The organism is Streptomyces sp. NPDC085524, from assembly GCF_044541755.1.
Lineage (GTDB): Bacteria > Actinomycetota > Actinomycetes > Streptomycetales > Streptomycetaceae > Streptomyces.
Map to the genome: position 1 here is coordinate 83,798 of NZ_JBITTH010000004.1, position 110,348 is coordinate 194,145.

124 protein-coding genes, 4 tRNA genes and 1 pseudogene (2 of these 129 running past the window's edge) are annotated in these 110,348 nt (G+C 72.1%); 82 read left to right on the plus strand and 47 right to left on the minus strand.

Going from position 1 to position 110,348, the window contains the following annotated elements:
* The 10 genes from ACIGFK_RS07190 to ACIGFK_RS07235 form a co-directional block, all read left to right on the plus strand.
* A protein-coding gene (locus ACIGFK_RS07190) for a universal stress protein (RefSeq protein ID WP_400050878.1) crosses the window boundary here: on the plus strand, positions 1-868 show its 3' portion. Its footprint begins 74 nt before the window's first position; the window shows 868 of its 942 coding nt (coding positions 75-942); the start codon falls outside the window, past its left edge; the stop codon is at positions 866-868.
* Between the two features lie 168 nt (positions 869-1,036).
* Positions 1,037-1,225 (plus strand): hypothetical protein, encoded by a 189-nt coding sequence (locus ACIGFK_RS07195; RefSeq protein ID WP_376659271.1) that lies wholly within the window; start codon positions 1,037-1,039, stop codon positions 1,223-1,225.
* Between the two features lie 319 nt (positions 1,226-1,544).
* Entirely contained in the window at positions 1,545-2,093 is a 549-nt protein-coding gene (locus ACIGFK_RS07200) for a hypothetical protein (RefSeq protein WP_400051033.1), read from the plus strand.
* 8 nt (positions 2,094-2,101) lie between these two features.
* On the plus strand, positions 2,102-2,581 hold the full coding sequence (tadA, locus tag ACIGFK_RS07205; protein WP_376659272.1) for a tRNA adenosine(34) deaminase TadA: 480 nt from the start codon (positions 2,102-2,104) through the stop codon (positions 2,579-2,581).
* 135 nt (positions 2,582-2,716) lie between these two features.
* Positions 2,717-2,801, plus strand: a tRNA-Ser gene (locus tag ACIGFK_RS07210).
* A gap of 208 nt (positions 2,802-3,009) precedes the next feature.
* Positions 3,010-3,339, plus strand: a complete 330-nt coding sequence (locus ACIGFK_RS07215) for a hypothetical protein (RefSeq protein WP_376659273.1) — start codon at positions 3,010-3,012, stop codon at positions 3,337-3,339.
* Between the two features lie 380 nt (positions 3,340-3,719).
* The gene (locus ACIGFK_RS07220) at positions 3,720-3,881 is read left to right on the plus strand and encodes a hypothetical protein (RefSeq protein WP_365172386.1); all 162 of its coding nucleotides are present in this window, start codon (positions 3,720-3,722) and stop codon (positions 3,879-3,881) included.
* 390 nt (positions 3,882-4,271) lie between these two features.
* Positions 4,272-5,120, plus strand: coding sequence for an RNA polymerase sigma factor SigF (locus ACIGFK_RS07225; RefSeq protein WP_400051035.1), 849 nt, complete (start codon positions 4,272-4,274; stop codon positions 5,118-5,120).
* A gap of 231 nt (positions 5,121-5,351) precedes the next feature.
* Entirely contained in the window at positions 5,352-6,194 is an 843-nt protein-coding gene (locus ACIGFK_RS07230; RefSeq protein ID WP_376659274.1) for an RNA polymerase sigma factor SigF, read from the plus strand.
* A 72-nt stretch (positions 6,195-6,266) separates the two neighbouring features.
* On the plus strand, positions 6,267-7,049 hold the full coding sequence (locus ACIGFK_RS07235; protein ID WP_400050880.1) for a hypothetical protein: 783 nt from the start codon (positions 6,267-6,269) through the stop codon (positions 7,047-7,049).
* A 166-nt stretch (positions 7,050-7,215) separates the two neighbouring features.
* Here the strand turns inward: ACIGFK_RS07235 and ACIGFK_RS07240 are convergent, their stop codons facing one another.
* Positions 7,216-7,455: a hypothetical protein gene (locus ACIGFK_RS07240; RefSeq protein WP_386469708.1), complete on the minus strand. Its 240-nt coding sequence runs from the start codon at positions 7,453-7,455 to the stop codon at positions 7,216-7,218.
* A gap of 118 nt (positions 7,456-7,573) precedes the next feature.
* On the opposite strand from ACIGFK_RS07240, the gene ACIGFK_RS07245 reads away from it, so the two are divergent.
* Together ACIGFK_RS07245 and ACIGFK_RS07250 are read left to right on the plus strand one after the other, a co-directional pair.
* Entirely contained in the window at positions 7,574-7,993 is a 420-nt protein-coding gene (locus ACIGFK_RS07245; protein WP_376659277.1) for a MarR family winged helix-turn-helix transcriptional regulator, read from the plus strand.
* Between the two features lie 14 nt (positions 7,994-8,007).
* On the plus strand, positions 8,008-9,678 hold the full coding sequence (locus ACIGFK_RS07250) for an MDR family MFS transporter (protein ID WP_376659278.1): 1,671 nt from the start codon (positions 8,008-8,010) through the stop codon (positions 9,676-9,678).
* A gap of 101 nt (positions 9,679-9,779) precedes the next feature.
* On the opposite strand, the gene ACIGFK_RS07255 is transcribed toward ACIGFK_RS07250, so the two are convergent.
* The 9 genes from ACIGFK_RS07255 to ACIGFK_RS07295 form a co-directional block, all read right to left on the minus strand.
* The gene (locus ACIGFK_RS07255; RefSeq protein WP_386469706.1) at positions 9,780-10,397 is read right to left on the minus strand and encodes a TetR/AcrR family transcriptional regulator; all 618 of its coding nucleotides are present in this window, start codon (positions 10,395-10,397) and stop codon (positions 9,780-9,782) included.
* Positions 10,398-10,486: 89 nt separating this feature from the next.
* Positions 10,487-12,721 (minus strand): ArnT family glycosyltransferase, encoded by a 2,235-nt coding sequence (locus ACIGFK_RS07260; RefSeq protein WP_400050883.1) that lies wholly within the window; start codon positions 12,719-12,721, stop codon positions 10,487-10,489.
* Entirely contained in the window at positions 12,718-13,986 is a 1,269-nt protein-coding gene (locus ACIGFK_RS07265; protein ID WP_376659281.1) for a glycosyltransferase, read from the minus strand. The genes ACIGFK_RS07260 and ACIGFK_RS07265 overlap by 4 nt, the downstream gene beginning before the upstream one ends.
* A gap of 25 nt (positions 13,987-14,011) precedes the next feature.
* Complete coding sequence (locus ACIGFK_RS07270) at positions 14,012-15,529, minus strand: sensor histidine kinase (protein ID WP_376659282.1); 1,518 nt, start codon at positions 15,527-15,529, stop codon at positions 14,012-14,014.
* On the minus strand, positions 15,529-16,296 hold the full coding sequence (locus tag ACIGFK_RS07275) for a response regulator transcription factor (RefSeq protein WP_376659283.1): 768 nt from the start codon (positions 16,294-16,296) through the stop codon (positions 15,529-15,531). The genes ACIGFK_RS07270 and ACIGFK_RS07275 overlap by 1 nt, the downstream gene beginning before the upstream one ends.
* 67 nt (positions 16,297-16,363) lie before the next feature.
* Positions 16,364-17,245 (minus strand): amidohydrolase family protein, encoded by an 882-nt coding sequence (locus tag ACIGFK_RS07280; protein ID WP_386469695.1) that lies wholly within the window; start codon positions 17,243-17,245, stop codon positions 16,364-16,366.
* Entirely contained in the window at positions 17,229-17,567 is a 339-nt protein-coding gene (locus ACIGFK_RS07285; protein ID WP_376659285.1) for an antibiotic biosynthesis monooxygenase family protein, read from the minus strand. The genes ACIGFK_RS07280 and ACIGFK_RS07285 overlap by 17 nt, the downstream gene beginning before the upstream one ends.
* 117 nt (positions 17,568-17,684) lie before the next feature.
* Positions 17,685-18,584 carry a DUF2797 domain-containing protein gene (locus ACIGFK_RS07290; protein ID WP_400050886.1) on the minus strand — a complete coding sequence of 300 codons (900 nt, stop codon included), beginning with the start codon at positions 18,582-18,584 and terminating at the stop codon, positions 17,685-17,687.
* The gene (locus ACIGFK_RS07295) at positions 18,581-19,015 is read right to left on the minus strand and encodes an Lrp/AsnC family transcriptional regulator (RefSeq protein WP_376659287.1); all 435 of its coding nucleotides are present in this window, start codon (positions 19,013-19,015) and stop codon (positions 18,581-18,583) included. The genes ACIGFK_RS07290 and ACIGFK_RS07295 overlap by 4 nt, the downstream gene beginning before the upstream one ends.
* A 107-nt stretch (positions 19,016-19,122) precedes the next feature.
* On the opposite strand from ACIGFK_RS07295, the gene ACIGFK_RS07300 reads away from it, so the two are divergent.
* Complete coding sequence (locus ACIGFK_RS07300) at positions 19,123-20,034, plus strand: SMP-30/gluconolactonase/LRE family protein (protein WP_400050888.1); 912 nt, start codon at positions 19,123-19,125, stop codon at positions 20,032-20,034.
* A 30-nt stretch (positions 20,035-20,064) separates the two neighbouring features.
* Here ACIGFK_RS07300 and ACIGFK_RS07305 read toward each other — a convergent pair whose 3' ends face one another.
* From ACIGFK_RS07305 to ACIGFK_RS07320, 4 genes are all read right to left on the minus strand, one after another.
* Positions 20,065-20,430, minus strand: a complete 366-nt coding sequence (locus ACIGFK_RS07305) for a PH domain-containing protein (protein ID WP_376659289.1) — start codon at positions 20,428-20,430, stop codon at positions 20,065-20,067.
* A gap of 153 nt (positions 20,431-20,583) precedes the next feature.
* Positions 20,584-21,078 (minus strand): hypothetical protein, encoded by a 495-nt coding sequence (locus ACIGFK_RS07310; protein WP_400050890.1) that lies wholly within the window; start codon positions 21,076-21,078, stop codon positions 20,584-20,586.
* A 163-nt stretch (positions 21,079-21,241) separates the two neighbouring features.
* Positions 21,242-21,314, minus strand: a tRNA-Arg gene (locus ACIGFK_RS07315).
* A 280-nt stretch (positions 21,315-21,594) separates the two neighbouring features.
* Positions 21,595-21,685 (minus strand) — tRNA-Ser (locus ACIGFK_RS07320).
* Between the two features lie 258 nt (positions 21,686-21,943).
* Between ACIGFK_RS07320 and ACIGFK_RS07325 the strand changes: the two genes are divergently transcribed.
* The 3 genes from ACIGFK_RS07325 to ACIGFK_RS07335 all read left to right on the plus strand — a co-directional run bounded on the left by ACIGFK_RS07325 (position 21,944) and on the right by ACIGFK_RS07335 (position 26,650).
* Complete coding sequence (locus ACIGFK_RS07325) at positions 21,944-22,369, plus strand: SSI family serine proteinase inhibitor (protein WP_376659291.1); 426 nt, start codon at positions 21,944-21,946, stop codon at positions 22,367-22,369.
* Between the two features lie 119 nt (positions 22,370-22,488).
* A complete protein-coding gene (locus ACIGFK_RS07330) occupies positions 22,489-26,061 on the plus strand; it encodes a PAS domain-containing protein (RefSeq protein ID WP_400050892.1) in 3,573 nt (1,190 codons plus the stop codon).
* 13 nt (positions 26,062-26,074) lie between these two features.
* Complete coding sequence (locus ACIGFK_RS07335; protein WP_376660899.1) at positions 26,075-26,650, plus strand: antibiotic biosynthesis monooxygenase; 576 nt, start codon at positions 26,075-26,077, stop codon at positions 26,648-26,650.
* A 27-nt stretch (positions 26,651-26,677) separates the two neighbouring features.
* Here the strand turns inward: ACIGFK_RS07335 and ACIGFK_RS07340 are convergent, their stop codons facing one another.
* The 3 genes from ACIGFK_RS07340 to ACIGFK_RS07350 form a co-directional block, all read right to left on the minus strand.
* Positions 26,678-28,327 carry a long-chain fatty acid--CoA ligase gene (locus tag ACIGFK_RS07340; protein ID WP_376660898.1) on the minus strand — a complete coding sequence of 550 codons (1,650 nt, stop codon included), beginning with the start codon at positions 28,325-28,327 and terminating at the stop codon, positions 26,678-26,680.
* A 75-nt stretch (positions 28,328-28,402) separates the two neighbouring features.
* Positions 28,403-30,040, minus strand: coding sequence for a recombinase family protein (locus ACIGFK_RS07345; protein WP_400050895.1), 1,638 nt, complete (start codon positions 30,038-30,040; stop codon positions 28,403-28,405).
* Entirely contained in the window at positions 30,037-30,456 is a 420-nt protein-coding gene (locus ACIGFK_RS07350) for a helix-turn-helix domain-containing protein (RefSeq protein WP_376660896.1), read from the minus strand. Before ACIGFK_RS07350 ends, ACIGFK_RS07345 begins: the two co-directional genes overlap by 4 nt.
* A 138-nt stretch (positions 30,457-30,594) precedes the next feature.
* Here ACIGFK_RS07350 and ACIGFK_RS07355 point away from each other — a divergent pair, with 138 nt between their 5' ends.
* The 19 genes from ACIGFK_RS07355 (at position 30,595) to ACIGFK_RS07445 (ending at position 43,224) form a co-directional block, all read left to right on the plus strand.
* Positions 30,595-30,801: an XRE family transcriptional regulator gene (locus ACIGFK_RS07355; RefSeq protein WP_376660895.1), complete on the plus strand. Its 207-nt coding sequence runs from the start codon at positions 30,595-30,597 to the stop codon at positions 30,799-30,801.
* The gene (locus ACIGFK_RS07360) at positions 30,798-31,001 is read left to right on the plus strand and encodes a hypothetical protein (protein ID WP_376660894.1); all 204 of its coding nucleotides are present in this window, start codon (positions 30,798-30,800) and stop codon (positions 30,999-31,001) included. The genes ACIGFK_RS07355 and ACIGFK_RS07360 overlap by 4 nt, the downstream gene beginning before the upstream one ends.
* Before the next feature lie 109 nt (positions 31,002-31,110).
* Positions 31,111-31,512, plus strand: a complete 402-nt coding sequence (locus tag ACIGFK_RS07365) for a hypothetical protein (protein ID WP_376660893.1) — start codon at positions 31,111-31,113, stop codon at positions 31,510-31,512.
* Entirely contained in the window at positions 31,509-32,438 is a 930-nt protein-coding gene (locus ACIGFK_RS07370; protein WP_376660892.1) for an ERF family protein, read from the plus strand. The genes ACIGFK_RS07365 and ACIGFK_RS07370 overlap by 4 nt, the downstream gene beginning before the upstream one ends.
* Positions 32,438-33,019, plus strand: coding sequence for a hypothetical protein (locus tag ACIGFK_RS07375; RefSeq protein ID WP_400050897.1), 582 nt, complete (start codon positions 32,438-32,440; stop codon positions 33,017-33,019). The genes ACIGFK_RS07370 and ACIGFK_RS07375 overlap by 1 nt, the downstream gene beginning before the upstream one ends.
* 143 nt (positions 33,020-33,162) lie before the next feature.
* The gene (locus ACIGFK_RS07380; RefSeq protein WP_376660890.1) at positions 33,163-33,780 is read left to right on the plus strand and encodes a hypothetical protein; all 618 of its coding nucleotides are present in this window, start codon (positions 33,163-33,165) and stop codon (positions 33,778-33,780) included.
* A gap of 15 nt (positions 33,781-33,795) precedes the next feature.
* Positions 33,796-34,743 (plus strand): mucin-2, encoded by a 948-nt coding sequence (locus ACIGFK_RS07385; protein ID WP_376660889.1) that lies wholly within the window; start codon positions 33,796-33,798, stop codon positions 34,741-34,743.
* The gene (locus tag ACIGFK_RS07390) at positions 34,740-35,417 is read left to right on the plus strand and encodes a hypothetical protein (RefSeq protein ID WP_386467371.1); all 678 of its coding nucleotides are present in this window, start codon (positions 34,740-34,742) and stop codon (positions 35,415-35,417) included. The genes ACIGFK_RS07385 and ACIGFK_RS07390 overlap by 4 nt, the downstream gene beginning before the upstream one ends.
* Positions 35,418-35,554: 137 nt before the next feature.
* Positions 35,555-36,064: an HNH endonuclease signature motif containing protein gene (locus ACIGFK_RS07395; protein WP_386467369.1), complete on the plus strand. Its 510-nt coding sequence runs from the start codon at positions 35,555-35,557 to the stop codon at positions 36,062-36,064.
* 2 nt (positions 36,065-36,066) lie between these two features.
* Positions 36,067-36,549, plus strand: a complete 483-nt coding sequence (locus ACIGFK_RS07400) for a single-stranded DNA-binding protein (protein WP_376660886.1) — start codon at positions 36,067-36,069, stop codon at positions 36,547-36,549.
* A gap of 63 nt (positions 36,550-36,612) precedes the next feature.
* Entirely contained in the window at positions 36,613-37,431 is an 819-nt protein-coding gene (locus tag ACIGFK_RS07405; RefSeq protein ID WP_400050899.1) for a hypothetical protein, read from the plus strand.
* A 62-nt stretch (positions 37,432-37,493) separates the two neighbouring features.
* On the plus strand, positions 37,494-37,676 hold the full coding sequence (locus ACIGFK_RS07410) for a hypothetical protein (protein WP_376660884.1): 183 nt from the start codon (positions 37,494-37,496) through the stop codon (positions 37,674-37,676).
* 147 nt (positions 37,677-37,823) lie between these two features.
* The gene (locus ACIGFK_RS07415; protein WP_386467365.1) at positions 37,824-38,390 is read left to right on the plus strand and encodes a terminase large subunit domain-containing protein; all 567 of its coding nucleotides are present in this window, start codon (positions 37,824-37,826) and stop codon (positions 38,388-38,390) included.
* Positions 38,387-40,105 (plus strand): recombinase family protein, encoded by a 1,719-nt coding sequence (locus ACIGFK_RS07420; protein ID WP_386467362.1) that lies wholly within the window; start codon positions 38,387-38,389, stop codon positions 40,103-40,105. The genes ACIGFK_RS07415 and ACIGFK_RS07420 overlap by 4 nt, the downstream gene beginning before the upstream one ends.
* An 86-nt stretch (positions 40,106-40,191) precedes the next feature.
* Positions 40,192-40,380: a hypothetical protein gene (locus ACIGFK_RS07425; RefSeq protein ID WP_376662241.1), complete on the plus strand. Its 189-nt coding sequence runs from the start codon at positions 40,192-40,194 to the stop codon at positions 40,378-40,380.
* Entirely contained in the window at positions 40,377-40,928 is a 552-nt protein-coding gene (locus tag ACIGFK_RS07430) for a hypothetical protein (protein ID WP_376662240.1), read from the plus strand. The genes ACIGFK_RS07425 and ACIGFK_RS07430 overlap by 4 nt, the downstream gene beginning before the upstream one ends.
* Positions 40,873-42,324 (plus strand): phage/plasmid primase, P4 family, encoded by a 1,452-nt coding sequence (locus tag ACIGFK_RS07435; RefSeq protein ID WP_386467360.1) that lies wholly within the window; start codon positions 40,873-40,875, stop codon positions 42,322-42,324. The genes ACIGFK_RS07430 and ACIGFK_RS07435 overlap by 56 nt, the downstream gene beginning before the upstream one ends.
* Positions 42,325-42,532: 208 nt before the next feature.
* Positions 42,533-42,895 (plus strand): hypothetical protein, encoded by a 363-nt coding sequence (locus ACIGFK_RS07440; protein WP_376662238.1) that lies wholly within the window; start codon positions 42,533-42,535, stop codon positions 42,893-42,895.
* Entirely contained in the window at positions 42,892-43,224 is a 333-nt protein-coding gene (locus tag ACIGFK_RS07445; protein WP_376662237.1) for a hypothetical protein, read from the plus strand. Before ACIGFK_RS07440 ends, ACIGFK_RS07445 begins: the two co-directional genes overlap by 4 nt.
* 99 nt (positions 43,225-43,323) lie before the next feature.
* Here the strand turns inward: ACIGFK_RS07445 and ACIGFK_RS07450 are convergent, their stop codons facing one another.
* On the minus strand, positions 43,324-43,458 hold the full coding sequence (locus ACIGFK_RS07450) for a hypothetical protein (protein ID WP_376662236.1): 135 nt from the start codon (positions 43,456-43,458) through the stop codon (positions 43,324-43,326).
* 393 nt (positions 43,459-43,851) lie between these two features.
* Between ACIGFK_RS07450 and ACIGFK_RS07455 the strand changes: the two genes are divergently transcribed.
* Positions 43,852-44,274, plus strand: coding sequence for a hypothetical protein (locus tag ACIGFK_RS07455; protein ID WP_376662235.1), 423 nt, complete (start codon positions 43,852-43,854; stop codon positions 44,272-44,274).
* 85 nt (positions 44,275-44,359) lie between these two features.
* On the opposite strand, the gene ACIGFK_RS07460 is transcribed toward ACIGFK_RS07455, so the two are convergent.
* Positions 44,360-44,494: a hypothetical protein gene (locus ACIGFK_RS07460; protein WP_376662234.1), complete on the minus strand. Its 135-nt coding sequence runs from the start codon at positions 44,492-44,494 to the stop codon at positions 44,360-44,362.
* Between the two features lie 79 nt (positions 44,495-44,573).
* Between ACIGFK_RS07460 and ACIGFK_RS07465 the strand changes: the two genes are divergently transcribed.
* From ACIGFK_RS07465 to ACIGFK_RS07590, 26 genes are all read left to right on the plus strand, one after another.
* Positions 44,574-44,843 (plus strand): RNA polymerase subunit sigma-70, encoded by a 270-nt coding sequence (locus ACIGFK_RS07465; protein ID WP_400050902.1) that lies wholly within the window; start codon positions 44,574-44,576, stop codon positions 44,841-44,843.
* Between the two features lie 164 nt (positions 44,844-45,007).
* On the plus strand, positions 45,008-45,181 hold the full coding sequence (locus tag ACIGFK_RS07470) for a hypothetical protein (RefSeq protein ID WP_376662232.1): 174 nt from the start codon (positions 45,008-45,010) through the stop codon (positions 45,179-45,181).
* Between the two features lie 283 nt (positions 45,182-45,464).
* Complete coding sequence (locus ACIGFK_RS07475; protein WP_376660267.1) at positions 45,465-46,061, plus strand: terminase; 597 nt, start codon at positions 45,465-45,467, stop codon at positions 46,059-46,061.
* 12 nt (positions 46,062-46,073) lie between these two features.
* Positions 46,074-46,262 (plus strand): hypothetical protein, encoded by a 189-nt coding sequence (locus ACIGFK_RS07480; protein ID WP_376660244.1) that lies wholly within the window; start codon positions 46,074-46,076, stop codon positions 46,260-46,262.
* The gene (locus ACIGFK_RS07485) at positions 46,249-47,730 is read left to right on the plus strand and encodes a phage portal protein (protein ID WP_376660245.1); all 1,482 of its coding nucleotides are present in this window, start codon (positions 46,249-46,251) and stop codon (positions 47,728-47,730) included. Before ACIGFK_RS07480 ends, ACIGFK_RS07485 begins: the two co-directional genes overlap by 14 nt.
* Before the next feature lie 18 nt (positions 47,731-47,748).
* Positions 47,749-49,443 carry a phage minor capsid protein gene (locus tag ACIGFK_RS07490; protein WP_400050905.1) on the plus strand — a complete coding sequence of 565 codons (1,695 nt, stop codon included), beginning with the start codon at positions 47,749-47,751 and terminating at the stop codon, positions 49,441-49,443.
* 23 nt (positions 49,444-49,466) lie between these two features.
* On the plus strand, positions 49,467-49,922 hold the full coding sequence (locus ACIGFK_RS07495; RefSeq protein WP_376660247.1) for a hypothetical protein: 456 nt from the start codon (positions 49,467-49,469) through the stop codon (positions 49,920-49,922).
* A 194-nt stretch (positions 49,923-50,116) separates the two neighbouring features.
* Complete coding sequence (locus ACIGFK_RS07500; protein ID WP_376660248.1) at positions 50,117-50,842, plus strand: hypothetical protein; 726 nt, start codon at positions 50,117-50,119, stop codon at positions 50,840-50,842.
* 12 nt (positions 50,843-50,854) lie between these two features.
* Positions 50,855-51,709, plus strand: coding sequence for a phage head protein (locus ACIGFK_RS07505; protein WP_400050906.1), 855 nt, complete (start codon positions 50,855-50,857; stop codon positions 51,707-51,709).
* Between the two features lie 17 nt (positions 51,710-51,726).
* A complete protein-coding gene (locus ACIGFK_RS07510; RefSeq protein WP_376660250.1) occupies positions 51,727-51,858 on the plus strand; it encodes a hypothetical protein in 132 nt (43 codons plus the stop codon).
* A gap of 3 nt (positions 51,859-51,861) precedes the next feature.
* Entirely contained in the window at positions 51,862-52,251 is a 390-nt protein-coding gene (locus ACIGFK_RS07515; RefSeq protein WP_376660251.1) for a hypothetical protein, read from the plus strand.
* Positions 52,248-52,565, plus strand: a complete 318-nt coding sequence (locus ACIGFK_RS07520; RefSeq protein WP_376660252.1) for a hypothetical protein — start codon at positions 52,248-52,250, stop codon at positions 52,563-52,565. Before ACIGFK_RS07515 ends, ACIGFK_RS07520 begins: the two co-directional genes overlap by 4 nt.
* On the plus strand, positions 52,562-52,915 hold the full coding sequence (locus ACIGFK_RS07525; protein WP_376660253.1) for a hypothetical protein: 354 nt from the start codon (positions 52,562-52,564) through the stop codon (positions 52,913-52,915). The genes ACIGFK_RS07520 and ACIGFK_RS07525 overlap by 4 nt, the downstream gene beginning before the upstream one ends.
* A complete protein-coding gene (locus tag ACIGFK_RS07530) occupies positions 52,908-53,330 on the plus strand; it encodes a minor capsid protein (protein WP_376660254.1) in 423 nt (140 codons plus the stop codon). The genes ACIGFK_RS07525 and ACIGFK_RS07530 overlap by 8 nt, the downstream gene beginning before the upstream one ends.
* Positions 53,331-53,339: 9 nt before the next feature.
* Entirely contained in the window at positions 53,340-53,789 is a 450-nt protein-coding gene (locus ACIGFK_RS07535; protein WP_376660255.1) for a phage tail tube protein, read from the plus strand.
* Positions 53,786-54,310, plus strand: a complete 525-nt coding sequence (locus ACIGFK_RS07540) for a hypothetical protein (protein ID WP_376660256.1) — start codon at positions 53,786-53,788, stop codon at positions 54,308-54,310. Before ACIGFK_RS07535 ends, ACIGFK_RS07540 begins: the two co-directional genes overlap by 4 nt.
* Before the next feature lie 68 nt (positions 54,311-54,378).
* Positions 54,379-54,537, plus strand: a complete 159-nt coding sequence (locus ACIGFK_RS07545) for a hypothetical protein (protein ID WP_376660257.1) — start codon at positions 54,379-54,381, stop codon at positions 54,535-54,537.
* 21 nt (positions 54,538-54,558) lie between these two features.
* Positions 54,559-56,793, plus strand: coding sequence for a hypothetical protein (locus ACIGFK_RS07550; protein WP_400050910.1), 2,235 nt, complete (start codon positions 54,559-54,561; stop codon positions 56,791-56,793).
* The gene (locus ACIGFK_RS07555) at positions 56,790-57,674 is read left to right on the plus strand and encodes a phage distal tail protein (RefSeq protein ID WP_376660259.1); all 885 of its coding nucleotides are present in this window, start codon (positions 56,790-56,792) and stop codon (positions 57,672-57,674) included. The genes ACIGFK_RS07550 and ACIGFK_RS07555 overlap by 4 nt, the downstream gene beginning before the upstream one ends.
* A gap of 12 nt (positions 57,675-57,686) precedes the next feature.
* Complete coding sequence (locus tag ACIGFK_RS07560) at positions 57,687-58,676, plus strand: hypothetical protein (RefSeq protein ID WP_376660260.1); 990 nt, start codon at positions 57,687-57,689, stop codon at positions 58,674-58,676.
* A gap of 11 nt (positions 58,677-58,687) precedes the next feature.
* Entirely contained in the window at positions 58,688-59,782 is a 1,095-nt protein-coding gene (locus ACIGFK_RS07565; protein ID WP_400050913.1) for a hypothetical protein, read from the plus strand.
* Positions 59,782-60,477 carry a hypothetical protein gene (locus ACIGFK_RS07570; protein ID WP_376660262.1) on the plus strand — a complete coding sequence of 232 codons (696 nt, stop codon included), beginning with the start codon at positions 59,782-59,784 and terminating at the stop codon, positions 60,475-60,477. The genes ACIGFK_RS07565 and ACIGFK_RS07570 overlap by 1 nt, the downstream gene beginning before the upstream one ends.
* A 25-nt stretch (positions 60,478-60,502) precedes the next feature.
* Positions 60,503-62,815, plus strand: a complete 2,313-nt coding sequence (locus ACIGFK_RS07575) for a hypothetical protein (protein WP_400050915.1) — start codon at positions 60,503-60,505, stop codon at positions 62,813-62,815.
* Between the two features lie 109 nt (positions 62,816-62,924).
* Complete coding sequence (locus ACIGFK_RS07580; RefSeq protein ID WP_376660264.1) at positions 62,925-63,890, plus strand: N-acetylmuramoyl-L-alanine amidase; 966 nt, start codon at positions 62,925-62,927, stop codon at positions 63,888-63,890.
* A 34-nt stretch (positions 63,891-63,924) separates the two neighbouring features.
* Complete coding sequence (locus tag ACIGFK_RS07585; protein WP_376660265.1) at positions 63,925-64,158, plus strand: hypothetical protein; 234 nt, start codon at positions 63,925-63,927, stop codon at positions 64,156-64,158.
* Complete coding sequence (locus ACIGFK_RS07590) at positions 64,155-64,421, plus strand: hypothetical protein (RefSeq protein ID WP_386467340.1); 267 nt, start codon at positions 64,155-64,157, stop codon at positions 64,419-64,421. The genes ACIGFK_RS07585 and ACIGFK_RS07590 overlap by 4 nt, the downstream gene beginning before the upstream one ends.
* A gap of 167 nt (positions 64,422-64,588) precedes the next feature.
* On the opposite strand, the gene ACIGFK_RS07595 is transcribed toward ACIGFK_RS07590, so the two are convergent.
* The 8 genes from ACIGFK_RS07595 to ACIGFK_RS07630 all read right to left on the minus strand — a co-directional run bounded on the left by ACIGFK_RS07595 (position 64,589) and on the right by ACIGFK_RS07630 (position 71,310).
* Entirely contained in the window at positions 64,589-65,122 is a 534-nt protein-coding gene (locus tag ACIGFK_RS07595) for a SigE family RNA polymerase sigma factor (RefSeq protein ID WP_376658449.1), read from the minus strand.
* A gap of 157 nt (positions 65,123-65,279) precedes the next feature.
* Positions 65,280-66,446, minus strand: coding sequence for a lipid-transfer protein (locus ACIGFK_RS07600; RefSeq protein ID WP_400050917.1), 1,167 nt, complete (start codon positions 66,444-66,446; stop codon positions 65,280-65,282).
* Positions 66,443-66,826, minus strand: a complete 384-nt coding sequence (locus ACIGFK_RS07605; protein ID WP_376658450.1) for a MaoC family dehydratase — start codon at positions 66,824-66,826, stop codon at positions 66,443-66,445. Before ACIGFK_RS07605 ends, ACIGFK_RS07600 begins: the two co-directional genes overlap by 4 nt.
* Positions 66,827-66,844: 18 nt before the next feature.
* On the minus strand, positions 66,845-67,870 hold the full coding sequence (locus ACIGFK_RS07610) for an acyl-CoA dehydrogenase family protein (protein ID WP_386467337.1): 1,026 nt from the start codon (positions 67,868-67,870) through the stop codon (positions 66,845-66,847).
* The gene (locus tag ACIGFK_RS07615; protein WP_400050918.1) at positions 67,870-68,802 is read right to left on the minus strand and encodes a bifunctional MaoC family dehydratase N-terminal/OB-fold nucleic acid binding domain-containing protein; all 933 of its coding nucleotides are present in this window, start codon (positions 68,800-68,802) and stop codon (positions 67,870-67,872) included. Before ACIGFK_RS07615 ends, ACIGFK_RS07610 begins: the two co-directional genes overlap by 1 nt.
* A complete protein-coding gene (locus ACIGFK_RS07620) occupies positions 68,799-69,950 on the minus strand; it encodes an acyl-CoA dehydrogenase family protein (protein WP_400050919.1) in 1,152 nt (383 codons plus the stop codon). The genes ACIGFK_RS07615 and ACIGFK_RS07620 overlap by 4 nt, the downstream gene beginning before the upstream one ends.
* A gap of 240 nt (positions 69,951-70,190) precedes the next feature.
* On the minus strand, positions 70,191-70,502 hold the full coding sequence (locus tag ACIGFK_RS07625; protein WP_376658444.1) for a hypothetical protein: 312 nt from the start codon (positions 70,500-70,502) through the stop codon (positions 70,191-70,193).
* Positions 70,503-70,896: 394 nt separating this feature from the next.
* Complete coding sequence (locus tag ACIGFK_RS07630) at positions 70,897-71,310, minus strand: DUF6344 domain-containing protein (protein ID WP_376658443.1); 414 nt, start codon at positions 71,308-71,310, stop codon at positions 70,897-70,899.
* A gap of 201 nt (positions 71,311-71,511) precedes the next feature.
* Between ACIGFK_RS07630 and ACIGFK_RS07635 the strand changes: the two genes are divergently transcribed.
* Positions 71,512-72,120, plus strand: a complete 609-nt coding sequence (locus ACIGFK_RS07635) for a hypothetical protein (protein WP_376658442.1) — start codon at positions 71,512-71,514, stop codon at positions 72,118-72,120.
* Positions 72,121-72,293: 173 nt separating this feature from the next.
* Here ACIGFK_RS07635 and ACIGFK_RS07640 read toward each other — a convergent pair whose 3' ends face one another.
* From ACIGFK_RS07640 to ACIGFK_RS07655, 4 genes are all read right to left on the minus strand, one after another.
* On the minus strand, positions 72,294-73,463 hold the full coding sequence (locus tag ACIGFK_RS07640) for a tyrosine-type recombinase/integrase (protein ID WP_400050921.1): 1,170 nt from the start codon (positions 73,461-73,463) through the stop codon (positions 72,294-72,296).
* On the minus strand, positions 73,463-73,678 hold the full coding sequence (locus ACIGFK_RS07645) for an excisionase family DNA-binding protein (protein ID WP_400050923.1): 216 nt from the start codon (positions 73,676-73,678) through the stop codon (positions 73,463-73,465). The genes ACIGFK_RS07640 and ACIGFK_RS07645 overlap by 1 nt, the downstream gene beginning before the upstream one ends.
* On the minus strand, positions 73,678-75,150 hold the full coding sequence (locus ACIGFK_RS07650) for a replication initiator (RefSeq protein ID WP_400051038.1): 1,473 nt from the start codon (positions 75,148-75,150) through the stop codon (positions 73,678-73,680). Before ACIGFK_RS07650 ends, ACIGFK_RS07645 begins: the two co-directional genes overlap by 1 nt.
* Before the next feature lie 253 nt (positions 75,151-75,403).
* Positions 75,404-75,814: a hypothetical protein gene (locus tag ACIGFK_RS07655; protein WP_400050925.1), complete on the minus strand. Its 411-nt coding sequence runs from the start codon at positions 75,812-75,814 to the stop codon at positions 75,404-75,406.
* A gap of 166 nt (positions 75,815-75,980) precedes the next feature.
* Here ACIGFK_RS07655 and ACIGFK_RS07660 point away from each other — a divergent pair, with 166 nt between their 5' ends.
* Positions 75,981-76,337, plus strand: coding sequence for a GntR family transcriptional regulator (locus ACIGFK_RS07660; RefSeq protein WP_400050927.1), 357 nt, complete (start codon positions 75,981-75,983; stop codon positions 76,335-76,337).
* 129 nt (positions 76,338-76,466) lie between these two features.
* Here ACIGFK_RS07660 and ACIGFK_RS07665 read toward each other — a convergent pair whose 3' ends face one another.
* Positions 76,467-77,684: a multiprotein-bridging factor 1 family protein gene (locus tag ACIGFK_RS07665; protein ID WP_400050929.1), complete on the minus strand. Its 1,218-nt coding sequence runs from the start codon at positions 77,682-77,684 to the stop codon at positions 76,467-76,469.
* A 587-nt stretch (positions 77,685-78,271) separates the two neighbouring features.
* On the opposite strand from ACIGFK_RS07665, the gene ACIGFK_RS07670 reads away from it, so the two are divergent.
* On the plus strand, positions 78,272-78,742 hold the full coding sequence (locus tag ACIGFK_RS07670; RefSeq protein WP_400050931.1) for a hypothetical protein: 471 nt from the start codon (positions 78,272-78,274) through the stop codon (positions 78,740-78,742).
* A gap of 120 nt (positions 78,743-78,862) precedes the next feature.
* Here the strand turns inward: ACIGFK_RS07670 and ACIGFK_RS07675 are convergent.
* From ACIGFK_RS07675 to ACIGFK_RS07700, 6 genes are all read right to left on the minus strand, one after another.
* Positions 78,863-78,947: transfer RNA gene (locus tag ACIGFK_RS07675), tRNA-Ser, on the minus strand.
* Between the two features lie 99 nt (positions 78,948-79,046).
* Complete coding sequence (locus ACIGFK_RS07680; protein ID WP_400050932.1) at positions 79,047-80,033, minus strand: peptidase; 987 nt, start codon at positions 80,031-80,033, stop codon at positions 79,047-79,049.
* A 183-nt stretch (positions 80,034-80,216) separates the two neighbouring features.
* The gene (locus tag ACIGFK_RS07685) at positions 80,217-81,263 is read right to left on the minus strand and encodes a YeiH family protein (RefSeq protein ID WP_400050934.1); all 1,047 of its coding nucleotides are present in this window, start codon (positions 81,261-81,263) and stop codon (positions 80,217-80,219) included.
* Entirely contained in the window at positions 81,263-81,811 is a 549-nt protein-coding gene (locus ACIGFK_RS07690; RefSeq protein WP_376658439.1) for a cysteine dioxygenase, read from the minus strand. Before ACIGFK_RS07690 ends, ACIGFK_RS07685 begins: the two co-directional genes overlap by 1 nt.
* Positions 81,812-81,901: 90 nt before the next feature.
* Complete coding sequence (locus ACIGFK_RS07695; RefSeq protein ID WP_376658438.1) at positions 81,902-82,807, minus strand: LysR family transcriptional regulator; 906 nt, start codon at positions 82,805-82,807, stop codon at positions 81,902-81,904.
* 91 nt (positions 82,808-82,898) lie between these two features.
* Positions 82,899-84,476, minus strand: a complete 1,578-nt coding sequence (locus ACIGFK_RS07700; RefSeq protein ID WP_386467330.1) for a S1C family serine protease — start codon at positions 84,474-84,476, stop codon at positions 82,899-82,901.
* Positions 84,477-84,712: 236 nt separating this feature from the next.
* Between ACIGFK_RS07700 and ACIGFK_RS07705 the strand changes: the two genes are divergently transcribed.
* From ACIGFK_RS07705 to ACIGFK_RS07715, 3 genes and pseudogenes are all read left to right on the plus strand, one after another.
* Positions 84,713-85,510: a glycerophosphodiester phosphodiesterase gene (locus ACIGFK_RS07705; RefSeq protein WP_376658436.1), complete on the plus strand. Its 798-nt coding sequence runs from the start codon at positions 84,713-84,715 to the stop codon at positions 85,508-85,510.
* A gap of 85 nt (positions 85,511-85,595) precedes the next feature.
* Positions 85,596-86,197 (plus strand): annotated as a pseudogene (locus ACIGFK_RS07710) (ATP-binding protein).
* A 249-nt stretch (positions 86,198-86,446) separates the two neighbouring features.
* A complete protein-coding gene (locus ACIGFK_RS07715; RefSeq protein WP_376658435.1) occupies positions 86,447-87,421 on the plus strand; it encodes a DUF5926 family protein in 975 nt (324 codons plus the stop codon).
* A 192-nt stretch (positions 87,422-87,613) separates the two neighbouring features.
* On the opposite strand, the gene ACIGFK_RS07720 is transcribed toward ACIGFK_RS07715, so the two are convergent.
* Both ACIGFK_RS07720 and ACIGFK_RS07725 read right to left on the minus strand, forming a co-directional pair.
* On the minus strand, positions 87,614-88,207 hold the full coding sequence (locus ACIGFK_RS07720) for a hypothetical protein (protein ID WP_376658434.1): 594 nt from the start codon (positions 88,205-88,207) through the stop codon (positions 87,614-87,616).
* 90 nt (positions 88,208-88,297) lie between these two features.
* Complete coding sequence (locus ACIGFK_RS07725) at positions 88,298-89,002, minus strand: bifunctional DNA primase/polymerase (protein WP_386467326.1); 705 nt, start codon at positions 89,000-89,002, stop codon at positions 88,298-88,300.
* Between the two features lie 386 nt (positions 89,003-89,388).
* On the opposite strand from ACIGFK_RS07725, the gene ACIGFK_RS07730 reads away from it, so the two are divergent.
* Entirely contained in the window at positions 89,389-90,945 is a 1,557-nt protein-coding gene (locus tag ACIGFK_RS07730; protein WP_400050937.1) for a PP2C family protein-serine/threonine phosphatase, read from the plus strand.
* Positions 90,946-91,119: 174 nt separating this feature from the next.
* A complete protein-coding gene (locus ACIGFK_RS07735) occupies positions 91,120-92,586 on the plus strand; it encodes an aminopeptidase P family protein (protein WP_376658431.1) in 1,467 nt (488 codons plus the stop codon).
* A gap of 61 nt (positions 92,587-92,647) precedes the next feature.
* Here the strand turns inward: ACIGFK_RS07735 and ACIGFK_RS07740 are convergent, their stop codons facing one another.
* Positions 92,648-93,091 carry an ATP-binding protein gene (locus ACIGFK_RS07740; RefSeq protein ID WP_386467322.1) on the minus strand — a complete coding sequence of 148 codons (444 nt, stop codon included), beginning with the start codon at positions 93,089-93,091 and terminating at the stop codon, positions 92,648-92,650.
* Between the two features lie 223 nt (positions 93,092-93,314).
* Between ACIGFK_RS07740 and ACIGFK_RS07745 the strand changes: the two genes are divergently transcribed.
* From ACIGFK_RS07745 to ACIGFK_RS07785, 9 genes are all read left to right on the plus strand, one after another.
* Complete coding sequence (locus tag ACIGFK_RS07745; protein WP_400050939.1) at positions 93,315-94,145, plus strand: hypothetical protein; 831 nt, start codon at positions 93,315-93,317, stop codon at positions 94,143-94,145.
* A gap of 109 nt (positions 94,146-94,254) precedes the next feature.
* On the plus strand, positions 94,255-94,971 hold the full coding sequence (locus ACIGFK_RS07750; RefSeq protein WP_386467318.1) for a YcnI family protein: 717 nt from the start codon (positions 94,255-94,257) through the stop codon (positions 94,969-94,971).
* 47 nt (positions 94,972-95,018) lie between these two features.
* Positions 95,019-95,672, plus strand: coding sequence for an SCO family protein (locus ACIGFK_RS07755; protein WP_376658427.1), 654 nt, complete (start codon positions 95,019-95,021; stop codon positions 95,670-95,672).
* Positions 95,669-96,151, plus strand: a complete 483-nt coding sequence (locus ACIGFK_RS07760; RefSeq protein ID WP_376658426.1) for a copper chaperone PCu(A)C — start codon at positions 95,669-95,671, stop codon at positions 96,149-96,151. Before ACIGFK_RS07755 ends, ACIGFK_RS07760 begins: the two co-directional genes overlap by 4 nt.
* A gap of 28 nt (positions 96,152-96,179) precedes the next feature.
* Positions 96,180-98,177 carry a copper resistance CopC/CopD family protein gene (locus ACIGFK_RS07765; protein WP_376658425.1) on the plus strand — a complete coding sequence of 666 codons (1,998 nt, stop codon included), beginning with the start codon at positions 96,180-96,182 and terminating at the stop codon, positions 98,175-98,177.
* Complete coding sequence (gene efeB / locus ACIGFK_RS07770; RefSeq protein WP_376658424.1) at positions 98,102-99,466, plus strand: iron uptake transporter deferrochelatase/peroxidase subunit; 1,365 nt, start codon at positions 98,102-98,104, stop codon at positions 99,464-99,466. Before ACIGFK_RS07765 ends, efeB begins: the two co-directional genes overlap by 76 nt.
* Before the next feature lie 42 nt (positions 99,467-99,508).
* The gene (gene pheA, locus ACIGFK_RS07775; protein ID WP_376658423.1) at positions 99,509-100,444 is read left to right on the plus strand and encodes a prephenate dehydratase; all 936 of its coding nucleotides are present in this window, start codon (positions 99,509-99,511) and stop codon (positions 100,442-100,444) included.
* Positions 100,445-100,970: 526 nt separating this feature from the next.
* Positions 100,971-102,248: a serine--tRNA ligase gene (serS, locus tag ACIGFK_RS07780; RefSeq protein WP_376658422.1), complete on the plus strand. Its 1,278-nt coding sequence runs from the start codon at positions 100,971-100,973 to the stop codon at positions 102,246-102,248.
* Positions 102,245-103,057: an HAD family hydrolase gene (locus ACIGFK_RS07785; protein ID WP_376658421.1), complete on the plus strand. Its 813-nt coding sequence runs from the start codon at positions 102,245-102,247 to the stop codon at positions 103,055-103,057. Before serS ends, ACIGFK_RS07785 begins: the two co-directional genes overlap by 4 nt.
* Before the next feature lie 137 nt (positions 103,058-103,194).
* On the opposite strand, the gene ACIGFK_RS07790 is transcribed toward ACIGFK_RS07785, so the two are convergent.
* Positions 103,195-103,776: a hypothetical protein gene (locus ACIGFK_RS07790; protein WP_386467313.1), complete on the minus strand. Its 582-nt coding sequence runs from the start codon at positions 103,774-103,776 to the stop codon at positions 103,195-103,197.
* Positions 103,777-103,938: 162 nt separating this feature from the next.
* Between ACIGFK_RS07790 and ACIGFK_RS07795 the strand changes: the two genes are divergently transcribed.
* Complete coding sequence (locus ACIGFK_RS07795) at positions 103,939-104,928, plus strand: sensor histidine kinase (RefSeq protein WP_400050943.1); 990 nt, start codon at positions 103,939-103,941, stop codon at positions 104,926-104,928.
* 10 nt (positions 104,929-104,938) lie between these two features.
* Entirely contained in the window at positions 104,939-105,589 is a 651-nt protein-coding gene (locus ACIGFK_RS07800; RefSeq protein ID WP_376658418.1) for a response regulator, read from the plus strand.
* Positions 105,590-105,645: 56 nt separating this feature from the next.
* On the opposite strand, the gene ACIGFK_RS07805 is transcribed toward ACIGFK_RS07800, so the two are convergent.
* The 5 genes from ACIGFK_RS07805 to ACIGFK_RS07825 all read right to left on the minus strand — a co-directional run bounded on the left by ACIGFK_RS07805 (position 105,646) and on the right by ACIGFK_RS07825 (position 109,914).
* On the minus strand, positions 105,646-106,302 hold the full coding sequence (locus ACIGFK_RS07805) for a rhomboid-like protein (RefSeq protein ID WP_400050945.1): 657 nt from the start codon (positions 106,300-106,302) through the stop codon (positions 105,646-105,648).
* A 102-nt stretch (positions 106,303-106,404) separates the two neighbouring features.
* Positions 106,405-107,124: an ABC transporter permease gene (locus ACIGFK_RS07810; protein ID WP_376656192.1), complete on the minus strand. Its 720-nt coding sequence runs from the start codon at positions 107,122-107,124 to the stop codon at positions 106,405-106,407.
* 15 nt (positions 107,125-107,139) lie between these two features.
* Positions 107,140-108,051 carry an ABC transporter ATP-binding protein gene (locus ACIGFK_RS07815; protein WP_376656191.1) on the minus strand — a complete coding sequence of 304 codons (912 nt, stop codon included), beginning with the start codon at positions 108,049-108,051 and terminating at the stop codon, positions 107,140-107,142.
* Positions 108,048-108,935: an ABC transporter permease gene (locus ACIGFK_RS07820; protein WP_376656190.1), complete on the minus strand. Its 888-nt coding sequence runs from the start codon at positions 108,933-108,935 to the stop codon at positions 108,048-108,050. The genes ACIGFK_RS07815 and ACIGFK_RS07820 overlap by 4 nt, the downstream gene beginning before the upstream one ends.
* Entirely contained in the window at positions 108,925-109,914 is a 990-nt protein-coding gene (locus ACIGFK_RS07825; RefSeq protein WP_376656189.1) for an ABC transporter ATP-binding protein, read from the minus strand. Before ACIGFK_RS07825 ends, ACIGFK_RS07820 begins: the two co-directional genes overlap by 11 nt.
* Before the next feature lie 217 nt (positions 109,915-110,131).
* Here ACIGFK_RS07825 and ACIGFK_RS07830 point away from each other — a divergent pair, with 217 nt between their 5' ends.
* Positions 110,132-110,348: the 5' portion of a M24 family metallopeptidase gene (locus tag ACIGFK_RS07830; RefSeq protein ID WP_376656188.1), read on the plus strand. 641 nt of this gene lie beyond the right edge of the window; 217 of the gene's 858 nt are visible here — the first part of the coding sequence; it begins with the start codon at positions 110,132-110,134; its stop codon lies off the right edge, out of view.

A 110,348-nucleotide genomic window follows, 5' to 3' on the forward strand; every position in this document is an offset into this window, starting at 1 on the left:
TGCGGCCGTCCGGCACGGGACGGAGCTGCTGATCGCCCATGTCCTGCCCGACGAGGCACAGTTGTATGCGGGCCGCCGTTCCTCACTTCACGACACCTCGGAGCCGGAGGAGTACGCGGACCCGGTGCACGACCGGATAGTGGCCCTGCTGGGCAGCGGCGGCAAGCTCCCCGAGGGGATCCGGTACGAGCCGCTGGAGGGCTCCGTGCCCGAGGCGCTGCGCGTGATCGGCGCGGAGGCCAGGATGCTGGTCATGGGCTCCCGGGGGCGCGGGGGCTTCGCCAGCCTGCTGCTGGGCTCGAACAGCCGCGCCGTGGCGTCCACGGCGCCCTGCCCGGTCGTGGTGGTCCCGCACGCGGAACGTGCGGCGGGGGCCGACGAGGAGGAGTCCGCGGGGCGGGTGGTGCTCGGCCTGCACGCCGCCGAGACCCCCGACGACGTCCTCGCCTTCGCCTTCACGGAGGCCGCCGCGCGGGGGACCGCCGTCCAGGTGGTCTCCGCGTACCTCATCCCGCCCGTCCCGACCATGGTGGTGGACGCCCCCTTCGTGGTCGTCCCGCCCGAAGGACTGCCGGCTCCGGAGGACGACGCCGTCCCCGCGGAGCTGGAGATGCTGCGCTCCCAGACGGAACGCCTCGCCCCCTTCCGGGCCCGGTACCCGGACGTGCCGGTGGAGCAGACCGCCGTCCCCGGCGACCCGGCGGGCCGCCTCGTCACCGCCTCCCGGTCGGCGGCCCTGATCGTGGTCGGCCGCCACCACCCGAGGCGCACCGCCATGTCCCTGCAGATCGGCTCGGTGGCGCAGGCGGTGCTCCACCACGCCCACGGCCCGGTGGCGGTCGTCCCTGCCCTCACGGACGATTCCTGACCTTTCCGGCCACCCGTGCGGCCCCTCGCGGCCCCCCGTCGCCGCCCCGTCGCGGGCCGCCCCCCGACCCCCCTGACCTGCTTGACCTGCACTTGGGTGGCATCAAACGGACTGTTCGGGGGAAGGTGGGTGCGAGGGGGACGACCGACCAGCACGGGGTGGTGGCCGATGCCCGACACGCAGCCGAGCGACAACACGGCGGAGGAGCCGGAGACCGCCGCACAGCGCCGAGCGCGCCGCGCGCAGTTCCTGCGCGACCTGATGGAGGCCCGCGCGCTCCGCGACCGGGTCCAGCCCCGCCGCGCCCGCGCGGCCCGTATGCGCCAGCAGATGCGCATGCGCACGTTCCGCTGGTAGGCCCGGTCTCCCGCCCCGCCGCCCCGGCCGGCCCCTCCGGCGTTTGAGGAGCGGGGTCCGGGGCACAGCTCCGGCGCGGGCGCCTCGACCGGGTCCGACACGCCCTGCCGCGGAACCCCGTACGCCCCCCGCCGGGAGGCGCCACGGCACGACGCAAGCGCGGAAGACCTCTCGCAAAGCCGCCGTTTCTGCCACGATGCCGATTGGGCGGGGCACGGACGGCAACGCAGCACCGCACGACGCACCACCGCCGTTCCGCCCCAACCTCCGGCCGGGGGGACCTCCAACCGGCACGCCTATGACCAGTGGGAGAGTCACGGTGTACTTCGCCGCACTGCTCGCGCGCACCGAAGACGGGTGGGAAGCGAGCGACATGGAACTCGACGACGTCGAGTCCCTCAGTGATCTGATCGATCTCGCCCGTTCCGCCGCTGTCGACGACGACACGGTGGTCGCCCTCATCGAGCAGGAGGACGCCTGGTTCGGCGTCGTCCGCGTGGACGGCGAGGAGGACCCGCGGTACTTCGTGTCGAACGCCGCCGCGGCCGCCCGCAGCTCCTACGGCTCGATGCTGACCAAAGAGCTGCTGGGCAACGACGAGGAGGACGACGAACTCGACGAGCTCGACCTGGACGGCACCGAGGACGGTGAGGAGGATTCCGGCTCCGCCTATGCGGACGAGGACGCCGACGAGGACGAGGCGGGCGGGAGCGGCGCGGAGCCGGTACCGGCCGGTCCGCTCGGTGATCCCCGGTTGCTGGACGACCTCGGGGTGACCCACAAGCAGCTGATGACCCTCGACGGGGACGCCCTCTCGGAGATCGCCGATTCACTCGGCGCCACCGAGGTCCTGGAGGCCGTCCGCTAGTGATCCACATGCAGGACACGCACACTCCGGATCCCGTACGGGATCCCTGGCGGGACTCCATGCGCCTCGCGCTCCAGGAGGCCGCCCTGGCGGTGCCGGCCGGCGACGTGCCGGTCGGCGCCGTCGTGCTCGGCCCGGCGGGGGAGCTCCTCGCCACCGGCCACAACGAGCGCGAGGCCACCGGCGACCCGACCGCGCACGCCGAGGTGCTGGCACTGCGGCGGGCCGCCGCCGCGCTCGGGGAATGGCGCCTTCCGGGATGCACCCTCGTGGTGACCCTGGAGCCGTGCGTGATGTGCGCGGGCGCGCTCGTGCAGTCACGCGTCGCCCGGGTCGTCTACGGCGCGGACGACGACAAGGCGGGCGCCGCGGGCTCGCTCTGGGACCTCGTACGGGACCGCAGGCTCAACCACCGGCCGGAGGTGGTCCGTGGCGTCCTCGCCGAGGAGTGCGCCCGGCAGCTGACGGACTTCTTCCGCGACCTGTGACACGGCGCCGAAACGGCTCCGTCGCTGCTCCGGCACGGCTCCGGCGCTGCTCTGACACGGCCTCCGAGGCGGGTTTCGCGCACGCGGCGGACGCCGATTTCAGAGGATGCCGCTCCGTAGGCTAGGATCCATCTCGGTAGTGTGTCCGAGTGGCCGAAGGAGCTCGCCTCGAAAGCGAGTATGGGGCAACCCATCGGGGGTTCAAATCCCTCCACTACCGCTCCGATCGAGAGCCCCGCCCCGCAAGGGTCGGGGCTCTCGGCGTATCGGGGACCCGGCCCGGCCCGCGATCCCGGCCCCGCCGGTCCAGCCCAGCCCCGTCGGCGTTCGGGGCGCGGGGTCCGGGACAGAGCGCCGGCAGCGGCGCCGCACCCGCCCACCGGCGGGCACCCACACAGGAACCGGCGACCTGTCCGGAGGACACCGGCGTGACCGCCCGCCCCCTCGGCCGTTGTCACGGCATGACCAAGACCCAGCGCATGCTCGCCGCCATCGCCCTCGCGGGGGCCGCCGCGGGCCTCGCCGCTCCGGCCGCCTCCGCCGCGGACGCCCCGATCTCGCCCCTCACGCTCCCCGATCTGCCGACGGCGGCGCCCGGCATGCCGTCCGGCGCGCAGCCCGCCTCGGTCCAGGAGATCGGCGCGAAGCTCAGCGAGGGCGCGAACCAGCTCAACCAGCTGATGACGCTGCCGGACCAGCTGGCGCCCGTCATCGCCCCCGTACAGCCCCTCACTGACCTGGCCGGCGGCATCGAGTAGGAACCGCCGGCGGCGGGCCGCCGCGCGCACGCGAAGAAGGCCCCGACCGCGGGGGTCGGAGCCTTCGACGCATGGGACGGGGGAAGTGGCATCGGGGGGACAAGCCACTTCCCCCGTTGAGGACGGAACCTGCCAGTCCGGGCCGCAGTCAGGGGGAAGCTTGCGGCTCGGACCCCGCAGTGAGGCCCTGTCCCTCACCCACCGGTTTCCTGCCAGAACCGGTGGGCTCACAACAAGCATGCGCCCCGTGCGCAGGCCGCCCCAGCGGCAAAGGGCCCGTCCCACCGGGTCATTGGTCCTTAAAGGACAGGTGAGTGCCCAATCCTGACCGGTTAGACTCACCCGACTCACAATGGACCGGTTGGGGAGGCCGCGCGCCCGTGGACACCAAGAAGCTCATCACGAGCGCCCTGACCGTGTTCGTCCTCTTCGTCATCATCACCCAGCCGAAGAGGGCCGCCGAGATCGTGGAAATAGGCTTCCAGGGGATATCGGACGCCGCTTCGGGCATCGGCGAGTTCATGACCGAACTGGTGCGCTGACCCGTACGCTGAAGCGGCTCCCGGTCTTCCGGCCCCCACTCCGACGGGTGGGGGTTTTTTGCGTACCCGCAGCCCGATGGAATGCCACGATATGCCCAACTTGCCCTCAACACGGCGATATACGGTGCTTGCACACAGTGCACATCTCTTGTGATGCTATGACCGCTTTTGACGGATGCGTTGACTGAAGTTGACTGAAGGGGTGGCGTGACCGTGCCGGCCAGTACAGCGCCTCAGGTGCCACCCCAGCAGGACCCGCAGCAGGAAGCCCACCAGGACCCCCAGGTCCCGCCGCAGCACGACGAGCCCCCGGCCACCGGCCCGGCGACCACCCCGGCGGCCCGGGCGACGGTGTCACCCCCACCCCTTCCCGCGGCCGCTTCCGCGGTCATTCCCCCGGCCGCCCCCTCGGCCGTCCCCCCGGCCGTCCCCCCGGCGCCGTCCGCGCCCGCTCCCGGCGCCCAGCGGACGCAGAGCCGGGGCGCGGACACCCGGGCCCTCACCCAGGTCCTCTTCGGGCAGCTGAAGGGCCTGGAGCCGGGCACCAGCGAGCACAACCGGGTCCGCGGGGCCCTGATCGAGGCCAACCTCCCCCTCGTCCGCTACGCGGCCGCCCGCTTCCGCAGCCGCAACGAGCCGATGGAGGACGTGGTCCAGGTCGGCACCATCGGCCTGATCAACGCCATCGACCGCTTCGACCCCGACCGCGGCGTGCAGTTCCCGACCTTCGCGATGCCGACCGTCGTGGGCGAGATCAAGCGGTACTTCCGCGACAACGTCCGGACCGTGCACGTCCCGCGCCGCCTCCACGAGCTGTGGGTGCAGGTCAACGCCGCCACCGAGGACCTCACCACCCTCCACGGCCGCACCCCGACCACCCCCGAGATCGCCGAGCGGCTGCGCATCACCGAGGACGAGGTGCTGTCCTGCATCGAGGCCGGGCGGAGCTACCACGCGACCTCGCTCGAGGCCGCCCAGGAGGGCGACGGGATGCCCGGGCTGCTCGACCGCCTCGGGTACGAGGACCCCGAGCTGGCCGGGGTCGAACACCGGGACCTCGTACGTCATCTCCTCGTACAACTGCCCGAGCGCGAACAGCGGATCCTGCTCCTGCGGTACTACAACAATCTGACGCAGTCCCAGATCAGCGCCGAACTGGGCGTTTCCCAGATGCACGTCTCCCGGCTGCTCGCCCGCAGCTTCGCCCGACTGAGATCCGCAAACAGGATCGAGGCGTAACCGGAACGGGTGGAGATCATCCGCCCGTTTTCCCGACAGAACGGGCTGATCCCCTTCTGACCTGTTCTGTCGCTGGAGACATATGTCGACATGACGCTACAGCGCGTTGCCGACATGTGACATTCTGCTGGAACCGCGTTTGCCGCAGCCCCGCCTCCGGTATTCAGGTGGAGGCTGCGTTCCTCCGACGGGCGCGCAGTACGCGTCCGTCCGCGACCTCAAGGGGGTGGCATGTCCGTAGACCAGGGCAGCTCCAAGGTGCTCACGCTCGTCAAGAGCTCGGCGCCGCCGGCAGTGTCCAACCGCTCGGAAGCCATCGACACCCGCACTCTCTCCCGCTCCCTCTTCCAGCGACTTGCCACCCTGGACCTGGACAGCCCCGAACGGGCGTACGTACGCGACACCCTGATCGAGCTGAACCTGCCGCTCGTGCGGTACGCGGCGGCCCGCTTCCGCAGCCGCAACGAGCCGATGGAGGACATCGTCCAGGTCGGCACCATCGGCCTGATCAAGGCGATCGACCGCTTCGACTGCGAACGCGGCGTGGAGTTCCCGACGTTCGCGATGCCGACCGTCGTGGGCGAGATCAAACGATTCTTTCGGGACACCTCCTGGTCCGTCCGCGTCCCGCGGCGGCTCCAGGAGCTGCGCCTCGCGCTGACCAAGGCCAGCGACGAGCTCGCGCAGAAGCTGGACCGGTCGCCGACCGTGCCGGAGCTCGCCGCCGTGCTCGGGGTCTCGGAGGAGGACGTCGTCGACGGCCTCGCCGTCGGCAACGCGTACACCGCCTCCTCGCTCGACTCCCCGTCCCCGGAGGACGAGGGCGGCGAGGGCTCGCTCGCGGACCGCCTCGGCTACGAGGACACCGCGCTCGAGGGCGTCGAGTACCGCGAGTCCCTCAAGCCGCTGCTCGCCAAACTCCCGCCCCGGGAACGGCAGATCATCATGCTGAGGTTCTTCGCGAACATGACGCAGTCCCAGATCGGCGAGGAGGTCGGCATCTCCCAGATGCACGTCTCCCGGCTGCTGACGCGCACCCTGGCACAGCTGCGGGCGGGCCTCATCGGGGAGTGACGCGGGGTCGGCCCGGGGCCGATCGGGCCGCACGGGGTTCCCAATTGACGGAGCGTCAGGAAAACTGGCGCGATGCGAACGGGATCCCGTACGGCCGCCCCGGCCGCCCTCCTCGCCCTGTGCTGCACGGCCGCCGCCGCCCTCACCGGTTGCGGGGGCCCGGCACGGGACGGCTACGTCGCCGTGGGCGCCGCCGCCCCGGGACCCGAGCGCGGGGCCGGCGAGAACGTGGCGCCGCAGGGCGGTGTGGAGTTCCAGCAGCTCGGTGGCCCGTCGGCGGCGGGCGGCTCCTCCGTATCGGCCAGTACGTCGGCCGGCCCGGCGGGGTCCCAGCCCCCCGGCGGCTCCGCCGCAGGCGGAGCGACACCGCCCGCCCCCGGAGGCTCCGCGAACGCCCCCGGCGCCACCACCGGCCCGGGTTCCGCCACCCCCGCCCCCGGCACCCCGCCCGGGCCGGGCGGCAGCGCGGGCGGGGGCAGCACCCCGGGCCCCGGCAGCGGCAGCACGCCGACGAAGCCCGGCACCACGCCTCCGGCGCCGCCCACGACCCCCGCGAAGCTGACGCTCTCCACGCCGACCCGGTCGGCCGCGGGCGACCGCTGGTGCGAGCGGGTCACCGTCACCTTCACCAACACCGGTACGACGGCCGCCCGTTCGGGCACGGTGAGCTTCGCGACGCACATCATCGGCGCGCTCGGCGGCGACTGGGCCACGATCACCACGGCCCAGGCCCTGCCCGCGCCCATCGCGGGCGGCACCTCGAAGACGCAGGCCTACACGGTGTGCGTGGAGTCCTGGCGGGTGCCGCTGGGCATGCACGTGGAAACCCAGAAGGTCACGGCCACCTGGAACTGAGGCCGGCCGACGGAAAGCCGGCCCGGGCAGCGGAACGACCGGCGCCGCGCCTCAGGAAGCCGGGGCCGGGCGGCGGGAAGCCGGGGCCGGACCCCGCGAAGCCGGGGCCGCGCCCCGCGAAGCCGGGGCCGCGCCCCCGCGAGGCCCCGCCAGTGCCGCGCGGTCGTCAGTGCAGGACGACCCAGGCCGCCGCGCCGATCATGACGACGAGCGCGATCACCAGCGCGATCTTCGCGGCCGGGGAGCCCGCCTGCCCCTGCGCCTGCTCCTCGCGGCGCTGCCGACGGGAGCCCGCCCCCGTCTGCGAGACCGGCGCGGCCTCCTCCACGAACGCCCGGAACATCTGAGTGCTGCCCGCGGGGTCGTAGTCGCCCTCGGGGCCCTGTGAGTTGTGGTTCGCAGCCATGGGTCAGGACCCTAGCGGGTTTTCCGATTCCTTTACCGCCCCACCCCCCGATTCATTTGCCTGTAGCAACCATCCGCTTCTATGGTTGCTTGAAGCAACAAGATGGGGAGGGCGTGCGATGACCACCACCACTCGGTACGAGGAGCTGGCCAACCGGCTCGCCGGGATCGGCGCGGTCAAGCGCGACCTCGCCCGCGTCCTGCCCCCCGACTGCCCTCCGGGCGCGGCCGCCGTCCTCACCGTCCTCGACCGGCACGGCGAGATGCGGCTGAGCCGGCTGACCGAGCTCATGGGCGTCGACATCTCCGTGACCAGCCGGCACGTCACGCACGTGGCCGAGCGCGGCTGGATCGAGCGGGAGACCGACCCGGGGGACGGGCGCTGCCGGATCCTGCGGCTCACCCCGTCCGGGCGCGCGCTCCTCGCCGAGCTCGGAGCCCGGTACACGGCGGCGCTGGAAAGAGCGCTGGCCGACTGGTCCGCCGAGGACATCGACGTACTCAACACCCTGCTGGCCCGACTCCGATCGAGCTTCTAGACCAAAGGAAACACATGGCCACGACGGAGAAGCCGACAGGCGGCACGTCCACCGCCGCCTCCGGCACCGCCCACGACACCGCCCACGACACCCCGTCCATGACCCACCCGCAGATCATGAAGGCGCTGTCCGGGCTGATGCTCGGCATGTTCGTGGCGATCCTGTCCTCGACGATCGTCTCCAACGCCCTGCCCCAGATCATCAGCGACCTCGGCGGTACGCAGTCCTCCTACACCTGGGTGGTCACCGCGGCCCTGCTGTCGATGACCGCGGCCACCCCGCTGTGGGGCAAGCTGTCCGACCTCTTCAGCAAGAAGCTGCTGGTCCAGATATCCCTGGTGATCTACGTGCTCGGCTCCGTGGTCGCCGGCCTGTCCCAGAACACCGGCACGCTCATCGCCTGCCGCGTGGTCCAGGGCATCGGTGTCGGCGGCCTGTCCGCGCTCGCCCAGATCGTCATGGCGGCGATGATCTCCCCGCGCGAGCGCGGCCGGTACAGCGGCTACCTCGGCGCGGTCTTCGCCGTCGCCACCGTCGGCGGCCCGCTCCTCGGCGGCGTCATCACCGACACCGACTGGCTGGGCTGGCGCTGGTGCTTCTACGTCGGCGTGCCCTTCGCGGTGATCGCGCTGATCGTGCTCCAGCGGACGCTGCACCTGCCGGTCGTCCGGCGTGACGTCAAGGTCGACTGGCTGGGCGCATTCCTGATCAGCGGCGCCGTCTCGCTGCTGCTGATCTGGGTCACGCAGGCCGGCAGCTCCTACGAGTGGATCTCCTGGCAGACCTGGACGATGACCGGCGGCGCCGTGCTGCTCGGCCTGCTCTTCGTCCTCGTCGAGTCCCGCGCGAGCGACCCGATCATCCCCCTGCGGCTGTTCCGCAACAAGACCATCAGCCTCGCCTCGGCGGCCTCCCTCTTCGTGGGCATCGCGATGTTCTCGGGGACCGTGTTTTTCAGCCAGTTCTTCCAGTTGGCCCGTGGCGAGTCCCCCACGATGTCCGGAATCCTCACCATTCCGATGATCGGCGGGCTCTTCGTCTCCTCCACCCTTTCCGGTCAGGTGATCACCAAGACCGGTAAGTGGAAGGCCTGGCTGGTCTCCGGCGGTGTGCTGCTGACGGCCGGACTGGGGCTGCTCGGCACGCTGCGGTACGACACCCCGTACTGGCACATCGCGGTCTACATGGCGCTGACCGGCCTCGGCCTCGGCATGATGATGCAGAACCTGGTCCTCGCCACCCAGAACCAGGTGGCCCCCGAGGACCTGGGAGCGGCCAGCTCGGTCGTCACGTTCTTCCGCTCGCTCGGCGGTGCGATGGGCGTCTCGGCGCTGGGTGCCGTGATGGCCAACCGGGTCACGCACTACGTCCAGGACGGGATCGCCGCGCTCGGCCCGAAGGCCGCGGCGGCCATGGGACACGGCGGCACCGCCGGTGGCGGGATCCCCGACCTCGACAAGCTGCCCGCGCCGATCCGCACGGTCGTCGAGTCCTCGTACGGGCACGGCGTCGGCGACGTCTTCCTCTACGCCGCCCCGTTCGCGCTGCTCTCGCTGGTGCTGGTGCTGTTCATCAAGGAGGTCGCGCTGAAGTCGAAGCCGGCCGCCCACGCCCCGTCGGCAGCCTCCGGGGAGAACGCCGGCCAGGACGCCTCCCCCGCGGAGGCGGCCTCGCTGCGGGCCTGAGCGACGGCGCGAGCCGTGGCCCGATCGGCAGCCCGAGCAGGACGGGCGGGTGCCTGATCAGCGGCACGGGCGGGTGCCTAAGCGGCGGCACGGGCAGGTGCCTAAGCGGCGGCCTTCGCCTCGATGCCCGCGATCAGGACGTCGAGCGCGAGGCAGAAGTCGCCCTCGGGCGCCCGCCGGGCCGTGCCCCCGCAGCCGTGCAGGAACTGCAGGACGGCCAGGTGGGCGCCGGTCCGGGCGGCGTCCGCCAGGCCGGTCGCGTCCAGCAGCCGCTGCAGGTCGGCGTCGAAGGCCCGGGCGTGCGGGCCGATGTTCGGGTAGGCGGCGGTGAGCGGAGCCACCCAGGGGTGGTCCCCCAGGACCCGCCGGTAGCCGCGGGCCAGCACCCGCAGCCGCCCCGGCCAGCCGTCGCATCCGGCCGGGGCGGCTGCCGGGGGCGCGAGTTCGCCCAGGGCGCTGTCCAGGGCGAGTTCGAGCAGGTCGTGCTTGGTGTCCACGTACCAGTACAGGGACATCGCGGTGACCCCGAGCCCGGCGGCCAGCCGCCGCATCGAGAACCGGGCCAGCCCCTCGGCGTCGAGCAGCCGCACGGTGGCGGCGGTGATCCGGTCCCGGTCCAGCCCGGAGGGTGCCTCGCTGCGGCGTCTTGCGGGTGCGGCGGGCCTGTCGGCCAGCCACACACTGGCCCGGATCTCACCGGAATCGGCCGCGGTCATCATGGAGGCACCCTCCTCATGACAGGTGGATCAGCCCGGAATGCCCGGTCCGCCCTCTCGATGCTAGGGGGTCTTCCTCGGGCGGGGCCGGATCAGGAGGCTGCCGACACCGGGGCCGTCAGGTCGTAGAAGGTGGCACCGCCGACCGTGGAGGCCTTGAAGGTGGCCTTGACCCAGCTCTCGATCCCGCTGCTGGTACCGCCGCCCGGACCACCGCCGCCGGCACGGCCGCCGCCGGCCCCGCCCGCCGCGGTCTCGGCTCCGTTCCCGCCGGTCCCGCCGCCGAGTCCGCCCTGCGCGATGAAGTAGTGGATCTTCCCGTCCTGCACGTACTTCTTGAACTGCTCCAGGGTCGGCGAGGGGTCGCTGCCGTTGAAGCCGCCGAGCGCCATCACGGGCCGGCCCGAGGCCAGCTGGTAGCTCGCCGCGTTCTGCGAACCGACCGCGGCCGCCGCCCAGGTGTACCTGTCCGCGTCGGCCTGCAGGGCCGCCTTGGCCTCGGCGCCGACCTTGGCACCGTTCAGCAGGCCTCCTGCACCGCCCTGACCACCTCCGAAGCGCTCGGAGCCCCGGCCGTCCGTACCGCCCCGGCCCTGGCCCGCCTGGCCCTGGCCCTGCGGCATGCCGCCCTGACCGCCGGGAGCACCCTGCGGCATTCCGCCCGGCGGCATTCCGCCCGGCAGACCGCCCTGCCCGCCGCCGGGGCCTCCCGCGGCCGCTCCACCGGCCGGGCCGAACCTCATCCCGCCCGGCCCGCCCCGGCCGCCCGCCACCGCCGGACCGGCGGTCACGATCGATCCGGTGTGCCCGGTGCTCACGGTCGTCAGGCAGTACGCCAGCGGCCCCGCGAGCGCCACGCCCAGGCCCACCGCCGCCAGCGCCTGCACACCCCTGCGCCCCAGCCGCCCGGCGAACGGCAGTGCCGCCGCGACGAGCAGACCCGCCACCAGCACCGTCCACCTCAGCCACGGCAGGTATCCGGTGGCCCGGCCCAGCAGCACCCACGACCAGACCGCCGTCAGCGCCAGCACCCCGGACAGCGTGAACACGGCGGCCCTGCTGCCCCGTTCCTCCCACAGCACGGCCACGCCCATACCGACCAGCGCGGCCACGAACGGCGCCAGCGCCACGGTGTAGTACTCGTGGAAGATGCCCTGCATGAAGCTGAACACCACCGCAGTGATCAGCAGCGCACCACCCCAGACCAGGAACGCCGCACGGGCCATGCCCTCCAGCGAATCGGTGGCCCGGCGGGCCCGCCAGGTGACCACGAGTCCGACGACCAGCAGCACCAGGGCCGCCGGCAGCAGCCAGGAGATCTGACCGCCGATGTTGCCGGCGAAGAGCCGGTCGACGCCCGTCTCTCCCCAGCCGCCCCCGCCCCGCATGCCCGGTCCGCCCCCGGGCAGCCCGTACGCCCCGGCGGCACCTGCACCGGCACCGCCCGTCCGCATACCGCCGCCGACGCTCCCGGTCTCGTTGCCGTTGATCCGGCCCAGGCCGTTGTAGCCGAGGGTCAGTTCCAGGAAGGAGTTGTTCTGCGAACCGCCGATGTACGGGCGGGAGGACGCGGGCCACAGCTCCACGATGGCCACCCACCAGCCGCCGGCCGCCACCATCGCGAGCCCGGAGAGCAGCAGCTGGCCCAGCCGCCTGCGCAGCCGGGTCGGCGCGCAGACCGCGTACACGACGGCGAGCGGCGGCAGGATGACGAAGGCCTGCAGGGTCTTGGTGAGGAAGGCGAAACCGACGGCGACGCCCGCCCAGACCAGCCACGTGGTGCGGGCCCCGTCGAGGGCGCGCAGTACGCAGTACACGGTGACGGTCAGCAGCAGCGTCAGCAGCGCGTCGGGGTTGTTGAAGCGGAACATCAGCGCGGCGACGGGCGTGAGTGCGAAGGCCGCACCGCTGAGCAGCGCCGCCCCGGGACCGAACTGGCGGCGCACCGCGGCGTACAGCACGGCCGTCGTACCGACGCCCATCAGGGCCTGCGGGACGAGGATCTGCCAGGAGCCGAGCCCGAACAGCCGGACGGACAGCATCATCGGCCACAGCGCGGCCGGGGGCTTGTCGACGGTGATCGAGTTGCCGGCGTCCGAGGACCCGAAGAAGAAGGCCTTCCAGCTCTCGCTGCCCGCCTGCACGGCCGCGGAGTAGAAGGAGTTGGCGTAACCGGAGGAGCCCAGGTCCCACAGCAGCAGGACGGCGGTGGCGATCAGCAGGCCGGCGAAGGCGGGACGCTCCCAGCGGGGCCGGTGGGCGGCGTGCCGGCCGGCGTGCGGGCGGGCCTCGGGGACGGGGTGGAGCGGAGGTGCGGCCGTGGTCATCGGATGTCGTCCTTCACGAAGGTGTCGCGGCGCTCGGGGAAGACCCAGGCGCGGAAGAGCAGGAACCGCAGCACGGTGGCGGCGAGGTTCGCGGTGATCAGCACGGCCAGCTCGGTGCTGTGCGCGGGATCGGCCGTGGCCGCTCCGAGGGCGGCGAGGGAACCGCTGGTCAGCGCGAGACCGATGGCGAACACCACCAGGCCCTGGGCCTGGTGGCGCACGGCCCGGTCCCGGCCGCGCACCCCGAAGGTGAGCCGCCGGTTGGCGGCGGTGTTCGCGACGGCGGAGAGCAGCAGGGCAGCGCCGTTGGCGAGCTGCGGGCCGGTCCCGGCGCGGAACGCGGAGTACAGGGCCAGGTAGAGCAGGGTGGACAGGAGTCCGACGGCGCAGAAGCCGAGGAGCTGGCGGGCCAGCCCGCCGTCCACCCCCGGCAGGGCGGCACGGTCGCGCGGGTCGTCACCGAAGGGGCGGGCGAGCCGGTCCAGCGGGAGCGCGCCGACGGCCAGTGCCCTGCCGACGCGCCAGACGCCCTTGAGGTCCTCGGTGGCGGTCCTGACGATGTGGACGGTGGAGTCGGGGTCGTCGACCCAGTCCACCGGGACCTCGTGGATCCGCAGTCCGGCCCGCTCGGCGAGCACGAGCATCTCGGTGTCGAAGAACCAGCCCGAGTCCTCCACCAGCGGCAGCAGCCGCTCCGCGACCTCCCGCCGGATGGCCTTGAACCCGCACTGGGCATCGCTGAAGCGCGCGGCGAGGGAGGACCGCAGGAGCAGGTTGTAGGCGCGGGAGACGAACTCCCTCTTCGCGCCCCGCACCACCCGCGAGGAGCGGGCGAGGCGGGTGCCGATGGCGAGGTCGGAGTGGCCGGAGATCAGCGGGGCGACCAGAGGCAGCAGCGCGTTGAGGTCGGTGGAGAGGTCCACGTCCATGTAGGCGAGAACGGGGGCGTCGGAGGCTGACCAGACGGTGCGCAGGGCCCTGCCCCGGCCCTTCTCCTCCAGCCGGGCGCTCCGTACGCCGTCCAGGCTTCCCGCCAGCGCGGCCGCGACCTCGGGGGTGCGGTCGGTGCTGGCGTTGTCGGCGACCGTGATCCGGAAGGGGTAGGGGAACGTGCGGGTGAGGTGCTCGTGCAGCCTGCGCACGCAGGGGCCGAGGTCCTTCTCCTCGTTGAACACCGGGATCACCACGTCGAGGACGGGCCGGCCGGGCACGGGCGCGAGGGGCGCCCGTGCCGGCAAGGCCCCGGGAGAGGTGTCGGTTCGCATGGTCCGAGACTCGACGGGCGCCCTGTCACCGATGTGTGCTGAGCCTGTGCCCCGACTGTGAGTCCGTGACCGTCTCTTGGGAGCCGTGCGGCAGCCGGATTTCGAAGCAGGTCCGCCCGGGCTCGCTCGCCACGTCGACCGTCCCGCCGTGGGCGGTGACGACGGCCTGGACGATGGCGAGGCCGAGTCCGGTGGAGCCGGCCGAGCGGGAGCGCGAGGCGTCGCCGCGGGCGAAGCGTTCGAAGACGTGGGGGAGCAGGGCGGGCGGGATGCCTGGCCCGTCGTCCTCGATCCGGAGCCGGACGGCGGATGTTTCACGTGAAACATCCGCGGTGACGGTGGTGCCGGGCGGGGTGTGCGTACGGGCATTGGCGAGCAGATTGACCAGGACCTGCTGGATCCGTGCCGGATCGCCGCGGACGGCCGCGGGCTCCTCCGGCAGGCGCAGCCGCCAGTGGTGTCCGGGGCCGGCCGCGCGGGCGTCGCTGACGGCGTCGACCACCAGCGGCGCCAGGTCGGTGGCGGTGTCCTCGATGTCCAGTGGGCGGCCCGCATCGAGCCGGGCCAGCAGCAGCAGGTCCTCGACCAGGCCGGTCATCCGGGTGGCCTCGGACTCGATCCGGCCCAGGGCGTGCCGGGTGTCGGGGCCCGGCTCCTCCCTGCCGCGGCGGGTCAGTTCGGCATAGCCGCGGATGGAGGCGAGGGGGGTGCGCAGCTCGTGGCTGGCGTCGGCGACGAACTGCCGTACCCGCATCTCGCTCTGCTGGCGGGCCGTGAGGGCGGAGGAGACGTGCCCCAGCATCCGGTTGAGGGCCGCGCCGACCTGGCCCACCTCCGTGCGGGGATCGGCGTCGGGGACCCGCTCGTGCAGAGCGGGTTCGCCGCTGTGCAGCGGGAGTTCGGAGACCCGGGTGGCAATGGCGGCGACCCGGCGCAGCGGGCGCAGGGCTACCCCGACCAGGGCCTGCCCGGCGAGGGACGCGGCAATGAGCCCGGCCAGCGTGACGCAGATTTCCACCCCGATCAGGGTCCGCACCGTGGAGTCGACCTCGGCGAGCGGGAAGCCGAGGACGGCGCTCCCGTCGGGCGCCGCCAGCACCCGGTACGCGCCGAGCCCGGGCATGTCCAGGTCCACCGGTTCGGCGCGGCCCTGCCCGGCCGTGCGGGCCGCCTTGGCGAGGGCGGCGGTCTGGGCCTCGTCGAGGGGCCGGCGGTCCAGGTCGTCGACGCGCACGCTGCGATCGGCCTCGTACACCTTGCCGTCGGAATCGACGCGGAACCCGACGCTGCCCAGCGGAGTGCCGGGGGCCCCGACGACGGACCTGTCCCTGACCGGCTTCCCCAGCCCGGGACGCGTGGCCATGTCGACGGAGATCCGCAGCTGCTGGTCGACCTTGCCGACCAGGTACGAACGCAGCGCGAGGGTGGTGACCGCCCCGATGGCCGCGCCCACCACGGCGATCAGCGCCACCGCGGAGACGACCAGCCGGGTCCGCAGCGACCAGGGCCGGCGGCGGCGCGGCCGCTTCGGGCGGACGGCCACTACTCGGCCGGCTTGATCAGGTAGCCGGCACCCCGCCGGGTGTGGATCATCGGCGCGAGGCCGGGACCGCTCTCCAGCTTCCGGCGCAGGTAGGAGATGTACAGCTCGACCACGTTGGCCTGGCCGCCGAAGTCGTACGACCACACGCGGTCCAGGATCTGCGCCTTGCTGAGGACCCGGCGCGGGTTGCGCATCAGGTAGCGCAGCAGCTCGAACTCCGTGGCGGTCAGGTGGATCTCCCGGCCGTCCCGGACCACCTCGTGGCTGTCCTCGTCGAGCCGCAGATCACCGACGGCGAGAACCGAACCGCCGCGGGCCGCCTGCGCCGCGCCCGAACGCCGGACCAGGCCGCGCAGCCGGGCCACGACCTCCTCCAGGCTGAAGGGCTTGGTGACGTAGTCGTCGCCGCCGGCGGTGAGGCCGGCGATGCGGTCCTCCACGGAGTCCTTGGCGGTCAGGAACAGCACGGGAACCTGGGGGATCTCCCGGCGCAGCCGCCCGAGGACGGCGAGTCCGTCCATGTCGGGGAGCATGATGTCGAGGACCACCACGTCCGGCCGGAATTCCTTCGCCGCCCGCACCGCGCCCGCCCCGTCGCCCGCGCTGCGGACCTCGCAGCCCTCGTAGCGCAGGGCCATGGACAGCAGCTCGGAGAGCGGGGCCTCGTCGTCGACGACGAGCACCCGGCAGGGCCCGCCGTCGGGCCGCACCAAGGTCGTGGGGGCGCTGGTGGACGGGGACGCGTGGAAGCCGGTCGTCGCAGTCATGTCCCTACGCTGTGCCAGGCCTCTGAGAGCCTTCTTGCCCCTTCCTGTGAATTCCCTGAGAAACCGATCAGGGGCCGAGGCCGAAGAGCCGGGCGGCATTGTCGTGGCAGACGGCCCGCAGCCAGTCGTCGCCCAGGCCGAGCCGTTCGAGGGCGAAGAGCTGGTGCTCGTACGGGTGGGGAATGTTCGGGAAGTCCGTGCCGAGCAGGATCCGGTCACAGAGGTCCGCGAGCCGCCCGAGGTCAGCGGCGGGGAAGCCGGTGAACCGGTCCGCGAAGTCGGTGAAGGCCATGGTGGTGTCCAGGCGCACCTCGCCGTACCGGTCGGCCAGGTCGAGGAAGTCGGTGTACTCGGGCATGCCCATGTGCGCGATGACCAGCGGCAGCCGCGGGTGGCGGGCCAGCAGCCGGGCGATCGGCTCGGGCCCGGTGTACTTGCCCGGGACGGGCCCGGAGCCGCAGTGGATCACCGTGGGGATCCCGGCCTCGGCCAGCAGCCCCCACACCGGCGCCAGCCGGTCGTCGTTCGGGTCGTACCCGCCGACCTGGATGTGCGCCTTGAAGATCCGCGCCCCCGCTTCGACGGCCTGCCGGACGTACGGGGCCACGCCCTCCTCCGGGAAGAACGTCGCGGTGTGCAGGCAGTCGGGGGTCCGGGCGGCGAAGTCGGCGGACCAGGCGTTGAGCCAGGCGGCCATGGCCGGCTTGTGCGGGTACAGCATGGCGGTGAAGGCCCGCACGCCGAACTCCCGCAGCAGCGCGACCCGTTGCTCCTCCTCGTGCCGGTAGACGATGGGCCACTCGACTCCGGTCAGCGGACCCACCGCGTCGAAGTAGTCCCACACCTTGTCCAGGACCCGCTCGGGCATGAAGTGCGTGTGGACGTCGACCAGTCCGGGCAGCCCGAGGCGTTCCCGGAAGGCCCGGACCGCCTCAGGCGTTGCGGTCAAAACCGTGGCTCCGCTCGACGGTCGCGACGTGCAGGGTGTAGCTCTCGTACCAGTCGGCGCGGCCCTGCTTCATGGCCGCCTGGTGCTCCATGTCCCGGCGCCAGACGGCCATCGACTCGTGGTCGCGGAAGTACGCGACGGTGATCCCGAGCCCGCCCGGGTTGCGCGCGGACTCGTAGCCGAGGAAGCCGGGATTGGCGTGGACGAGCTCTTCCATCCGGGCGAGGGTCTGCGCGTATCCGCTGTCGTCGTCGGTGCGGACGCTGGTGAAAACGGAGATGACATAGGGCGGTTCGAAGGCCGGTACCGGCTGAATGGTCATGCCCACCACCCTCGGCGGGGCTCCCCCGCCATGTCCACCGCAATCCGCCCCGGAAGGCCAAAGGGATCCAAGTTTTGACCAAGCCCACCCGGCGCCCGGGGCCCGGACGGCACCGGGTCAGAACAACCCGTCCTGGCCGGCGGCCGGATCGGCGGGAGCCGCGATTTCCGCCACCGGCACCACGGCCCGCGCGCCCTCTTCCGCCGCCGGGGCGGCGAGTTCCCAGCCGGCCAGCAGCCGGGTGTCCACCACGAGCCCGTCCGCGAGGTGCAGATCGGGCCCGGCCGCGCCCACGAGCCTGCCCACGACGGCCCCGCCGGGCACCATCGCCGTGACCACCCGGGCCGGCGCCGGCAGCCCGGTCAAGCCGTCCAGCCCGAACACCCCCGCATGGTCGGCGACTTCGCATGCGAGCCGCTCCAACGAGTCGGGCCAGCCCGCCAGCTCCGCGGCCCGCGCGTGCAACTCGGCTACTTCCAGGGCCCGCTCGGCCGCAGGCGGCAGATGCGCCCGCACCCCGCGCTTGCGCGCGTAGGCGATCCGGTCCGGCACTCCGAGCGCCGCCCTCAGCAGCTCCTCGGTGCGCCGGGCGGCCATCAGCGGCCCCCGACCCAGCCACGCCCAGGTCACCGCACCCTGCTCCAGCAACCGGACGGAACCCCGCTCCTCGGCGGTGATGCCGACCTTGACCAGGCCGGGCCCGAACCAGGCCAGGTAGACCCGGTAGGTGCGCGGATCGGCCGCATTGGTGTCGGCCGCCACCGAGAACGACCGGTCGAGCCGGGCACATTCGGGGCACTGCGCGTTCCCCGCGCGCCCCGGCACGGCGGCTGCGGTGGGGCACGGAGTCCGCTTCCCGGCCCGCCGCACACCGAGGCAGTGCCGCTCCCCGCGAGCGGCGAAGGCCAGCCGCTGCCCGTAGTCGAGCGCGCTCACCCGCTCGCCGCGCCCTTCCCCGTACCACCCGATGGCCGGTCGGCCCCCGCTCCACCGGATCCCGGTGCACCACCAGGTCACAGGGGGAGAGGCCGCTCGAAGAAGGTCTCCAGGACGACGGTGGCGTGCGTTCCGCTGACGCCCTCGATGCCGTAGAGCCGCCGCAGGACGTCCTGCAACCCCTCCGTCGAGGCCGTGCGCACCTTGACCAGCACCGAAGCGCTGCCCGCGATGATGTGCGCCTCCTGGATCTCGGGGATCGCCTCGAAGTCCGGAGCGGACTCGCCCATCCACGCGTTGGAGTCGACCATCACGTAGGCGAGGACCCCGCTGCCGACCGCGGCCGGGTCGACGTCGATCGTGGTCCGCCGGATCACCCCGCGCTCGCGCAGCTTGCGGACCCGCTCGTGGGTCGCCCCCGCCGAGAGCCCGACCGCCGTGCCGAGGGCGGCGTACGACTGCCCCGCGTCCTGCTGCAGGCGCAGGACGAGCGCCCGGTCGATATCGTCCACGCGAAGTTCCTCTCCTGGGCACGTCGGCCCTTGCGAAGACGGTACCGGATCCTGCAATCTCAACATCACACCGAACAAGATTCGGAAATCTGCTCTCAGGGGGAATGATGTCTGCCATAGCCGACCTCACCTTGTACGAGATCCTGGATGACCGCTTCCAGACCGGCCGCTGCGCCAACGGCGACGCGCGACTGGAGCGGCTCTACGACGACTGCCGCTGGGCCGAAGGCCCGCTCTACCTGCCGGCCTGGCGACAGCTGGTGTGGAGCGACATTCCGAACGACCGGATGCTGCGCTGGGACGAGGCAACCGGCGCGGTCTCGGTCTTCCGCTCCACGGCCGGCCACTCCAACGGCAACACCCTCGACCGCGAAGGCCGCCTGATCACCTGTGAGCAGGGCAACCGCCGCGTCACCCGCACCGAACCGGACGGCAGCCTCACCGTCATCGCCGACCGCTACGACGGCAAGCGGCTCAACAGCCCCAACGACGCGGTGGTCCGCTCGGACGGCTCCATCTGGTTCTCCGACCCGGACTTCGGCATCACCAACGACTACGAGGGCCACCGGGCGCCGAGCGAGATCGGCGCCTGCAACCTCTACCGCGCCGACCCCTCGACCGGCTCCGTCCGCATGGTGGCCGACGGCTTCCTCGGCCCCAACGGCCTCGTGTTCTCCCCGGACGAGAGCGAGCTGTACGCCGCCGACACCCGCGCCGGCCACATCCGCGCCTTCAAGGTCACCGACGACGGCACCCTCACCGGCGACCGGGTCTTCGCCGCCTGCCCCCGCGTCGACAACATCCGCTTCGACGACGAGGGCCGGCTGTGGGCGGCCGCGATGGAGAACGGCGTCCAGTGCTACGCCCCGGACGGCACCCTGATCGGCCGCGTCCGCGTCCCCGAGCCGGTCTCGAACCTGGCCTTCGGCGACCCCAAGAACAACCGCGTGTTCATCACGGCCACCACCTCCCTCTACTCGATGGTGATGTCCGTGACCGGCCTGCCCCGCGTCCTGTGACGGCGAGGACGACGACGGCGATGGCGGTGGCTACCGGGCGACGAACTGCGTCAGGATCGCCTGCACCTCGTAGATGTCGACGCCCTTGGTGAAGGTCTTCTCGATCGGCGTCGAGCTGCCGGATATCCAGATCTTCAGCTCGGCGTCGAGATCGAAGTGCCCGGCGGTCTCGACCGCGAAGTGCGTGATGCTCCGGTAGGGGATGGAGTGGTACTCCACCTTCTTCCCCGTGAGCCCCTGCTTGTCGACGAGCACCAGCCGCCGGTCCGTGAACAGGATCGTGTCCCGGATCAGCAGATACGCGGCATGCACCTGCTCGCCCTGCCCCATCAGCCGCGCGTAGTCCCGCTGCGCCGACACCGGGTCGACCGTGTGCGCATTCCCGAACAGTCCCATGAGGGCCCCCCGCCACTAGCTTTCGAACGATCTCCAGAACCGTATCGAGCCCGGCGCGTGACCCGCGTCCCCCTCCAGAGCCATCCCGCCCCTGAGTACCTCCGGGGGACCTCTCCCCACCAAGGAGGAGGGGGGCCTGCCGCCGGCCGGCCCTCAGGCCCGCTTCCTCAGCACACAGACCCTGCCGTCGTCGGGATCACCGATGTAGGCCCACAGGAAGGGAGCGTCCGCGCTCCCCCGGGCCTCGTACGTGGCGAGCGCGCCGCCGGGCCCGATCTCGATCCGCACGCGGGTGACCGAATCCGGCCCGTCGGACGATTCGCCCAGGCTCCACGCCCCCGTCCCGGTTCCGGTCCGGCGCCTCACGGAAGCCTGGCCGCCGGGCCCGCTCCCGGCAGCGCCCAGGAAGTCACCGCAGACCGCCGTCGCACTGAACGTGCCGTCGGCCCCCAGCTCGAGCGTGCCGCCGTTCTCGTCACCCCAGCTGCCCGCCACCTGTTCCCCCGCCAGCACGAGGGGTTCCCCGTCCGGCGGCCCCGGGGCGAGCGCGCGGCCCAGGTCGACCAGGACGACCAACGCCATCGGCACCAGGACCATGGCGACAACGCCGATGCCGCACCCGATCCCCTGTCCGGCCGAACGCGACATGGGGGGCCTGCGCCATTCCCGCTCATTCAGCGGCCAGGGCTCCGGCCGCCACCCAGGTCTCCCGCCAACCTCGTTCACCTATCCCCCCGGATGCGGCACTTCGCTGTTGCACGGACACAATGCGAGAGGCCCCGGACTTTCGTCCGGGGCCTCTGGCCTGCTGTGCACTCGGCAGGATTCGAACCTGCAACCTTCTGATCCGTAGTCAGATGCTCTATCCGTTAAGCTACGAGTGCTTGGGCTTCCCGGGGTTTTTCGCCCCGTTGGCCTTGCGAGAACAACAATACATGGACCTCGCCGGGACGCGAAATCCATTAGCCAAACCACCTCTGACCTGCGGAAACGCTCCGGATGTAGATCGTCCGGATGAGTTGGCGGGGAGGGGTGGCGGGGGAACGGGTCCCGTCGATCGGCATTGATTGGAATCGACCGACACCGACCGGCATTGACCGGCACCGATCAGCCCCGGAACGCATCGAAGCCCCGGTCCGTCAGGACCGGGGCTTCGATGAGGTGCGGAGGCGGAGGGATTTGAACCCTCGATGGGGTGTAAGCCCCAAACCGCATTAGCAGTGCGGCGCCATAGACCGGACTAGGCGACGCCTCCAGCTCACCCCCGCGTACGAGGGTGCGTGCAGATGATGACACAGGCGCAGGGCCCCTCACCAATCCGCTCCCACGGTACTAGGAGCGGCGGCCGAAGGGCAAAGCCTTAAGGGGGTGCGTTACGGGCGTCGGCGCGGGACCCGGAACGCGACGCAGGACGCGACGCAGGACGGAACCCAAGACGGAACACAGGACGCAACCGCAGGAGCGTCGCCGTCGTTGGGCAGGCGTACGACGTACGGACGACCTGGAGTGCCCCATGCTGCGTCTCGCCGCCTTCGCCGTCACCTCCGCCCTGGCCGCCGCGGCCGCCGGACCGCTGCCGCCGCTGCCCCTCGGGCGGCTGCTGACCGGCCCCGACAGCCTCACCATCGCCATGGCCGACACCGGCAACCGCAGCCTGGACCGGGAGTACCTGCTCGAGTGCGACCCCGTGGGCGGCGACCACCCCTGGCGGGAGCAGGCCTGCGCGAAGCTGCACAAGCTCGCCGCCGAGGGCAAGGACCCCTTCGCTCCCGTGTCCAAGCGCCAGATCTGCAGCATGACGTACGGCGGGCCGGCCACCGCGCGGATCACCGGGACCTGGCGGGGGCGCAAAGTGGACGCGACCTTCCGGCGCACGGACGGCTGCGAAATCAACCGGTGGGACGAGTTGGAACCTCTGCTTCCGAGTGGGCGTTCCTGACCTGGGAGGATGCGCGGGGCGGGCGGTATGCACCGAAGTTCGGCCGCCCCACCGCGGGGCTGTGGCCTTAGACTCCTCCCGTGACATGCCGGTAGTTGTGGTCAGGGAGGAAGCTCGTCGTGAGCAGCAGGCCATCCCGAGGCGCTGCTCGCCTCGCAGCAATACTCGACGCCCTTCCGGACGCGCTGTTGCTCGTCAACACCAACGGCACGGTCGTCAACGCGAATTCGATCGCCCTCGAGATCATGGAGAGCCCCGGGACCGGGCTCGTCGGCCGGGGCGTGCTCGGCCTCCTGCCCGAGTTCGACTCCAAGCTGATCCCCGGCTCCATGCGCCGGCCCGGCGAGGACGAGGGCGGCCGCGCCACGCCCAAGCGGATGATCGCGCGCCGCACCGACGGCTCCGAGTTCCCCGTCGAGGTCACCGCAGCCCATCTCGACGGCCGCGACGCCTACCGCGAGCCGCAACCCTCCTACACCGGTGACGAGCTGCTGATGCTCGTCGTACGGGACCTCTCGCAGACCGTGGACACCGAGGCCGAGCTGGCCCGCTCCCAGCGGCAGACCGAGATGATCCTGCGCGCCGCCGCCGAGGGCGTCGTCGGCACCGACACCGACGGACGGGTGGTGCTGGTCAATCCGGCCGCCGCCCAGATCCTCGGCTACCGGGCCACCGACCTCGGCAACCGCGAACTGCACGGCCTGGTCCAGCACTCGCGCGCCGACGGCTCGCCCTTCCCCTTCGACGAATCCCCGCTCGCCGACACCCTGCGCAGCGGCCGCAAGCACCGGGTGCGCGGGCAGGTCCTGTGGAACAAGGCCGGCCAGCCCGTCGCCGTCGACCTGACCACCTCCCCCGTGCGGGACGGCGAGCAGCTCGTCGGCGCCGTCATGACCTTCACCGACCGGCGGCCGTACGACGCCCTCGCCGCGCGGCACGCGCAGCTGCTGGCCGTCCTCGGCGACTCGCTGCGCGGGCCGCTGGACGAGCTCCGCGGGGAGCTGGCCACGCTCGCCGCCGATGACGCGGGACAGCTGTGGCCCGAGGCCAACCAGCTGCTGCACCACCTGGCCGCCGGGTACTCGCGGATGACCACGCTCGTGGACAACGTGCTCGGATTCCAGCGCCTGGACGCCGGCAGCGACAAGCTCAGCAAGAGGAAGGTCCTGATCAACGGCGTCGTCACGGCCGGCGTCGACGGCGCGGTCGAGCTGATCGGACCGGGCCGCGCACAGTTCGCCGTCCACGCGCCGACCATCGAGGCCGAGGTGGACGCCGAGCGGGTTGCGACCGCCCTCGCCCACCTGGTCGCGGACGTCGCCGGGGTGGACGCCACCGGCAAGACCCGTCAGGGCAGCGGGTACAGCGACTCGACGATCGTCGTGGCCGCCGCGCAGCGGGGCGATGTCGTACGGATCGAGGTGCGCGGGCCGTACGAGGGCGGCAACCCGGTGCACGAGCCGATCGTGCGGGGCATCGTGGCCGCGCACGGCGGTGTGCTGCAGACGGTGGAGGTGCCGGGTGCGCCCGGCGGGGCGTACGTGCTGGAGCTGCCGCTGGGCTCGGGAGCCGGGACGGTGACCCTGCCGGAGCCGGCGGAGGAGCCGGAGCCGGCGGCGGGTCCTGGCGGGGGCTTCGCCGGGGGCGCGGCCCCCGGGAAGGTCTCCGGCGGGCGCCGGGGCCGGCGCGGTGTGGACGCCTTCCTGGAGGACGAGGCCGCGGGCCCCGGAGCCGCGGAGTCCGGCCAGGGCGCGGGCGCGCTGGCACTGCCGTCCGGGCGGCGGCGCGGGGCCGAGGCCCCCGCTCCCGACGCAGCGCCGGAGCTCGCGCAGTCCCCGGTGAACCCGGCGGGGCTGGGCACCGGGCGCAGGCGCGGCCGCGCCGGGGACGGCAGCGGCGAGGACGGGGCCGCCACGGGCATGCCGGCCGCGCCCGGAGGCCCGGGCGGCGTCGTGGCACCCGGCGGGATCGGAGCCCAGGGCGGACCCGGCGGCGTCGTCGCACCCGGCGGGATCGGAGCCCAGGGCGGACCCGGCGGCGTCGTCGCACCCGGCGGCATCGGAGCCCAGGGCGGACCCGGCGGCGTCGTCGCACCCGGCGGCATCGGAGCCCAGGGCGGACCCGGCGGCGTCGTCGCACCCGGCGGCATCGGAGCCCAGGGCGGACCCGGGCAGTCCGTGCCGCCGCAGGGGACCGCGATGCCCGCGCTGCCTCCCGTACCCGCGACGCCCCCGGTCCCCGCGACCGGGCACCCCGCCGGCCGGCGCCGCGCGCTGGGTCCGGCCGGTCCGGCGCAGCCCGGCGGCCCCGTGCCCGCGACCGGACTCGGCCCGGCGCCGGCTCCCGCTCCCGCCCGGCCCATCGCCCCCGAGGGCGGCTTCGCCCTGCCCGCGGGCCCGACGCCCGCCCCCGCGATGGCCGGTCCGGCTCCCGCTCCCGCTCCCGCCGAGGCGGACCCCGAGGCTCCGGGCGGACGGCGCGGGCGCCGGGTGCTGGGATCGCCCGCAGCCGCGCCCGAAGCCGCGGCCGCGGGCGCGGGCGCGACGGCGGCCGCCGAGGAACCCGTACCCCCGACCGGGCGGCGGCGTGCGCTGCCCGGCACCCCTGCATGGCCGGTTCCGGCGGCCCGGACGGCGCCCGAGGAGGGCGAGTCGGGCCAGGTCGCGCTCCCCGGGGCCCGGCAGCCGCAGGACACCCCGGCGGAGGGCCAGGCGGGGCCTGCGATCAACGTGCGCGCCCTCGGCACCCTCGGCCAGGGCATCTCCGTCGACCCGAACGGGACCGGTTCCGGCTCCGGTTCCGGTTCCGGCCGCCGTCGCCGGCTCGCCGAGCCCGCACCGCAGGGACGGGCCTTCGCCATAGGAGCGCCCGAGGCGGGCGCCGACGAGGGCCCCGAGCCGCTGGACGGCCCGGGCGGCGCCGTCGAGGTGGTGAACCGGCCCGCGCCCGCCCCCGTGGACGACGAGCTCCCGCCCGAGCCGCTGGACAACCCCCGCCGGCTCCTGGTGTGGCCCGCGCCCGACGTGCAGACCCAGCAGGCGCTCAGCGACCGCGGCTACCGCCCGGTGATCGTGCACTCCCGCGAGGAGGTGGACGCGCAGATCGCCGCGTTCCCCGCCGCGCTGTTCGTGGATCCGCTGACCGGGCCCATCACCCGCACCGCCCTGCAGTCCCTGCGGCAGGCCGCGGTGGCGGCCGAGGTGCCCGTACTGGTCACGGCCGGGCTGGGCCACGCCGCGCGCGAGGCGGCGTACGGAGCCGATCCTGCGGTCCTGCTCAAGGCGCTGGCGCCGCGCGACAGCGAGCAGCACCCCTCCCGGGTCCTGCTGATCGAGGAGCGCGACGAGATCGCCGCGGCACTGACCACCGCCCTGGAACGGCGCGGCCTCCACGTCGCCCGGGCGGGCGCCGACACCGACGCGGTGGAACTGGCGACGCAGATGCGTCCCAACCTGGTGGTCATGGACCTGATGCAGGTACGCCGCCGCCGGGCCGGGATCGTGGACTGGCTGCGCGCCAACGGGCAGCTGAACCGCACCCCGCTGGTCGTCTACACGGCGACGGGCATCGATCCGGCCGAACTGCCGAAGCTGGCTTCGGGGGAGAGCGTGCTCTTCCTCGCGGAGCGGGCGACCACGTCGGACGTACAGGGCCGCATCGTGGACCTGCTGGCCAAGATCGGCACCAACTAGCCATCCTGGGCCGATGGCCATCATCGACACGACCGAGCACACCGTCCCCGCGGACAACGGGGAGGTGAACCTGCTCATAGCCCGTCAGGTGGAGCCCGGGTACGAGGAGACCTTCGAGGCCTGGGCCCACGGAATCCTGGAGACGGCGGCGGGCTTCCCGGACCACCTGGGGTACGGGCTGTTCCGCCCGGCGACGGAGGGCGGGCCGTGGTTCCTGGTGCACCGCTTCCGCAACGAGGCCGCGTTCCAGCGCTGGCAGGACTCGCCGGAGCGGGCCCAGTGGTTCTCCAACTGCCTGGGCCACCACCACCAGGAGATAGCCCGCCGGGAACTGCACGGCATGGAGACGTGGTTCGCCAAGCCGGGAACGACCCGGCCCGCGCCGCCGCGGTGGAAGATGGCGATCAGCTCGGGGCTGGCCATCTTCCCGATCTCGCTCGTCGGCAACGCGGTGCTCGGGCCGTTCCTGGTGGACCTGCCGTTCGTGCTGCGCACGGCCGCCTTCACCGTCGTGTTCAGCACGCTGATGACGTACGTGGCCATGCCCACCGTCAGCAGGCTGCTGCGGCCGTGGCTCACCAAGGGGTGAGCCCGGCCGCCATCGCCGGGGTCCCGGTCAGTCGAGCTTCGTGACCTCGAGCTCGCCGTCCGCGTACTGCCTGCGGATCACCTTCTTGTCGAACTTGCCGACGCTGGTCTTGGGCACCTCCGCGATGACCGTCCAGCGTTCCGGCAGCTGCCACTTGGCGATCGACCGGCCGAGGAACTCGCGCAGGCCCGCGTAGTCCACGGTCGCCCCCGCCTTGAGCACGACGGTGGCCAGGGGGCGCTCGCCCCACTTGTCGTCGGGGACGGCGACCACGGCCGCCTCGGCGACCTCGGGGTGCGCCATCAGGGCGTTCTCGAGCTCCACGCTGGAGATCCACTCGCCGCCGGACTTGATGACGTCCTTGGCCCGGTCGGTGAGGGTGAGGTAGCCGTCGTGGCTGATGACGCCGACGTCCCCGGTCTTGAGCCAGCCGTCCGCGCTGAACTTGTCCTCGGGGCGGTACGGTTCGCCCTTGGCCCCGCCGAAGTAGGCGCCCGCGATCCAGGTGCCGCGGACCTCCAGCTCGCCCGCGGACTCGCCGTCCCAGGGCAGGTGGTCACCGCCGGGGCCGACCAGCCGGGCCTCGACGCCCGCCGGGAAACGGCCCTGGGTGATCCGGTACGGCCACTCCTCCTCGGCGCCCAGACCGGCCGGCGGGTGCGCCATCGTGCCGAGCGGGGAGGTCTCGGTCATGCCCCAGGCGTGGCAGAGGCGGACGCCGATCTTGTCGTAGGCCTCCATCAGGGCGGGCGGGCAGGCCGCGCCGCCGATGGTGACCTGCTTCATCGAGGTCAGGTCGCGCGGGTTCGCGGTGACCTCGGCGAGCAGGCCCTGCCAGATGGTGGGGACGGCCGCCGCGTGCGAGGGCTTCTCCTGCTCGATCATCTCGGCGAGCGGGGCGGGCTGGAGGAAACGGTCCGGCATCAGCATGTTGATGCCGGTCATGAAGGTGGCGTGCGGCAGGCCCCACGCGTTCACGTGGAACTGCGGGACCACGATGAGGGTGGTGTCCGCGTCGGTCAGCCCCATCGACTCGGCCATGTTGACCTGCATGGAGTGCAGGTAGATCGAGCGGTGCGAGTAGGCGACGCCCTTGGGGTCGCCCGTGGTGCCGGAGGTGTAGCACATGGCCGCTGCCTGGCGTTCGTCCAGCTCGGGCCAGTCGTAGGTGACCGGGCGGCCCGCGATCAGCTCCTCGTACTCGTGCACGCGGACGTTCAGGCCCTCGAGCACGGAGCGGTCGCCGATGCCGGCGACGACGACGTGCTCCACGGTCGGCAGGTGCGGCAGCAGCGGCGCGAGGAGGGGCAGCAGGGTGCCGTTGACCAGCACGACGCGGTCCTCGGCGTGGTTGACGATGAAGACCAGCTGCTCGGGAGGGAGCCTCAGGTTGAGGGTGTGGAGGACCGCGCCCATGGACGGGATGGCGAAGTACGCCTCGACGTGTTCGGCGTTGTTCCACATCAGCGTCGCCAAAACACTTCCGGGCTCGACGCCCAGTTCGTCGCGCAGGGCGTTGGCGAGCTGGGCGGCGCGGTCGCCGATCTCGGCGAACGTCCGGCGGTGCGGCTCAGCCTCGCCGGTCCACGTCGTCACGGTCGACCTGCCGTGCACCCTCCGACCATGCTCCAGAATCCGGCTGATGGTGAGCGGCACTTCTTGCATGGTGCTGAGCACGGGCGTCCTCCCGATGGGCGCTGTCACTCGTCTCGACGGTGGGAGAATTCTGCGCACGTACCGAGCGGTATGTCACTACGTCCCGGTAGCTTTCTTCGGCTCCGCCCACGGGTCCGGTTCCCACAGGGGGTGGACGTGGATCTCGTGGTTCTCCGGCCCGGGGCCGTTCCGCACCACGGCCACGCGGCGTATGAGCTTGCGCAGCATCATGTTCCGTTCGCGGGTGCTGAAGGTCTCCCACTCCTCGACGGTGCCGACGATCAGCGGTACGAATTCCGCCCGGCGGGGCGGCGGCGCCGCCTCCGGGATGCTCTCGAGCAGCCGCTGCGCCTCCGCCCGCCTCCTGCGGATGAGTTCGGCCGCCTCCTCGTACTCGCCGGGCCCGAAATCGTCCGGGTCGGCCGCGTGCTCGGCGCGCAGCCGGGCCAGGGCCCGGCGCTGCTTGTCGACCTCGGCCCGGGCACGGGCGCGGGCCGTCACGTTGGCGGCCTGCTCGGCGGCCTGCTCTACGGCTTGTCCGGCTCGTTCGGCTCGTTCGGCTCGTTCGGGCGCGTGGTTGCGCGCGGGGGCGGTCCCGGCCGTCGGGGCGCTGTCGATCCCGGCCGCGGCCTCGCGTCCGAGCCAGGCGAAGACCGCCTCCTCGACGATGCCGCGCTCGAGGAGTACGCCTTCGCACGCGGTCGCCCCCGACTTGGCGCGGGCGCTGCAGCGGTAGGCGAACCCGGTCACGTTGGCTCCGTCGCGGCGTGCGGTGTTCAGACTGGTCCCCTTGCGGCAGCCGGAGCACTTGCACAGACCCGTGAGTTCGTAGACGCCCTCGCGGGAGCGCGGCGGGGTCGCCCGGACCTCCTTGCGGCGTCGCTGGTACGCCTCCCACAGGCCGAAGTCGATCAGCTCCTCCTGGGCGCCCTGGATGTGGATGCGGTTCCTGCAGGTCCCGTCGGTCTTCCGGCACCTGCACGCGGGGTCGTGCACGCTGAGCAGGCCGGCGGCGAAACCGCTGTCGAGGTAGCGGGTGAGGGTCTCGGCGCTCCACGGGCCGCCCTGGGTGGTGCGGTGTCCGGCGCGGTTGAGGTCGCCGCACAGCACGCCGAATCCCGATCCGTCGACGTACGAGCGGTACAGCGCGGCGACCACGGGTCCCGTGCCCGGGTCCGGTTCGTACCTCTCCTGCCCGAGCCTTCCGGTGGCCCGGTCGAACCGGCGGTGCCACACGTACCCGAAGCGCTTGCGGCCCTGGGCCGGCAGCCGGAGCCGGTGGCGGCGGTGGTCGTGCGTCTCGCGCCACTGCTCGCCGGCGCGGTCGCTCTCGAAGGCGCTGAACTCGAGGATCATGCCGCGCTGGAACCGGCCGATGGCCGTCGAGGCGTCGACGGGTTCCGTCGCCGATTCCAGCTCCCCGCCTGCCTGCTGGAGCCGGGCGAGGTTGATCGCGTTGCCGGTCCGATCACGGCCGAAGCGGGAGTAGCGCCAGACCGCGACGCCGCGCGCCTCGCCCGCTTCCACCCGCTCGATGCACGTCATGATCCTGCGCTTGAAGTGGCGCCCGGAGACGTCGAGGTCCTCGACCCAGCCGATGATGCGGCGGCCGGTGCGCCCGGCCCACCGGGTGATCGCGTCCCGCTGCAGCTCCGGGCTGATCTTCTCCTCTTTCCACGTGGACACGCGGATGTAGGCGAGCCACGGCTCGCCGCCCTCATCGGCCGGGTTCACTGCCCCTTCGACTCACGCAGCAGGGTCTCGGTCATGGACAGGAAGACGCGCCGCGCCTGAGGGTCCGTGAGGCCCAGCTGGTCGGCGGCCTGCTCGGGAGTGATGCGGCGCGGTGCGGCCCCCGGGTCCTCGGCGGCGGCGAGGTCGGGCCGCTCGATGATCCCGGCGTGGACGAGCACCTCGGGCAGGGGGAGGTGCAGCGCGTCGGAGAGGAGGCCGAGGACGCGGGTGTCCGTGGCGCCCTGGCCGCTGAGGATGCGGCTGACGGTGGCCCGGCCGATGCCCGAGTCCTCGGCGAACTTCGTCTGCCCGCCGCCGCGGGGGCGCAGGTCGTACTGCCGCCCGATGAGCTCGGAGCGCAGCCAGTCGGCGAATTCCTGCGGCGTGAAGCGGTTGCTGCTGCTGTTTCGTTCCATGGATGGAACATACCGCACATGGACGGTACGTCACACCCTCCACGCCAGGGATCCCCGAAATCCGATCGCCCCACCCGATCATGGTGCTAACGTTCCACTCGTGGACGGAAATTATCCACTCACGGAAGGACGACATCTGTGTACGACAGGACTGTTCTCGTCGCCGCGGCCCGCACCGCGGGGGACCGCACCCCCTCGGACACCGCGCGGCGGCTGAAGGTCGCACGCAACACCGCATGGCGCCTCTGGAACGGACGTACCGCTCCGAGTGCCGTACTCGCAGCACGGGTCGAGCACCACTACGGCGTCTCCGCCGGCCAGCTGATCAAGCAGGCCGCGGCATGAACGGCGCGGTCATCTCCCGCGAGCAGGCGTTCGCGGACGCCCGCCGGGTGCTGGACGCCGCACGGGCCCGCCGCGACCGCGACCGCGCCGCCGGCCGCCTGGCACCGGAGATCGAACTCATCTGCCGCCGCCTCGAGCGCACCGCCCCCACCGCCCGCACGGACCGGGCCGGGCAGGACGGCCGGCACCGGGCGGCCTGACCTCGCACCACCCGCCGGCCGCCGGCACCGCCGTCCGCCGCCACCGCCGGCCATCCGCCACCGCCGGCCGTCCGTCACCCGTCATCCGCCACCCAGCAGAGGAGCAGTCGTGGGCCACGACAGCACCCCCGTACACCGGGCGATCCGCCCGCAGCTCACCGCGGACGGCCTCGCCGTCCGGCTCCCGGTCGCACACCGGGCCGACCCCCTGCTCGACGAGCTCGCCCTCGCCTACGCCGAGACGCCCGAGGCCGTCGGCCTGCTCCTGGCCGAGCACGCGGGGAACGTCCTCGCCCTGGACTTCGCCGTGTGCGGCGAGGACGTGCCCGACCACGAGCGCGCCATGAGGGCGGCCGCCGCCGACGGCACCCGGGACGCCCTGCTCGACGAGATGCCGAGCGCCGACCACCTCGACGACACCCTCAGCGCCGCGTCCGCGATCCGGCTCGCCGGCGAACTCACCGCCCTCGCCGCCCGCATCGGCCCCGCCGTGAACGGAGACCGCCCGTGACCACGCCTCCCGCTCCACCCGCACAGACCGCCCCGACCGCCCCGACCGCGCCACTCGCGTACGAACCCGCGCCCCCCGGCTCGCCCGCGGACGCGCCGCGCGTGTTCTCGGTGATCCAGGCCGTCATGCGCGACACCGTGCCCGTAGGCAAGGACCAGCGCAACGAACAGCAGCGGTACCGGTTCCGGGGCATCGACGACGTCATGTCCGCCATGGCGGGCCCCATGCGCACCCACGGCCTGATCATCGTCCCGTCCCTCGACGAGCACCTGCAGGAGCGACGGGGCGAGAAGATGACGCACACCGTGATCAGGATGCGCTACCGGATCTACGGGCCCGCGGGCGACGCACTGGTCGCCACGGTCCCGGGCGAGGCGTCCGACTTCGCCGACAAGGCGACCAACAAGGCCATGTCGGCCGCGCTCAAATACCTGCTGTTCCAGGTGTTCATGATCCCCGTCGACGGGCGGAGCATCGAGGACGGCGACCGCCACCACCCCGAACCCCCCGCCGAGCACCGCACGGAGCAGGCCGAGCGGGCCGAACAGGCCGGACGGCAGCGACGGGAGCGACGGGAGCCGGACGCGCGGCAGGCCGGTCCCCAGCGGGACTACCTGGCCGACGCCGAACAGGCCGACACCCCGGCCCGGTTCGCGGCAGTGCGGGCCGCCGCCGTCACCGCGGGCGCGCCCGCCGGTTACCTGGCGCGCCTCGACGCCGTAGGGGCGCGGAAGCGGTCCGCGGCCCCCGGGCACGCCGCCGCCCTCGGCGACCTGTACGACGCGGCCAGGACCGCGGGGCTCGTGGACCGCGCCGAGGCCGAGCAGACGTTCGCCAACCGGTACGGCACCCCGCCGGCCTCCGGTACCGTCGCGCAGCTGCGCGAGCTGACCGACGACCTCCTCGACGCGGCGGGGGTGGCGTGATGGACGCCGGCGCGCAGGCCGAACCGGCCCTGGAGTCCCTGCTCGACCTCGCCCGCGAGGCCGCCACCCTGAAGCTGCTCGCGGAGCGGGTGACCGCCGCGCAGAGGAGCGTGAAGGCCCGTACGCAGGCGGCGCTCGACCTGGCCTCGCGGCGCGACGGCGTCGAGCGGATCGCCGCCACCCTGCCCGGCGGCGAGACGGTGGCCACGATCTCGCTGCGCCGCGGTGAGACCGGGCCCGTCGTCGTCGACGAGGACGCCCTCGCCCGCTGGGTGCGCCGGACCTACCCCGACGAGGAGTGGACGACCACCGAGGTCGTGCGCCGCGTGAAGCCGTGGAAGGCCGCCGAACTGCTCGCCGAGATGGAGGCGGCCGGCGCCCCGCAGATCGCCGACCGGGCGACGGGCGAGGTGCACACGGTGCCCGGGGTCGTCGTGAGGCCGACGCGCGCCCGCACGCACGCCCTCACCTGGCGCAAGGGGGGCCGGGAAGCGACCGCCGCGGCATGGCGCACGGGTCAGCTCACCGGGCAGCTCGCCGCCCTCACCGCCGGCGGCGACGCCGAGGACGCCCCCGTCTGACCCCCGCCGCGGCACCCACCCGCTGCCGCCGCACCCGCTTGTAGCCCTGCCGCGCACGGTCCCGACACACGCAGCCCTGCACGCGCGGCCCCGCCGCTCCCCGCCCTCGCCGCCGAGGGCGGGGTACAGAACGGAGACACCCGTTGACCCTGGCCCCCGCGGCCGCGCTCGACCGCGCCGCCCGCCTGCTCGGCACCCCGCCGGCCCCGCCCCTGCCCGGCCGACCGGCCGTGGACTGCGCCGTCCCCGCACCCGCAGCGGCGGCCGGCCTCGCCGGCGCGTTCGCCGCCCGCACCCGCCCCGTCCCGGGCGGACACCGGCTGTGGGCCGGCGGCGTCAACGCGCACGGAGTGGGCCGCTTCCAGCACGCGGGCACCCCGTACACCGCCCGGCAGGCCGCCTTCGTGATCCGTACCGGCCGCCTTCCCGTCGGACAGGTGCGCCCCTCCTGCGAGCTGCCGGAGTGCTGCGAGCCCGCCCACGTCGACGACCGGCCGACCCGTCAGCGCGACCGCGCCGCCCTCGCCGCCGTGCTGGGCCTGGCCCACCGGGCCCCGGCGTGCGGGCACGACCAGGCCGATCAGGGCCGCCACCGGGCCGACGGCCGCCGGTACTGCAACGCGTGCAACAACCCCCGTACCGCCGGGTGCGAGCACGGCAACCCGCAGTGCGGCGCCGCCGCCCGCCCGTACCCGTGCGGCCCCCGGTGCGACGAGCACCAGCCCGGCAGGACCCGCCCGTTCTACTCCCCCGCCCCGTAAGGAGCAGAGAGCACCGTGCCCTGGTTCAGGATCGACGACACCTCCCACGCGCACCCCAAGATGCTGAAGGCCGGGAACGCCGCCATCGGCCTGTGGATGCGCACCGGCGCCTACGCCGCGCAGCACCTCACCGAAGGCGCCGTACCGGGTGTGATCGCCCAGCTCTACGGCACGCCCGCGCAGGCCCGGAAGCTCACGGCGGCCGGCCTGTGGCACGAGCAGGGCCACGGCTGCGCACGCTGTCCGCAGCCGCCCGCGGGTGACTACGTGATGCACGACTACCTGGTCTACAACCCGACCCGGGCCAAGGTCGAGGACGACCGGACCCAGGCCGCGGACCGCCAGAAACGGGCCCGGGAAAAGGCGGCGGAGCAGCGGAACCAGGTGCGTAATCCGCGCGGATCCTCGGGGAGTCGGTCCCGCACGGACGACGACGCAGTGGCGGAGCCGTGGGGAAGCGGCTCGCACCAGATCGCGTTTCCCGACGACATCGCAGCTCAGGACCGGTCGTCACGGCGTGACGCGCCGGATGCGTCACGGTCCCCCCGTCCCGGCCCGTCCCCTGTACCTCCTCCGGAGGTACAGCCGGTCAGCTCGGGTGCGCGCGTCCCCGCGAACGTCGAGCCGCTGCGCGACGCCATGACGGCCGCCGGGATCGTCGTCCCGTGGGAGCTCTCCACCGCCGACTGGTTCCGGCTCGAGGCGGTCCTCGCCCGTACGTCCGTCGCCGCGCTGGTCGACCACGCCCGCGGCGCGTGGCACCACGCCCGCAGCCGCCCGCGGTCCGTGCGCTACTTCCTGCCCGGCTGGACCGCCCTCCCGCCCGTGCCCGAAGGCACGCCCACCTCGCCCAGCGCCGACGTCATCCCCATCGGCGCCGCCCGCCCCTCGACCACCGACCAGCGCGTCGCGGCCGGCATGGACCTCGCCGCCCGCCTGCGCGCACAGGAGAGCCCCGCATGACCCCCGCAGACGCAGCCGAACTGCTCACCCTGGCCGCCGCGTTCGACCGCCGCACCGTCGGCGAGGCCGATGCCCGCGCGTGGGCCGCCGCCCTGCACGCGATGCCGCTCGACGACGACGCCCGGGCCGCGGTCGCCCGCCACTACAACGAGACCGACAGGTGGATCACCCCCGCACACGTCCGGCAGCACCGCGCCAGGATCCGCGCCGCGCGGCTGGAGACCTCGAACGTGTTCTACGACGGCCGGCCCGACGAGTCCCCCGCCGAGTACCTGGCCCGCCGCCGCGCGCTCGAACAGGCCGTGGCCGACGGCCGCATCGCCCCGCAGACGGCCACCCAGGGGGTCGGCCGTGCACCGGGCAGCGCGCCGCGGGCCCTCACCGGCGGGCCCGCACCCGAGGTCGCCGCGCGCCTGGCCGCCTTCGGCCGCACGATCCCCGAGGCGGCTGCGGCCCGGCTCGCGCCGTTCCGCACGGTGCGCACCGAACGCGAGTCGCTCGCCGCCCACGGGCAGCCCGACCCCCTCGACGTGCCGTGTCCGTACGAGGCGTGCCGCGCCCGTCCGGGCAAGCCGTGCAGGCAGGGCGGGCGCAAGCGCCACGAGCGGTCGACTCCCCATCCCACGCGCCTCGATGCCGCCGCCGCGCAGCTGCGCGCCCGGCAGGCCGCCTAAGCAGTTCCTTCCGGACGGGTGGGGGCCGGAACGCGGAGGCCGGTACCCCCTGTCAGCTATCTTCCATCCATGGACGGACACAGTCCGTCCATGGAAACAACATTCGGATCAACACGTCCCGCAGGAGGTACCTCCCGATGGCCAGGAAGACCCCCGCCGAGCGGTTCGCCGCCAAGGTGAACACCGCCGGTCCCCTGCCTCTCGTCCGCGGGGTCCTCGGCCCCTGCCACCTGTGGGACGGCAGCACCAACGCAGCGGGATACGGCACCTTCTGGGACGGCCGCACGGTCAAGGCCCACCGTTTCGCCTACGAGCAGGCCCTCGGCCCCATCGGGGACGGCCTCGAAGTCGACCACCTCTGCCGCCGCCGCGACTGCGTACGCGTCTCCCACCTCGACGCCGTCACCCACCGCGAGAACATCCTGCGCAGCGCCAACCACGTCGCCCGGCGGGCCGCCGTCACGCACTGCCCGGCCGGCCATCCGTACGACGACGCCAACACCTACCGGGCGCCGAACAACACGCGTAAGTGCCGTGCCTGCAAGGCCGCGCGCTCGCGCGCCGGCCGCGCCGCCAAGCGCGGGGAGCCGCTCGCCCCCGTCGCCCGTATCCGTCCCACCGTCCCCACCCTCGAAAGGGCCGCGTAGCCATGTCCGGCGAGACCACCATCACCGTCATCGGGAACGTCGTTGCCGACCCCGAGCTGAGGTTCACCCCGTCCGGGGCCGCCGTCGCCAACTTCCGGATCGCCTCCACCCCCCGCAAGTTCAACAAGCAGAGCGACGCGTGGGAGGACGGCGAGCCGCTGTTCCTGTCCGTCGCCGTGTGGCGGCGGCAGGCCGAGCACGTCGCCGAGTCCCTCACCCGCGGCACCCGCGTGATCGTCGTCGGCGTCCTCACGCAGCGGCAGTACGAGGCCGGCGACGGTACGAGGCGCAGCAGTTACGAGATCCAGGCCGAGGAAGTGGCCCCCTCGCTGCTCCGCGCCACGGCCGCCGTCACCAAGGCCGGCGGCGCCACCGTCCAGGGCGCCCGGCAGCCGGACCGGAACGCCGGACACGGCTACGCCCCGCCCCAGGAGGACCAGTGGGCCCAGCACGACGGCGGGTTCGACGGCAGGCCCCCGTTCTAGACCGCCTGCCGGATCCCGCCCGACCGCACCGCCAGCCCCGACCGAGCACCAGGAGCAACCCCCGTGACCAGCGCCCCCGCCCACGCCGTCGCGCCGACCGGCCACCGCGCCGCCCACGACCTCGCCGCCGTACGAGAGCAGTGGGGCGACCTGCTCGCCGCCATCGGCAGCCCGCCGGCCGCGGAGTGGCCGCCCCGCGACTCCCGCGCGTACATCGACGGCCGCCTCGCCGACGACGTGTACGGGGAAGAGGAGCACGAGTCTCCCTCGCTCGGCCGCATGCCGCTGACGCTGCGCGAACACCCCGCGCCCATCGACCTCACCGCCCTCGACGCCGCCCTGGAGGTCGAACGCGATCTGTTCGACCTCGCCGACCGGGTCGCCGCCGCGATACAGCGCCCGATCAGCCCCGCCCTCGACGCCGACGGCCGGCACCTCGCCGAGCAGCCGGACGCGACCGACCCCGCGCGCTGGCACTTCCAGGCCCCGGGCTCGCCCGGATCGCGCGCGTACGGGCTGCACTGGGCCGCCCTGTGGATCGCGGGCCGCGCCCTCGGCGAGATCGAAGGCGACCTGTTCACCCCCCTGCCCGTCCGCCTGCTCGACGAGGTCACCGGCGCCGCGCACCGCGCCCGCAGGACCGTCGAACGCGCCCTCGGCCGTGACGCCCGTACGACCGCGATCGACGACCCCTGCCCGTGGTGCGGCGGGCAGCTCACCGGCCACGCCCGCCCGGGCGGCGAGTGCGCGGTCACCTGCTCGGCCGGACCGCAGTGCACGGCGGCGGCACCGCTCGACGACCGCCGGCGCCGGGTCTGGCAGGGGGCCGACCTGGTCCTCCTGTGGACGGCCCTCGACCGTGCACGCGGTGAACGGGGATGATGGCCCCCCGTCGTACCAGTGGCGCAGCACGCCCGACCCGCACGCAGAAGAAGGAGAACGGCATGTCATTCATCGTTCGGAACGGCGACCTGATCGCCGTGGCGGCCGGCGGCGTCTTCCTCGGCGTGGCCGACGTGACGGGCCACGTCGACCCGGTGTGGTGGATCGTGTGGGGCGGGCTGTCGGCACTCACCCTCGTCATGCGCGGCATCCGCATGCGGATGGAGCGGCGGGGACGGTCGTGAGCGCACAGGTGCACGGAACCGCTTGCGCCGTGACCTTTTCGTGACCTAGAGTCGGGGGTGACCCCGGCATGCCCGGAAACGATCGCTCCACATCAGCGCCCCGCCTCCCCCCGGCGGGGCGCTTCTGCGTCCCCGCAGGAGGTGTCGATGGCGACCGGTCCCGGCCTGTCCGCGAAGCAGATCGACAGCATCGTCGAGGCCTCCGCGTTCCTGAACATCTGGGAAGGCAGCGTCCGCAGCGGCAAGACGATCGCCAGCCTCCTGCGGTGGCTGGGGTACGTCGCCGACCCGCCCTCGGGCGGGGAGCTGGTGATGGTCGGGCGCACCCGCGACAGCCTCGCCCGCAACGTGTTCGGGCCGCTCATGAACCCGGACGTCTTCGGCGGGATCGCCCAGGACGTCCACTACACCAGCGGGGCCCCGACCGCGACCGTCCTCGGCCGCACCGTGCACGCCCTCGGCGCCAACGACGCCCAGGCCGAGCCGAAGGTGCGCGGCCTCACCTGCGCCGGCGCCTATGTCGACGAGGCGACGACGCTGCCCAAGTCGTTCTTCGACCAGCTGACGGCGCGTTGCAGCGTGCCCGGATCGAAGATCTTCGGCACGACCCTCCCGCCGTGCCCACACCCCCGCACGGAGCGGCCCCGGACGGCGCTCCGGCGCCCGGACGGTCCCCCGGTCCCCCACCCCCAGCAGGAGGGCGAGCACCCATGAGCCAGGCCACCGGCCGCCCGCTGCGCGCAGTGATCTACGCGCGCGTGTCCAGCGATCCGACCAACCGGGGGAAGTCGGTCACCGACCAGGTGGCCGAGTGCCGACGCGAGTGCGCGCACCGGGGCTGGGACGTCGTGGAGGTCTTCGACGCGGACAACGACCGCAGCGCCTCGCGGTACGCGACCAAGGAGCGCAAGGACTACGCGCGGCTCGTGGAGTACCTGCGCGCGGGCCGCGCGGACGTGCTCGTCACGTGGGAGTCGTCGCGTGCGCAACGCGACCTGGAGGCGTACCTCACCCTGCGGAAGATCGCCGAGAGCAACGGCGTCCAGTGGTCGTACAAGGGCCGTCTCTACGACCTGTCGCGCACCGATGACCGGTTCTCCACCGGCCTTGACGCGCTCCTGGACGAGCGGGAGTCCAGCATCACCCGTGACCGCGTGCTGCGCGGCAAGCGGTCCAGCGCCGAGCAGGGGCGGCCCAACGGCCGGAAGCTGTACGGCTACGCGCGCGAGTACGACCCGCGAAGCGGCGAGTTCGTGCGGTCCGTGATCCGCGAGGACCAGGCCGGCGTCACGCGCGAGGCCGTCCGCCGCGTGGCCGGCGGGGAGACGCTGACGGCCCTGTGCAAGGAGTTCAACCGGCGCGGGCTGCGCACCAACACCGGGGGCCCGTGGCAGGCGTTCACGCTGCGGGCGATGGTGACCAACCCCGGGTACCTGGGCAAGCGGGTCCGGCACGGCGTCGTCATCGGCGACGCCGAGTGGCCCGCCATCCTGGCGACGGGCGAGGAGGTGCAGGCGTTCTACGCCTGCGTCCAGCGGCTCGGCGACCCCGGGCGCACGACCACCCGCCCCGGCGGCATCCGGCACCTGATGAGCGGGCTCGGCACCTGCGGGGTCTGCGGCGGCAGGATCGCCGCCTCGTACCGGTCCCGGACGGCCGGACCGGACGGCGAGCGGGCCACCCGGTACGGGTGTCGGACCGGCGCCGACGACGGCGGCGGGTTCTGCGTGTCCATCGCGAAGAGCGCCCTCGACCGGTACGTCTCCGACCTGGTGGTCGCGCGGCTCTCGCGGCCGGACGCCGCCGAGCTGCTCGCCGACGGCTCCGGGCGGTCCGAGGAGTCCGGGGCGCTGCTCGCCGAGGCCGCCGAGAAGCGGGCCATCCTGGACGAGACCGCCGACAACGCGGCGTCGGGCGCGATCAGCCTGGCCATGGCCGCGCGGATCGAAGCCACTCTGCTGCCCGAGGTGGAGGCGCTCGAAGCGCGCGCACAGCAGCTCAGCGCCGGGCGCGTGCTGCGCGGGCTCGTACGGTCCGACGCGTCCGCCGTCTGGCCCGACCTGCCGGTCACCCAGCAGCGCGAGGTGATCAGCGCCCTGATGGACGTGACCCTGCTGCCGTCCGGGGTGGACGGTCCCGAGGACGCCCGGCGCAAGCGCGAGGAACTCGGGCTGAGGCTGCGCGGACTCCGCAAGGGGTGCGGCCCGTCGGGCATGGGCGTGCGGCAGCTCGCCCGGCTGGCCGGGTGGAGCGAGCACAAGGTCGGCAACGCCGAGCGCGCCAAGCAGACCCCGACCGCCGAGGAGGTGCGCCTGTGGTGCCGCCTGGTCGGTGCCGAATCCCGCGCGGACGAGCTGGCCGCCCTGGTGCCCGCGCGCCGCGCGCGCCCCGCCGAACGCGTCCGCATCACGTGGAAGCACGAGCTGTAGATCCCCACCCCCGTACGTCGGCCGGCCCCGGACCCCCAGCGGTCCGGGGCCGGCCCGCGTGCCCGGACCCACGGAGCCGACCACCCATGAGCGACACCCCCGCGACCGACGACGCCGACCGCACCGACCGCTACGCCGCCGAGCTGCGGGCCGTGGTCGAGGCCGCACCCCCGCTGAGCGCGCGGCAGCGCGAGCGGCTGCGCCTGGTCTTCCGCGCCCGCCCGCGTGCCGGTACCACCACGGGAGCGCGCGGTACCCGCCGCGACGCGGCATGACGGCCGACCCGCCGCAGCCGCCCGAGGCCGTCGTGCACGATGCGGTGGCGCTGTGGGCATCGGCCCAGGCGACCGCGCTCGGCGGCGGCGACGCCCCCGCATATGGCGACCCGGCATGGCGCGCGCTGGCCGCCGCCGACCCGCGCCGCACGGTGGCGATCCTCGCGGCCGCCGAGCAGTGGCGCCGTCACGCCGCCCGCGAGGCATGGCTCGACCACCTGCTCAGCACCGACCCCGACCGCTGGTACGCGGTGGTCACGGCGGACGCCAACGCGCACGCCCGCACCATCACGGGCGACCTCGCCCGCCGCCCCACCCTCGCCGAGCTGCGCGCCCGTCGCGAGCGCGCCGAGCCCGCCCGCGCCTGCCCGGTGGCCGCCTCCCCCGGCTGGCCGCCCGTCGCCGTCCCCGGACGTCCGGGCAGCTGGCGCCACCGCCTCGCCGACGGCAGGCAGGCCGACCTCGCCCACAACCAGCCCCAGGAGCCCCCGCGTGACCACGCCCCACACCGCACCCGTACCGGCGGACGGTCCACCGGTGCCGCTTGATCCGGCGGTGCGGCTGCTCACCGCCCCGGCCCCGTACGACGCGCCCCAGGCAGCGCACCCGGAGCGGCACCGCGGGCACCTGCGGATGGCCGAGCGGTTCGTCGCGGAGCACGCCGGCCACCTGCGCCACGTGCACGGCATCGGCTGGCACCGGTGGGACGGAGCCCGGTGGGCGGTGGACGAGCAGCGTGCCGACATCGAGGCCGCCGTCACCACCGTCAAGACCGCGCTCGGCGAACTGGACCACCTCACCGGCCAGGACCGCGACGCCCTGTTCAAGGACATCCGCCGGTCCGAGTCGGCGACGGGCATCGAGGGCATGGTCCGCATCGCGTCCGCGCTGCCGCCGATCTCCACGCCGTCGCGCGCGCTGGACGCCGACCCCCGCCTGTTCAACACCCCCGCCGGAACCGTGGACCTGCGCACGGGCACGGTCCGCGCCAACGACCGCGCCGACCTGCTGACCAAGGTGGCCGGTGGTCCGCTCGACCCCGAGGGCGGGGCGGAGTGGCTCGACTTCCTCGCCCGCGTCCTGCCCGACGAGACCGTACGGGCCTTCGTCCAGCGGCTGTTCGGCTACGCCATGCTCGGCGAGGTCACCGAGCACGTCATGCCGATCTTCACCGGCAGCGGGGCCAACGGGAAGGGCACCCTGCGCGACGCGCTCATGTCCGCCTTCGGGGACTACGCGATCGAGGTGGACCCGGCCATCCTCATGGAGTCCAAGCACGAGCGGCACGGGGCGTTCAAGATGCGGCTGCGGGGCGCGCGCCTGGCGTTCTGCTCGGAGACGGACAAGGGCCGCCGGTTCGCCGAGGCCACCATGAAGCGGCTCGTCGGGGGCGACCCGATCGAGGCGAACCTGATGCACCGCAACCCGATCACCTTCGACCCGTCGCACACGCTGGTCATGCTGACCAACTTCCTGCCCGCCGTCTCCGGCGACGACCCGGCGGTGTGGCGCCGCATCCTGGTCGTGCCGTTCGACGTGACGATCCCCGAGCGGGACCGGGACCCCGGCCTCCCCGACCGGCTCAAGGCCGCAGCGCCCGCCGTCCTCGCGTGGGCGTACGCGGGGTGGCTCGACTACCGGCGGCAAGGGCTGAACCCGCCCGAGGCCGTACGCGTCCGTACGGCGGCCTATCAGGCTGCCAGTGATGTCCTGGCCCGCTTCCTCGACGAGCGGACCCTCACGTCCCCGCACGCGGTCGTCAAGGCCCGTGACCTGTTCACCGCGTGGTCCCGGTGGTGCGCGGACAACGGCGAACAGCCGGGCAGCGAAGCCACGTTCGCCGAGTCGATGACCAAGCGCGGGCACGGCAAGACCCGGCGCAGCGCGGGCCAGTTCTACCTCGGGCTGATGCTCGCCGCCGACACCGACGACGAGCCGCTGTGACCGGCGTGCCCACCGGCGCACCGAGCGACCCGGGTGCAGGACCGTGCAGGGCTTTCCGAAACTCCCTCACGCGGGTGAGTACGGGGATCACCGGGAAACCCTGCACACCCCTGCACTCCGCGCTCCCCCTCTCCCCTCCCGATGTCCGTCCGCGTCGCACCGCGTCTCGCGCACGCGCGCGAGGCCGTGCCGTAAGGAGTTCCCCATCGTGACCGCCAAGCACCGCCCCGCCGCCGTCCTCGCGCTCGCCCAGGGCAGCACGACCGGGCAGGCCGCCACCGCCGCCGGAGTGTCCGGGCGCACCATCCTGCGCTGGCTCGACGACCCCGAGTTCCAGCGGGAGGTCGCCGACATGCGCACCGAGCTGCTGCGCCTCGCCGTCGGGCGGCTCGCGGCCGGCGCGACCAAGGCCGTGGACGCCCTGGTCGACGCCCTCGACACCGAGAAGGGACAGGCCCGCGTGCAGGCCGCGCGGACCCTGCTCGACGCGTGCCTGTCGCTGCGGGAATCCCTCGACCTCGAACAGCGCCTGGCCGCCCTCGAAGCCGACGAGGGGGCCCGCAGCCGATGAGCCGACCCACGTCCCTCACGCGCCGCCTGCACGCCGTGGAGCAGCGGCGCGACGGCCGCCGCCTCGTGCACCCGTACCGGCTCGCCGACGGCAGCGCGGTGCGGCTGTCCACCCTCGACGTGCTCGCCGCCCTGCGCGACGGTCTCGCGCTGCACGGCACGCACGTCACCGCCCCGCCGTCCCCGGTGGTGCGCAGCCTGGCCGCGCTCGACCCCGCCGACGACACGTCGATGATGGGGCGCACCGTGCGCGCCGTGGCCGCCGAGTGGTGCGCCGCGTACGCCGAGGGCCGCCCGGTGGCGCTGCACGCGCAGGGGGCGGCCGGGTGACCACCACCGGCCCCGGGCACCCGGTACGCGCCCGGCCGTCGCCGAGCCTCCCTCGTGGACGCCCGGAGGGGGCGACTCGCGTCGCCCCCTCCGACCGGTTCAGCGGCGGTGCTTGCCGCGACGCTTCACAGCCTCGCGAGCGAACCACGCACCGATCACGCTCCCCAGCGCGCCGATCCCCGTGAGGACCGCACCCGCGATCGTCGCGATGAAGGCCACATCGTCCCTGCTCATTTCATTCCCCTTTGAGTTGAGATCCGTTCGCCGTCCGGGGTGCTCGCCCCTTCCGACAAGAACTACTTTACAAGCTTGAGTGCACACATTGCAAGTCCCGATGCGGATTGGATCCCCGTTCGCGAACAAGCGGGAGGCGACGGCGGGCGCAGCAGGCGCGGCCGCCCGGGACAAGACGGACTTCCGTGCGGAGCTTGGAATGTGTGGCGCGACAGCTGTAAAATGGCCCCTGCGAGCCCTACGCGTCGGCGTGACCGGCGACCGGCTTCACGGGCGGGGAGATCGCGGCCCGAGACGCAGAACGGCCGACGGGGCCCGGTCCGAAGACCTCCGCCCAGGGGCGGTGAGCAAACCCCGTCGGCCCAACGAATCCCCTCAGAGGAGATCGCCCCCATGGTAACGAACAGCGCCCCCGTCCCGCCCCCCGGCCGCGACGGCGTCACCTTCTCCGAGATCGCCGCCCACTACGGCAAGAGCGCCCGCTACGTCACCGGGAACCCCCGATGGGGCCGACACCCCGAGTGGCCCGCCCCTCTCGGCAAGCGCGGGCGCAGCTTCGAGTACGCCCCGGACGCGGTGGCCGCGTTCGTCGCCGCACACCACACCCGCGAACCGGCACCGCTGGAACCGGCCCGCCTCTACACCGTGACCGAGATCGCGACCGCGACCGGCGTCCAACCCGTCACCATCTGGGCGGACATCAGCCGCGACCGGTGGCCGTCGCCGGACGAGGTGAGCGAGGACGGCACGAAGCTCTGGTGGGGGGCGACCGTCATCGAGCACCTGGCCAAACGGCGCAGCTACCGCCGGGCCTGACGGCGGGGCCGCCTGCGGCGGCCGATGACCTGAGATGATGGGGTGGCCCGGAGGGGGCGACTTGCTCTCGCCCCCTCCGGCCCTTTCACCGGCGGTGCTTCCCGCGACGCTTGACGGCCTCGCGAGCGAACCACGCGCCGATCACGCTCCCCATCGCGCCGATCCCCGTGAGGACCACACCCGCGATGGTGGCGATGAAGACCACATCATCCTTGCTCATTTTCTCCCCCCTCTCCCTCTCGGTGTGACACCAGTTTAGGGGTACCCCTAACCCCTTGTCTAGGGGTAGCCTTAAATTCATGACCGAGACTTCCCCCGCCATCGACGCGATCCGCTCCGTGATCGCGAACCTCGCGACCATCCCCGACCCCGCCGTCCGCGCCCGCGCGGTGGGTACGGTCCTCGACGCCGTGCCCGAACTCCAGGCCGAGCTGCGCGCGACCAGGCAGGCCGCCGTCGTCGAGCTGCGCACCACGCGCTCCCTGGCCGAGGTGGCCGACCTGCTCGGCATCTCCGTGCCGCGCGTCTCGCAGATCGCGTCGGGCGTCAGCCGCACCGCGAAGAAGTAGCGACGACCCACCCACGCGCGTTCCACGGCGGCATCTGTACCCGGCGGGCGTCCGGCGACGGGGTACCTGCGGCTCGGCCACACCGCGCCCGGTCCCGTCGGCGGACGGCCCCCGGCCGCTACGGCGTCACGTCCGCCGGGATCGCCGCCCACGGGCTCGGCACCGTGACGGAGATCGCGGCCGCGACGGGCGTGCAGCCCGTCACCATCCGGGCGCACATCAGCCGTGGCCGGTGGCCGTCGCCGGACACGGCGCAGGAGGACGGTACGAAGCTCCGGCGCGGCGCGACCGTCACGGAGCACCCGACCGGGCGTCGGGGCTACCGGCAGGCCGACTGACGGGTGCCGTCAGGGCACGCGAGCGCATGGCCGGGACGCTCGGCCATGCGCTCGCGGAGTTCTGCGCGATCCAGCTCGTCCGGGTCCTCAGTGCCGGTAGGCAACAACGAACCCCGACAACCCCGCGCACTGGCTGCGACGCGACTACCTGCAAAGACCCGCAGAAGCCCGCCTGAGGTCATGGCACTTCCAGCTCGACGACAACCCAGGTCTCGACGAGGAATACAAATCCAGAATCAAATCCACACACACGGGTCTTTTCTACAAAAGAAATGTGCTCGGAATGTGGGTGCAGGCCGAAGGCGCCATCTACGACATGTGGGACGAGGCCGAGCACGTCGTCGACGAGCTGCCGGAAATGCGCCGGTATTGGATCGGGATCGACTACGGCACCGTCAATGCCACGTCCGCGATCCTCCTCGGCGAAGGCGTCGACGGCCTCATGTACGCGTGTGCCGAATGGCGCCACGACTCCCGCACCGCGCGCCGGCAGCTGACCGACGCCCAGTACTCGGCCGCACTGCGCGAATGGGTGGCCGAGCTCGGTGTCGTCCCCGAGTGGACGTTCGTCGACCCCAGCGCGGCGAGCTTCATCACCCAGCTGTGGGCCGACTCCTACCCGGGCGTGACCCGCGCCTCGAACGAAGTCGTCGACGGCATCCGCTCCGTGGCGAGCCTGCTCGGCGCCGGCCTGCTCCGCGTCCACCGGTCGTGCCGGGGTCTCCTCGACGAACTGCCCGGATACGTCTGGGACGAGTCCGCCGCCGACCGGGGCGACGACAAGCCCGTCAAGAAGAACGACCACAGCTGCGACGCGCTGCGCTACGTCATCCACTCCACGGTCCGCGAGTGGCGGCACCTGCTCACCAACACCGCGTAAGGAGGCCGCCGCATGACGACGCCCACCCTGCCCGTACGGCTCACCGTCGGCGACCACACCGTCGACATCGGCACCGTCGCCCTCGCCCCGGGCGAGCGGCTGCTCACCCACCTCGCCGCCCTGTTCCGAACGGCCGCCGACGCGTGCGAGACCCGGACCGGGGCCCAGACCGAAGAGGACACCACCCATGGCACTGCCTGAGAACAATGCCCCGTGGCCGCCCCCGGCATGGGCCTCGCACTACGCCGCGATGCGCCTCGACGACGCCTGGTACACCGGCGACGCCGCGCGCCTCGCCCGGATCTACGGCCACCACCCTCAGGCCCCGGAGCGCCGCCGGCTGTGGGGGCGGGCCTCGGCCGAGCAGCGCACCGGCCGGCGCGACCAGCGGCTGCACGTACCCCTGGCCGGCGACATCGCCTCGACCTCCGCCGACCTGCTGTTCGCCGACATGCCGGCCGTCACCGTCGAGGACCCCGCGACGCAGGCCCGCCTCTCGCAGCTGCTCGACGAGGGCCGCGTGCAGAGCACGCTGCTCGGCGCCGCCGAGCAGGCCGCCGCGCTCTCCGGGGTGTTCCTGCGGGTGACGTGGGACCGCGACGTCGCGGACCGGCCGATCCTGTCCGTGATGCAGCCCGACGCGAGCATCCCGGAGTTCCGGTTCGGCATGCTGCGGGCCGTCAACTTCTGGCGCGAGCTGGACGGTTCCGGCGAGTCGGTCGTCTGGCGGCACATCGAACGCCACGAGAGCGGCCGCATCGTGCACGCCCTCTACGAGGGCACGGGCACCAGCATCGGCCACGCGGTCCCGCTCACCGAGCACCCCGACACCGCCGAGTTCGCCGACTCCCTCGACGCCGACGGCGACGGGCAGTCGATCAGCACCGGCATCCGCGACCTCACCGCCGCCTACATCCCGAACATGCTGCCCAACCGGCTCCACCGGGCGTCGCCGATCGGGCGCAGCGACTACGCCGCGCCCGTCCACGACCTGTTCGACAGCCTCGACATGGTGTGGACGAGCTGGATGCGCGACATCCGCCTCGCCCGCGGCCGGCTGATCGTCCCGGACGGGTACCTGCGCAACGAGGGCCCCGGGGCCGGAGCCTCGTTCGACGAGGACCGCGAGATCTGGCACTCGCTCAAGATGCCGCCGAACGACGGCTCGACGATCACGCTCGCCCAGTTCGACATCCGCGTCGAGGAGCACGCCCGCTCCGCCGAGGCGATCGTCCGGCAGGCCGCGCAGGCGGCCGGATACTCGCCCCAGAGCTTCGGCCTCGACGGTGGCGGCCGGGCCGTCACCGCGACCGAGGTGGAGAGCCGTACCCAGCGCAGCATGGTCACCCGGAAGAAGAAGGCCGGCTACTGGCGGCACGGCATCGCCGAGATGACGCACGTCATGCTGCAGCTCGACGCCGGTCTGTTCGGCCGGCCCATCACGCCGAGCAGGCCCCGGGTGGAGTTCCGCGACGGGGTCGCCGAATCCGAGCAGTCGACCGCGACCACGCTCGACCTGCTGTCCCGCGCCGGAGCGGTGAGCACCGGCACCAAGATCAAGATCCTGCACCCGGACTGGGACGACGCCCAGGTCGAGGCCGAACGCCTGGCCATCCTCGCCGAGACCGGCGCCGACGTCCCCGATCCCGTCGGGTCCTTCCCGATGTAGCCGATGCAGGGGGTGGACGTGGCGATCCACCCCGGCATGGTCGAGGACCTCGCCACCGGCACCCGCGACCTGTACGCACAGGCCGAGCTGCGGCTGATCGTCGTGATCGCCCGCCGGCTCGCCGACGGGCTGGAGGCCCCGGACTGGGCCGAGCGGAAACTCGCCGCCGTGCAGCAGCTGCGCCGCGCCTCGCAGTCCGTCGTCGACGAGCTGGGCGACTCCGTCTCGCAGGAGGTCCGCGACGCGGTGGCCCGCTCGTACGACGAGGGCCACCGGGCGGCGGTGGCCGAGCTGGGCGCCCTGTCCGACGACGCGCGCCGGCTCGTCGACGACGCCGTCCCCAACGCGCGGGCCGTCGACCGGCTCGTCCAGGAGACCGTCGGCGTCGTCACCTCGACGCACCGCTCGATCCTGCGCGCGGTCGAGGACACCTACCGCTCGGTCGTCGCCGAGGTCTCGGCCGCGCCGCTGATCGGCAGCGGCACCCGCGGACAGGCCGCCCAGGACGCCATGCGCCGCTTCGCGGACCAGGGCATCAGCGGCTTCACCGACAAGGCCGGCCGCCGCTGGCGGCTCGACAGCTACGCGGAGATGGCCGTCCGCACCGCGGTCGGACGGGCCGCGACCGAGGCCCACATGCGGACGCTGTCCGAGGCCGGGATCGAGCTGGTCGTCGTCAGCGACGCCCCGCGCGAATGCCCTCTCTGCCGCCGCTGGGAGGGCCGCGTCCTGGCCCTTTCCGGACCCGCCGGTGCGCGGACCGTCGAGGTCGAGCACGCCATCGAGGACGGCCGCATGGTCTCCGTCGAGGTGGCCGGCACCTTGGACGAGGCCCGGCTCGCCGGATTCCAGCACCCCAACTGCCGCCACAGCGTGAGCGCGTACACCCCGGGCGTCACCCGGGTCCAGGAGCCCGCGAACGACCCCGACGGCTACCGCGCCGGACAGCGCCGGCGCGAGATCGAGCGGAACATCCGCAAGCACCGGCGCCGGGAGGCCGCCGCCGTCACCCCCGAGGCCAAGAAGGCCGCCGCCGCCAAGACGCGCCAGTGGCAGGGCGCCCTGCGCGAGCACCTCGCCGCCCGTCCCGAGCTGCGCCGCGAACGCGGGCGCGCGCGGGAGGGCGCCCCGAAACCGCCGGCGCAGCGGGAGGCGACCCGCGACGCAGCGGAGCGGGTCGAGCCCGACGGCGGCCCCGACGCGGACCACGCCGCCGCACGGCGGCCTCGTGAACTGATGCCCGGAAGGGCGACGCGCACGCTGCGGCAGATGCGGGCCATGCCCCACGGGCGGGAACGGTACAAGGGTGCCGAGGACTACGTTCGCGGCCTGGCGGGCGGAGCACCCGAGCGGCACTACCGCGTGCCGAAGAACGACCACCAGGACCACCCCGTGGACACGCCGGGCGGACGCCACGTCGACGTCCCGGTGGACATGCCGGACGGGCGCACCCTGGCCGTGGAGGTCAAGCACTACCTCGAGTGGAGGACGATCACCCTCGAGGACGGTTCCCAGCGCACCGTCAGGGGAGAGGTGCCCCTCAGCGCCGGCATCAAGCAGCAGATCCACAAGGATCTGGCGCTCCGCCGCGCGAACCCGCGATTCGATCCACGCTGGGTCTTCGTGCACGCACCCCCGTCACAGGCTCTGCGGGACTATCTGATCGAGGCCCGCATTATCTTCGTCGAGTACGGGCCCGCCCCCAGGAAGTAGACGGCCGACGGAAGGCTACGCGCATGACCGAGGCAAGCGAACCGGACCTCCAGGAGTGGGCCGAAGGGCTGCGTCACAACGCCGTCGACTTCGCCGACATGCTCGGAGTGGCGCCCGAGGTCTACTCCCGCGATCCCATCAGCCTCGTTCCCGCCCTCCAGGACTACGTCGACCGGGCCCCGCTGGACGAGTTCGAACCGTCCGACTGGATCACCTTGCACAGCGACCTGATGGCCTACGTCGCCGATTACCTGATCCAGAAGTACGGCGCACGGTGGGACGTGGCGCCCGACCCCGGTGCGCCCCGCGGACACCGCTATGTGATCGAGGCGACGGGTCGGGAAGGCACCACCCGTCGCGTCGACCCCGTCGAGGTGGTCAGGAAGGAATTCGCCGGCCTCCCGATCGAGATCCCCCGCATGCTGGCCAGCGCGGAACTGACTCTGCGTCTGGTCTCGGAGGTCGACGACGACGCATGAGGCGTCCCGGCGGACAGGTCCGCCGGGAACCGGTCCCGTGCCCGCCGCGAGGCCGGGCCGGGGCAGCCCGCCGCCCAGCGCTCACGCACCACCCGCACCACCTGCACCACCCGAGGGGCCCGCCAGGCGCGGGCCCCTTCCGTATGCCCCGAAGCCCGCCAGGAGCGGGCCCGACGGCCCCAGGAGGACACCCGATGACCACCGACAGCACCGGTTCCCACACCGCAGCCCAGGGCGGACCCGAGGGCTCCGACCCGGGCGTCGACCAGGAACGGCACGGCGAGCCGGGCGCACCGGCCGGCCAGGACCCGGCCGGCACCGCGCCGAAGCCCACCGCCCCGGCATCGGGCACCGGCCCGGCGGCCCAGGACACCGCCGACACCATCGCCCGCCTCGTGGCCGACCTCGCCGCGGCCCGCGCCGAGGCCGGCAAGACCCGCGTCACGGCCAAGCAGAAGGCCGCCGACGAGGCCCGCGCCGAGCTCGCCCAGCAGATCGGCCGGGCCCTCGGCCTCGTCGAGGCCGACACCCCGCCCGACCCCGACCTGCTCACCCGGCAGCTCACCGACGAACGGGCCCGCGCCCGGCAGACCGCCGTCGAACTCGCCGTCTACCGCACCGCGCGCGAGGCCGGCGGCGACCCCGAGGCCCTGCTCGACTCACGGGCGTTCTCCTCGTCCCTCGCCGGCATCGACCCGGCCGACACCGCCGCCGTGCGCGCGGCGATCGAGGCGGCCGTCGCGGTGAACTCCAAGCTCGCCGCCCAGCCGCCGGCCGGACCGACCCGCGGGGGCGCCGAGTTCACGCACCAGCCCCAGGGGATCACCCCCGCCCACTTCGCCGCCATGAGCTACGGCCAGCGCGTCCAGCTGCACCGGAGCGACCCCGACACCTACCGGCGTCTCGCCGGCACCTCGTAAAGGAGGGCCCACGTGCCCACGACCAACGCAGCAAACCTGATCGTCCCGGAAGTCTGGGGCGACCTCGCACAGGCCCAGTTCACCGGTTCCGTGCGCGTCCTGAACTCCGGCGCCGTCCTCGCCGCCGACACCCTCGTCGGCCAGCCCGGTGACACCGTCAACTTCCCGAAGTGGGACGCCCTCGGCGACCTCGACGACCTCACCGAGGGCGTCGCCATGACCACCGCCGTGATGGGCCAGCGCTCCAGCACCGCCAAGATCAAGGAGGCCGGCAAGGCCGTCGAGATCACGGACAAGGCCCTGCTCTCCGGCCTCGGCGACCCGAGCGACGAGGCCCAGCGCCAGTTCGGCATCCTTGCCGCGCGCAAGGTCGACGCGGCCCTGATCGCCCAGGCGCAGGCCGACGAGACCGCCCAGGGCGGCGGCACCCCGTACAGCTTCACCACCGCGGCCGGCAAGACGAAGTTCACGTGGGCCGATGCCGTCGTACCCGCCCTCGCCAAGTTCGGCGACGAGTGGGAGCCGTCGGAGTTCGCCGGTCTGTTCCTGAACAGCGCCCAGCACGTCGAGGCCTCGCTCGACCCGCAGTTCGTCGACGCGTCCAAGCTCGGCGGCGAGACGGCCGTCCGTACGGGCATGGCCGGCACCATCGCCGGAATGCCCGTCTTCATCAGCAACCGCATCCCCGCGGGCAAGTTCCTGATCATGAAGCGCAACGCCCTCGGCGCGGTCTACAAGCGGCGCCCGATCGTCGAGACCGACCGCGACATCCTCAAGCGCACCACCGTGATCACCACGAACGTGCACTACGCCGTCAAGCGCCTCGACGACAAGGGCGTCTGCGTCGGCACCCTCTCCGCCACCTGATCCGGAAGGAGCCCCCGGTGCTGCTGCGCCGCCACTACGAGGCCGACGAGTCCGGCGCCGAGCCGGACACCGCGTCGGACACCCCGGCCATCGCCCCGCGGACCAGGTCCGCGGGGCGTTCGCCGTCCAAGGCCAAGACGGAGGAGTGACCTGTGGGCCGTGTCTACGCCACTCCCGAGCAGCTCACGGCGTGGACCGGCCAACCGGCCCCGCCGGGTGCCGACCGCCTGCTCGCCCGCGCGAGCGAGGACGTCGACGACGCGCTGCTGACCGCCCTCTACGACACGGACGCGGCGGGCATGCCCACCGATCCGAGGACCCAGGCCGCCCTGGCCGACGCCGTCTGCGCCCAGGTCGAGTACCAGCAGGCCACCGGCGACGACGGCACCGGCGCGGCCTCCCGATGGGACAGCGTGTCCATCGGCCCCGTGTCCCTGTCCGGCCGCAAGGACGGACCGCACGTGGCCGGTGACGTCGACCTCGCCCCCCGCGCCACCCGCGCCCTCACCCGCGCGGGACTCCTGCCGGGGGTGATCCTGTGAACGCCCCCGGCTGGCTCATGCGGCACCGGATCACCGTCGAGCCGTACCGCGGCGAGACCGCCTACGGGCCTTCGTACGGGCCGCCGCTCGGTGACGTGCCCGCACTGGTCTCCGAGGCCGTCCGGACCGTCCGCGACCGCGAGGGACGCGAGGTCACCAGTACCGCGCAGATCATCTGCGCACCCGGCCTCGACTGCCCTCCCGAGTCCCGCATCACCCTGCCCGGCGGCCGCACCGCCCGGGCGCTCGCCGTCGCGCGGCACACGGCGCCGGGCCTGCCCGTGCCCCAGTCCACGGAGGTGAGCGTCGAATGACCCGTCGCTCCCGCCTGGACTGGAACGGCGACGCCGCCCTGCGCGGCACCCGGGACGGCGCCGTCCGGGGCCTGCGGCTCGCCGCCGAGCACGTCCTCACCGAATCCCGCAAGCGCGTCCCGCTCGAAGAGGCCACCCTCGAACGCAGCGGAACCGCCACCGTCGACGAGTCCCGGCTCACGGCCGCCGTCGCCTACGACACCCCGTACGCGGTCCGGCAGCACGAGGAGCTGGGCTACCGGCACGACGCGGGACGCACCGCGAAGTACCTGGAAGGCCCCCTCACCGAGGAGGCCGGCACGGTCGCCGCGATCATCGCCGCCCAGCTGCGCAGGTCGCTGCGTGACTGACCTCCTCGACGGGATCGCCCGTCTGCTCGCCGCCGCCGGACACGCCGCGTACGACCCGGCCGGCACATCCGGCGACCTGTTCATCGAGAACATGCCGCCCGCCCCCGACGCCGCGGTCGCACTGTGGCTGTACGACGGCGAGGCTCCCGACGCCCGCAGCGCGTACGACCGCCCGCGCCTCCAGGTCCGGGTGCGCGGCGGGCCCGACCCGCGGACCTCCCGCGCCCGTTGCCGGGCCATCTACGGCGAGCTGCACGGCCTCGCGGGCGTCCGGCTCGCCGACGGCACGTGGCTCGTCCTGTCGGCCGCCCGCGGCACCCCCGCCCCCTTGGGCCCCGACGCATCCGGCCGCCACGAACACGTGGTCAATTTCGACCTCGACGTGTCGGCCCCCACCACACACCGCACCGAATAGGAGACACCCATGGGACGGCCCATCGACGCGCGCGGCTGGGAATTCGAGGTCGAGGGCGGTACGCCCAACACCTTCCTGCGCCTCGCCAACCTCCAGTCCTGGACCGAGAATCCGGGCGAGAACGAAGAGACCGCGGACACGACGAACTTCGATTCCGACGGGTACTACGAGCAGGACATCATGCAGCGCGGCTCGACGATCGAGGTCAGCGGCCAGTACTCCTCGACCGCCGGCACCCGCGACGCCGCGCAGAACTACATCGACAAGACCTGGGCCTTCAAGTTCGGCGAGGAGTCCCGCGGCCGCATGCGCTACCGGCACGTGTCGCAGACGCAGTGGACCGTGTGGGAGTGCACCGTCACCCCCGGCGAGCGCGGCGGCGAGACCAACGCCATGACCTCGTGGTCCGCGACGTTCACGCGGTGCGGTGCCCCGACCACGGCGGCGGTGACCCCGTGACCGAAGCCCTCGACCACGAGGCTTCCGAGGCCGGGGCCGGCTTCGAGGACGGGGCCGGCTTCGAGGACGGCGCGGAAGGCGGCGTCGAGGTCGCCGACTTCGACGCCTTCTTCGCCGAGCAGGCCGAGCCCGCCAAGCAGGGCGTACCGCTGCGCCTGTACGGGCGCACCTACACCCTCCCGGCCAGCCTCCCCACGCTGTTCACCCTGCAGTTGCAGCGCGTCCAGCACTCGGCGCGGCCGGAGGACATCCGGCGCCTGCTCGGCTCCCTGTTCGGCCCGGACGCGGTCGACCACTGGACCGAATGCGGCATGGACGACCGCCGGCTCGGCATCGTCCTGCTGTGGGCGACCGCCCAGACCGCCGAGGCGGGCACCGTGTCCATGGAGCGCGCCGCCGAACTGTACGACCAGCGCGAGGCCGTGAAGGCCACCGCGGGAAAAGCGGGTCCGCGGCAGGGTCCGGCCCGGCCCAAGGCGAAGGGCAAGGGGAAGCCGCGGAGTTCTGGCACGCGGTCCTGACCCACTGGGCGGCCGTCGAGGCCGACCTGGCCCGCGAATACGGCACCACCCCAGAGGAACTGGCGCGCATGTCCACGCGCCGGTTCCTCGTACTCCTCGCCGGACTCCCCTCGGAATCCCGGTTCGCGAACGCGTGGCGGAACACGCCCCGCCTGGTCAGCGACCCGGCCGAGATCGCCCGGCTCACCGGCCAGCAGGCCGACCGAACAGCGACTCGAACTCAATAGACACGGATCAGGGGGTGTTTCATGGCCCTCACGATCGGCGAGCTCACCGGCTACATCGACCTCGACGACTCCGGTGCACAGGCCGGAATCAACCGAACCGAAGCAGCGCTCGACGGGCTCCAGCGGGACGCCGACGGCCGACTGAGCGAGATGGAAGGCCGGTTCGCCGCCGCGGGCGACGAGATGGGAACCGCCCTCGGCGACGGCGTCGGCGGGGGAGCGGAGAAGGCCGGCCGCGGTCTGGCCGGCATCGGCCCGCTCATCGGCGCCGCCGCCACCAGTACGAAACTGCTCGCCGGCGGCGCGGTCGTCGCCGCCGGTGCGCTCGCGGCCGTCCCGCTGGCCGTGATCGGCCTCGGCGCGGCGGTCCTCAAGGAGAACGAGCAGGTCAAGAGCGCCTTCTCGGAGATGGGCGAGCACGTCAAGGGCAAGATGCAGGAGCTTGCCGCCCCACTGGTCAAGCCGTTCGCCAACGCGGCCGGCCAGCTCAGCGGCATCTTCGACAAGCTCGCCCCGCAGATCGGCGCCCTGTTCCAGGGCGTCGCTCCACTGATCGCCCCGCTCGTCTCCGGTATCGGCGCCCTGGCCCAGGGGGCCATGCCCGGACTGGTCGCCGCCGTTCAGGCGGCCGGGCCGGTCGTCCAGGCCCTCTCCACCGGTCTGGGCTCCCTCGGCACCGGACTCGGCGGGTTCTTCCAGGGCGTCGCCGGCGGTGCCGGGGGTGCAGCCCAGGGTCTGGGCGCGCTGTTCGGTGCCGTGGGCGAGATCCTGCCCGCGCTCGGGCAGCTGATCGGCGCCCTCGCGACTGCCGGTGGGCCGGTCCTGGCCGCGCTCGCGGGCGCGCTCGGCCCCCTGGTCAAGTCCCTCGCGGGCGCCCTCGGTCCCGCGCTCGCCTCACTCGGGCCGCCCCTGGCCGGACTGATCGCCTCCCTCGGCAAGGGCCTCCAGCCGATCGTCGACGCGCTCGGACCGGTGCTCGCCGCCGCCGCGGACGCGTTCGGGATCCTGATGAAGGCCGTATCGCCCATCCTGCCGGTCATCGGCAACCTCGTCGCCAAGCTGCTGCCCGCGATCACGCCGCTGCTGCAGGCGGTCGGCACGGTCATCGCGCAGCTGGGGCCGGTCATCGGCATCCTGGTCGACGCCCTGGCCGGTGCGCTGACCCCCGTCCTCGACCAACTGCCCGCTCTGATCACCCCGTTCGCGCAGGTGCTGGGCGAACTCGCGGCGACGATCCTGCCGATCTTCGCCCAACTCCTGCTCGCGCTGGCCCCGTCGCTCGCGACGATCGGCCAGGCATTCGGGCAGATCCTCGTCGCACTCGCCCCGCTCCTGCCCGCCATCGGACAACTGCTGATCGGTGCGATCAACGCCCTGATGCCGCTGATCACTCCCCTGATCGAGCTGGTCGGCAAGCTCGCGGCCATCTTCGCCAACGGCCTCGCCGCCGTGATCGAACAGGTCGTCATACCGATCATCGGCGCCATCGTCGCCCTGCTGCAGGGGGACTTCGGCAAGGCCTGGGAACTCGCCAAGGGCGCCGTTCAGGCGGCCGGTGAGCTGATCGGAAAGATCGCCGGCCAGATCGCCGAATGGGTGGGCAACGGCATCAGCGCCGCCATCGACTGGATCACCGGTCTGCCCGGCCGGGCCGCCGAAGCGCTCGCCCCGTTCGCGGGGCGGATGCGCGAGCGTGCGGTCCAGGCACTGAGCGACTTCCGCGATTCCATCGTCACCAAGGCCGGCGAAGCCGTCGACTGGATGCGCGGCCTTCCCGGCCGCATCGCCGACGGCATCGGCGACCTCGGATCGCTGCTCGTCGACAAGGGCCGCGACGTCGTGCGCGGCCTGTGGAACGGCATCCAGGGCATGGGCTCCTGGCTCAGGTCCACCCTGACCAGCTGGGCCAAGGACCTGATCCCCGGACCGATCGCCAAGGCCCTGGGCATCCACAGCCCCTCGCGCGTCATGGCCCGCGACGTCGGCCGGTGGATCCCCGCCGGTCTGGTCAAGGGCATCGAGGGCGGTGCGGGTGCCGTCGACCGCACCATGCGCAACCTCATCACCCCGCCCGCGGTACCCGCCTTCGCCCAGGCCTTCGCGGGCGCAGGCACCGGCGGGTTCGGCAACCCGTTCGCCGCCGCGGGCGGGGCGGGCGGCGCCATGGTCCACATCGAGAACTGGCACGCCGCCGAACAAGGCAGCCCGGACGACAACGCCCGGGCCCTCCACTGGCTCGCCAAGGCAAGGGGATGACCGTGGCTCCCGGATCACTGATCACCCGCCCCGGACAGGTGCAGTACGGCAACCTCCTGCTCGGCGCCGGCACCCCCTACCTGTGGCGTTCCCTCACGGGCTGGGAGGAGCTCCCCGCCCTCGACTCCGGCTCCGTCGCGCGCAGCGACGCGCACGGCGAGCTGCCCGGCACGCTCCTCGCACAGGCCCGGACGATCGGCCTCGACGGCCTGATCGTCCGGGCTCCGCGCGAGCGGATCGGCGCCGTGGTCGGCGCGTTGAACGCGGGCACCGCCCCCCGGGTGGACGAGCTCCCGTTCGTGGCGTGGCTCGACGACCGCGGGCCACTGCTGGCCTACGCCCGCGCGACCCGCCGGAGCATTCCGGCGGGCATCGGCTACCGTCTCGGCACGATCACGGGCGGCGCGGTGCAGTTCACCGCCTCCGACCCGCTGAGGTACGAGCTGGTCGAGCGGGTGGTCACGGCCTCGCTGCCCACCCCCGAGTCCGGTCTGCTCTGGCCCGCGGCCTGGCCGATGGACTTCGGGTCGTCGAGCAGCAGCGGTGCCCTGGTCGCGGTGAACACGGGCGACGCCCCGACGTATCCGGTCATCGAGTTCCGGGGCCCGATCGTCACCCCGTCCCTGGTCAACGTCGATACCGACGAGGTGCTGGAGTACGACATCCCGCTCGCCGCGGGTGAGGTCCTCACCGTGGACACCCGCGACGGAACCGTCCTGCTGAACCGGACCGCCTCGCGGCTCTACACCGTGACCAGCCGGTCCGTGCCCGAGCGGACCTTCACGCTCCGGCCCGGCGTCACGAACTTCATCTTCCGCGCGGGACCCGACAGCAGTCCCGACGCCACCGTCACCGTGCGCTACCGCTCGGCCTACTGGTAAGGAGAACCGCCCGTGACCGTGCGCTCGGCATGGCTGACACCCACCGGACAGACCAGGGAAGACACCCGTCTCGCCCCCACCGCCACCGTGATCCACGAAACGGAGATGCGCGTACGCGACGGAGTGCTCGCCGGAGGCGACCCGTTCGCCGCCACCGGGGCGGGCGCGATGACCCTGCAGATCGGCCCCGGCCGGGCGATCGTGCAGGGGACCGACGCCCAGGGCGCCTACCCGGTCGCCAACGACTCCGCGGTGAGCCTCACGTTCGCCGACGGGGCCGCGCAGAACGGCCGCATCGACTCCGTCGTCCTGCGGGTCAGCGACACGCTCTTCGGCGGAACGACGAACACCGCCGTCATCGAAATCGTGCAGGGCACCGCGGCCGCCAGCCCGCAGCCTCCGACGCTTCCGGCCGCGAGCCTGCGCCTGTGGGACGTCACCGTACCCGCGGGCACCAGCACGGGCACGGGCGGCATCGGCTGGGCCTCCGCCCTCGGCGACCGCCGCCGCTACACCGCCGCGGCCGGCGGGATCATCCCGCGCGGCTGGGGCCTTTCCTTCAACGGCGCCTACGACGGGCAGTACCGCGACACCGGCTCCGCGCTGGAACGCTGGAACGCCGCCGCCGGCCAGTGGCAGACCTACAAGCCGCCGCTCGAAACCGCGGTCAGCACGACCGGGACCGTCGTGGCGGCCGGGTACTCGTTCGTCTCCTACCACGCCCGCCGCGTCGGGGGCGTGCAGTCCTTCACCGTGACCGTCAACCGCACCGGCACGGCGATCACCGTGCCCGCGGACGGGAGCTTTCCCGACAGCCTGCTCGTGACCCTGCCCGCCGGATGGCGCCCCGTGTACGAAATGGAGCTCGCCGCGAGCGACGGGTTCGGCAGCGGCGTCGCCTATCTCAACCCCGCCGGCCAGATCACGCTGCGCACCTGGACGGGCGGCGGCTCGATCCAGAACGGCCGGAACATCCGGGTATCCGGCTGCTTCGTCGTGTGAAGGGAGGCGCTGTGACCACCCCCTACCGCCTGCTCTTCTGCGACCTGAGGTCGGACGAGCTGATCGACGTCCTGCCCGTGCACGGCGTCTCCCTCGACGACTACATCGGCAAGACGGGCCGGCTCACCGGCACCGTTCCGATCCCGAACGCCGCCATGGCCGAACGGGCCCGCAAGACCATCCTCCCCGGGCGCACGGGCGTATGGGTCGAGCGGGGGCGCGACATCTGGTGGGGCGGCATCGTCTGGACGCTGTCCCTCGCCAGCAACGCCCGCGGCTTCCTCGGCGCGCAGATCCAGGCCGGCGGTTGGGAGTCGTACCTCTACCGGCGCCTGGTCTACGACACCCAGATCGCCGACGACGTCGACCAGTACGACATCGTCCGGCAGCTGGTCGACTACTCCGCCGACACCCTCGGCGGGGACATCGGCATCACCTACGACACGGGGCTCTCCGGGGTCCTCCGGGACCACACCTATCTGCGGTACGACCTGCACAGCGTCGGCGAACTGATCGACGACCTCGCAGCGCTCGACAAGGGCTTCGAATGGCGCATCGCCAGCTACCGCGACGCCGACGGCAGGCGCACGAAGCACCTGCAGCTCGGGCAGCCGATCATCCGTACCGGCGCCGCCGACGTCGTCCTCGACCACCCCGGTCCGATCCTGGCGTACACGTGGCCCACCGACGCCACGGCCAAGGCGAACGCCTGGCAGAGCCGGGGCGCCAGCACCAACCGCAACCAGGCGGCCGAGAGCTACCCGATCACCTCACCCCTGCTGGTCTCCAAGGACGACCTCGACGCGGGGTGGCCGCGACTCGACGGGTACAGCGACTACTCGACCGTCAGCCTCCAGGCCACCCTCAACGCGCACGCCGAGGCCGACCGTCGGGCCGCCCTCGTCCCGGTCACCATCCCCGAGATCACGGTGGCGCTCGGCGGTGAGATCACACCCGCGCTGATCGGCGCGACCGTCCGCGTCCGCATCCGCGACCTGTGGCATCCGACCGCCCTGGACGCGCGCTTCCGCGTGGTCGGCATGTCCGTCAACCCGCCCGAGCGCGGCCGGTCCGAGACCGCCCGCCTGTATCTGGAGGTCCCGTAATGCCCAACATCCCGCAGGACGTGCTCGACCGCATCTCCCAGCTCGAACGGCAGGTGAAGCAGCTGACCGGCCGGGCCAACATCCGGCCGGCACTGAACCAGGTGCTGGCCGGCGACGTGGTCGTCGGCGAGGGCGGCCAGCTCAGCGTGAAGTCGGCGAGCGGGGTCGAACACTTCAAGATCGGCCATCTGGGCACCAACTACGGCGAGAACGAGTTCGGCACCATCATCCGCCGTCGCGACAACTCCCTCGCCCTGAGCATCTGGAACGGCGACGACAAGGTCAATCCCCAGGTGCTGCGTCTCTACGACGCCAAGGGGAACGAGATCTTCGCCGAGAACATCGAGCAGGGCGGCCTGCACCGGCCGCACCTCGCGCAGCCCTGGTTCGACGCGCAGCCGGTCCGCTGGCCCAAGACGGAGTCGACCAGCTTCGAAACCCTGCAGGAGGCGCACATCGAGACCGAGCACGGCAAGGTGCGCATCCTCGCGCACAAGGCCACGGTCGGCGACGGCGGCGAGCTCCGGCTGATCATCAACGGCACCGTCGTCGAGACCAGCGACAACATCGACGACACGTACACGATCCCCAACTTCACCTACGGCCAGCTCCTCGCCGTGGAGCTGCAGGCCCGACGCACGGGCGCCGCCCAGGGTGTCTGGGCGACGTTCAAGCGCGTCCACGGCGTCGGCTGACCCAACCCCGCAAGGAGCGCCGCCGATGGCACTGCCCGACACCATTCCCACCGTCACCGTCACCGGCCGCTACCTCGCCCCCGACGGAACCCCCCTCGCCGGCCAGGTCGTGTGGCGTGCGCCCGCGATGCTGACGTTCTCCGCGTCCGACGTGGTCCTCGGCGGGCCGGTCACCGCGCCGCTCGACGCGACCGGCCGGTTCGAGGTCGTCCTGCCGGCCACCGACGCCCCGGGCATGAGCCCGGGCGGCTGGTCGTACATCGTCGCCGAGCAGCTGACGGGCGTACCGGCCAACCGGTCGTACAACGTCCTGCTGCCCAGTGAGACACCGGTCGTGGACATCGCCGACCTCGCCCCGACGGACCCGACGACGCCCAATTTCGTGCCCGTGGTCGGCAGCCAGATCCTCACCGGGTCGGCCGCCCCGACTGCCGCCCAGGGTGTCAACACCGACTGGTACGTCCAGTACGACACCCGGACCCTGCTCGGCCTCACCCACACCACCGTCACCAACTGGCGCAAGACGAACGGCACGTGGGCGAAGGTCGGGGCGGACATCCACGGTTCCCAGATCTTCCTGAACAACGCGAGCACGCCGAGCTCCGACGCCAAGCCGGGTGACATCCTCATCCGGACCGACAGCGGCGACATGTGGCAGCGCGGAGCATCCGGCTGGGGTTCGTCCGTCGGCAACCTCAAGGGCCCGAAGGGGGACACCGGCCCTCAGGGCGTCCAAGGAATCCAGGGCGTCCAGGGGCCCAAGGGCGACCCCGGCAACGGCAACGTCAACACGGTCAACACGAAGCTCGGCCCGGACATCGTCCTGAGCGCCGCGGACGTCGGCGCACTGTCCGCCACGGGCACCAATGCGAACGTCGTCACCGTCTTCCGGGGCAACGGCACGAACGCGCCGCTGAACGTCTACGGGAACGGCACCGACCCCAACCGCTTCACCGTCCTCAAGGACGGTTCCTGGTACAGCAACGCCCTGGCCAACACCGCCTACAACATGGCGATCGGCGACATGGCGTCGGACTTCGGCGGGGGTACGTACGTCCTCGCCCTCAAGAACGCCTCCGTCGTGCCGACGGCCAACCCCGCCAACGGAGTCGTCGCGTACGCCGAGGGCGGCGTGATGAAGGTGCGGCAGGCCAACGGAACCGTCGTCACCGTCGGTTCCGGCGGTGGCGGCGCCGTGGCCTCCGTCAACGGGGCCACCGGAGCCGTGGTCCTGAACGCCGCCAGTGTGGGCGCGCTCAAGGACCCGGCCGGAGACGTCACCGACACCACCGGGACGCTGCGCATCAAGTACGCCGGTGCGGCTGCCGACGCGTTCAAGGCGTCCAACGCGGCCGACGCGCTGTACACGGCGATCAACAAGGACGGGCAGATCGTCACCAACACGCTGGCGAACCTGAACGGACGCGCCGTCGTCAAGGCCGACGCGTCCGCCACCGATCCGCTGCGCATCCTCAGCGACACCGACGCCGAGCTGGTCAGCTTCCGCAAGTCGGGAAGCGTCCGGTTCACGGCCGGCAACGGCTACGTCGACAAGAACCTGCGGGTCGGCGGCGCGGCCGGTGCGGTCGGCATCGGCGCCGGGGTCACCGGCGTCCTGGCCATCGACGCGGGCACCGGGCCCAGCGCGGCGAACACCGGCGGCGTGAACCTCTGGACGGCCGGCGGCAGCCTGATGGTCCAGGAGACCTCCGGCCGCACCTTCGCCGTGGGCTCCAACGGGCGCAACGCGTGGACGCCGCAGGCCCTGGGCTTCCAGGCCTGGTCGGTCGATCCGGCCTCGGTGGCCAACCCCACGACGCTGAAGGCCGTGGTCGTCGGCCGGATCTACTTCTCCGGAATGAACATCACGGAGAGCACGCAGGTGAACCACGTCGTGATCCACGCCCGCGGGTGGGCCGGATCCACGGCCGTTCCCGCCGCCCGTTTCTACGTCGGCATCTACAACGAGGCGGGCACCAGGGTGGCCACGTCCGCGCTCGTGTCGAACCTGCCGGCCGCCGGCCAGGGCACGGGCATGGCACCCGCAGCGGTGAACAGCCACATCGGCCCCGTGCCCGTCCCGCTCTCCGCGGCGGTCACGCTCGCTCCCGGCCGCTACTGGGCCGCGTTCCTGATGTCCGCCGGCGCCGCCACCGACTTCTACTACTTCCACGTGCAGAACGAGGCACCGGCCAACCCCGGCAACTTCAGCCTCGGAACGCACTTCCAGCGCCATTGGTGCATCCCCAGCGGCCAGACCTCCCTGCCGGCGACCGTGAACCAGTCGACCGGCGAGGTCGGACTCGATCCCGCGATCATGGCGCTAGCCATGCTCTAGCCGCTGCTCCCGCCCCAGCCGCTGCCCCGCCCCCACACGCGCACCCGCGCCCCCAGCACGCCCCGGCACCGCGCCGAGGGCGTTTTTCCATGTCCGGAGGACACCTCGCATGGCTTCCCCACTGTCCGCATCCACGTTCCTCGACGCCATCACCGGTGAGGGCGTCGACGTCGTCGAGGTCGGTTCCTGGCGCACCCACAACCGCGACCACAAGGGCCCCTGGGGCCCGTTGCACGGGGTGATGATCCACCACACCGTGACCGAGGGGACCGACTACTCCGTCGAGCTCTGCCGCACCGGATACAGCGAGCTCCCGGGCCCGCTGTGCCACGGCGTGATCGACAAGGCCGGCACCGTCCACCTGATCGGCTACGGCCGCGCCAACCACGCGGGCAGCGGAGACCCCGACGTCCTCGCCGCGGTGATCGCCGAGCAGTCCCCGCTGCCCGGGGACGACGAGGCGACCACCGACGGGAACCGGCACTTCTACGGCTTCGAGTGCATCAACCTGGGCGACGACGAGGACCCGTGGCCCGAGCAGCAGGTCGAGGCCATCGCGCGGACCGCCGCGGGTATCTGCCGCGCCCACGGATGGGGCGCCGAGTCCGTGATCGGCCACTCCGAATGGCAGCCGGGCAAGGTCGACCCCCGCGGCCCGATCGGCCACGAGGACGGGCCCGCGCTCACCATGGACACGATCCGCGGCCGGGTCGCCGAGCTGCTCGGCGGCGACCGGCCGGCCCCGGGCGAGCCGGCGCCGGAGCCCACTCCGGAGCCCGCGCCCGAGGGCGACGTCGTGTCCCTGTCCGAGCTGATCACCGCGGCCCGCCAGGACCCGCCGCAGAGCGGCACCCCGGTCAGCTACCCCGGCACCCGCACCGTCGAGGACGCACTGGTCGCCGAAGGCCTGCTGGAACAGGACTACGCCGACGGGCACTTCGGCTCGGCCACCGTCGACGCGTACGGCCTGTGGCAGCGCCGCTGCGGGTTCTCCGGCGCCGCCGCGGACGGCATCCCGGGCCGGGCCTCGCTCGACGTCCTCGCCATCCGCCACGGCTTCACCGTGGCCGCCTGACCTCACCCACCCACCCACCCACCAGGAGCCCACCATGACCCCTGCCCACAAGCGCACCGTCCGCACCCTGATCCAGGCCGCCGTGGCGTTCGCCGTCACCCTGCCTTCGATCGTCTCCGCGGCCGGCATCTCCGAGTCCCTGCCCTATGTCGCCGGCGCCCTCGCGGTCGCCGCCGGCCTCGCCCGCGTCATGGCCCTGCCGGGCGTCGAGGCCCTGCTCGACCGCGTCGGCCTCGGCCTGCGGGACGACACCGGAGCAGCCGAGTGAGCGCACCCGACCCCGGCGACACACCCGGCGTCGCCCTGGAACTCGAACGACTGCGGGCCGTCGTCGAGGTCGGCTTCACCCGCATCGACGGCAGCCTCGCGCTCCTCGTGCAGCGGTCCGACCAGACCGACAAGCAGCTCGCCGACCACGAGGCCAGGCTCGACTCCCTCGAGCGCAGCCGCTGGCCGCTCCACAAGGTCGCCGCGGTCGTCGCGGCCCTCGGTCTGCTCCTCACCCTCTGGCAGGCCGGCACCGTCCGCTGAAACGAAGCCCCCCGCCCGGCCACACGGCCGGGCGGGGGGCTTCTTCTGCCGTCCGAGAGTGTTTTGGACACGGTGTCGCACATCAGAGTGGCCACTCGGCGGCCCGGCCGGATGGCCGATGTTTCACGTGAAACATCGCCGACGCCGGGGCGCCGCACGGTCGGCGCTCAGCGGACCGTGGTGAGCTCCGGGTCCTCGCGGAGCTTGCCCAGCGCCCGGGAGACGGCGCTCTTGACCGTGCCGACCGAAACACCCAGCAGCTCGGCGGTCTGCACCTCGCTGAGGTCCTCGTAGTAGCGCAGCACGACCATGGCCCGCTGCCGGTCGGGCAGCCGTGTCACCGCGCGCCACATCGCGTCCCGCAGGGCCTGCGCCTCCGCGGGATCGGCGGCCGGGACCTCCTCGGTCTCGGGGAGCTCGTCGCAGCAGAACTCGTCCACCTTGCGCTTGCGCCACTGGGAGGTACGGGTGTTGACCAGGGCCCGCCGGACATAGCCGTCCAGCGCGCGGTGGTCCTCTATGCGGTCCCAGGCCATGTACGTCTTGGCCAGGGCGGTCTGGAGCAGGTCCTCGGCGTCGCACGGGTTGGCGGTGAGGGAGCGCGCCGTGCGCATCAGGACCGTGCCGCGGGTCCGGACGTACGCCGAGAACGACGGGTACGGCGTCGGGTTCGAGGCGAGCGTGCACACAGGCGTGGTCATGTCTCCACGCTAGGAGCGCCCGCTCGTCATGGGATCGGCCGCAAGTGCCGAAGCGGGGTCCGTCTCAGGTTGTAGGAGTAGGGAAGGCCCCACCTCCTGAAGGTGGAGGAGGCGGGGCCCAACCGGCACGAATCCGTCAGCTGCGGGCGGCGGGCCCTCAGCCGTCGGCCCCCAGGATCAGCCCGGAGGTCGGCACCCCGGTGCCGGCCGTGACGAGTACGTGCTCCGCCCCCGCGACCTGGTTCACGGAGGTGCCGCGCAGCTGGCGCACCGCCTCGGCGATGCCGTTCATCCCGTGCAGGTACGCCTCCCCGAGCTGGCCGCCGTGGGTGTTGATCGGCAGCGCCTCCGCGGCCACGAAGTCGGCGGCCTCACCCGGCTTGCAGAAGCCGAACTCCTCCAGCTGCATCAGCACGAAGGGGGTGAAGTGGTCGTAGAGGATCCCGACGTCGATGTCCGAGGGCCGCAGCCCGCTGGTGCGCCACAGCTGGCGCGCGACCACGTCCATTTCCGGCAGCCCGGTCAGGTCGTCGCGGTAGAAGGAGGTCATGCCCTCCTGGCGGCGTCCGGCACCCTGCGCGGCCGCGGTGATCACCGCGGGCGGGTGCCGCAGGTCCCGGGCCCGTTCGGGGGTGGTGACGACGAGGGCCTGGCCGCCGTCGGTCTCCTGGCAGCAGTCCAGCAGCCGCAGCGGCTCGACGATCCAGCGCGAGGCGGCGTGGTCGGCGAGGGTGATGGGCTTGCCGTGGAAGTAGGCGGCGGGGTTGTTCGCGGCGTGCCGGCGGTCGGTGACCGCGACGTGCCCGAACGCCTCGGGAGTGAGGTTGTGGGCGTGCAGGTAGCGCTGGGCGGTCATGGCCACCCAGGAGGCGGGGGTCAGCAGCCCCCACGGCAGCGACCAGCCGAGCGCGGCGCCCTCCGCCGAGGGTTCGCGCTGCTGGACGCCGGAGCCGAAGCGGCGCCCCGAGCGCTCGTTGAAGGCGCGGTAGCAGACCACGACCTCCGCGACCCCGGTGGCGACGGCCAGCGCGGCCTGCTGGACGGTGGCGCAGGCCGCACCGCCGCCGTAGTGGATGCGGGAGAAGAAGGACAGGTCCCCGATGCCGGCCGCCTGCGCGACGGTGATCTCGGGGCTGGTGTCCATCGAGAAGGTGACCATGCCGTCGACGTCGGCGGGGGTGAGCCCGGCGTCCTCGAGGGCGGTCTGCACGGCCTCGACGGCGAGCTTGAGCTCACTGCGGCCGGAGTCCTTGGAGAACTCGGTCGCTCCGATGCCGGCGATGGCGGCCTTGCCGCCGAGCTCGTCGCGGGTGCGGACGCTCATGCCGGCACCTCCGCCGTGACCGTCCCCGACACGTGGTGGCCGATGCCGTTGGCGCCGAGGACACGGATCTCGACCGTGTTCCCGGAGACGGCGGTGACGGTGCCCGTGAGGGTCATCGTGTCGCCCGGGTAGTTGGGCGCGCCGAGGCGGATGGCCACCTTGCGCAGGACGGCGTGCGGCCCGAGGTGGTCGGTGACGTACCGGCCGACCAGGCCGTTCGTGGTCAGGATGTTCATGAAGATGTCCGGTGAGCCCTTCTCCCGGGCCAGCGCCGCGTCGTGGTGCACGTCCTGGTAGTCACGGGAGGCGATGGCGCCCGCGACGATCAGCGTCCGGGTGACCGGGATCTCCAGCGGCGGCAGTTCCTCGCCGACTCTCATGGCGACGGTTCCCATGGCTCAGCCCTCCTGCGCCAGCACGGCGCCCAGTTCGGCCAGCAGCTCGCTGCCGCAGCCCAGGTACGCGTCCAGCTGGCGCCCCCAGAGGAAGTGCCGGTGGACGGGGTGGTCCAGGTCGGCGCCCATGCCGCCGTGCAGGTGCTGGCCCGCGTGCACCACCCGTTTGCCCGCCTCCGAGGCCCACCAGGCCGCCGTCAGCGCGTGTTCGTGCGCCGGCAGGCCCTGGTCGATGCGCCAGGCCGCCTCGTACGCGGTGACCCGGATCGCCTCGGTGTCCATGTAGGCGTCCGCCGCGCGCAGCAGCACCGCCTGGTTGGTGGAGAGCGGACGGCCGAACTGCTCCCGGGTGGAGGTGTACTCGACCGCCCGGGCGAGCGAGCCCGCGCAGACGCCCGCCTGGAGCCCGGCGAAGGCGGTCCGGGCGGCGTCGAGGACCGCCTCGTAGGCGCCCCCGTCCCCGAGGCGTTCGCCCTCGGCCCCGGTCAGCGTCAGCCGGCCCGCCGACCAGGGGGCGGTGGTCTCCACCGGGGAGGTGCTCACCCCGGGCGCGTCCGTCCGTACGAGCCACAGCGCCCGGTCCGCGTCCGGGACCAGCACGTGGGTGGCATCGCGCAGCCAGGGCACGGCGGGGGCGGTTCCGGTGAGCCGGCCGCCCTCCGAGGTGATCCGGCCGCGCGCCGGGAAGGCCCCGGTGGCGACCGCCTCACCGGTGCCGAGGGCGGGGAGCAGGCGGGCGCGCTGCTCGGCGCTGCCGTGCGCGGCCACCGGGAGGATCCCGTACGCGCAGGTGGCGGCGAACGGGACCTGCGCGGTGGTGCGGCCCTGCTCTTCCAGGAGGAGGACCAGGCCGAGCAGGCCGACCTCCTCGACGGCGGCGGTCATGCCGGCCGTGGTGAGGGCCTTCCAGAGCTCGGCGTCGCTGCCGGTGCCGGCGGCTCCGAGGCGTTCGTGGGTGGCGAGGTCGCCGAATATGCGGGCCGCGAGGCCTGCCGCGGCGGCCTGCTCCTCGGTGGGGTGGAAGTCCATCAGCCTTCACTCCCGCGGAAGACGGGGAGTTCGAGGCCGTCGTCGACGCGCAGGAACTCCAGCTGGACGGGCATGCCGATGCGGACCTTGTCGTACGGGACGCCGGTGATGTTGCTGATCATCCGGACCCCCTCGGCGAGCTCGACGAGCGCGACCGCGTACGGCGGGTCGAAGGCGGGGAAGGGCGGGTGGTGCATGACCACGTACGAGAAGACGGTGCCGGAGCCGGAGGCCTCGACGGTGTCCCATTCCTGGCTCGCGCAGCCGTTGCAGCCGGGCAGCCAGGGGAAGCGCAGGGTGGTGCAGGAGGTGCAGCGCTGGATGAGGAGCCTGTGCTCCCGGACCCCGTCCCAGAACCCCTGGTTGTCGCGGTTGACCACCGGCCGGGGGCGCAGGGCCGGGGCCTTCTTCTTCGCCGGGGTGCCGGCGGGCGCGTACTTGAGGATCCGGAAGCGGTGGGTCCCGGCGAGGTCCCCGTTCGCCCGGACGTCCATGCGCGTGGTCACGAAGTGGCCGGTGCCCAGCTTGGTCGTCTTGCGCGGGGACACGGACTCGATGACGGCGTCGAAGGTGACGGCGTCCCCGGGGCGCAGCGGGCGCAGGTACTCCTGCTCGCAGTCGGTGGCGACCACCGAGGTGAACCCGGCGCCGTCGAGGAGGGCGAAGAGGTCGTCGTAGCAGGAGGACCGGTCCGAGTGGCCGGAGAGCCCGCCCATCGTCCAGGCCTGGAGCATGGTGGGCGGTGCGATGGCGTCCGGGCCCGTGTAGGCGGGGTTGGCATCGCCCATCGCCTCGCACCAGTGGCGGATCATCGGCTCGTTGACCGCGTCCTTGCCCCGGCCCGCGGTGGCGGCCGGCTGCCCTTCGAAAGCCGCCAGCAGCGCGTGGAACCGGGCCGCCTCCCCGTCCGCGCCGTCCGCCTGCGCCGTCATCGCTTCCTCCCCTTCATGCCGAGCCGCATCATGGCGACGATCTCCCGCTGTACCTCGCTGACCCCGCCGCCGAAGGTGTTGATCTGCGCGGCCCGGTTCATCCGCTCCAGCTCACCGCCGGCGAAGGCCCCCGGGCCCCGTACGAGCGCCTCCTCGCCGACCACCTCCTGGCACATCCGGTACACCTCGACGGTGGACTCGGTGCCGAGGAACTTCACCCCGCTGGCGTCGCCGGGGGCGAGGGTGCCCGCGCCCACGTCCTGGACGAGGCGCCAGTTCAGGAGGCGTACGGCGGCCAGCCGTGCGTGCGCCTCGGCGAGCCGGGACTGCACCCAGGGCAGGTCCGCCGGCCGCTCGCCGGTGACCGGGTCCGGGGTGCGTGCGTGGCCGAGCGCGTACGCGTAGAAGTCCTCGGCCTGCATGCCGATGGCGGCGAGGGCCACGCGCTCGTGGTTGAGCTGGTTGGTGATCAGGCCCCAGCCGCCGTGCTCCGGGCCGACGAGGTTCCCGGCGGGCACGCGGACGGAGTCGTAGTACGTCGCCGTGGTGGTGAGCCCGCCGACGGTCTCGATCGGGGTCCAGGCGAACCCGGGGTCGTCGGTGGGCACCAGGATGATCGAGATGCCCTTGTGCTTGGGCGCCCCGGGGTCGGTGCGGCAGGCGAGCCAGATCCAGTCCGCGTTCTGGGCGTTGGAGGTGAAGATCTTCTGCCCGTCGATCACCCAGTCGTCGCGGTCGCGGACGGCCCGGGTGCGCAGCGAGGCGAGGTCGGTGCCCGCCTCCGGCTCGGAGTAGCCGATGGCGAAGACGATCTCACCCTTGAGGATCCGGGGCAGGAAGTACTCCTTCTGCTCCTCGGTCCCGTACTTCATCAGGGTCGGGCCGACGGTGTTGAGCGTGACCATGGACACGGGCGCGCCGGCCCGGTAGGCCTCGTCGAAGAAGACGAACTGCTCGTCGGGGCCGCGGCCCCGGCCTCCGTATTCGACGGGCCAGCCGAGGCCGAGCAGGTCGTCGGCGCCGATGCGGCGCAGCAGTGCGCGCTGGCGGGCCGGGTCGTCCGGGACCCCGTCCGGCAGCAGGTCCTGGAAGTACTCCCGCAGTTCGGCGCGGAGCCGCAACTGGCCTTCGGTCGGGGCGAGGTGCACGGCGCTGGCCTCCCGGCATCACAACATTCGAGGGAACCTGACTGTCCGTCAGATTTACCATCGGTGTCAAGGTCGGAAGGCGAGTCCGCGAGCAGGGGTGGGCGGGGGCTCAGGCGGGGACGCAGGCGCGACGCGAGCGAAGACGCAGACGGAGGCGCGCGCGAGGGCGCCCGCACTACCGGACCCCAGCCGGTCCGGTCGCACGGGCGCCCTCAACAGTCGGTGCGGCTCAGGCCGCGGCTACCACCAGGGGTGGAAGTTGACCGCCACGTTCGAGTTGGACTGGTGGATCGCGGTGAAGGCCGAGCCGTTGACCTGCGCGGTGTTGTTCTGGTTGGACGCCCCGGAGCCGGTGGCCACCTGCTGCGAGGTGGAGGAGTTGCCGTTGTTGTCGCCACCCACGCCGCTGCCGATGATGCTGGCGACGCTCGCATTCGATCCGTCGTTCGCGAAAGAGCCGTTGTCGGCCGAGGCCACTCCGCCGAAGAGGGCGACGGCGAGGGGGAGGGCGGCGACGGCGGCGATGACGCGGGAGGTACGGATGCTTGCCATGTGTGAATCCTCCAGAAAACCGAAGTGGGCTTCATTCCGAAGCAGTTGGCCGACCGCCTCGGTCGTTCCGTGTGGTGACGACGTCGCGAGACCAGAGTTGCCCACCGAATCCCCGGCGAACCACCCCGGAGTCTGCGATTCCCCCGCAAGCATGACCAACTCCGGATAAACCCAATTCGCGCCCCCTGCACGGCAGGTCAGCGCCCCTGAACCCGCCGAAACCCTTGCCGCACAAGGGATGAAGCGTTCAGCCTGAAACTCCCGCCCGGACATGCCGAAAAGGGCCGCGACGTCCGGGAACCCCACCGTCTCCCGGCCCTGCGGCCCTGCAATACCAAGTTTCACGCCCCCTGCACGCCCCCGGCGCCCGCCGGGGCGACTGCGCCGTACCGCACTACGCCGCGAGCGCGAGCCCGTCCCGGGCGGCAGGTGCGGCGGACACGACGGGGACGGCATCCCGTGGGGCGGCAGGTGCGAACGTGGCGGCGCGTGCGGCAGCAAAAGCGGCGCCCATGGCAGCGGCGGTGGTGGAGCGGCGGACGGACGGGGACTTGCCGTGGGCCTCGGCACGGATCCGCTGCTTGATGGTCGGCGGGAGCGAACCGCCCCGCATCATTTCCCGCCAGCTCCGCCGCGCCTGGACACCCACCCGGCGCACGGCGCCGGCCGCGGGGGCGGGGACGGCGGGAGCAGCAGCGGAGGCGAGGGCCGGGGCGGCCTTGCCGATGAGCCCGAGGGAGCCGAGGAGCGCCACGAGGGCGGCGAGGACGGAAGTCCAGATCGACAGGATGACGCTGCGCTGAGCCATGACGGGGTCCCTCATTTCGCGATGTTCCGACGGGCGGATCTGCATACATTCGTCATGATGCGGACGCAACCGCACGACTCCCACCACGCACGCCGATCTTCTGACAAACACCACCCAAAAGGCGCAAACCCCCTCCCGGACCCCGCCCACACCCGGAAATCCACTCGCGGGCCCCGCCCCGCACCCCGAACAATCCGGGCCATGGGAACGGACATGTACGGGTACATCGAGGCCCGGTGGGACCGCTGGCTGGACGAGGACGACCGCGAGTGGCACATGGCGATCGACACCATGCACCTCTACAACGGCCGCTCCTACCTGGCCTTCGGCTGCCTCTTCGGCGTACGCGACAGCACCTTCCGCCCCCTCGCCGCGGATCGCGGCCTGCCCCCGGACGCCTCGCCGGAAGTGCGCGCCCGCGGTGAGGACTGGGACTTCGGCGCGTCCTGGATCACCTGGGCGGAACTCTTGGCGACCGACTGGGAGGAAACCGCGACGGAGGTCGACGACTGCGTCCTCGAGTACCGCCGGGATGCCGAGGGCGCCTGGAAGGCGTACGGCCGGAACACGAACCTGACCCGCTTCTCCGAGCTCTCCGGCATCACCGACCCGCACACCCTGCGCCACGCGGGCCGCAGCCACCCCGAGGGCACGGAGTGGCCCGACGGCGACCGCCTCTTCCGCATCGGCCGCCTACGGCGCAAGGACGCCGTGCCGGACAGCGCATGGGAACCCATTTGGTCGGTCATGCGCACCCTGGCGGCCATCCACGGCGACGATGCCGTCCGACTGGTTGCGTGCTTCGGCTGAGCCCCGAGCGCACGAAGGGGTGTCCCGGATCCGGGACACCCCTTCTGATCAGCGCGTTCTCTGACCTGTGGCGGTGGGTGTGGGATTTGAACCCACGGTGACTCGCGCCACGACGGTTTTCAAGACCTCTTACTCGACCCAGGTAGGTTCGACTCAAGGCCAGGTCAGGGGCTCTATGAGGCGCCTTCGTCGGGGTCGGCGGGGGCTGCGTGCCCGTCCCGTGCCCCAGGGTCGTCGTCGTGCCCGTTGAGCCAACCGTCCGAGGCATCGGCCACCTGAGCATCACGCCCGTCGACTGGCCGGGCGTAGTGCCGAGTGGTAACGCTGGCATTCGAGTGGCCGAGGCGCCGTGCCGCGGTCATGACGCCGAACCTGTCCGCCACCCAAGTTCCGTGCGAGGCCCTTAGGTCATGCGGGGTGACGTCGGTCAGGCCGGCAGCCTTCACGGCCGGGTCGAAGCACGCCTTGCGCCACTGGTTGTAGCGCAGCGGGCCACCCTTGGAGTTGGCGAACAGAAGCACATCGTCGCCAGAGCCCAGCCCGGCAAGGTGCACACCGAGCCGCTTGGCCAGCGAAGGCGCGATCCGCAAGACCCGCTTCTGATGGGACTTGGGGGTATCGAAGACGAGCTTGCCGTTCGCCTCAGCGAGGTTCTCGTCCACGAGGATCAGACGGCCGGGCAGGTCGATGTCCATGCGCCGAAGCGCGAAAGCCTCCCCGATGCGCAGGCCGCCGAAGGCGAGCAGCGCGATCAGCAGGTCATGCGGCTTGTCGGCATGGCGGACGACGCTGGACGCCTCTGCTTGGGTCAGGATGTGCGGCTCGGTCTCCGGCATTCGCGGCAGCCGGACACCACGGCACGGGGTCTGGGCGATCAGGCCGTTGTCCACAGCAGCCCTCATGAGCTGTGACAGCACCCGGTACGCCTGGCGGATCCGTGACGCGCTCAGCCCCTTGGTCTTCATCGAGCCGACCCATTCAGTCACCGTGATCGGCCGCAGGCTGGACAGTTCCCGGTCGCCCAAGGCGGGATTGATCTGCGAGGTGATGAGAGACCTGTACGAGGCCTGAGTCTTGTGCTTGAGCTGCGGAGACACCGCCGCCAGCCAGCGGGCGCCCCAATCCCGGACCGTGGTCTTGCCTTCGGCCGGGTCCAACCACTGGCCGTCTTCAATCTCGATCCGCTTCCGGGACAGCCAGAGGTCAGCGTCCGCCACAGTGGCGAAGGTCCGATCCGCCGGCCGAAGGACTCCATCGGGCCCCGGGTACCGAACCTGATAGCGCCCCGAGGGCAACTTGCGGACCCGACCGAACCCACGTCGTTGCTTGCGCTTCCCGGGCATCAGGCCACGCTCCTCAGTCGAGAGCGGACAGCCGGGACGGCGGCAACGGTGTGCTCCTGGACGAAGGCCCGGACCGCGCCCTCAGGGATGCGAACGTGTCGGCCGACCTTGACGAAGGTGATGCGTCGCTCCTCGATCAGGCGCCGCGGGAACCGCACGGTCGTCCCGAGCAACTCGGCGACCTGGCTCACGGTGAGCAGTCTGTCCACGGCCATCACTCCCCCTCGGCATTCGTCTCGTCCAGCTCCGCGAGGGCTTCGCGGGCGGTTTCACGGTTGGCCTTGATGTCATTGGCGATGGTCGCGGCGAGCCAAGACTCCCCCGGCGTGTGGCCTTGTCCGGCGAAGATCCAGTGAGCGAGGACGAGCGTGGAGCCCTCCGAGGTGTCGTCGGGGTCGGGCAGGCCGCGTTCGCGGCGTTCCTGGGCGGCGCGGTAGTCGGCGCGGGTCTGGCGAAGGGCGCCGAGGGTAGTGGAGTAGGCCCGGGACTTGGTGGAGAAGTGGCCGCGGAAGCCGAGCATGTGGGACCAGCGCGCGAGTCCGCGTTCCGGGTGGAGGGGCTGGAGTGTGAAGCAGGCCTGCATCAGGCGACGGACGTGATCCGATACAGGCAGCGCGGCGAGGTCCACCCCCAGGCCGGATCCCTTGCAGTCCATGCAGCGGCTCAGCGGGGAGCCCGGACGGGGGTAGCGGTCGAACAGTCCCGAGCCCCCGCACGTACGGCAGTGAACGGCCCTGTCCGTTGCTCCGGCGTTCTCGGCCGCCTTGGTCGCGTACTTGGCGACGTAGGACGCCACGGCTTGCTCTGTGAGCTCTTCGTGCCCGAGGCCACCGATGGACTGCACGTCGACCTGCCTGCCCCAGACGAGAGCGCGGGCGGGAAGCCCTCCAGCGGCGGGGACCTTGACAGCGACTCTCCCAGCAGCGGCCCGGATCGCATCGTCGAGCAGGGCGACCGACGCCCACGAGGGTGGCGGGGTGTCCGGTCCACCAGGTCCATCGAGGCGGACGACTGCATGGAAGTGCACGGCACCGCGCTTTTGGAACTCGGCGACCTTCCCGAACGAGACCCGGCAGGTCTCCTTCAGCTCGACCTGAGTGATCCCAGCGTGGGCAGCAATCTCGCGGCGGAGGTAGATCGTGAAGCGCTGCCACAGCTGTCCGGCGTAGTTGTTCCACAGGACCGCGCCCGCGTAGTCGTACCGGTCAGGATCCAGGGCCGTGCCGATCAGGCTGTCTGTCTCGGCGTGGGTGGTGCCGCAGCGGCAGCGACCGGAGGCAGGCCGGTTGTGGACCGCACCGAACGAGGGAGCGGTGAGGGTGGCAAACACCCTGGGGTGCTCCCGGACCGTCACGGGCACGTTCTTGGTCTCATCGCCCGTGATTCCTGCCCGGATCAGGTGGTAGGTGTCCCCGGCGTACGTCCAGGCGCAGGAGGGACAGCGGGAGGCCCGCCGGTTGCCGCACGCGATCCGTAACCGCCCGCCAGGTTCAGCTGCGGTCGAGTACGAGTACAGGACATCCCCGGTGCTCCGGTCACGGGTAACTGTGGAGCCGGTGAGGTGGATCGGGTCCGAGCAGCCGCCAGTACGGCGGATCTGGTCTCGCCAGCGGTCGAAATCGGGGTCGGAGGCGACGCGCAGGAGATCGGCCAGGGTAAGGGGGTCGGTGCCCACGGCCGCCGCCATGTCAGCGACAGCAGCCGTGGCCAGGGGAAAGAGGGTCACCAAAGCCGCCGCCTCTTGGGAGTACTGGCCGAAGCCGAGGAGGGTCCGGACGTGTTGTCCGTAGGACGCCCAGGTGAGCCTTTGCGCCCCATACGAGGCACATCCTGACCCTTGCCCGCGCAGTAGCGCTGATGGCTACTGGCGACCTTGCGCGCCTCATCAACGTCTGAGTCGAGCGGCTCGCGTGAGGAGCCGAATCCACGTCCCCAGCCCATTACGCCGCCACCTCCAATGAGGCCGGGCGGAGAGACTCGGCCGACTGTCCTTGACGCCACAACGCCTGGTCACTCACGGGCACATGACCCGTCACGAGAGCGGCGAGCCGACCTGCACGATCGCGGCGGGATTCGTCTGCGAACCCCGCGACGCTTCGCTCCTCCGGCGTGATGCCGTTCAACCAGTTGAGACGGTGAACACGGTGCATTGCCGCGAGATAGGCGAGGTTCTCCAGACCGAGGCGAGTGGCACCCTGGGTGATCCAGTCGCAGTGCTTCTCCTGGTCGCCCTTCCGGTACCGGTACGAGGTCGGCATGTCCGAGGCATAGAGAGCCACGGCACGCTCCATGTTCGACAGGTCATGGACCTGGACGTGGCTGGACTGCACAGCCTGGAGCAATGTGGGCATGATGGAGCTCCCTTCACGGGGCGGGAGCGGCGGACTGCTTGGCGGTAGGGCGCCGCTCCCGACTGAGCTTCTCTAACTTCTCTTGTGTTACCTAGATTAGTGGGGATGGCGAAGAGCACAAGCCCTTGGGGCAGACTTCTTTAGATCACTTAGATAACCTGGGTTTGTGACCGTGAGCCCAGATGATCCCCGTAGCGCCTACGCGCAGGTTGCCGACGACCTCCGGAAGCAGATCGCGAGCGGCATGCTGACGGCCGGCCAGCGGCTGGACGGGAACGCCAAGCTGGCCGAGCGGTATGGCGTTGCAGCCATGACCGTTCGGCACGCGTTGGACATCCTTCGCGATGAAGGCTTGATTGTGAGTCAGCAGGGACGTGGCACCTTCGTCGCCAGCGACCCGCCGAGCGTCGAGGTGGAGCAGGCCGCGACTGTGGCCAGCGAGCTGGCCGAGATCAAGGCCGCCCTGGATCTGATCAACTCGCGGCTCGATCGCCTCGAAGGGCACGTTGCCGATCTGCCGTGACCGCAGCGGACAGCCGATCCACCCGCTGTGCAGCCTCGGATAACTTCTTCCGGATCTCGTGCAGCTCCACGAGTAATCGCGCTTTGTCTGCCACTCTCACGACCACGGCCCCCTCTCCGTCCGGGCTGATCAGCTGAGCTTCATGTGTCCGGCCAGCCGCCGGATCTCCTCCGTGCGCGCATTCCTACTGGTGGACCGCAGGTCGTCCACCAAGTTGCGGGCTACGGGTCGGTTGCGTACGTGCTGAGGTGCCACCGCGTCAGCCCGGAGGATGGACCCTGCCGCAGCCTCGGCCTTGCCGTTCATCATCTGGCCGGCGGCCGTGCAGACCCAGAAGTGGGACTTCCGCTCGCCAGACGCGATGTTCATGACGTCGACCAGCTCTGACCTGGAGAGCACATCGCGCGGGTGCCCGAGTTCAAGGCTGACTTCCACACTGTGGATCTCTGTGTTGACCGCGTTGAACTGGGTCTGGAAGACGTTCCCATCAGCAGGTAGATCGGCCGCTATCCGGCGTGCTTCCGTGAGGTGGGATTCCGCCTCGGTGCGGTCCCACAGTCGGGACCAGGCAACAGCGGCCCGGAGGTGCATCGCGCCCCAGAGAGACCGGACGCTCGCATCAGCGCTGGCGAGATCAGGCTCAAGGTCATCGAGCGCCCTCAGCGCCATGTCCCGCGCCGCGGCCACCTCTCCCTCATACAGCCAGACTCCACAGAGATCCCATCGGGCGGCCGCTCGAAGCGTCGGGGACTCGGCCCTCTCAGCGGCGACCAGCTCCCGCTGAACTGCACTCCAGCCAAGGTCATGGTGACCCAGCAGGTTCGAGGAGACTCGGGCCATGTGGCTTGCACGGAGCATCAGCGCCTCTGCCCGGCCGAGGTCATCGCCGTCCGCGATGTCGCAGGCCACGATCAGGTCACGCAGGATCTGGGGGAGGACGTCGCCCAGAGCCGTGAATTTGGCGTCTTGGCGAAGCCGCTCAGCAGCTGCCACCCGCACGGAGACGTCGTCGAGCGAAGGCGGCTCGATAGACCCGAGCAGAAGTGCACCGCCCGGCATCGTGGCTTGCTGGAGAGCGAGCCGAAGACCGGGAATCGCGGCGTGGCCCGAGTCGAGTTCGGAAGAGTCGTGGCGGTAGGGCTGACCTGTCAGCTCGATGACTTCGATGCCGAGGGCTTCAGCCAGCTGGCCGACGACGCTCATACGGTCGAGCGGCAGCCGACCATTCTCCACCTTCGACACCCAGCTGACCGAGCGATCTACAGCAGCAGCTAGCTGCGCCTGATCCCAGCCAAGTCGGCGGCGTGCCCGTGCCACCCTTTGCCCCGTGCTCAGATCCGCCCCCATGATGGGCTCCCTTCGACACTACGAAGGTACCCGCGCCGCTCAGAGGCACTGTCAGGAAAAGTGCCAGTCGGCTCACGAACTGCCCTGGGCCCTGGGGCTGTTACAGGTTTCTCTACCTCATCAAGGGCGCTTCCGCCGCCAAGGCGGCGTCGCGCGCCCGTCGCCCCGGGCCTGCGCTCCTGTCTCCGCCCCGCTCCAGCCCGGACCGCCGACCGCGCGCCAGTATGTGGCTAAGGGCTTGATGGGGGTGTCCCCGGCCTAATCGGTCGGCTACCGGCCAAGACTGATGCCTCCGGCGGGGGCGCTCCGACTCCGGGATAGAGGGGGCGCCGTACGCGGGTGCCGGTGCGTTGTGGCGAGTGTGGGGAAGGCTCCCATCCCGCCTGCCGTCGACCCAGGCAAGCCGAGCAGACACGGGTCCTGGCGTCCAGGTCGTTCGTACAGTGGCGCGCTCCACCTGGACGCCAGGACCCGCGCCCGCTCCACATACGTGTGGGTCGACGGCAGACGGGATGGGAGCCAGGGCGAGCTGTGGCTAGGCCAGTCGGTACGGTGCAGCTCTCAGAGCGAGCAATGGCGGGAGCCGGATGGACAGGAACGCACCACCCCACGATTTCCAGGTCGGCGACGTTCTACGAGTCAGCTGCCCGCCGGCCGAAGCCCGAGTCACCGAGGTGTCGCGCTTCTACGCCGCGGTTGAGTGGCCATGGGACGAGATCGATCCGCAGTCGCAGTTCAGGTGGAACGGTCAGAGGGCGTTTGCGGTGTCCGCCGACTCCCCGGAATGGACCACAAGTCTGTTCAAAACCGACCCCGAACCATGGAACCTGCGCGTTGGTGACAGCTGCCTCGTAGGCATACCTGAGACGCTGGTGCGGATCACCGATATCGGCCGCTACGACCCTCCACGGGATGTGGGCTGGCTTCCCCGCCCTCACACGCTGCTCGGCGTAGTGCCAGCCGACTACCCCGACGAGGCTCTTTCCGAGGATGACGTAGACACGATCTACCTTGATTCGGCGGCGCCGGTGACGATCGAGCTGGTGTCTCGGAGCTGACCTGAGCGTGCCCTTCATGTGCCCGATCACGCGGGATCTCACGGGGAACCACGGAGCAGATCATTCAAGAAGACGCGAACGGCCCCTGACCGAAATCGCTGGTCAGGGGCCATTCATCTGCGGTGGGTGTGGGATTTGAACCCACGGTGACTCGCGCCACGACGGTTTTCAAGACCGTTCCCTTAGGCCGCTCGGGCAACCCACCCACGCCCCTGCCGGCCTGCGGCGGAGCGGGCACCAGAGTACCGGCTGTCCGGGGTACCGGGGGCTGCGTTATCGGCAGGGGACCGGCCCGTACAGGCGGTCAGGCCGTCTGGGCCTTGTCGTAGGCCGCCTTGGCCTCGTTGCCGAAGTACGGGCCGTACATGCGGTTCGGCAGGAAGTTGTAGCCGAAGCTGTTGACCGAGACCTGGGTTCCCAGGCCGGTGGCCTCGTTGAAGTCCTGGAACCAGGGGCCGCCGCTGGAGCCGCCGGTCATGTTGCACGACAGGCTGTGGTCCTTGGTCAGCAGGAAGTCCTTGCCGCTGTTGCCGCTGCAGTAGACGAGCTTCGTGCCGTCGTACGGGGCCGCCGCGGGGAAGCCGAACGAGTACATCTTCTTGTTGTAGCCGCCGTTGAAGAGGATCCCCTGGGCGCCGACGACCTGGCTGAGGGTCTGGCCGTTCTGCGGGGCGACCACCGCCAGGCCGACGTCCATGTTCATGTCCTCGCTCGCGGCCCACTGGTCGGTGGCGAAGGTCTTGGTGGCCGACCACTGGCCGTAGGGCGCGTTGCCGTTGTTGTACGCGGGGACGAAGACCCAGTTGGTGTGCCAGGCCCCCTGGTACTTCACGCAGTGGCCGGCCGTGATGACCGTGCTGCCGTTGGCGCTGGTGATCGAGTCACCGGAGCAGGAGGCGGTCCGGTCCCCCATGGTGAAGAAGACCCGGCCCGAGGTCTTCACGACCGCGCCGCCACCCGTCCACGCGCCGCCCGCCTGCGGGAAGGCCGTGGGGGAGGCGGACGCCGCGGTCGGCGCGATGCTCGTGGGGGAGGCGGACGCCGCGGTCGGCGCGATGCTCGTGGGCGCGGCCGTGGTGGCGACGGGAGTGCGGGCCCTGCCGGGGGCCGCCGTGACGTCGAGCGGAGTGGCGGAGCGCATCCGCTCGGCGGTCCAGAAGCCCGCGGTGTGCTGTTGCCGGAAGGACGCTGGGCTGTCCGCCGCGACCGAGGGGGTCGCGGCCGTCAGGACGCCCGCGACCAGGGCACCCGTCGAGAGCAGGACGGACAAGGCGGTTCGATGACGATTCACGCATGACTCCTTCTGCCGTGCCCGAGAGCGGGGTGGCCGCCGGGGCAGGGTGGGGGTGAAGAGCGGTCGGTGCGGATCGGTTGTTCGAGTTGCCGGGAGGAGAGTGGCACGGGCGGGTCGCAATGTCAGCGGGCAGCCGGAACGTTCGGTCGGTTCCGGCCACGAAATGGCCAACTCCCCCTGCTACATGGTGAGCAGCACGCCCCCGTACGAGACCCCGGCGACCACCACCCACGCCCCGAGCCCCAGCACCGCGGCCCGGCCGCCGGTCCGGGCCAGCGTCGGCAGGTGCACCGCGCTCCCCAGGCCGAACAGAGCCGCCGCGAGCAGGGCCTCCTGCGCCGTGTGCGCCCAGTCCAGCGCCGCGCCGGGCAGCACGCCCGTCGCGCGCAGTGCGGCCGCAGCCAGGAACCCGGCCACGAACAGCGGCACCGGGGCCGGACGGCGCCCCGAGGACGTACGCACACGGCGCCGCCGTGCCCGTACGGAGAAGGCCACGGCCGCCACCAGCGGCGCGAGCAGCGCCACCCGCATCAGCTTGACCAGCACCGCCTCGCCGAGCGCGCCCGGACCCGCCGTCTGCGCGGTGGCCACCACCTGGCCGACGTCGTGGACACTCGCGCCGACCCACCTCCCGAAGGCGGGGTCGGAGAGCCCCAACGGCCCCTGGAGCAGCGGGAGGACGGCAATGGCGAGGGTGCCGCACAGGGTGACCAGGGCCACCGAGGCGGCCACGTCCTCCTCGTCGCTGCCCGACACCTCGCTCACCGCACCGATCGCCGAGGCACCGCAGATCGAATAGCCCGTTGCGATCAACAGGGGCTGGTCGCCGGGGAGTCCGAGGCGTCGGCCCAGCCAGAGCGTGCCGAAGAAGGTGGCCGCCACCACCCCGGCCACCATCGCGACCGTCCCCCACCCCAGCCTCAGCACCTGGTCCAGCCCCAAGCCGAGCCCGAGCAGGACGATGCCGATGCGCATGAGCCGACGACCGGCCAGGGAGAGGCCCGGGCGGGCGGTCCCGCGTGCGAACGTCCGCAGGCCGGGGAAATGGGCCACCGCGATGCCCAGCACCACGGACGCCGTCAGCATCGGCACGGCGGGGATGACCCGGTGCACGCACCATGCCGCCAGCGCTCCGCCCGCAGCCAACGCCAACCCGGGCCAGGAGGTGGATGTTTCACGTGAAACATGGCCGACCGCCACACGCTGGGGGCGGTGAAGGAGGGCCATCAGTCGACCGGAAGCTTGTAGACGCGGCGAATGCTGGTACCCAGCCGGGACACGTCGGCTCCGTACACGTGCAGGGATATCGCCTTCGTGGCACAGGAGTTGCGCACCTTGTGGATGTCTCCGGGCGGGGCGAACCCGCAGACCTCGCCCTGTGCGTTGACCACGTCCTCGGTGGCCACCAGCCGTGCCGGACCGGCACCCGGCGCCAGCCGGAAGCGGCGCTCGCTCTCCTCGCCCTGGTGCACCCCGGCCACGCACCACGACACGTGGTCGTGGATACAGGTCTCCTGGCCGGGCAGCCACACCAGCGCCACCACCGAGAAGCTGCCGTCGGACTCCGCATGCAGGATGTGCTGCCGGTACCGCTCCGGATCGCCCTCGCACTGCGCGGGCGTCAGGAGGTCGGGGGCGCCCAGGTGCGGGGCGACCCGCTCACCGACCAGGTAGGCGGTCAGGTCCGGGGCCAGCCCCCGCTCCACGACCGTGCGGATCTCACTGACGAGGGCGGCCATCCTCGTGGTGGTGCGGGCCGGCGTGGTGGTGGTCATGCTGGCAGCGTCCCGCTGCCAATCCATCACGTCCAACGACAGTTGTGACCCGAAATCCCAAGCACTGCTTATGGGTTGAGGGTGGTGAGGTCAGCAGCCGACCCGGTTCGCCGCCACCCGCTTGAGGGCGCCGAGCACCACGGCCGTCGCCGGGATGCGCAGGTGGTCCCGGTACACGTAGGCCGAGATGTGGCGCCGCGCGGCCGGCTCCAGTGCCCGCCCGCAGACCTTGCTGAGCGAGAGCGAGGGCAGGACCAGTGCGGGCATCATCGCCACGCCCAGTCCCTGCGCGACCAGGCTCTGCACCACCAGGTTGTCGTCGGTGGCGAAGCGGACGTCGGGTACGAAACCCAGCTCGGCGCACTCGTGCAGCAGGTTGGCGCGGCAGCGCGGGCAGCCTGCGATCCACCGCTCCTCGGCCAGATCGGCCAGGTGGACGGCCCTGCGCCGGGCCAGCGGATGCCCGGTCGGGAGCAGGACGGTCAGCTGGTCCTCCAGCAGCCTGACCTCGGTCACCTCCTCCGGGATCTCCTCGTGGAGCCCGGGATAGGTGAAGGCCAGCGTGATGTCGCACTCCCCGCGCTCCAGGCGGCGCAGCGACTCGGGCGGCTCCCCCTCCAGCAGCTCGACCTGTACACCGGGGTGGTCCTTCGCCAGCGCGCTCAGGGCTTCGGGGACCAGGGTGGCGTTGGCGCTGGGGAAGCCGCAGAGCCTTACCCGGCCGGTGCGCAGACGCGCGTACGCCTTCAGCTGGCCCTCGGCGGCCGAGAGGCTGCCGAGGATCGTCTCGGCGTGCCGGGACAGGGACTCCCCGGCCTCGGTGAGCTGCATCTTCCGGCCCACGCGGGTGAACAGCGGGGTTCCGACGGCGCGTTCCAGCGCCTTCATCTGCTGGGTGATGGCGGGCTGGGTGTACCCCAGGACGCGGGCGGCCGCCGAGTAGGAACCGGAGGCGACCACCTCGTGGAACGTCCGTATGTGCCGGGAATCGAACACCTGTGAAGCATAAGCGGACGTTGGGAGGGGCCGTAGGCGAATCCCGCCTACGGCCCCCTCTCCCTCGGATCAGGCCCGTGGGCCCTGGGTCCTACTTGTCGCCGACCCGGGAGCCGAGCGTGATGTCCACCGTGGTCGGCTTGCCGCTGCGCAGGTAGGTGAGCTTCACCGTGTCGCCGGGCTTGTACGTCCAGATCATGCTGATCAGGGTCGGGCCGCTGTCGACCGGCTTGCCGCCGAACTCGGTGATGACGTCGCCGGGCTTGAGGCCCGCCTTGCCGGCCGGGCCGTTCGGGTCGACCAGCTCGTTGGCAGCCGCGCCCTGCTCGGAGATCTTGGCGCCCTCGGCCTTGGACTGGAGGTCCACGGAGACCGAGATCACCGGGTAGACCGGCTTGCCCGTCTTGATGAGGGACTCGGCGACGTTCTTCGCCTGGTTGATCGGGATGGCGAAGCCGAGGCCGATGGAACCGGCCTGGCCGCCGCCGAAGCCGCCGTTGCCGGCCGACTGGATGGCGGAGTTGATGCCGATGACGGCGCCGCGCCCGTCGAGCAGCGGGCCGCCGGAGTTGCCCGGGTTGATCGAGGCGTCCGTCTGGAGCGCGCTCATGTAGGAGTTCTTGCCGCCGGAGCCGTCTCCCGAGGCGACCGGGCGGTTCTTGGCGCTGACGATGCCGGTGGTGACCGTGTTCGACAGGCCGAAGGGGGCGCCGATCGCGATGGTGGGGTCGCCGACCGCGACGTTCTCGGAGTCGCCGAGCGCCAGCGGCTTGAGGCCGGCCGGCGGGTTCTTCAGCTTGATGACGGCGACGTCGTAGCCCTGTGCCCGGCCGACGACCTCGGCCTCGTACTTCTTGCCGTTGGAGAAGGTCGCCGAGAGCTTGCCGCCGTTGGCGGCAGAGGCCACCACGTGGTTGTTCGTGAGGATGTGGCCCTGCTGGTCGTAGATGAAGCCGGTGCCGGTGCCGCCCTCGCCGTCGCCGGCCGAGGCCTCGATGGTGACGACGCTGGGCAGCGCGGCGGCGGCCAGGCCCGCGATGGAACCGGCCTCGCGCTTGACGTCCTTCGGCGTGTTGCCCGCGGAGATCGTGGTCGAGCCGGTGCCGTTGTTGCTGCGGTCGGCGGCCCAGTAGCCGACGCCGCCGCCGATGCCGCCCGCGATGAGGGCCGCCACGAGCACGCCCGCGATCAGGCCGCCCTTGCCCTTCGGCTTGCCCGGAGCGGCACCGCCGGCCACCGGGGGAGCCCCCCAGCCGCCGTGGCCCCCCTGGCCGCCCCCGCCGTACGCGGGCACGGCAGGCGGCGCAGGAGGCCAGACCTCGGCGCCGTGCGCGGCCGGCGCGGGTGCCGCGGGGGCCTGGCCGTAGCCCGGGGCGGGGTACGCCGGAGCCCCGGACGCAGGGGTCGGCGGGAGCTGCTGGGTGTGCTCGGCCCCCGGCGCAGGGGTCGGCGGAAGCTGCTGGGTGTGCTCGGCGGCGGGCGCGGCCGCAGGGGGCGCCGCGGTGGGCTCGACGGCCGGGGCCGGAGCCGCGGGGGGCGCCGGCGGTGCGTCGGCGGGCTGCGGAGCGGCCGCCGTTCCGTCCACCTGCGTCTCGGAGCCCTGAGCAGGGGGTGTGGACGGGGCCGCGGGGTGCTTGGGGGCCGCGGTGCCCTCGTTCTCGGTGCTCACAGCGCTCTCTCCTCGTCACACACGGCTTCAGAAATCTCCGGCACATCTCGTGCAGTCGGTCCGACTGAACGTTCGACTGGCCACACAAGTTCCTGGGCAAAGCCTTTCCCATCACCCGTCAGAGCACTGTAAGCCGGACCTGTGCGTCTCTCCCCATTCTTTATATCCGACATTTCGGATGCATTCGAAGGACTCGTCCCCGACGCCCGGGGTCCCCCCGGTGGCACCATGACCCGGTGACCCACGCAACGCCGCACCCCATCCAGGTCGTCGCCCACCGGGGCGCCTCGGAGGATGCGCCCGAGCACACGCTGACCGCCTACCGAAAGGCCATCGGCGACGGCGCGGACGCCCTCGAATGCGACATCCGGCTGACCGCCGACGGCCATCTGGTCCTGGTGCACGACCGCCGGGTGAACCGCACCTCCAACGGCCGCGGCGCCGTCTCGGCCCTGGAGCTCGCCGACCTCGCCGCCCTCGACTTCGGCTCCTGGAAGGACCGCGAGGAGTCCCCCGACTGGGACGACCCCGAGCGCACCTCGGTCCTCACCCTGGAGCGGCTCCTGGAGCTCGTGTCCGACGCCGGCCGGCCCGTCCAGCTGGCGATCGAGACGAAACACCCGACCCGCTGGGCCGGACAGGTGGAAGAACGGCTCCTCTTCCTCCTCAAGCGCTTCGGCCTGGACAGCCCGCCCGCCGAGGGGCCGCACCCGGTCCGCGTCATGAGCTTCTCGGCCCGCTCCCTGCACCGGGTACGGGCGGCGGCCCCGACGATCCCGACCGTGTACCTGATGCAGTTCATCCCGCCCCGCATGCGGGGCGGGCGGCTCCCGGCCGGCGTGCACATCGCCGGGCCGGGGATGCGGATCGTGCGCAACCACCCCGGCTACATCCGCAAGCTCCAGAGCGCGGGCCACTCCGTACACGTATGGACCGTGAACGATCCGGAAGACGTTCAGCTCTGCGCTGATCTCGGCGTGGAAGCAATCATCACGAACAGACCCCGTCAGGTTCTGTCCCAACTGGGCCGCTGACGTCCCCATTTGCCCACTGGCCACGCCCACCCCGTCCATAACAGGGTGTGCACCGGCGCATCCGCTCCGCATTCGGCCGGTACGAATGCGTCAGAGGGCCCCGCTCCGGCGGTTTCCGGTCCAGGCCATTGGGGCATCCAGACCATGCGTGGGGCTAAGGAGGTTCCGGGGGTGGCGTTGGTGGTGGCACAGGAAGTGCCCACGTCGTCGTACATGGATGTACGCCATGGTCCTGCGGGCGTGGGCGAGGCGAGACACCGGATGCGCGAGCAATTGCGGATCAGCGGAGTGTCCGAATCGGTCGTGGACGATGCCGTACTGATCCTTTCCGAACTGCTCAGCAACGCTTGCCGACACGGTCGGCCGCTGGGCTCACGGGAAGTCGGGGACGGGGAGATACGCGCCGCATGGCGCTTCGACACAGCGGGGCGACTGACGGTCGAGGTCACGGACGGGGGCGGGCCCACGCGTCCCGTTCCGGCCACGCCCTCGGTCACCGCGCGCGGCGGCCGGGGGCTGAACATCATCAGCGCCCTGGCCCAGGACTGGGGTGTCCGGGACGGAGCGGCGGGTGAGGTCACCGTGTGGGTGATCGTCGCCTGTGGGCCCCGGCACGAGGATTTCGCTACGCGCGTTGCGGCCCCGGCGATCGACTTCGGTACCGCCTTCGACGATCTCGATCTCTGAAGGCGACACACGGAACGACAACGGCAACAACGGACCGACATCCGACACGACACGACATCGGACCGACAGAACAGAAGAACAACAGAACACCGCTCGACGACAACTGGACCACGCGGGAAGAGACAAGCGGCCGTCCGGGAGCGCACGCCGACCGTGCTCCCGGCCGCACCCCACCGGTTCCGGCGGTACGAACGGCTAGGCTCGCGCCCAGACACGACGCCGTACCGCCGCAACCGGGAGACACCCACGATGGCCAAGAAGCGCCCCGCAGCCAAGACTGCAAAGCCGCAGATCACCAATGGCGAAATCCCCGTGGTGGGCGCCCGCGAGCCCTGTCCCTGCGGATCCGGGCGCCGCTACAAGGCGTGCCACGGCGCAGCCGCCGCGCACGCCGTCACCGAGCACGTGCGGCGCCCCTTCGAGGGCCTGCCGGGCGAGTGCGACTGGGTCGCGCTGCGCGAGCTCGTGCCCGCGGCCACCGTGCCGCTGACCCTCAAGGGCGGTCTGCCCGAGGGGGTTCCGTCCGTGACGCTGGTGACCGTACTGCCCATGGCGTGGCCGGCACTGCGCCGCGAGGACGGTTCCGTCCTGCTCGGCCTGCAGAACGACTCGTCCAGCGGGGACCTCGGCCGCGATCTGGCCGACACCCTGGAGCGTGCGCTCGTGGCGGACCCGGGGACTCCCGTGGCGGCCCGCCGGGTTCCCGCCGAGGGGCCGCGACTTCAGGATCTCCTGGACGCCGACAGCGGTTTCGAGCCGGTTGTCCACACCGGGTTCGAATTCTGGATTCCGGAATCGGAGAGCGCTCAGAACGCCTCCCCGGAGATCGCCGCCTCCCTGGAGCGCGCCAACGCCGCCGCCATTCCCACCGTCAAGCTGACCGGTGTGGACGCGGCCTACTGGTGCGAGACCCCGGACAAGAACCACCTGCGCTGGGTCATGCCGCACCCCGAGGAGAAGCTGCTCGACGCCCTCGCGCGGCTGCACGCGGCCGGCACCTCCTCGCTCGGCGAGGGCACGAAGCTCGTCGGCTCCTTCCGCGCGCACGGCCTGATGGTCCCCGTCTGGGACCTCCCCACCGGGGTCACCGCGGAGGACGTGGAGAAGCCCGCGGCGGAGTTCGCGGAGCGGCTGGCCGAGGCCCTGGCCACGGACGCACCGCTGACCACGGAGGAGCGCCGGGCACGCGGCGGGCTCACCAACCGCCAGGTGACCCTCAGCTGACCCCTTCCCCCCGTCCGCGCCCCGCGCGGACCCGGTGACAGGGGTCACAACTCCCGCTAATCGTCTGCAAATCGATGTCTGAATATCGGAGATCGAATTTGCGAACAGGCGATCTCTTGTTACCGTTCTTGTAGCCCGGTCGCTGGTGCATCCCCCGTCGCCAGCGACCGGGCCCTTCATTTCCTGCGGTGCTCAACCGTCACCCGGTACCGGTGAGTTGCTCCCGGACCGCAGCAGCAGCTCGCCCCCGTCATCCGGAACGGCAAATTCCGAAACGGCCGAGTAGCTCTCCGGAGCCCCCGCAGAAGCCTCTTTCGGCGTCTCGCACAGCCCCGGTTCGTCCCCCTCACCGACCACGCACCGGATCTGCACGGTGCGTCCGGCGGGACCCATCACCGTCAGCACGGCATCCAGTGCCCGACCGCTCGTGTTGCGGTAGTAACTCCGGCCCCACGTCTGCCCCTCGCCCACCAGCACGCAGGTCTGCGCCTCCACCCCGTGCGGAGAGGACAGTTCGGGACCGCAGCGGGCGTCGGAACGCGGTGCGACGGCAGGGCCGGGATGCTGCCCGGCGGCACCGGGTGCCGCCGGGTGCGGAGCCCCCGTGGAAGACCCGCGAGACCGGGAAGACTCCTTCGAGGAGTCCGAAAGGCCCAGCGTCGAGAACAGGCCGCCGCCTTTTCCGTCGTCCTGACCGGCAGAATCCGGCCCGGCGATCGCTCCCGCGAGCGGGAGGGACAGGATGGCCAGCACACCGGCGCCGATACCGATCAGGCGGAGATTCATTCGCCGAAGATAGCGACGCGGGAATGGGGCCCGGAGATCCCCGCGCCCAATTCCCCTGGAAACCCGTACTGCTGGCACCCGTACGAGTGATCAGTATGCAAGTCGGCTGCCGCCGCCGGGTGCGCCGCTGCTCGCCTCGACCAGTGCGTCCACGACCGCTTCGACCTCGGGCAGCCACAGGTCGCTCCCCGCGCCCGGCTCCCGTTCCCAGCGCACCCGGCCACCGCTGGACGCGGCCGAGGGCGGCAGCAACAGGTAGCCGCCCTCGCCGTGGAAGCGCAGCGAGGAGGGCACGTGGTCCTTGGCGTAGAGGAGTTCGCCGAGCCGCTCCAGCGAATACGGCGCCACCAGCACCGACCAGCGGGTCGGCGTGGCCACGACCGGCCCCAGCCGCAGCCCTTGGGCGTCCAGCCGTACGAGGGCGCGCGCCGCGGCCCCGGCCGGCAGGCTCACCGCGCACGGCGCCGTCCCGCCGGTGGCCAGCAGCACCGGCGCGGCAGGCCGCCGCGTCCACCACCAGGCCACCATCCGGGGGTCGGTGGTGGCCGCGAGCAGCCCCGGGTCGAAGGGGTGCGCGCCGGGAACGACGCAGTCGGGGTCGGGGCAGGCACAGCGCGAGCCGTCCGCGGCGGACCGGCCGACGCCGGGCAGGACGGGCCACTGCCGGACGGTGGCGCACTCGAGCGCCGCGTCGAGGAGGGCCGGCGCTGCGCCGGCCGGCCGTTCCGGGGAGGGGCGCAGGGATCGAAAGCGGTCGCGGAGTCGCTGGAGACGCCTTCCGAGGATCTCGCGCATGAGCGCTCGTTCCTTTCCGTTGAACGCCGAGGGCCACATCACACCACGTAACCGGTGTCTCACCACACGTACACGTTTCGCGTCACTGTCCACCAGAAGCAGGTTCACACGGTTCGTGCAGTCGTCTTACGGGTCCATCAAACGTCCGGCGGGCATGGAGCGCGACCCGCGCCGGCACCGAGACCGGCTGCCGCCGCTAAGGACGGCGACTCGCGCGGGGCGGTTCCAACTGGCCCCGGGCACTACCGGTTACGTACCCGGACCCCTCGCCGGGCCCGTCCAGTCGATCGTAAAAACCGTCCGGTTCCAGCTTTTTCCAGCCAAGTTCTAGCCTTGGCCGGACGGTGAGTTGCCGCCTCACGGACACCAGGATTCCCACCTGGGCAATGCTGGACATGGATCCGTGTGTGCGTGTAGATGTGGATTCCTTGATGGCGACGCAGCACGATCTGGGGGTTTGCGATGCTATACGGCGAATCGCACCAGGTGGAAAGGCGGACGCCGTGAACGCTCCGCATCTGCCGAAAGTGGCTGGAATCGATCCAGCAGTTACCGCGTCACCGCACACTGCTGCGCCCACACCCGCGCGGACCACCCCCGCCCAGGCCGCGCCGCCCCCTGCGGCCGCCCCGGGCAGCCTCATCCAGGACCGGCTCGCCGGCATGGTCTCGGACCTCACCACCCTCCACGAGCTCACCGAGCGCCTCGCCCGGACCAGCCGGCTCGACGACTCGCTCCACGAGTTCCTGCGGGCCGGGGCCTCCCTCGTCGGCGCCCGCCGCGGACTGGTCGTCCTGGAGCCCTCGGACGGACTCGGCCCCACCACCACGATCGGCCTCGGCCTCGGCCACGCCGACCTCGGCCACATCGAGACCGTGCCGCGCAGCGCGACCTCGTACGGGCGCATCCTCGACGGACTGCCGGACGCGCACGGCGGCTCCGAGGTGCTCCCCGAACCGGACGCGCCCGCCGGCACCGGGGGCTTCGACGCCCCCCTCGACCCCCGCCACCGCGAGGTCGCCGCCCGCCTCGGGTACGCCGCCAGCTACGCGCTGCCGCTGACCGCCGAGGCCACCGGCCTGCTCGGAGCCGCGGTCTGGCTCTACGACGAGCAGGCCGAGCCGAACGACCGCCAGCGCGACCTCGTCGGGCTCTACGTGCGGCACGCCGCCGAGCACCTGGCCCGGATGCTGGAGGTCGAGCGCTCCCGCTCCCGCCTGGCCACCGTCGCCGAGGAGCTGCTGCCCAGCCGGCTGCCCCGGATCCCCGGCGTCCAGCTCGCGGCCCGCCACCACACGGGACCCCATGGCGGAGGCGACTGGTACGACGCCCTGCCGCTGCCCGAGGGCGCCCTGGGACTGGCCGTCGGATCCGTCACCGGCTCCGGGCCGAGCGCCGTCGCCGCCATGGGACGACTGCGCGCCTCCCTGCGCGCGTACGCCGTCATGGAGGGCGAGGACCCGGTCGCGGTCCTGTCCGACCTGGAACTGCTGCTGCGGCTGACCGAGCCGGCGCGCTCGGCGACCGCCCTCTTCGCCTACTGCGAGCCCGCGGGCCCCGGCGCGGGACAGCCGAACAAGATCATCTTGGCTGGTGCCGGGCACGCCCCGCCGCTCCTCATCGGCGAGCGCCGCACCGAGTACGTGGAGACCTCCCTCTCCGCGCCGCTCGGGATGCTGTCCTGCTGGGAGGCGCCGAGCGTGGACATCGAGCCCGCCTCCGGAGAAACGGTGCTGCTGTACACCGACGGGCTGCTGCGCCGCACCGGGGACCCGATGGACCGGGCCTACGCCCGGCTGCACGCGGCGGCCGCGGGGGTCCCCCGTGTCGCCCGGGAGGATCCGGGAGCGATCTGCGACCACATCCTGCGGACCCTGCTGCCCGGAACGGAGCCGGGAGACGCCCCCGAGGACGTCGTCCTGCTCGCCGCACGGTTCGAATGATCCGACGCGTTCCGTAGCGGACGCCCCCGTCGTCCCTCTTGCAAGCATTGAGGATATTGCCGCTTTGTCGCTTTTTGTGCGATATAGCACACGGCCTCCGGGGGCCTTCCGCTCACACATACGATGGATGAGGTCCACACCCAGGTCCGTGTCTGTCGTAGCTGAGGAGAAGACGTGGCTGACGAGCTCACCCCGGAGACCCCGGAAGAAGAGCAGCCCAAGAAGACGCACAAGCAGCGCAAGAACGGTCTGTACCCGGGCGTCAGCGACGAACTCGCCGAAAGCATGCGCACCGGCTGGGCCGACACCGAGCTGCACGGGCTGGAGCCCATCGCCCAGGCCGCGCACACCGCCGCCCGCCGCGCCGCGCTGTCCGCACGCTTCCCCGGCGAGCGCCTCGTCATCTCCGCAGGCCGCCTGAAGACCCGCTCGAACGACACGGAGTACCCCTTCCGCGCCTCGACCGAGTACGCCTACCTCACCGGCGACCAGACCGAGAACGGCGTCCTCGTCCTGGAACCCGCGGGGGAGACCGGGCACACCGCCACGATCTACCTGCTGCCCCGCTCCAACCGCGAGAACGGCGAGTTCTGGCTCTCCGGCCAGGGCGAGCTGTGGGTCGGCCGCCGCCACTCCCTCGCCGAGGCCGAGCAGCTCCTGGGCATCCCGGCCAAGGACGTGCGCGAGCTCGCCGAGGCCCTGGCCGAGGCCGAGGGCCCGGTCCGCAACGTCCGCGGCCACGACTCCGTCATCGAGACCGCCCTCACCGACAAGGTGACCAAGGAGCGCGACGAGGAACTGCGCGTCTACCTCTCCGAGGCCCGCGCGGTGAAGGACGAGTTCGAGATCGGCGAGCTGCAGAAGGCCGTCGACTCCACCGTCCGCGGCTTCGAGGACGTCGTGAAGGTCCTCGACAAGGCGGAGGCCACCTCCGAGCGCTACATCGAGGGCACCTTCTTCCTGCGCGCCCGCGTCGAGGGCAACGACGTCGGCTACGGCTCCATCTGCGCCGCCGGCCCCCACGCCTGCACCCTGCACTGGGTCCGCAACGACGGCGACGTCCGCTCCGGCGACCTGCTGCTGCTCGACGCCGGCGTGGAGACCCACTCCCTCTACACCGCCGACGTCACCCGCACGCTGCCCATCAACGGCACGTACACCGACATCCAGCGCAAGATCTACGACGCGGTCTACGAGTCCCAGGAAGCCGGCATCGCCGCCGTCAAGCCGGGCGCCAAGTTCCGCGACTTCCACGACGCCTCCCAGCACGTGCTGGCCGAGAAGCTCGTCGAGTGGGGTCTGCTCGAGGGCCCGGTCGAGCGCGTCCTGGAGCTCGGCCTGCAGCGCCGCTGGACCCTGCACGGCACCGGCCACATGCTCGGCATGGACGTCCACGACTGCGCCGCCGCGCGCACCGAGGCGTACGTCGACGGCACCCTGGAGCCGGGCATGTGCCTCACCGTCGAGCCCGGTCTGTACTTCCAGGCCGACGACCTGACCGTGCCCGAGGAGTACCGCGGCATCGGCGTCCGGATCGAGGACGACATCCTCGTCACCGAGGACGGCAACCGGAACCTGTCGGCCGGACTGCCCCGCACCTCCGTCGAGGTCGAGGCCTGGATGGCACGCCTCAAGGGCTGACGCCCGACTCGCACGTGCCGGTGGGCGGGATCCCGTACGGGGCCCCGCCCACCGGCACGGCCTACGAGACCTTCAGCAGCGCGTCGTCACGCCACTTGAGGATCTTGTCGAAGCTGACCACCGCACCCCGGCCCGGCCGGTTGCGGAAGCGGACGTGGTCGGCCAGTTCCGCGATCAGGTGCAGGCCCCGGCCGCTCTCGGCCAGGGAGGGTCTGCGACGCGCCACCGTGGCGGCGGGAAAACCCGGCCCCGAATCGCTCACCTCGATGCGGCAGCGGTCCCCGTCCAGATAGGCCGTGACGTGGTACGCCTCGGTCTCGTGCGGAAGATCGCTGCGCCCTCCGTGCTCCACCGCGTTCGCACACGCCTCGCTCAGGGCCACCGAGAGGTCGAAGGAGATGTCCGGGTCCACCCCCGCGGTCTCCATCGTCCCGAGCAGCAGTCGCCTGGCGAGCGGCACGCTCGCGGCTTCGCGCCTCAAGTGGAGAGACCACCAGATGCTCATACGGATACCTATTGCCGCCCGCAGGCGGTCGTAAGCGCTCCGCAGCCACCCGGACACGCAATGCCCCCGTTCGGCCGATGGCGGCTCTCCCGGACACCGGTGTATGCGGCGTCCGCAAGGACCCGGAGGCGGACCCGTCTCGAGCCATCCCCCGAGCGGACTCAAGGGACCTTCCGGACCTGCCGTATGAATGACCCAGGCCCAGTGCGATGATGGCCCGGCCATGACTGCCCCCCACGCGACACACTCCGGAGCCGGGCTCCGGATGATCCGGGCCGCGGTGTTCACCGCGGTCTGTGTCGTGCTGTCCGGGGCCGGGCACGCCCTGGCGTCCTGCGCCACCGTGCCCTGGTGGTCCCTGTGCCTCGGCTTCGCCGCGCTCTTCGCGGTCGCGGCCCCGCTCGCAGGACGCCGGCGCACACTGCCCGCCATCACCGCCGCGCTCGCCACCGGACAACTGGCCCTGCACACGCTGTTCGGCCTCGGCCAGCACAGCGCCGCGGCCGGCCGGGCACCGGTCGGCGGCCCCGCCGACGACGCCTCGCTAGCGGCGCTCGCCGCCCGGCTGGTGTGCGGGGGCAACTCCGTACCGCTCAGCCCGGCCGACGCCCGGCAGGTCCTGGAGAGCGCCGGCCTGGACCCGGCGGCACTGGCCGCACAGGCCGGAGGCCTCGCCGCACAGGGCCACGCCGCACACGCACACATGGGCGGCGCCGCCACGGCCGCGCCCGCCACCGGGCTGCTCACCCCGGCCATGCTCATCGGCCACCTGCTCGCAGCGCTGGCCGCCGGATGGCTGCTCGGCCGCGGTGACGCCGCGCTCTCCCGGCTCCTCGAACTGTCCCGGCTTTCCGCCGAAGCCGCCCCGGTCCGCCCGCTGCGCGCCGCGCTGGCCCTCGTACGGGCCCTCGGCGCCGGACTCCCGGGTGCACCGGACGTGGCCCGGCAGACCGCGCGCACCGGGTCCGACCCCGCGGCCTCCACCGGCCGTGAGGCACTCCAGCACACGGTGATCAGGCGCGGGCCGCCCACGGCGCTCGCCCTCGCAGCCTGACGCGGCACCCGCCTTCCCCGGCACACGACGGGAACACCGGTGCCGCGAACTCCGCGCGCGCCCGCGCGCGGAGCCACCGTCACCACTGCTTCCGTGGAGTGTTCCTGCCATGAAGACCTCTCGCGTCTCCTTCGCCGCCGCCCTCGCCGCCGGTACCGTCCTCGTCCTGTCCGGTACCGCTTTCGCCCACGTCGGCGTCCAGCCCGGAGAGGCCACCAAGGGCGGCTACGCGACGATCAACTTCAAGGTCCCCAACGAGCGCGACAACGCCTCGACCACGCAGCTGGAGGTCAACTTCCCCGTGGACCAGCCGCTCACGTCCGTCATGCCGCAGGACGTCCCCGGCTGGACCGTGACCGTCGAGAAGAGCAAGCTCGACAAGCCGCTCACCGTCCACGGCAAGCAGATCAACGAAGCCGTCACGAAGGTCACCTGGACCGGCGGCAAGATCGAGCCCGGCAAGTTCCAGCAGTTCCCGCTCTCCGTGGGCAAGCTGCCCGAGGACGCGGACAAGATGGTCTTCAAGTCCATCCAGACCTACGACAACGGCGAGGTCGTCCGCTGGATCGAGGAGCCCAAGGAAGGCGCCGCGGAACCGCAGAACCCGGCGCCCGTCCTGAAGCTCACCGCCGCCAAGGCCGCCGACGACCACCACAGCGACGACAAGAACGCCAAGAACGACAAGACCGGCCATGACACGGCCCACGACGAGGCCGGCGCCGGGCACGGTGCCGACAACACGGCGCGCGCCCTCGGCATCGCCGGCATCGTCGTCGGGCTCGGCGGTGTCGCCTTCGGCGTCGCCTCCCGCCGCCGCTCCGTCTGACCCTCCCGACCCTCCCGACCCATCCCCGATCCCAGGGACACCTCTTCATGCGCACCACACGTGTGACGGTCGCCGCGCTCATCGCAGCGGCCGCACTCACCCTCACCGCCTGCGGCGGCGAGTCCGCCAAGCCCGGCTCGGTCACCCAGATCTCCGGCGGCCAGAGCAGCAACAAGGCAGCGACCGTCCTCGACCGCCCCTTCACCAAGCCGGAACTCGTCCTCACGGACACCACCGGCAAGCCGTGGAACCTGCGCGAGCAGACCAAGGGCAGGCCGACGCTCATCTACTTCGGCTACACCAACTGCCCCGACGTGTGCCCCCTGACGATGAGCAACATCGCCGTCGCCAAGAAGGCACTCCCCAAGGCCGACCAGGACAACCTCCAGGTCGTGTTCGTCACCACCGACCCCGACCGGGACACTCCCGAATCCCTCGGCGCGTGGCTCAAGGCGCAGGACCCGGCGTTCGTCGGACTCACCGGGGACTTCGCCACCATCCAGGCCGCCGCGCGCACGCTCGGCATCGGTATCGAGGCCGCCAAGAAGGAGGCCGACGGCAGCGTCGTCTCCATGCACGGCGCCCAGGTCATCGCGTTCTCGCCCAAGACCGACGAGGGCTACGTCCTCTACGGCGAGGGCGCCACCGTCGACGACTACACCAAGGACCTGCCGAAGATCATCAAGGGAGAGAACCCGTGAACGCCCGCACCACCCGCACCCTCGCCGCCGCCCTCTCCCTGACGGCCGCACTCGCCATATCCGGCTGCTCCTCCGACTCCGGCGACTCCGGCAGCGGCAAGCCGAAGATGACGGTCAGCGGCGGCTACATGCCCGAGCCCGTCAACGACAAGATGGCCGGCGCGTTCATGGTGATCAAGAACGACTCCAAGACCGCCGACAAGCTCACCGGCGTCACCTCCCCGCTCTCCGACGATCTGCAGATCCACGAGACCAAGGACCAGAAGATGCAGCAGGTCGCGTCCATGGACGTGCCCGCCAACGGTGAACTCGCGCTGGAACGCGGCGGCAACCACGTCATGTTCATGGGCCTCAAGAACACCCCGAAGGTCGGCGAGAAGGTCACGGTCGAGCTGCACTTCGAGAAGGCCGATCCGGTCAAGGTCGAGCTGGACGTGAAGGAACGGACGTACAACGCCCAGAACAGCAACGGTCACTGACGGACCCGCACCGAGGGACTGACACGCCATGACGACCACCGCCCCCTCCGCGGCCCGCGTCCGCGCCACGGCACTCCTGCCGCGGCTCGCGCTGGTCCTCGCAGCCCTGCTGGCAACCCTGTTCACCGCGGCCGCCCCGGCCACGGCGCACGCAGCACTCACCGCGAGCGACCCCAAGGACGGGGCGGTGGTCGCCACGGCCCCCGCCCAGGTCACGCTCTCCTTCTCCGAGCAGGTCGCCATGGGAGGAGACTCCATCCGCATCCTGGACCCCCAGGGCAAGCGGGTGGACACCGGCGAACTGCGCGACCTGTGCAGCGGGAACACCGTCCGCTACGGCACCGCCCTGCGCAGCGGCCTGCCCAACGGGACGTACACCGTCGCCTGGCAGGCCGTCTCCGCCGACAGCCACCCGATCTCCGGTGCCTTCACCTTCTCCGTCGGCGCCCCCTCCACCACCACCGTCAAGCTGCCCGCCCAGCAGGCGGGCGGCGGCCCGGTGGGCATCGCCTACGGGATCGCCCGCTACGCCGCCTACGCCGGCTTCACCGTCCTCGTCGGTGCGGCCGCCTTCATCCTGCTGTGCTGGCGCCGGGGCGCGGCGCAGCGACCGCTCCAGAAGCTCGTCGTCCGCGCCTGGGTCACCCTGACCACCGCCACCCTCGTGATGCTGGTGCTCCGCACCCCCTACACCGGGTCCGGGAAGTTCGCCGACGCCTTCGACCTCGACGGGCTGCGGGCCGTCCTGACGACCAAGACCGGCGCCTCACTCGTCTCCCGGCTGCTCCTGCTGGGCGCCGCCGCCCTCTTCATCGCGGTCCTCCTCGGCGTCTACGCCCGCCGCCAGCAGGACTCCGCGACCACTGCGGAGGGCTCGGCCGACGATGCGGAGGGGACCCGGGACACCGACGACCTCACCTTCGGCCTGGCCATCGGCGGCACGGTCGTCTCGGCGGGCATCGCTGCCACCTGGGCCCTGGCCGAGCACGCGTCGACCGGTATCCAGCCCGGCATCGCCATGCCCGCCGACATCCTCCACCTGCTGGCCGCGGCCACCTGGCTCGGCGGTCTCGCAGCCCTGCTCATCGCCCTACACAAGGTCCCCGGGGTCGAGCGGGCCGCCGTCCGGCGCTTCTCCAGGGTCGCCTTCGTGAGCGTCCTGGTCCTGGCCGTGACCGGTGTGTACCAGTCCTGGCGCCAGGTCGGCAGCTGGTCGGCACTCACCGGAACCGACTACGGACGGCTGCTGCTCGTGAAGGTCGGCCTGGTCGCCGTCCTCATCGCCCTCGCCTACGTGTCCCGCAAATGGACCGGCCGGCTCGCCGATACCCCGGCGGCCGAAGCAGGGACGGCCGGTGATGTTTCACGTGAAACGGCCAAGGCGACCGCCGCCGGCGCCATCACCACCGATGTTTCACGTGAAACCGAGTCCGTCACCGTCCCGGCCGACCCCAAGCGCGCCGCCCAGCTGGCCCGCCAGCGCGCCGCCCGCGAGAACGCAGCCGAGAAGCGGGCCCGTGACGCGGACACCGGGCGCGCGGGCCTGCGCCGTTCCGTCCTCGCCGAAGCCGCCGTCGCCGTCGTCCTGCTGGCCGTCACCACGGTCCTCACCAGCACCGAACCCGGACGTACCGTGGAGCGGGAAACGACGCGCGGCGGAGCCGCGGCCCCGGCCGTACCCGACCGGGCAGTCAAGATCACCCTGCCGTTCGACACCGGCGGTCCGAACGGCAAGGGATCCGTCCGGCTGGAGCTCGACCCCGGCCGGGTCGGCGCCAACACCCTGCACCTGTGGGCCGACTCCGGAGACGGCAAGCCCCTCGACCTCCCCGAGGTCAAGATCGCATTCACCCTGCCCGCCAAGGACATCGGGCCCCTGCCGCTGGTCCCGGACCACGCCGCACCCGGACACTGGACCGCATCCGGAGTCCAGCTGCCGCTCGCCGGCGAATGGCGTATCGACGTGACCGTCCGTACCTCCGACATCGACCAGACGACCGTCCAGAAGAACGTGAAGATCGGCTGAACAGCGTGACCGAGAGCAACCCCGACATCGAGATCTCCCGGCGCCGGCTGCTGGGCACCGTCGGTGCCGCAGGCGCCGCCGGGCTGGCACTCGGCGCAGCAGGCGGTGCCTTCGCGCACTCCGCACTCGCCGACCCCGGCAGTGGCTCCGGGACCGGGTCCGGCGGCCCGGGGAGCCTGTCCTCCCTCGGCGCCACCCAGGTCGCCTTCGACGGGGACCACCAGGCCGGCATCACCACCCCCCTCCAGGCCAAGGGCCATGTCCTCGCCTTCGACCTCGCCGCGGGCGCGGGCCGCACCGAGGCGGCAGCACTGATGCGCCGCTGGTCCGACACCGCCCGCCGGCTGATGGCGGGCGAGACCGCCCCGACCTCCGACAGCGGCATCGCCCTCGACGCCGGCCCGTCCTCCCTCACCGTCACCTTCGGCTTCGGCCACTCCTTCTTCGAGCGCACCGGTCTCACGTCCCGGCGCCCCGCCGCCCTCGACCCGCTCCCGGACTTCTCCTCCGACCGGCTCGACCCCCAGCGCAGCAACGGCGACCTGTGGGTCCAGATCGGCTCGAACGACGGACTCGTCGCGTTCCACGCCCTGCGCGCCCTCCAGAAGGACGCCGGGGACGCCGCCCGGGTCCGCTGGCAGATGAACGGTTTCAACCGGTCCCCCGGCGCCACCGGCACGCCGATGACCGCCCGCAACCTGATGGGCCAGATCGACGGCACGGGCAACCCGAAGCCCGCACAGCCCGACTTCGACAAGCGGATCTTCGTTCCCGCCGCGGGCCCCGGACCGGCCGAGCACGCATGGATGGCCGGAGGCTCGTACGCCGTCGTACGGCGCATCCGCATGCTCCTCGACGACTGGGACAAGCAGTCGCTCGCCCAGCAGGAGCAGGTCATCGGCCGTACCAAGGCCAACGGTGCCCCGCTGACCGGCGGCACCGAGACCACCCCGATGGACCTCAACAAGTTCGGGACCGACGGCAAGCCCGTCATCCCTTCCAACGCCCATGCCCGGATCTCCGCCCCCGCACAGAACGGCGGGGCCGCCATGCTGCGGCGCCCCTTCTCCTTCCACGACGGGATCGGCGCCGACGGCGCCCCCGATGCGGGGCTCCTCTTCATCTGCTGGCAGGCCGATCCGCTGCGCGGTTTCGTGCCCGTCCAGCGCAAGCTCGACCGCGGCGACGCGCTGTCGGAGTTCATCCGGCACGAGTCCAGCGGCCTCTACGCCGTCCCGCCCGGACCGCGCCCCGGGGAGTACGTGGGACAGCGCCTGCTCGAAGGGTGAACGGCACCACGGGGCCGGGCATCCCGGCATTAGGCTGACCGCATGTCGGCCACCCGCTTCACGTATCTCGGTCCCGAGGGCACCTTCACCGAAGCCGCCCTCCGTACGCTCCCGGAAGCCGCCACCCGGGAGCTCGTCCCGATGGTGTCCGTTCCGGCCGCCCTGGACGCCGTGCGCAACGGCGAGGCCGCTGCCGCCCTCGTCCCGATCGAGAACTCCGTCGAGGGCGGGGTCACCGCCACCCTGGACGAGCTCGCCTCCGGCGAACCCCTGATGATCTACCGCGAAGTGCTGCTGCCCATCGCCTTCGCGCTGCTCGTGCGACCCGGTACCGCGCTGTCCGACGTCAAGACCGTCACCGGGCACCCGGTGGCCCAGCCGCAGGTGCGCAACTGGCTGCGGGCGAACCTGCCGGACGCGGTGTGGGAGTCGGCCGCCTCCAACGCCGACGGCGCCCGGCTGGTCCAGGAGGGCCGTTTCGACGCGGCCTTCGCCGGCGAGTTCGCGGCCGCCACCTACGGGCTCGTACCGCTCGTCACCGAGATCCACGACGCGGAGAACGCCGAGACCCGGTTCGTGCTCGTCGGACGCCCGGCCCGGCCCGCCGCCCCGACGGGCGCCGACAAGACCTCGGTCGTACTGTGGCTCGGCGACGACCGTCCCGGTGCGCTGCTGGAACTCCTCCAGGAGTTCGCCGTGCGCGGAGTCAACCTGATGCTGATCCAGTCCCGGCCGACCGGCGCGGGCATCGGCAACTACTGCTTCGCCGTCGACGCCGAGGGCCACATCTCCGACCGCAGGGTCGGCGAGGCGCTCATGGGGCTCAAGAGGACCTGCCCCCAGGTCCGCTTCCTCGGTTCCTACCCGCGGGCCGGTGTCGCTCTGGGTGACGTCGGTGCCCCCAGGCCGGGAACCTCCGACGGTGACTTCACGGACGCCTCCGACTGGCTGACTCGCTGTCTCGACGGCCGCGCGTAGTCCTCCGTCCACTGTCCACAGAGTTATCCACAGGCCGAGGCCCAGGCCTGGGGACAAGTCGACAGGGCGGCACGACAAGGTCGACATATCGGCCGCAGGACCCAGGTTTCGCGCTGGAGAGCGGAAGGTGAACGGCGTCACCCCCGTATCACCGATCAACTCTTTGGGGCGAGCCATTCCCACCCGAATGAGTGTGTGAGGGCGGTTTGAACCCTGATTCGCCTCGACCGCCCACCGATCAGGAATGATCTATTCGCGTGTCCACAGATGCGGCACACAGCCTGTGGATAAGATCGGCCGGCTGCGAATTCCTGTGGACAAGGAAGGGCTCCGGCCCTGCTCAGGGCTCGGCCCCCGGTCGGCACCTTGCCCCTTTTCGGGGAATGGGCCGGTTTTATCGACCCCCCGGGAACGATCACTTCCGGCCGCCCCTCCGAGACTTATCCATTCGCCGCAATTAGGACATAGCGACACGCAGCGTGATATCGGTGTGATCCCAGGAAGCCCAGCCCGGTAGCCTGGAGGGGTGATTGACCTCCGGCTGCTCCGTGAAGACCCTGACCGTGTCCGCGCCTCGCAGCGCGCTCGTGGAGAGGACGTCGAACTCGTCGACGCACTGCTCTCCGCCGACGAGCGCCGCAGGTCCTCTGGCATGCGCTTCGACGAACTGCGCAATGAGCAGAGGTCGCTCGGCAAGCTCGTCCCCAAGGCCTCCCCCGAGGAGCGCACCGAGCTGCTCAAGAAGGCCGAGCAGCTCAAGCAGGACGTCAAGGCCGCCGAGGCCGAGCAGAACGAGGCCGACGAGGTCGCGAAGCAGCTGCTCCTCAAGCTCGGCAACATCGTCCACGAGGACGTCCCCGTCGGCGGCGAGGAGGACTTCACCGTCCTGGAGACGCACGGCACCATCCGCGACTTCGCCGCCGAAGGCTTCGAGCCCAAGGACCACCTGGAGCTCGGCGAGCTGCTGGGCGCCATCGACGTCGAGCGCGGCGCGAAGGTGTCGGGCTCGCGCTTCTACTACCTGACCGGTGTCGGCGCCCTGCTGGAGCTCGCCCTGGTCAACGCGGCGATCGCGCAGGCCACCGCCGCGGGCTTCATCCCGATGCTGACCCCGGCGCTGGTCCGCCCGCGCGCCATGGAGGGCACCGGCTTCCTCGGCCAGGCCGCCGAGAACGTCTACCACCTGGAGAAGGACGACTACTACCTGGTCGGCACCTCCGAGGTCCCGCTCGCGGCGTACCACATGGACGAGATCATCGACGCCGACAAGCTTCCGCTGCGGTACGCCGGCTTCTCCCCGTGCTTCCGCCGTGAGGCCGGTACGTACGGCAAGGACACCCGCGGCATTTTCCGCGTCCACCAGTTCGACAAGGTCGAGATGTTCTCGTACGTCGCTCCGGAGGACGCCGAGGCCGAGCACCAGCGTCTGCTGGAGTGGGAGAAGCAGTGGCTGACCAGCCTCGAGCTGCCCTTCCAGGTGATCGACGTCGCCACCGGTGACCTGGGCGCCTCCGCCTCCCGCAAGTTCGACTGCGAGGCGTGGATCCCGACGCAGGGCAAGTACCGCGAGCTGACCTCCGCCTCGAACTGCGACGGCTTCCAGGCCCGCCGCCTGTCGATCCGCTACCGGGACGGCAAGAAGACCCAGCCGCTGTCCACGCTGAACGGCACGCTGTGCGCCGTACCGCGCACGATCGTCGCGATCCTCGAGAACCACCAGCTCGCCGACGGCTCCGTGCGGGTGCCCGAGGCCCTGCGTCCGTACCTCGGCGGCCGCGAGGTCCTGGAGCCGATCACCAAGTGACCCCGGTCCCGTTCCCGTACAAGCTCGTCGCGACCGATCTCGACGGCACGCTGCTGCGTGGCGACGACACCGTCTCGGAACGCACCCGTGAAGCGCTCGCCGCGGCCACCGCGGCGGGCGCGGCCCACATCATCGTCACCGGCCGGGCCGTGCCCTGGACCCGGCACGTACTCGACGACCTCGGCTACAAGGGGATCGCCGTGTGCGGGCAGGGTGCACAGGTCTACGACGCCGGTGCGCACCGGCTGCTGACCTCGGTGACGCTGGACCGGCAGCTGGCCGGGCTGGCCCTGTCGAAGATCGAGGCGGAGATCGGTCCGCTGGCCCTGGCCGCCAGCCGGGACGGGGTCGACGGCGAGGTGCTCTTCGGGCCCGGCTACCAGGTGCAGGAGGGCCTCCCGGCCCTCTACCTGGAGGACACCGCCGCCATGTGGACGGCTCCGCTGAACAAGCTGTACATCCAGCACCCCGGGCTGGACGACGACGCGCTCGTCCAGGTGGCCCGGCAGACCGTGGGCAGCCTGGTCGACGTCGTGATGGCGGGTCCGGGCATCGTGGAGATCCTGCCGCTGGGGCTGACCAAGGCCACCGGGCTGTCGCTGGCCGCCCGGCGGCTGAAGGTGAAGGCGGCGGAGACCATCGCCTTCGGCGACATGCCCAATGACATCCCGATGTTCGGCTGGGCCGCGCACGGGGTGGCCATGGCCAACGCCCATGCGGAACTCAAGGCGGTGGCCGACGAGGTGACGACCTCCAACGAGGAGGACGGCATCGCGGTGGTGCTGGAGCGCCTGCTGGGCGCCGCGTAGCCGGTACGACGTACGAGAGGTCCGGGACAGCCCGCGCCCTGAGGCGCGCTCGAAGTGGCTGTCCCGGACCTTTTGTTGCTCCCCGCACGACTCACTCTGCCCCTCTCCGAACCCCCTTACCAGCGAATTTCGTCGCATCAGCCGTGGAGCCGGCGGCGGCGCCAGTAGGCGGCCGTGACGACCGCGAGCAGCGGGCCCCAGAGCACCAGCGGGGCGTAGCAGAGGGTCATGAGCCACCAGTGGCCTCCGGCGGGGGCGTAGGCCTCCGTCATGTTGGAGCCCCAGGTGAACAGGCCCATCACGCCGGTCACGGTCACGGCGGCCGCGCCGAGGGCTGCGGGGACGACGGCGGCGAGGGGCGGGATCCGGCGGCCGCCGAGCCACGGGACCCAGCCGGGCAGCACCTCGCCCCAGCGCTGGACGAGTCCGAGTGTGAGCAGGCCGAGGCATTCGGCGAAAACGCTGAGACCGACCAGGTACAAGGACCACACTCCGGGGAACAGTTCGGGCTCCAGGCCGCTGCCGGGTCCCCAGCCGACGTCGATGCCGACCGCCATGGCGATCCTCCACAGTCCGCTGGGCAGGAGGGTGAGGGCGGCCGCGTGGGCGGCCCGGTTGACCGCGCGGCTGACGCCGGGAACGGTGGAGGTGGCACGAGCGGATGCGGTCGGTGCGGCGGATGCGGCGGATGCGGCGGATGCGGCGGTGAGCGTGGTCATCGTCCAAGTCCCTTTCGGATGGCTGCTGGTGATGGCTCAAGCCTGGTCCGGCGGGCCCTTCGGAACCATCCGCCGATCGGCAGGACGCGGGGGCGGCCGGCCCGGCCGGCATCTGCAGATCGGCAGATGCCGCAGGAGCGGGGCGGCTCGTAGGGTCGGGGGGTGACCTTGCGAGCGAAAGCGATCTGCGCCCCCGCCCTGGCGGGGGCGAGCCTGCTGTCCCTGGCCGGTTCGGCCGTGGGTCTGCCGAGCGCCTGGACGCTGGCAGGGATGGCGGTACTGCTGCCGTTGCTGGCCCTGGTGGCCCGGTGGTCCCCGGTACGGTCCGGGAGCCTCGCGGGCGCCCTGGGCGTGGCGGCGGTGGCATTGTGGCCGGTCCCGATGGTGTGGGCGGACGGTTCGTGGCTGGACGTCTTCGGGGCTGCGGCCTTCTGGGCGGTGCCCGCCTTCGGCGCGGTGGGCCTCGGCGGCCATCTGCGCCGCCAGGAGGGGATGACGCGGCGGGCCGTGCAGGACGCGCGACGTGACCAGCAGCTCGAACTCGCCCGGGACCTGCACGACTTCGTGGCCCACGACGTGAGCGCGATCGTCGTGCAGGCACAGGCGGCCCGGTTCGTGGCCGCAAAGGATCCCGGCCAGGCGGTGCGGGCGCTCGAGCGCATCGAGACGGCGGGGCTGAGCGCGCTGGAGTCGCTGGACCGGACCGTGCACGCGCTCCGGGAGGCCTCGGGCGGCCCGACCGCCCCGGTGCCGGGGCTCGCCGAACTCCCGGCGGTCGTGGAGCGGTTCGAGGGCGGGACTCTGGAGGCCGATCCGGAGGCGGTACGGGAACTGTCGCGCGAGGCGGACACCACCGCGTACCGGGTGGCCGTGGAGGCCCTGACGAACGTACGCCGGCACGCCGCCGGGGCCGCCACGGTGCGGGTGGCCGTGAGCCGGGCGGAGGGCGGGGTGGAGCTCAGCGTGGCCAACTCCGCCGTGCGCCGGGGCGGGGGCGGGCTGCTGCCCGGCCGGAGGCGGGGCGGTACCGGGCTGGCCGGACTGCGCGGGCGCGTGGAGGCGGTCGGCGGGACCCTGTCGGCCGGTCCGAACCCGGACGGCGGTTGGCGGGTTTGTGCGGTCTTCCCGGCGCAGCGGAGCCCGCTCGGGTGATCATGGCAACGTGACCACACGCATCCTGATAGCCGACGACCAAGAGGACATCCGCAGCGGTTTCCGGCTGATCCTGGATTCACAGCCGGACATGACCGTGGTGGGCGAGGCGGGGGACGGGGAGAGCGCGGTGGCGCTGGCCCGCGAGCTGCGGCCGGACGTGGTCCTGGCGGACATCCGGATGCCGCGCCTCGACGGGCTGGAGGTGACCCGGCTGCTCGCCCCGCAGACCCGGGTGGTGGTCGTGACCACCTTCGACCTGGACGAGTACGTGCAGACCGCGCTGCGCAACGGGGCCTGCGGGTTCCTGCTGAAGCGGTCGGGCCCGGCGCTGTTGATCGAGGGCGTACGGGCGGCGATGGCCGGGGACACGCTGATCAGTCCGCAGATCACGGTGCGGCTGCTCAGCAAGCTGACCCAGGCGGGTCCGGTCGCCCGGCCTTCCGCCCATCCGCTGACGGGGCGGGAGCTGGAGATCGTACGGCTGGTGGCGCGGGGGCTGACCAACGCGGAGATCGGCGCGGAGCTGTTCATCAGCGCGGGGACGGCGAAGACCCACATCGCGAACGTCCAGTCGAAGCTCGGGGCGCGCAACCGGGTGGGGATCGCCGCATGGGCCTGGGAGCACGGCCTGGTCACCGGGGAGCCGGAAGCCGACTAGTCCGGAGGGGCTCCCTGTGAAACCGGGTCATGTTTCACGTGAAACATGACCCGGTTTCACAGGGAGCCCCTCCCGGCGGTGGCCGAGGGCGGATCGAGGTGGCGGGTGAGCGGCCATGCGAGCAGGCCTACGGCGAGCGAGATGGCGTGGCCGAGGTCGGTGAAAGTGCCGCCGGTGGCGAGGGGGATGCCGAAGAAGGCGACCGCTCCGGCGAGATAGAACCAGCGCCAGGGGCGGGGGAGCCGGTACGTGAGGACTCCGACGGAGGCCGCGAGGCCGTAGCTGACGCCGATGTCGACGACGTGGGTCATGCTGCGCGGGGCCTCGTGCGCCTGAATGGCCGTCAGCAGGACCTTCTGGCTGATCAGAGTGGCGACGATGTGGGCGGTCGCGACGATCACGAGCCAGCGCAGGGTGCCGAGCCAGCGTTCGACGGGGGCGTGGAAGACCTCGAAGAGCACGGCGTACAGGGCGAGCGAGGCCGGGTCCTCGATCCAGAACGCGCTGCTGAGGAGCGCCCGGACCGGGTATTTGACGAGCTGGTGGATGTTGCTGCTGTTGCGGTGGAGCAGGACGCGCTCGAACTGGTCGGGCGCGATCGCGACGACGATGCTGGTGACGGCGATGATCAGCAGCCATATGTGCGTTCCGGGTGAGGAACGTATCCAGGACCGCAGTGGCCTGGACGGCTCCGGGTCGCTCTGCTCGATCATGACCCGATCATGGCGCGTGAAGCCGTGCCCCGCCTGGCCGAATGGGCCGGGCGGGGCACAGTGCGCGGGGGGTCCCGCGGGCCGCGGAGCGGTACCGCGGGCCTACTCCTCGCCTGCCAGGGTCAGGCGGCGCAGCTTCTGGCCCGCGTAGAGGGTGGCGCCCACGGTGACCACGGCGAGCAGGATCACGGCGGTGGGCAGGGCCACGGTGGCGTCCACGTAGCCGGGTCCGGCGACCTTCTCCGCGAGGGCGAGGGCCCACTGCTGGACGCTGAGGGTCTTCGCCCCGGAGACCAGGCTGCCGAAGAGCGACTCCCAGATCAGGGCGTAGACCAGGCCGAAGACGACCGCGTGCCGGCTGACGGTGCCCAGCAGCAGGAACAGCGCGCTGTAGGCGATCGAGGCGACGAGGGCGGCGACGGTGTAGGCGACGGCGATCTGCTGGCCGTTGCCGTTGAGGATGAATCCGGCGATCAGGGTGGGGATCGCGGAGAAGGCCATGGTGACGGCGACGGCCACGGTCAGTTTGGTCATGATGATCGTCGGGCGCTTCACCGGCTTGGCGAGCAGGTAGACGATCGAGCCGTCGTCGATCTCGGGTCCGATGGCGCCGGTGCCGGCGATGACCCCGATCAGCGGAACCATGGTGGCGAGGGCGAAGCCTCCGAGGAGGTCGGCCGCGACCTTGTCGTCCACTCCGGCGAAGGCGCGCACGGCGACCGCGATGACGATCAGCAGGGCGGGCAGCGCGAAGAGGATCATCGCGCGGCGTCGGCCGAGCAGGGCCCGGTAGGTGAGCCGGGCGACGGTGGGGTTGTACATGGGTGCCAGCTCCTTTCAGGCCGCGACGAGGTAGGAGAAGACCGACTCGAGGGACTCGTCGGAGGGCGAGACCGTCATGAGCCGGATGCCGTGCTCCCGGGCCACCCGGGGCAGCAGTTCGGTGAACCTGCCGAAGTCGACGGCCTGGATGCGCAGCGCGCCCTCCTTCAGGTCGACCTCGATGCCGGCGGTGGAGGGGTCGGCGATCAGAGCCGCGGCGAGGGCCCGGTCGTCGGAGGAGCGGACCAGGTAGCGGTGCGGGCGGTCCGTCATGAGCCGGCGGATCTTGCGGAAGTCGCCGGAGGCCGCGTGCCGGCCGGCGACGACGACCTCGATGTGCGAGGCGAGCTGCTCGACCTCCTCCAGGATGTGGGAGGAGAACAGGACGGTGCGTCCCTCGTCGCCCATGCGCCGCAGGAGGTCCATCAGCTGCATGCGCTGGCGCGGGTCCATGCCGTTGAACGGCTCGTCCAGGAGCAGCACGGAGGGGTCGTGGACGAGGGCGGAGGCCATCTTCACGCGCTGGCGCATGCCCTTGGAGTACGTGGAGATCTTGCGGTCCTGGGCGTACTCCATCTCGACGGTGGCGAGTGCCCGCTGGGCGGCCGCGTCGTCGAGGCCGTGGAGTTCGGCGTTGGCGACGACGAACTCCCTGCCGGTGAGGAAGTCGTACATGGCCTCGCGCTCGGGCACGACGCCCACGTGCTTGTAGACCTGCTCGTTCTGCCAGATCGGTGCGCCGTCGAGGGTGACGGTGCCCGTGGAGGGGGCGAGGAAGCCGCCCATCATGTTGATGAGCGTGGACTTGCCGGCGCCGTTGGGGCCGAGCAGTCCGGTGACGCCGGGGCCGATGCGCATGGTCACGTCGTTGACGGCGACGACGTTCCCGAACCAGCGTGAGGTGTGGTCGATGTCGATGACTGTCACAGCCCGGCCTTCCGGTAGCGGGCCATCAGAGCGGCGTAGGAGCCGGCGATGAGGGCGAGGATGACGAGCAGGTAGGCGACGCCGGCACCGGCCGAGGGACCCTCACCGCCGGGGAAGGCGGAGTCGGCACCGAGGAAGGCGGTCTGGAAGCCGTCGATGAGGGTGATCGGGGAGAACAGGCCCATCCACTCGATGGCCCCGGTGTTCCCGGTGGAGTAGGCGACGCCCTGCACCGCGGTGACCGCACCGTAGGGGATGAGCAGCAGGGCGATGACGGCGGCGACGCCGAAACCGCGGCGCGGGGTGAGCGCGGCCATGACGAGGCCGAGGCCGGCGAAGAGCAGCGACAGCAGCAGAACCGACACCAGTCCCTGCCCGAATCCCTTGGTCTGGTCGGCGAAGTCGAACTTCGCCAGGAGCGAGCCGATCCACATGATCAGCAGTGGGGTGGCCGTGAGGACGAACAGGGCCGAGGCCATGGCGGCGAACTTGGCCACGACGTAGTCGACGCGTTCGATGGGCCGTGAGAAGTAGAGCGGCACCGTCTTGAAGCGCAGGTCCCGCGAGACGGACTGCGGCGCCTGTGAGGCGAGGTAGAGGTAGACGATCACCTGGGTGGTCACGGCGTACGTCGTGTACTTGATCGGCAGGTCGGTGGAGCCGGGCAGATTGATCGCGACCGCGACGAGGATCAGCGCGGGAACGCACATCACCGCGAAGAGGATCATCGGGAGGACCTTGGACTTGGCGGAGCGGCCCAGTCCGTAGGCGCCGCGCAGGGACTGCGAGTACAGCGACTTGCGGGCGTAGCCGCGGCCGAGCCGGGGCCCGTCGTAGGACCGGTAGCCGATGTTGTGGATCTGGGTCGAGGTGTCAGGCGCCATCGGAACCGGCTCCCTTCTGCTGGAGGAGGTGCGCGGGCTGGTCGTTGTCGCGGAAGACCTCCGCGATGTGGTGGCGGCGCTGCTCCATGCGGACCAGGCCGAGGCCGAGGTCGGCGACGGTGTCGCGGACGGTGTCGTACGCGCGCTCGTCGGTGGCCTCGACGAGGAGGATGTGGCCGGCGCCGGGCAGGCCCTGCTCCTCGCCCGCATGGAGGGTGAGGCCGGCCGCGCCGAGTGCCTTGCGCAGGGCGGCTGTGCCGTCCGGGTGGGCATCGGAGTCGGTGACCTCGACCGCGAGGGTCGTGGTGGTCTGGGTGAAGTCGCTGGTGGAGCTGGAGCGCAGCAGCTTGCCGCCGTCGACGACCACGACGTGGTCGCAGGTCCGCTCCAGCTCGCCGAGGAGGTGGGAGGTGACCAGGACGGAGATGCCGAAGTCGGTGTAGACGCGCCGGATCAGGCCGAGCATCTCGTCGCGGCCGACCGGGTCCAGGCCGTTGGTCGGCTCGTCCAGGAGGACCAGCTGGGGGTCGTGGACCAGCGCCTGGGCGAGCTTGACGCGCTGCTTCATGCCGGTGGAGTAGCCGCCGATGGGGCGGTAGCGCTCCTCGTACAGCCCGACGTGGCGCAGGGTGTCGGCCGTGCGCTCGCGGGCGGCGGTCGGCGGCAGCCCGGACATGCGGGCCATGTGGACGACGAACTCGGTGGCCGACACGTCGGCCGGCAGGCAGTCGTGCTCGGGCATGTAGCCGACGCGTTCACGGATGGCGCTGCCATGCGTATTGACGTCGAGGCCGAGCACGGCGGCGCTGCCCTCGGTGGCGGGGGACAGTCCCAGCAGGATCTTGATCAGCGTGGACTTGCCGGCTCCGTTGGCACCCACGAGGCCGGTCACACCAGGCCCGATGTCCAGGGAGAGCCGGTCGAGGGCGGTCACTCGGGGGTACCGCTTGCTCAGGCTTTCGGTCGCGATGACAGTCACGGATTCGACGTTAGTGGTGCGGCCCTCGCGAAACGTCAGACCTTGAGCTGGATCCCGTCTCCGCCTTCCGGCGTATGTACCCGTACTGGAGGCTGATGTGACCCGGACAAGTTTGTCCACAGGTACGTGCACGGGCCTTGACGTGATCTCCAGCCATTGTCACATTCATCAGTGTCAACTTACGGGCGCGTACGGCTACAGGGACGGGACTGCTGGCATGGCTGGGGACACCAAGCAACGCACCGCGCGGCTCGACACCGACCTGCGCGGGTTCAGGGAAGTGCAACGCCTCTCCTACGAGTGCGCGGAGGCCGTCGCGGCCCAGCTGCGGCCCGGGGTGACCGAGCGCGAAGCCGCGCGCATGCAGCGCGAGTGGCTGCGCGAGCGGGGCGTACGGGACTGGTTCCACCTGCCGTTCGCCTGGTTCGGGGACC

Excerpts from the sequence above, each read along its gene's own strand:
- ACIGFK_RS07195 (WP_376659271.1), top strand. The coding sequence starts at position 1,037 with ATGCCCGACACGCAGCCGAGCGACAACACGGCGGAGGAGCCGGAGACC.
- tadA (WP_376659272.1), top strand. The coding sequence starts at position 2,102 with ATGCAGGACACGCACACTCCGGATCCCGTACGGGATCCCTGGCGGGAC.
- ACIGFK_RS07230 (WP_376659274.1), top strand. The coding sequence starts at position 5,352 with ATGTCCGTAGACCAGGGCAGCTCCAAGGTGCTCACGCTCGTCAAGAGC.
- ACIGFK_RS07235 (WP_400050880.1), top strand. The coding sequence starts at position 6,267 with ATGCGAACGGGATCCCGTACGGCCGCCCCGGCCGCCCTCCTCGCCCTG.
- ACIGFK_RS07240 (WP_386469708.1), bottom strand. The coding sequence starts at position 7,455 with ATGGCTGCGAACCACAACTCACAGGGCCCCGAGGGCGACTACGACCCC.
- ACIGFK_RS07245 (WP_376659277.1), top strand. The coding sequence starts at position 7,574 with ATGACCACCACCACTCGGTACGAGGAGCTGGCCAACCGGCTCGCCGGG.
- ACIGFK_RS07250 (WP_376659278.1), top strand. The coding sequence starts at position 8,008 with ATGGCCACGACGGAGAAGCCGACAGGCGGCACGTCCACCGCCGCCTCC.
- ACIGFK_RS07255 (WP_386469706.1), bottom strand. The coding sequence starts at position 10,397 with ATGATGACCGCGGCCGATTCCGGTGAGATCCGGGCCAGTGTGTGGCTG.
- ACIGFK_RS07260 (WP_400050883.1), bottom strand. The coding sequence starts at position 12,721 with ATGACCACGGCCGCACCTCCGCTCCACCCCGTCCCCGAGGCCCGCCCG.
- ACIGFK_RS07265 (WP_376659281.1), bottom strand. The coding sequence starts at position 13,986 with ATGCGAACCGACACCTCTCCCGGGGCCTTGCCGGCACGGGCGCCCCTC.
- ACIGFK_RS07275 (WP_376659283.1), bottom strand. The coding sequence starts at position 16,296 with ATGACTGCGACGACCGGCTTCCACGCGTCCCCGTCCACCAGCGCCCCC.
- ACIGFK_RS07285 (WP_376659285.1), bottom strand. The coding sequence starts at position 17,567 with ATGACCATTCAGCCGGTACCGGCCTTCGAACCGCCCTATGTCATCTCC.
- ACIGFK_RS07300 (WP_400050888.1), top strand. The coding sequence starts at position 19,123 with ATGTCTGCCATAGCCGACCTCACCTTGTACGAGATCCTGGATGACCGC.
- ACIGFK_RS07305 (WP_376659289.1), bottom strand. The coding sequence starts at position 20,430 with ATGGGACTGTTCGGGAATGCGCACACGGTCGACCCGGTGTCGGCGCAG.
- ACIGFK_RS07310 (WP_400050890.1), bottom strand. The coding sequence starts at position 21,078 with ATGTCGCGTTCGGCCGGACAGGGGATCGGGTGCGGCATCGGCGTTGTC.
- ACIGFK_RS07325 (WP_376659291.1), top strand. The coding sequence starts at position 21,944 with ATGCTGCGTCTCGCCGCCTTCGCCGTCACCTCCGCCCTGGCCGCCGCG.
- ACIGFK_RS07335 (WP_376660899.1), top strand. The coding sequence starts at position 26,075 with ATGGCCATCATCGACACGACCGAGCACACCGTCCCCGCGGACAACGGG.
- ACIGFK_RS07350 (WP_376660896.1), bottom strand. The coding sequence starts at position 30,456 with ATGGAACGAAACAGCAGCAGCAACCGCTTCACGCCGCAGGAATTCGCC.
- ACIGFK_RS07360 (WP_376660894.1), top strand. The coding sequence starts at position 30,798 with ATGAACGGCGCGGTCATCTCCCGCGAGCAGGCGTTCGCGGACGCCCGC.
- ACIGFK_RS07375 (WP_400050897.1), top strand. The coding sequence starts at position 32,438 with ATGGACGCCGGCGCGCAGGCCGAACCGGCCCTGGAGTCCCTGCTCGAC.
- ACIGFK_RS07390 (WP_386467371.1), top strand. The coding sequence starts at position 34,740 with ATGACCCCCGCAGACGCAGCCGAACTGCTCACCCTGGCCGCCGCGTTC.
- ACIGFK_RS07395 (WP_386467369.1), top strand. The coding sequence starts at position 35,555 with ATGGCCAGGAAGACCCCCGCCGAGCGGTTCGCCGCCAAGGTGAACACC.
- ACIGFK_RS07400 (WP_376660886.1), top strand. The coding sequence starts at position 36,067 with ATGTCCGGCGAGACCACCATCACCGTCATCGGGAACGTCGTTGCCGAC.
- ACIGFK_RS07410 (WP_376660884.1), top strand. The coding sequence starts at position 37,494 with ATGTCATTCATCGTTCGGAACGGCGACCTGATCGCCGTGGCGGCCGGC.
- ACIGFK_RS07415 (WP_386467365.1), top strand. The coding sequence starts at position 37,824 with ATGGCGACCGGTCCCGGCCTGTCCGCGAAGCAGATCGACAGCATCGTC.
- ACIGFK_RS07420 (WP_386467362.1), top strand. The coding sequence starts at position 38,387 with ATGAGCCAGGCCACCGGCCGCCCGCTGCGCGCAGTGATCTACGCGCGC.
- ACIGFK_RS07425 (WP_376662241.1), top strand. The coding sequence starts at position 40,192 with ATGAGCGACACCCCCGCGACCGACGACGCCGACCGCACCGACCGCTAC.
- ACIGFK_RS07430 (WP_376662240.1), top strand. The coding sequence starts at position 40,377 with ATGACGGCCGACCCGCCGCAGCCGCCCGAGGCCGTCGTGCACGATGCG.
- ACIGFK_RS07445 (WP_376662237.1), top strand. The coding sequence starts at position 42,892 with ATGAGCCGACCCACGTCCCTCACGCGCCGCCTGCACGCCGTGGAGCAG.
- ACIGFK_RS07450 (WP_376662236.1), bottom strand. The coding sequence starts at position 43,458 with ATGAGCAGGGACGATGTGGCCTTCATCGCGACGATCGCGGGTGCGGTC.
- ACIGFK_RS07455 (WP_376662235.1), top strand. The coding sequence starts at position 43,852 with ATGGTAACGAACAGCGCCCCCGTCCCGCCCCCCGGCCGCGACGGCGTC.
- ACIGFK_RS07460 (WP_376662234.1), bottom strand. The coding sequence starts at position 44,494 with ATGAGCAAGGATGATGTGGTCTTCATCGCCACCATCGCGGGTGTGGTC.
- ACIGFK_RS07465 (WP_400050902.1), top strand. The coding sequence starts at position 44,574 with ATGACCGAGACTTCCCCCGCCATCGACGCGATCCGCTCCGTGATCGCG.
- ACIGFK_RS07475 (WP_376660267.1), top strand. The coding sequence starts at position 45,465 with ATGTGGGTGCAGGCCGAAGGCGCCATCTACGACATGTGGGACGAGGCC.
- ACIGFK_RS07480 (WP_376660244.1), top strand. The coding sequence starts at position 46,074 with ATGACGACGCCCACCCTGCCCGTACGGCTCACCGTCGGCGACCACACC.
- ACIGFK_RS07485 (WP_376660245.1), top strand. The coding sequence starts at position 46,249 with ATGGCACTGCCTGAGAACAATGCCCCGTGGCCGCCCCCGGCATGGGCC.
- ACIGFK_RS07495 (WP_376660247.1), top strand. The coding sequence starts at position 49,467 with ATGACCGAGGCAAGCGAACCGGACCTCCAGGAGTGGGCCGAAGGGCTG.
- ACIGFK_RS07500 (WP_376660248.1), top strand. The coding sequence starts at position 50,117 with ATGACCACCGACAGCACCGGTTCCCACACCGCAGCCCAGGGCGGACCC.
- ACIGFK_RS07525 (WP_376660253.1), top strand. The coding sequence starts at position 52,562 with ATGACCCGTCGCTCCCGCCTGGACTGGAACGGCGACGCCGCCCTGCGC.
- ACIGFK_RS07535 (WP_376660255.1), top strand. The coding sequence starts at position 53,340 with ATGGGACGGCCCATCGACGCGCGCGGCTGGGAATTCGAGGTCGAGGGC.
- ACIGFK_RS07545 (WP_376660257.1), top strand. The coding sequence starts at position 54,379 with ATGTCCACGCGCCGGTTCCTCGTACTCCTCGCCGGACTCCCCTCGGAA.
- ACIGFK_RS07550 (WP_400050910.1), top strand. The coding sequence starts at position 54,559 with ATGGCCCTCACGATCGGCGAGCTCACCGGCTACATCGACCTCGACGAC.
- ACIGFK_RS07555 (WP_376660259.1), top strand. The coding sequence starts at position 56,790 with ATGACCGTGGCTCCCGGATCACTGATCACCCGCCCCGGACAGGTGCAG.
- ACIGFK_RS07570 (WP_376660262.1), top strand. The coding sequence starts at position 59,782 with ATGCCCAACATCCCGCAGGACGTGCTCGACCGCATCTCCCAGCTCGAA.
- ACIGFK_RS07575 (WP_400050915.1), top strand. The coding sequence starts at position 60,503 with ATGGCACTGCCCGACACCATTCCCACCGTCACCGTCACCGGCCGCTAC.
- ACIGFK_RS07580 (WP_376660264.1), top strand. The coding sequence starts at position 62,925 with ATGGCTTCCCCACTGTCCGCATCCACGTTCCTCGACGCCATCACCGGT.
- ACIGFK_RS07585 (WP_376660265.1), top strand. The coding sequence starts at position 63,925 with ATGACCCCTGCCCACAAGCGCACCGTCCGCACCCTGATCCAGGCCGCC.
- ACIGFK_RS07595 (WP_376658449.1), bottom strand. The coding sequence starts at position 65,122 with ATGACCACGCCTGTGTGCACGCTCGCCTCGAACCCGACGCCGTACCCG.
- ACIGFK_RS07600 (WP_400050917.1), bottom strand. The coding sequence starts at position 66,446 with ATGAGCGTCCGCACCCGCGACGAGCTCGGCGGCAAGGCCGCCATCGCC.
- ACIGFK_RS07605 (WP_376658450.1), bottom strand. The coding sequence starts at position 66,826 with ATGAGAGTCGGCGAGGAACTGCCGCCGCTGGAGATCCCGGTCACCCGG.
- ACIGFK_RS07610 (WP_386467337.1), bottom strand. The coding sequence starts at position 67,870 with ATGGACTTCCACCCCACCGAGGAGCAGGCCGCCGCGGCAGGCCTCGCG.
- ACIGFK_RS07615 (WP_400050918.1), bottom strand. The coding sequence starts at position 68,802 with ATGACGGCGCAGGCGGACGGCGCGGACGGGGAGGCGGCCCGGTTCCAC.
- ACIGFK_RS07625 (WP_376658444.1), bottom strand. The coding sequence starts at position 70,502 with ATGGCAAGCATCCGTACCTCCCGCGTCATCGCCGCCGTCGCCGCCCTC.
- ACIGFK_RS07630 (WP_376658443.1), bottom strand. The coding sequence starts at position 71,310 with ATGGCTCAGCGCAGCGTCATCCTGTCGATCTGGACTTCCGTCCTCGCC.
- ACIGFK_RS07635 (WP_376658442.1), top strand. The coding sequence starts at position 71,512 with ATGGGAACGGACATGTACGGGTACATCGAGGCCCGGTGGGACCGCTGG.
- ACIGFK_RS07640 (WP_400050921.1), bottom strand. The coding sequence starts at position 73,463 with ATGCCCGGGAAGCGCAAGCAACGACGTGGGTTCGGTCGGGTCCGCAAG.
- ACIGFK_RS07645 (WP_400050923.1), bottom strand. The coding sequence starts at position 73,678 with ATGGCCGTGGACAGACTGCTCACCGTGAGCCAGGTCGCCGAGTTGCTC.
- ACIGFK_RS07650 (WP_400051038.1), bottom strand. The coding sequence starts at position 75,150 with ATGGCGGCGGCCGTGGGCACCGACCCCCTTACCCTGGCCGATCTCCTG.
- ACIGFK_RS07655 (WP_400050925.1), bottom strand. The coding sequence starts at position 75,814 with ATGCCCACATTGCTCCAGGCTGTGCAGTCCAGCCACGTCCAGGTCCAT.
- ACIGFK_RS07665 (WP_400050929.1), bottom strand. The coding sequence starts at position 77,684 with ATGGGGGCGGATCTGAGCACGGGGCAAAGGGTGGCACGGGCACGCCGC.
- ACIGFK_RS07670 (WP_400050931.1), top strand. The coding sequence starts at position 78,272 with ATGGACAGGAACGCACCACCCCACGATTTCCAGGTCGGCGACGTTCTA.
- ACIGFK_RS07685 (WP_400050934.1), bottom strand. The coding sequence starts at position 81,263 with ATGGCCCTCCTTCACCGCCCCCAGCGTGTGGCGGTCGGCCATGTTTCA.
- ACIGFK_RS07690 (WP_376658439.1), bottom strand. The coding sequence starts at position 81,811 with ATGACCACCACCACGCCGGCCCGCACCACCACGAGGATGGCCGCCCTC.
- ACIGFK_RS07715 (WP_376658435.1), top strand. The coding sequence starts at position 86,447 with ATGGCCAAGAAGCGCCCCGCAGCCAAGACTGCAAAGCCGCAGATCACC.
- ACIGFK_RS07720 (WP_376658434.1), bottom strand. The coding sequence starts at position 88,207 with ATGAATCTCCGCCTGATCGGTATCGGCGCCGGTGTGCTGGCCATCCTG.
- ACIGFK_RS07725 (WP_386467326.1), bottom strand. The coding sequence starts at position 89,002 with ATGCGCGAGATCCTCGGAAGGCGTCTCCAGCGACTCCGCGACCGCTTT.
- ACIGFK_RS07730 (WP_400050937.1), top strand. The coding sequence starts at position 89,389 with ATGCTGGACATGGATCCGTGTGTGCGTGTAGATGTGGATTCCTTGATG.
- ACIGFK_RS07740 (WP_386467322.1), bottom strand. The coding sequence starts at position 93,091 with ATGAGCATCTGGTGGTCTCTCCACTTGAGGCGCGAAGCCGCGAGCGTG.
- ACIGFK_RS07745 (WP_400050939.1), top strand. The coding sequence starts at position 93,315 with ATGACTGCCCCCCACGCGACACACTCCGGAGCCGGGCTCCGGATGATC.
- ACIGFK_RS07750 (WP_386467318.1), top strand. The coding sequence starts at position 94,255 with ATGAAGACCTCTCGCGTCTCCTTCGCCGCCGCCCTCGCCGCCGGTACC.
- ACIGFK_RS07755 (WP_376658427.1), top strand. The coding sequence starts at position 95,019 with ATGCGCACCACACGTGTGACGGTCGCCGCGCTCATCGCAGCGGCCGCA.
- ACIGFK_RS07765 (WP_376658425.1), top strand. The coding sequence starts at position 96,180 with ATGACGACCACCGCCCCCTCCGCGGCCCGCGTCCGCGCCACGGCACTC.
- efeB (WP_376658424.1), top strand. The coding sequence starts at position 98,102 with ATGGCGTATCGACGTGACCGTCCGTACCTCCGACATCGACCAGACGAC.
- pheA (WP_376658423.1), top strand. The coding sequence starts at position 99,509 with ATGTCGGCCACCCGCTTCACGTATCTCGGTCCCGAGGGCACCTTCACC.
- ACIGFK_RS07790 (WP_386467313.1), bottom strand. The coding sequence starts at position 103,776 with ATGACCACGCTCACCGCCGCATCCGCCGCATCCGCCGCATCCGCCGCA.
- ACIGFK_RS07805 (WP_400050945.1), bottom strand. The coding sequence starts at position 106,302 with ATGATCGAGCAGAGCGACCCGGAGCCGTCCAGGCCACTGCGGTCCTGG.
- ACIGFK_RS07810 (WP_376656192.1), bottom strand. The coding sequence starts at position 107,124 with ATGTACAACCCCACCGTCGCCCGGCTCACCTACCGGGCCCTGCTCGGC.
- ACIGFK_RS07820 (WP_376656190.1), bottom strand. The coding sequence starts at position 108,935 with ATGGCGCCTGACACCTCGACCCAGATCCACAACATCGGCTACCGGTCC.